The following is a 110868-nucleotide window of genomic DNA, read 5'->3' on the forward strand; positions in this document are numbered from 1 at the left end:
TCCCGGTATCGCTGCCGGTCCGCGTAGAAGGGACGCAGCGTCCGCGCGAACGCGTCGTCGTCTCCCTCGAGGTCGGCGAGCGATCGACGCGCGTCCGTCGGCGTGGTACGGCCCCGGTGGGACGAGACGCGAGTCGCGCTTGTGCGATCCGCGGTCGACGGCGGAGCCTCCGAGGCGGTCGAACCGGTCCGGTTGTTCGAGGGGGTCGCGTGGTCTCCACCTTCAAGCTGGTCCGCCGGCCCGGAGCGGTCCCGTCCCGAGACGCCCGTCGCGCGGTGCTCGTCCGCCGGCGTCGGCTCCAGCTCGAGGAGCCGGCGACGGATCGAGCCGTAGTTGACGGTCGGTGCCGCCATCTCGACGTGCTCGGTTATCCCGTCGTCGCCGACCGTCACCAGCCCGAGCGGATCGTTGAGACGGCGCGCGTTGCCCGCGATGAGGACGGCGACCTCCCGGAGGGCCTCGAGTTTCGTCTCGCCCCGCGGGCCGGTCGCGAGCGAGGCGCGGTGGTCGACGACGACCATGGTCCGGCGATCGGTTTCGGCCTCGTACTCGCGAACGTACGGCGACCCGTGCCGTGCAGTCGCGTTCCAGTCGATTTCTTTCCCCGTATCGCCCGGGACGTACTCCCGCAGTTCCGCGAGTTCGATGCCGGACCCGGACCGACCGGCATCGTGAGTCCCGTAGGAAGTCGAGATCCGGTCGCCGCCCTTGCCGACGTGAATCGTTCGGCGGCGTGGCGGTTCGACGGTCACCATCGGCGTCGGACCCACAGTAATCGTCTCGCGGAACAGCCCGTCCGTGGCCGTCACGGTTGCGGATTCGAACGAGTGACGGCCGGCGACGGGCCAGGTGACGGCCCGGGTTCGGTCCGCCCGTTCGGCGTCCGGATCGAGCGTCACCGCGATCCGATCGTTCGTCGCGGCTCCGACCGGCAGTCCGGCAGCGACCTCGAGCGTCAGTGCCGTCTCGGCCCCGCACGTCGCCGCGAGCGTGACCGGCGTCTCGGTGGCGGTCCGAACGGCGGTCTGGGCGGGTGACTGAACGACCGACAGCGAGCCGATCGTTCGCTCGAGGTCGCGAACGAATCGGTACTGGTGGGCGACCAGCCACGCACCGACGAAGGCGGACCCGACGAGGACGAGCGGGCGTGCGAACACCGCCGCGAGGATGGCGAGCACGCCGGCGAGTGCGGCGACCGTCCATCCCCGACGCGTGGGGTACATGTCCCGACAGATTTCACTGATCGTGTTGAAAGTATTGGTTACAGCCGCCGCGAATCGCGGGGGAAGAAACGAGCGGTGAGTCGCCAAGCGGATCGGTCGTGGCGGATTCCGCCGCTCGGGAGAATCGCTTATTGGTGTGGACCGCAAACGGTCTACGAGTGGTTGGTGATGGTTATGGCCGTACGCTCCTCGCGCTCCTGCTCGTCTCGATAGCGGTCGGTGGCGGCATCGCCACGGTGAACGCGACGAGCGCGGCAGACGGCGGTCCCGCCCAGCGCGTCGCGGCCCAGCAATCCGAGAGTGACGACGATCCAAACGAGACGCAGCCGCATCGGAACCCCGACGAGTACGCCGAAGACGGGGATCTCGAGAGCCTCGAAGGCTGGCTGTCGGACCGGATGACGACCCGGCTCGAAGAGGGGGCCATCCGGCTGCGAGAGGGCGAGTACGAGGCGGCGGGCGGCTACGTCGGCGAGGACTACCGCGAGCGACTGGGACAGTACGTCAACATCACCGAGATGACCGACGGTGACAGTTACGACGAACGGTTCGATGTGACCGGTGAACAGCAGGCGCGGCTGTCGGACGCCGTTCGGGAATATCGGGAGACCAAAGCGGAGTACGAGGCGGCCCGCGAGGCGGGCGACGATCGGCGCGCCCGGGAACTTGCTCGTGACCTCGAGACCCTCGCCGACGAGATCGACTCCCTCGGCGGCTCGGTTCGCGGGAACTACGACGATCTCGAGGCGGGAACGGACGCCAACCTCACGGAGGCGGACGCGGCGATCGAGAACGTGACCGAGGAGATCCGGACCGAACAGGCGGCCGTTCGCGAACAGGAGTTCGAGGAAACGGAGCTCTCGCTCGAACCCGAACGGGAAGAGATCTCGTTCCTCGAGCCGCTGGCCGCGACGGGCGAGCTCCGGACCGCAAACGGCAGCCCGATCGCGAACGAGGAAATAACCCTCGAGATCGGTAACCGGACCGAGCGGTTCACGACGAACTCGACCGGCGAGTTCACGCTCGAGTATCGCCCGATCGACGAGCCGCTCGACGCCGAGAAGCTCTCGTTTCGGTACGTTCCCGACCCCCAGTCGACGTATCTCGGCGACGAGACGAACGTCAGCGTCTCGATCGAACAGGTCGAGCCGACCGTCGAGCTGTCCGAGACGCCGAGCGAGGTGTCGTACGGCGAGACCCACGCCGTCACGGGCGAGCTCCACGCCGACGGGGTTCCCGTCGACGGCGTCCCGCTCACGGTGTCGCTCGACGGCGAGCGGATCGGCAACGCCACGGTCCGAGATGGGGCGTTCGAAACCGCGGTGGCGGTTCCGGCATCGGTCGACGACGGCGACCGGGAGCTACGCGTTCGCCTCCCCTTCGAGGATCGGGCGCTAGCTGCGACGGCTAACACGACCGGCGTTCGCGTCCTCGAGACGGAGACCGAACTCTCGATCGAGGGCGATTCGGCCGGTGAGAGGGAGATCACAGTCAACGGGACGCTCAGTGCGGCCGGGTCGGACGGCGTCGAGGGCGAGGACGTTCAGCTCCGGATCGATGGGGCGGCAGCCAGCACCGTTACGACGGGTTCGAACGGAACGTTCGCGGACACCGTCGCCGTCCCGGACTCGGTCGACGCGAACGACGTAACGGTTACCGCGGTCTACGAGGCGCGCGACACCAATCTCGAGTCAGCGACGGCCGAGACGGCGGTAACGATCGACGAGGCGGACTCGCAGCTATCGACCGTGATTCGGCTCGGTGGCGGTTTCCTCGTCGTGATCGCTGCCGGACTCGGTATCTGGTGGTATCGACGCTCCGACGGGATGGATGCCCCGGTCGGTTCCGCGAACGATCGGGGCTCCGCAGACGACGGCGCGATCGCCGCCGTCGAACCCCTGCTCGAGCGGGCGAGCGAGCACCTCGAGAACGGACAGCCCAGCGACGCGGCCCGGACGGGCTACGCGGCCGTCCGTCGGGTCCTGGCGTCGCGGATCGACGGACAGGAGGCGCTCACTCACTGGGAGTTCTATCGCGCCTACCGGGAGGAGGGCGACGCGGACGCCGACTCGCTTCATACCCTTACCACGGCGTACGAACGCGCCGCGTTCGATCGGGACCGCATCTCCCCGGCCGACGCTGCGAGCGCCCTCGAGACGGCGCGGCGGCTGTGCGAGGTCACGACGTCGGACGGCGGCGGAGGGCCCGCGGACGACTCGAGAGCCGTTAATACGGATTGAGTCGAGTCCCATAGTGGGACGGGACTAGCGGGCCCACCGCTTTTCACTCCGTTCGGAGTACTAGCGGTCCAATGGTCGTGTTCCGATCGCTCTGGCTCCTGCTCCCACGGCAAGTCAGGCGGCTGCCTGCCGATCTCGCTGCCGTCGTCGCTCTCGTCGCCGCGACGAACGTCGCTGCGCTGGTACCCGTGATCCGTGAGACGCTCCTGCGAGTTCCGCTCGGGCTCGCATTCGTCCTGTTCGTCCCGGGGTATGCGTTCATCGCAGCGCTGTTCCCCGAAGCCGGCGAGTCGCCTGCGCCAGCCGCGACGTCCGGAGCGCCCGGCGAGAACGCGACAGACGATTCGGATCCGGACGGTTGGTACGACTCGATCGCCTCGCGGAACAGCATCGACGGCCTCGAGCGCGTCGCACTCTCCTTTGGGTTCAGCGTCGCGATCGTTCCCCTCGTCGGGCTCGCGGTGAGCCTCACGCCATGGGAGTTCCGACTGACGCCGATTCTGGTCGCGCTCAGCAGCGTTACGCTCGCGTTGACGGCCGTTGCAGCTACCCGCCGGTGGGAACTGCCGGGCGACGACCGGTTTCGAGTTCCCTACCGAGCATGGTACGCCGCCGGCCGCGCTCAACTGCTCGAGCCGGACACGCGCGCCGACGCGGCGCTGAACGTGCTGTTAGCTGTGTCCGTCGTTCTCGCGGTCGGCAGCGTGGGGTATGCCGTGACGGTCCCGCCCGACGGCGAGCGGTTCTCCGCGATCTATCTGCTGACCGAGGACGACGACGGCGAACTGGTCGCCGACGACTACCCGACTGAGTTCGTTCAGGGGGAGAGCCAGGAGCTGATCGTCGGCATCGACAACCACGAACACGAGACGACCGAATACACGGTGGTGGTCCTCGAGCAAGATGTCGAGGTGATCAAAAACGGGACCGTGAGCGGGAACGCAACGGTCAACGAGACCGTCATTCGGGAACAGCGCGAACTCGACCGGTTCTCCACCACGATCCCGCACAACGAGAGCTGGCACCAGAAGTACGAACTCGAGCCCACGATGACCGGCGAGAACCAGCGCGTCGTCTGGTTGCTTTTTCCCGGCGGAGAGGTTCCGGCCGAGCCCTCGATGGCTGATAGCGACTATGCTGTGCACCTATGGGTGAACGTATCCGAGCCCTGAGGGCCGCGTATGGGGCCCTTGTCTGGGTGTGACCGAAATCGGATCAACCAGTTCTCGAGCGAGGGATCACGTGGGTAACAGGGTGAAGTACGTGGTACTGAGATTTAGTATCACCCCACCGAACGGTTAGAGGGCGTATACAACCAACCCCTTGCGGGCTCCGGAACTATCGAACATGCGAGCCGCAGACGAGGGTCACGGGGAGCCAAACCCGTTTTTCACCGGTCTCGAGTAGGACGGGTCAGACTGATCCGGATGCGTGCTAGATCAATGCAGCCACCAGCACTACGGCCAATCGCGAAGACATCGGCTGGATCTTCTTTATGATTGCTCACTCTATCTTCCTCGCATCCGTAGCCACAAATCACCATTTGCAATAACTACTAGAAACTACCCACGGGTATTTGAATTGCCTGTATAGGCAGCAATCCTGTAGAAACCAGTACTAAACGATTGAAGCGATGTATGATAGAACCGGTCGATCCAGTCCTCGGAGGAATCGCACTCGGGCTCCTTGCATGGGGGTTCGAACGGTATCGAACGCAGTTCGTCAAGTCGGACCTCGTACTGGCGACCACATTCTCGTTCGGGATTGTGCTCTTTACGGTATCCCCCTGGGTGTACGACTCCGTCGGGAATCTGCTCAACATCAATCAGCGGTTTGTCCTGTTTTCCTTGCTCGCCCATCTCGCGATGCTCGCGATTGTCCTCTATCTGCTCACGACGGTCCGTGAGACCAACGCCCGTTATTCTGATCTCGTCAGGAACCTCTCGGCAGATCAGGTGGCACAGACCGATGGAGGTAAGCGAACGATCTTCATCGTGATTCCGGCGTACAACGAGGGTGAGACGATCCAGAACGTCGTCAAATCGCTCCCGGAGACGATTCGCGGCTACGCAATTCAGCCGCTCGTCATCTCCGACGGCTCCGACGACGATACCGCCGAGAACGCACAGTACAACGGTACCGCTGTTGTCGAACATCCCGTGAATCAGGGTCAGGGCGGCGCGTTGAAAACAGGCTTTCAGATAGCGCTCGAACGACAGGCCGAAATCGTTGTGACGATGGACGGCGACGGCCAGCATCCGGCAGCCGAACTTGAGCGACTCGTTTCGCCCGTGATCGACAACGAGGCGGACTACGTGATGGGATCGCGATACAAGGGCGAAGACCACTCGAACAACGGTCTCGTCCGCGAAAACGGAATCGTCGCGTTCACTCGTTTAATAAACCTACTGACCGATTCCGATATTACGGACTGTACGAACGGATTTCGCGCGATCCGGGCGTCGAGGCTCGAGGAGATGCAGTTGACCGAAGAGCGATTCAGCGCACCCGAGTTGATTATCGAGGCGAAGAAGAACGGACTGCGGATTCGCGAAATTCCGATCAAGATCGAAGAGAGACAAGCCGGTGAGACGAAAAAGCCCCAGTTGAAGTATGCGATCGGGTTGACGCGGGCGGTCCTCACGACGTGGATCAGATAACCATCAGTATTTCGGAGAGGGCTGTGGCCATTTCTCGGCCGATCCGGTTCGGGTCGTTGCGCACAGTCACACGTTGTTGAGCGGCAGATCCCAATCTGGCAGCGAGGTCGTCGTTCGATAACAATCTCGCGATTCCGGACGTGAACTCACCCCGGCAGTGAGTGCTAACAAGCAATCCCGTTTCGTCGTGCGTTATTTGTTCTACCATTCCGTGGGCAGCGTTTGCGATTATTGGGAGACCGGAGGCCATTGCTTCGGAGATCACGTTCGGATATCCATCAATGTACGAGCAGTAGACGAATACGGACGCGGCGGCGTAGAGGTCAACTACGTTCGATACGAAACCAGTGGTAACGATACGGTCGCGGATCGCTTCGGGGACATTCCGATCGAGATAGCGACGAAGATTGTCCAGGTATCGACCGCCGCCCGCGATCACGTACGAGAGGTCTGAGTGCGCTCGTAGAAGCGGTTGTACTTCTTGAACTAGGTGTCGAACTCCTTCGATCTTTCCCTTGAAGCGGAGGTTGGTGACAGTGAGGAGGATCCGTCCACTGTCCCTAGCAACGTACTCCCGTCCAATCTCCGGATCGCCGCGTCGGTACTGTGCTTCGTTGATCGGTACCGGGACACGTCGAACCCGTTCCAGTGATAGACCGGTACGGGTCGCTACTAATCGTCGTAGTTCGTTCGAGACGACGAGATAGCCATCCGAGTTCGTTCCGAATAGCTCGTTCAGGCCGATCTGACCGCTCCGCGCGAGCGCGGAGCGGATATTCCAATTTCGAAGCTCGCGTCGCAACTCTTCGCGGTTTGTCCGCCAGAAATCGCCACCGACGCGGATCACCACCGGTGTTCGAGTAAACCGGCCAAGTGAGAGCACGGTCGAACCGAGTCGCCCGGGATAGTTCGCGAGAAGCACGTCCGGCGGATCGGAAACTATTCGTTGGTATCCGGACCGGAACAAATATGGGTATTTCGAGAAACCCTCTCGGTTCGCTACAGTGATCACCTCCGAATCGGGGAGCGACGACAACGGAATCGCTATCTTCGACGATCGAGAATCCGCAAAGCCGAGGATTCGGGGACTATTCGTCATTTGTCAACTCTGAATACAACTCAAGGTATTTCTGACACATTTTCTCCATTGAATACCGTCGTTTCACCACCGATCGTGCGCGATGAGAACTATCCGGGTGGCCGACTGAAAACGAATCTATCGCGTCTGCCAGTGCCCGATAGTCGTTCGGCGGTACGGTTTCGCCGACCTCGACGATCTCAGATGCACCACCGACGTCGGTCGCAACTACTGGCAAGCCGCACGACTGGGCCTCTAATAGTACGGTCGGTTGACCTTCCGAAAATGATGGGAGAACGAACAGATCGTGGTTTCGATAGTACGAAACGACATTTTCCTGATAGCCGTCGAACGTGACGCGGTTCTCGATTCCCAGGTCGGTGCATAGCCGTTGGTATTCCTCTCGCTTCGTCCCGTCTCCCACGATGGTCAGACGGTACCTCTTCTCGCTATAGTGTGATAATCGATTCAGCGCGTACAGAAGAGTCGGAACTCCCTTTACCGGATCGAGTCGACCGACGAAGAGGAGGTCCTTCGTATCGGCGTCGTTTGCGGACTCATCAGCAGACGGAGTAAACTTTTCCGTGTCGATTCCGTTCGGTATTACCATTAATTTATTTTCTGAAACGTACGGCTCGAGCGTACCGATGAGATACTCTCCGAGAGCGACCACGTGGGAGGCGGCAGTAAACGTCGCTCGTCCTAGCGTGGACGTGTAACATCGTCCAATCAGATCCACAAGTCGGTTTCCTGATGTCCAGTTCACCCCCGGAAGCGAATCGACAGTCACTACCGAAGGTGTATCAAGCCGGACCGATTCCAGGACTGCCGCGACACAGACGGGATAGAAATAACTGTACACGTGGATGAGGTCTGCTCGGCTGATCTGTCTCGAAAGACACCGGAGAAACGATGACGTTGGTAGCGTATATCGAATACCAGGAATGTACGTAGCATTATAATAACGATAGGTAACACGAGAATGTTCAGAGATTCTGGACTTGCTATCCGACGGGGTGAGCACGGTCGCGTCCACTGTCGCGGATAAACCTGTGCTGAGCGATCGGATGCCTGTTCGGAGCTGTTTGGTCGGATTAACGTAGAGGACGGAGAGATCAGAAGTCATTGGTGGGCGGTCGTAACAGGGAATGCGATTTGGACGGAAGAGTGGGGCTCATTCATGATTATATTCAGTATGTATTGGTCTTGTCAGTCAAGATAACCTAGATCTTCTAAATTTGATTGAACTTCAGAGGACAGATCATCGCTACTCCGTTTGAGGGTTGTATTTTCGTCTGTGATCTTATTCTCAGCCATCCAATCCCGAAACTTCGCCATCCGTTTCCGGTATTCGCTGAATTTCGCCGGGTATTCGTCACGGACATCGATCGAATCGTGCTGTTCATGTCCATCAGCGAATAGTCCTGTATCGACCCCTCGATCAGATTCGATATACTTGAACCGACCTTCTCTTACTCCGCGTCGTGGATTCGTCGTATCAACGGCAAATCGAATTGGTGAATCAAGCGACCGATTCGTGCTGAGCAGGGAGCCACCACTCCAATCTGGGTGGTACTCGTGATCAAAGAGATCCGCAAGCGTTGGTGCGACATCTACGTGTTGCGCGGGAAATTCGTTGACAACCCCAGTAGGGAGTTCTGGTGACTTCACGATCAACGGTACCCTTGTCATTGAGCTGTAAAGGGATAGATTGTGATAGTTCCCGTATTCACCGAATTCCTCTCCGTGATCACCAGTAATCACAACGCTCGCGTCATCATTGAGAACCGATTTCAAGCGGCCAACTTGCTCGTCCGCGCTTCGGATCGCAGCATCGTACGTATCGATCACGGCGTCTGACGGTGATTCACCCTCGGAGACATAACGTTTAGCGTCGATGATATGGTCGATATCCGTATCGCCCCGAATCGCCTGTAAATGGCTGTCCCAACGCGACCAAGGACTGTGTGCATTCATCAAATGAATCCACGCAAAGAAGCTGTTCCCCCTCTTTTGTTGTGTTTCGATCCATTCGATAGCATCGTCACAGAGGTCAGCGTCCACGACTCCCTCCCTATATGACCTCGAGAGAGAACCGCGGAAACCTTGGATATACTCGTAAATTGGCCTGAAAACGTTTTGGCGGACATATTGGCTATTTATTTTATCGTCGAATGCATGACCGAACCGGATTATCGGTTTCTGATCATCAGTGTAATCTTTCACACCACGAAACCGGTCGAAATATCTGTGATAGTCATAATCACGTGAGAGCCAACCGTTATTCGCGAAGCCGGCGGTACTATATCCGTTCGAATTGAATCGCGATGGGATCAGTAGATCGTCGGGGTTTAGGAGACCGAATCCATTGATCTGGTGCGTATATACGCCGGTGAGAAGCGTTTGAAGTGCCCAGGCGGTCCCTGGCGCGTTGGCGTAACTGTATTGGTATCTTGTCCCTGAAGCGGCGAGTTCATCGATGTTGGGAGTCGTATTTCGATGGTACCCATAGCAACCGACGTGATCTCTGCGTAAACAATCAATGGTTATTAGCACGCATGATCTCATGGCTTGGTATGCGGACAACGTTAAATCATATAAGCGTTAGCTATTGTCGCTCCGTGCTGTCCACAGGAACGGCGAATGTGTGGTAGTCGTTGTTTGAATCTGGAGTAGATTACGAACGTTCGTGTGCACGCATCCATCGATTCCGTTTGACTCCCCATTGAGAGCGGAGTTCCTGACGAAGAAAAACAATACAGAAACTGATGCCCGATGGCTTTATTCGGAGAAACGATGACGGATTAAGACACCATGCGCTTGCGAACAGTTATTTCCGGAGTTTGCTTGCTCTTCACTGTCTGCGTATTCTGCGTGTACACGAGGAGCCGTCTTTGGCCGGGGGTTCCAGGAATGCTTGTTCTCTCGTTACTCCTAATTTCTGCAGTGAATGAGGAGACGCTCCGTACCCGATTTTTCCTCATTACCGGACTCATTTGTACGGTGAGCGTGACATACCGGCTTGTTATCGTTATTTTTCCGGGTTCGCTCATTGGAATGGATCCTGACGAGTACGCATGGGCGATTCGCAACGTGGTGAACACGGGAACGATCGCGGGTAGCGAGTTCTCAATATTCTACGAACAGACCGGGATTATGCTTGCATTTGGTGGAGTTTCCTCGATACTAATGGATATTCCTGGAAGGGAAGCGATGGCAGTCTATGCTGTGGTCCTCGGTCTATTGGTACCGCTATCGGTCGTCGTGATTGCTCGATCGCTCTGGCCCACCCATCCCAGAATTGCGGTTTATTCAGCAAGTATAGCATCGGTCGCGACGGCAACGCTCAAGTTTTCCGGATGGCCGATTGCACAGTCACTCGCGGTCGTTTTCTGGGTTGTATTTCTGTATCTATTCCTTCGATATCTCGGAGATGACTGGCGGTTATCGGCATTGGCACTATGCATTGCTCTTCCGTTTGTATTCACGCATAAACTAGCACCGCTCATCGCATTCTTGGCTACTAGTGGAGTGTTACTTGGCACGATATCGATGCGGTTGCGGCCGTCGAAGCCACCACTGCGCACTTCCTTCCGCCCTGTCGTCATATTCAGCTTGGTGGTCGCCGCACTCGCGTATTTACAGTGGAATATGTCCGAATATTTCGCCGGAGTCGTTTGGCATTTGCTTCGTACCGTCAGCTCAGTAGGAGGGGGTGAAAGCGGTGTGGTGGAGGTCACATCTGCGGAGCCCGCGTTAAATGGGTTGACGATGATTCTCTATCGGAGAGGCCATGCGCTTGCCCTCGCTGCGATCGCCGGAATCGGTTGGCTCTTTCTCCTCACCACCCAACGGAGACCGGCTACGCATCTCGTGCTGGGTTGCGTAACAGTCATCACGGGAACCACGGCACTCGCCTTCGTCGCGCCGGGCCTTAGTTTCGAACGGCCGCTATTCTTCGCCGAACCACTGCTGGCGATTATGGCAGGTGTGGTGCTGTCTGCAATCGTCGGTTCGGACCGACTGCCGTCCTCGAAGCAGCTTGTTAGAATTGTTTTTCTCGGGTTACTAGTCACGCAAGCGTTCGCCGCTCCAGCTATTCCTGATTCGACTCATCAGCCGCGATATTACCTCGATAGCAACGAAATGCAGTCGAAGCAGTTTGCGGGGGTATACGGCCCGGAGACAGTTCACACGGATTTTTATCTCACGGAGGAGCGCGCCGACTGGACGGGGACACAGAACACAAAATTCGAACCGATCGACAGGGCATATCTAACGGGCTCCATCGAGGGGGAGTACATTCTCCACCGAAGTATCTCGGTACGCTATACGCCGCATCTACTCCCACAGGCCAGAGAATCGATATGGGTGTTGCGGTGGAATCCGAAAGCCACTCTTGATCATGAGTACCATCGCGTGTACGATTCCGGCTCGACAACCCACTATAAGTATTAGTTCTTACCAAAAGCATTGTTACCCAGGTCGGGTTGTATACAGACATGGCGAACAGAACGATGGCGGAGAGGAGATATCCACACATCAAGGAACACATTCAATCGAAATCGGTTCTGGATATCGGCTGTGTCGAGCACGACCCAGCTAATTCATCAGAGGAGTATTGGCTTCACGACAAGATACGTCGCGATTCGCGGTTGACCGTCGGGTTAGATATAATCGAGGCCCCCGGACTTAATGAACGGGGATACGATATCAGAGCCGCCGATGCGCGCGATTTCAACCTTGACGAGACGTTCGATGTCGTCGTTGCCGGCGAATTGATCGAACACCTCGATAATTTCGACGGACTTTTTTCATCAATAAAAACACATCTTAAGGATGATGGAATATTGATTCTCACGACTCCGAATGGTATGTCGGTTCTGTACTCTTTAAAACGGTATCTGTTAGGGGATTTTGTTCATCAAGAACACACATGCTGGTTCGACTCGCAGACAATTCGTCAGCTCTTATTTCGTCACGGTTTCAAGGCCACAGAAATCACGTTCATCCGACACGGTACTCCCTCGAAAAGCCCACTGAAGTTCATACAATGGCTAGCGGAATTAGCGTTACCGGATGAGATCGGCGCTCAGACGATGGTCGTCGTAGCAGAGAAGAGAAATCAACACTAGGAACTGCGTCGGAAAACCGCTAGAATAGAGATGAAATAGCTTCTCGGACATCTATTAGCCCACTGACTTCTATTAGAGTCGTCCAGATCAAGACGCCCAGGAGGACAGCCACTAACATCGGAATGAGACCCGGAAAAACGCGGATTATACCGTAGACGGGTGCCGAGATGATGATAGCAAGGATAACGGAGTAGACGACGTATCGGAGTAACAGTCGTATTCGAAGATCTAGTTCGAGGTGGATTACGTACACATTCGCGACAGTGTACAAAAAATGAGTGATAACGGTTGCAATGGCGGCTCCGACGATTCCGATCCGCGGTATTAGGATGACGTTCAAAAATACATTCAGAAGAGACGTAGTGACCTGAACGATCGCCCGCGCTTTCGCTCTTCCGAGGTAATCTAGGCTGGTATTAGTCAGCTCCGTAATCGATTGAAATACTATATAAAAAGAAAAGACATGCAAAACGGGAACTGCACCGGTATAGTTACCCCCGAATACGAGCTTCACTAGTGGTTCGGCGATCGCTAGGAGACCGAATCCGATCGGGATGTACAGCAAGAGACCGTAAGAGAGAGATCGTTCGTAAATACGCGCTGCCGTATCGGAATCGCCGCTCGCTTTCCGCGATCCGTACACGGGCGAGAGGGTGAACCCGAGTGAGGTTACGGGCATTTTGAGGAATTGAACGACTTGTTTTCCGGCGGTATAGTAAGCGACTGCAAGTGGATTGAGAAAGAACCCGATCAATATCGTGTCAACTCTCTTATCTAGTATATTCGCAGTATTCGTCGCGGTCAATGGGATAGCATATTCGACGATCCGTCTCCGTAGGTTCGGCTCGATAGTGTTCTGTTTGATCGTCCGGTAAAATGAGAGATACAAAAACGAAAGTCCAGATATCGAGACCAGCGCTGCACTCAGTATGTATCCGCCGAGAGCACCAACGACACCGTAACCGAGCAGAACAAAACTGACCGCAAGAAAGAGACGGCAGAAGCGATCGGCTGCATAGATGACTGAAGATGTTTTAATTTCTCCAAATCCCTGCAATGTGATTCGAAGATAGGAGACAATTGATCCGAATCCGATGAAAAGCGCACCCAACGGTAGATACCGGCTCAATTCGGATTCACCGACAAGCACAGCGATACGCTCGCTCGCAATCACTAGCAAGGTACCGGTGATAAATATAGTAGATATATTGAGAATAAACGAAGTTTTGAGAATATGAGGTATTTGGCCGGTATCTGATTCGCTATATTCTGAGAGATACCGGGCAGCAGATCGTCCAATCCCGAGTTTACTGAAGAGCTTTATAATCCCGAATATGGAGATCGTGAGAAAGAGTAATCCATACCTGTTCGGCTCTAACAAGCGAGCGAGGAGAACCGTCAAAGCGGAGCTAGATATCGTTGCGATAATTCGACCAGTGAGCTCTGCCTTAAATTGCCTCGTCAATTTATTCACTATGTCCATTATCACATTATTTTTTAAAAGTAATCTGCTTCAGATATTGCCAAAAGTTATTTTTGGAATTGTGAGGGTAGCGGTAGTTTTTGTGGCATGTCACTCTGATCGATACTTATGAAAAAACCCGTTTTCGGAATCGTTTTCTCCAATTCAGGCACATGGCCCTCAAAACGGCTTTTCGGCGGCCTGTTTGAAGGAAGTTTCTGTGGTCAAAGTTTGAGACGGTAATTTCTGGCCAACTCTCTTCTACAGATTAACAGACCTAGGGGTCCGAACGTTGGTTCGATGATTCACTAAAAACGCCCCGTTGGGTGATATGTCATCTTCAAGAGATCGATCCGCTGCCCAACTTCATTGATCCAAGTTTTCGTGCCGTCAGATCGGACGACAAGTGGGCGTAACCTAATGGTGTCCGAATTTCGTTGATCACGCCGGAGGCTCATTCGGCTCGGTACTGCGCACACACCCGTCGAATGCCCTCCTCGAAGTCGATCTGCGGTTCCCAGCCGATCGCCTCGCGGATCTTCGAGGAGTCGGCGCAGGTGTCGTGAACGTACACCGAATCGGGGATTGGGTTCTCGACGTACTCCGGTTCCACGTCGGTTCCGAGTTCCTCGTTGATCAGTTCGACGACCGTGTCGAAGTCGTACGCCTCCCCAGTTCCCAGGTTGTAGATGCCGTCGAGTTCGGCCGCAGCGGCCCCCTCGAGCCCGCGGACGATATCGGAGACGTGCGTGAAGTCCCGGGTCTGCGTGCCGTCGCCGTAGAGGACCGGCGACTCGCCGTCGGCGATATCGTCGGCGAACTGGGCGATGACGTTGGCGTACTCGCCTTTGTGTTCTTCGGCACCGCCGTACCCCTGATAGACCGAGAAAAAGCGCATGCCGGCCATCGACATGTCGTAGTGGTTCGAGAAGTACTCGCCGTAGCGCTCTCGGGCCAGCTTGGAGGCCTCGTAGCCGGTGTTGACGCTCACGTCCATGTCTTCCGGCGACGGCTCCGTTCGGCTGCCGTAGATCGACGACGTGGAGGCGTACACTACCGTCTCGCAGCCGTCCTGACGCGCCTGCTCGACGACGTTGACGAACCCTTCGACGTTCACGCGGGCACCCGTCGTTGGGTCGTCCTCGTGCATCGCGTAGGACGACAGCGCCGCGAGGTGAAAGACGACGTCGACGTCCGTCGGCAGGTCGTCGTCCAGAACGCTCGCTTCGACGAACTCGACGTCGTCGGACAGGTTGTCAGGTGTTCCCAGATAACCGTCGTCGACGACCGTCACGTCGTTCGGTTCGGCGAGGTAGGTCGCCAGGTTCGATCCGATGAATCCCGCGCCCCCGGTGACGAGGACGGATCGGTCTTCGAGGTTCATACCCGAAATCCCAGTTCGGCGACGCATAGGTGTTGTGGAACCGTGGGTGGAGACGAACGCGTCACACCGAAGGAGGAGGAGGGGGAAGTGGAGCGGATCGGCACTCGAGCGGTCGGCGGGCGTCCGTGAACTGCCGGTCGACGGGACCGGTAACGCCGGCCGCGAACTCGAGCACACATTTATGAAAAATGATGTCAAACACACCTAGGTGACGCTACTTTCGAATCCGTATCGCCGGCGGTGGCTCGGCTGGGGGGTGCTCGTCACGGCGTTCTTCCTCGTGAGTCTCCACCGATCGTCGACGGCGGTCCTCTCGGAGGAGTTGATGCGATCGTTCGAGACGACGGGGACGACGCTGGGGCTGCTCCACTCGTCGTTTTTCTACCTCTACGCGGCGTTCCAGGTTCCGGCGGGTCTGTTGACTGATCGCTACGGGGCGCGTGCGATCGCGGCGGGGGGAACGGCACTGATGAGCGTGGGGGCGCTCGCGTTCGGCCTCGCGCCGACGTACGCGCTCGCGTTCGCCGGTCGGGTGCTGGTCGGGCTCGGGGCGAGCGTGCTGTTCGTCGCGGCGCTGCGGTTCTGTGCGAACTGGTTCCGGCCCGACGAGTTCGGGACGATGACGGGTGCCACGTTTAGCGTCGGCATCCTCGGTGGACTGGCGGCGACGACGCCGCTGGCGATCGCCATCTCGCGGCTGGGCTGGCGGCAGTCGATGATCGGCCTCGGACTCCTCGGTCTCGCCGCCGCGATCGGTATCGTCCTGTTTTCGCACGATTCGCCGGCCGACGCCGGGCTCCCGCCCGTCGAGAACGTCCCGGATCGGCCGGACGTGACCGACGCGGCGACGCTGAAGCGCTACGTCTCCGACGCGGTCCGAGAGCCCGAAACCTGGCTGTTGGGTATCATGCTCTTTTTCATGACCGGCATCGGAATCACGATCTTCGGCCTGTGGGGGATCCCGTATCTCGTCCAGACGCACGACATCTCCGTGACGGCGGCCTCCGTCTACCTCCTCGTCGGGAACGTGGGCGGGATGATCGGGCCGACGCTCTTCGGCTGGGTCTCGGATCGGTCGGGAAATCGGACCGGGCTCATCGTCTTCTCCACGGTCGTCTTCGGACTGACCTGGGGAATCTTCGCCGCGTTCGGCGTCGTTCCGCTGTTGCTCGTCGGAGCGATTTTCCTCGTCTCTCGCGTCCTCCGCGGCGGGGTGCCGCTCGCGTTTGCCGTCATCAAGGAGCGCCACCCGGAGGGCGCGAGCGGCACCGTGATCGGCCTGATCAATACGATGGGCTGGATCGGGGCGGCCGTCTTCCCCGTCGTCCTCGGTGCCGCGCTCGACGCGTACTGGACCGGCGAGACCGTCAACGGGACCCGCGTCTACACCGAGTTCGGCTATCGGGTCGCGTTCGCCATCGCCGCGGCGTCCGGACTGATCGCCGCGGCCTGTGCCGTGGTCCTGCACGTGCGAACGCGGGCCGAACGCCCCCTCGAGACCGGTGCCGACGCCGACCGGCCGACGAGTTGATCCGGGCGGAAGGGAGGGCGACGCTCGAGTACGGCCGGCCGCTGCGCTTCAGTCCACTCTGCCTCGGCCCACAGGTTCTTGCCCACACGTACCACACCTCACGGGCATGCGCTATTACGAAGATATCGACGTCGGGGAGACCCAGGAGTTCGGCGAGTACCACGTCACGAAAGAGGAGATAATCGAGTTCGCGGAGCGGTACGATCCGCAGCCGTTTCACACCGACGAGGAGGCCGCCGAAGAGTCCGCGTTCGGCGAGCTGGTCGCGTCGGGCTGGCACACCGCCGCGATGTGCATGCGGATGCTCGTCGACGGCCCCATTCAGGACCGCGCCAGCATGGGTGCCCGCGGCGTGGACGAACTCCGGTGGAAACGGCCGGTCAGACCCGGCGATACGCTATCGATCCGGACCGAGGTGCTGGACAAGCGCGTCTCCGAGAGCGACCCGAGGCGGGGCTACGTCGACAGCCTGCTCGAGGGGGTCACGCAGGACGGCGACGTCGTCATCTCGTGGATCGGACTCGGCATGATCGCGCGTCGCAATCCTGCGGAGGACTGAGTCGCCGTGGCCCGCGTTCCGCTGCTCGAGCCCGCGGACCTCCCCGAGGAGTATCGGTATCTGTTCACCGAGAACGACGTCGGCGACGCCCACATCTTTCGGGCGATGGCCAACGCCCCCGAGCTCCTGCAGTGGTATCTGCGGTACTCGACGCGGCTCTGGGACGTCCTCCCCGAGCGCGAACGGGAAATCGTCATCCTCGCGACGGCGCGCGCGCTCGAACACGAGTACGAGTGGCACCAGCACGTCCGGCTCGGCCGCGAGGCGGGCGTCACCGACGCGGAGATTATCGCGATCAGCGACGGCACGCTCGAGGCGCTCGACGACCGCGACGCGGCGCTGACGGCCTACGCCCGGGCGGTCGCGCTGGGCGATCCGCGCGATGGGGACCACGACCGGCTCGGCGACCACTACGACGCGGAAACCGTCGTTGGCGTCGCGATGCTCGTCGGCCACTACGTCGCGACGGCGCGGGCGCTCGACGCGTTCGACGTGGCGACGGAAGAGCCGTTCGTCGGCTGGCGTCCGTAGGCGCGGCTCCCTGCGACGGTCGTCCGCCGCGGCTCGAGCGGGGTCGGGTCCCGCAATCTCGAGGTCTGGACCTCGAGCGCTCTGGGGAGGGCGAGGACGCGTCGTTGCGCCCGGTACTACGCAGTATTCTTCGATCTGCGATCGTCCCACCGGTGCTCAACACGCGAACTTGTGGCACGAACTGGCAGTTCGGCAGTTCGACTGGCATCACGTTGCGTACCGGCTCGTCGTACAGACCGCTAGCAGAGCGTCACGAGGACGACGTAGCAGACGCTATCCCAGCCGCTTACGCACGCGATTGCTAGTCGAAACTCGAATATCGAGCTTCTCGGTGCTTCGAATCCAGTTCACGTAGTCCTGGAGCCGATCCGCCGTTCGTAGTGCGGTGATCGTGTCGTAGTCTTCCCGTAGTTCCGCGTTCGTGAACACCGCGTGAATCTGCTTGTGACATGGGCGACACAGCATCGCTGTCGGACTTTCTGCCCGCTCTTCTGGTCGCAGGTGGTGTTCCTGAACGACCTGTGGATCGGCGATCGTCTCGTCGGGAATGATCCGGCGACAGAGCGCACACGTAGTCGGCATTACCGGACTTACGGACGAGGCGAGCAAAACGGCTCGGGTCCACTGCGTCAGTTCGCTGCAGATACGTATCGGATTTTGAAGGCTTATCGTCGTGACCGCGGATCGGACGACTGGTCGATAAAGGGAACACTGACGTCGTGGCCCGCAACGTGAGCGTTCAGTTTCGCCGCCGCCGGCGATTCCCTGATCGCCTCACCGCTGTAATTCGCCTCGGTGAATACGTCGGTGATCCACCGTTTTCCGCGGAGATTGAACTTCTGGTGGGAGGCCGCTGCCAGATGGAATCGATCGAGCGATTCGAGACGCGTTGCGATCCGGTCGCGGTCGAGATCACGTTCGCGCAGAAACGTCAGCAACTGGTCGTGTTGGTCTGCCGTCTCGGTAAAGACGACGTTCTGGTACTGGCGTTTCTGGGGCTGCTGATACGGATCGTGTTCGGAAAACGCTCGCTCGAGTAGCTCACTGAACGAGAGCTGTTCGGGATCGTATTCGATCTGGACGACTTCCGTATGGTCGCCGAGAACCTCGTAGGACGGGTCGGATTTCGTCCCGCCAGCATAGCCGACTCGCGTCCGCACGACACCGTCAACTGCGCCGAACGTCGCGTCGGGACCCCAGAAACAACCCAGACCGAACGTCGCCGTCTTCGTGTCTTCCGGTGCCTCGCTATCGAACTCCGTGACGACTGTTGGTGTGAGCATGGTCGAGATGTGGGACGGAAACCGGCCGCGTACGTCGACTATCGTGTCGCGGTCAAGTAACCCTGTCTTTGCGTCACACCTACTTCGACAGGGGAGCCAGTGCAGATAGCTACGTCTCTGTTCCGTACGCGCGGACGGTACGTCTGTGCGGACTGTGACGCGGCGTTCAACGCTGACGTGAACGGGGCGGAGAACATCCGTCTCGACATCGCCGCACGTAACTCCGAGTCTGCACCCAGTTTGGGTGGGGAGAGGAGTACCAGCTGGGTAGCACAGCCAGTAGTTGTGGCTCCGTTGAAATTCTATTGACTCGAAATCTTCCCCGCTGAAATAGCCGATAGTTAGAACAGCTGATTCTCCGTCGATGCCGAGTCGGGGTGACACAGAGAAACTAGTCGGTAATAATTTATTATCAGACAGCACAAAAAGAGGAGATGCAAACGGTTTCTCTACCTGCATCCCCGCATCGTAGCTCTGTGTCCGATTGTTTATTGCCCGAGGTTTAGGTTGTAAGCGTTCTTGCACCTACTAAGCGTGACCGAACGATACTATATTCACACGAACGAATTGGAGTCGAGGGATAGGTCGAAAGTGGTACAGGAATTTGTCAGAGGGGTATTGGGGGCAACGGACCGAAGTCCAGAATCTATCCAACTTACAGGCATTAAAGATCTACTTGAAGAATACGTCAATCAAGAGGCTGTCAATCAACTCTATAAAAACGACACTCTGGAAACAACTGATGGCGTGATCGAAGGACGGGTCAAAGCAACTACCGAGAACATCGACAACGCTATCAACCTGGTTTCAGACCCTCTCATCGAACTGCTCATCTATGATCACAATCAGAACCTGATCTTTGCGAGGAAAGACACCGACGAGAATCAAATCCATCTCTCTGAGAGCGAATTCGAAAAACTACGATCACGGCTTAGTAGTCGAAATATGAGTCTGGTCGAACAAATATGATTCTGTATCACGTCTGTGTTCCACGGACCGGATACACGGTAGCGTTCCACGTCAGTGTCCCACGAGACTGTGCTACGTGTCCGAACCGAGCGTAGATATGTTCCTTATCTACCGGAGTTGTTGACAGACTCTCGTCGAATAGACAGTGCGTATCTCGCCCCGCTGCTCCATTGATTAGCTGGCAATAATCCGGGCGATCCAGACGATCGGGATCACTGGGATGGCCAATCCGGTGACCAAAAGCACGATGGCGATCACGGCTTTCTCGGCGCGACTCGACCCGTGCCATATCGACTGCCACAGATCATCGATCGCCTGTGCCGTTCGCTGGATCAATCCAGCCATGGATGGTGCTGAGGGTATAGAGACGGAAAATCCCACGGCATGCAAAGGATTGGATTCCCGTTTCACGGCGTCTGGGCCATTCGCCTTCCGCTCCTCATCCTGTAGAAGAAATCGCACGTTTGGAAATCGTGATTTCTGAAATCGAAAATTCTATTCGGTCTGAGATGCTACTGGCTGTATGGAGCAATTCGTTGATCGAGACATCGAACTCGATCAACTCACGGACTGCTATGAGTCCGAGACGGGGGATTTCGTCGTGATCTACGGCCGCCGTCGCCTCGGTAAGAGTGAACTCGTTCGCCAGTCCATCGCTGATCGGGACGACGCTATCTACTACCAAGCGGTCGAGTCCACGGCACAGAACCAGCTCGAACAGTTCGTCGACACCGCCACCGCACAGTTCCCGTCGCTGCGGAACGTCCGCCGTGACTGGGAAGCACTCCTTGAAGCACTCGGCGAGGAAGACGCGATCGTCGTCATCGACGAGTTTCCGTTCCTCATTGAGGAGGACGAGTCGTTGCCTTCCCGAATTCAGCGCGTCTGGGATGTGGAGTTACAGGAGACGGGGATGACGCTCGTGCTCGTTGGCTCGTCGATCAGTGTCATGGAGGACAAGGTGCTTTCTGGAAGCGCACCGCTGTACGGTCGACGGACGGCGACGATCGATCTCAAACCACTCGACGTGGCCGATGCACGTCAGTTCTTCCCGGAGTACGACCCCGAGACCGCCATCACCGCGTGGTCGATCTACGGCGGCACACCGTACTACCTCCAGACCATCGATCCCGACCAACCGGTAGGAACGAACGTCCAGCAGGCGATTCTGTCGGAGCGTGGCCTCCTGTACTCCGAGCCCGAGTTCCTGCTCCGCACCGAACTCCGACAGCCGAATACGTACTTCAGCATCCTTCGTGCGCTCGCCCACGGCCGTCGAACCCCGAACGAGATCGCGGGCATGGCCGGCGTGGACTCCGGATCGCTCAGCACGTACCTCCAGAAACTCCGCCGACTCCGCCTCGTCGAACGCCACATCCCCGTAACGGAATCGCCGACGGCCTCGAAACGCGGTCGATATCGCGTCGCAGCTCCACTGTTCCGGTTCTGGTTCCGGTTCGTGTACGGAACCCAGGACCAACTTCGTATGCTCGGCGACGACGCGTACGACGAACTCGTCGCGCCCGAACTGGCGGATTACGTGAGCCCGCTGTTTGAACGGCTCTGCCAGCGCGAGCTCCCGGAGCTCATCGATCGACGGTTCCATGACGTCGGGCAGTGGTGGTTCAAGGAACACGAACTGGACGTCCTCGGCCTTACCGACGAGGGACTCGTCGCTGGCGAGTGTAAGTTCACCTCTCGGCCTGTGAGCGAAGGTGTCCTCGCCGATCTCGAACGAACAGCGTCGGAAGTACGGTGGTCAGCAGAGCCAGCAGACGGGGAGACGCGGTACGTCTTGTTCAGCCGCTCCGGGTACACCGACGATCTCGAACGAGCCGCCGATGCGCGTGACGACGTCCTCCTCTTCGAGCTATCTGATCTGGTCACTCCCGATAGCAACTTCTGAGTACAGAGATAGACATCCGATGCGTCTGAAGCAGACCGTTTTGTTAGCTGAAGTGGAGGGCGCTAAGCCCCCGTCCTCAAGAAGCGAACGGTAGTGAGCGAGTAGGACGGGGATACAGCGCCCGCTAGTTATACAACCAGTTCTGTTCAGAACACTTAACAAATCATAACTCATAGACAGCAGCAAGTCGCATGGAATACAGTCCGAGACTCCGACTCTTTCCGACAACCAAGCAACGAGAGAGTCTCGACTGGAATCGAAACACCATGCGACAAGTCTACAACCACGCACTCAACCAATTCAACAAAATACCTCAAGACAACGGAACACTTCGACAACGAGTCTGGCAAGTCCGCGACAACCTACCAGCACTCAAACAACAGTGGACAGACCTCAAACAAGTCTACTCTACCGTCCTCCAGAAAGCCGTCGAGCGCATCCGCACCAACATCAACAACCTTGGCAAACTCAAAGCCAAAGGATACGATGTTGGCTCGTTAAACTGGAAATCACCGCGTGAATACAGGAGTTTCACCTACCGGCAGTCAGGCTTCGAACTCGACAAGAAGAGTGGCCCGAGAGACCGAGCAATTCTCCGATTAAAGAAGGTACGCGGTGAAACCCTAGAGATTCCAATCCGACTCCACCGAGACCTTCCAGACCATGACGCTATCAAGGAAGTCACGGTGAAGAAAGAACCAACTGGCGCGTGGTATGCCTCGTTCTGTATCAGCACCGAAGAACCAGAGAAAACCGGGCCAGAAGACATTGACGCAAAGGACACCGTGGGTCTCGACCTTGGGATTCTTAACTTCATCCACGATTCCGATGGGCGTTCCATCGGACGCCGTGACTTGTCCGACGAGCGCGAGCGACTCGAACGCGAGCAACGCTCGCTCTCTCGCAAGCAGTATGAGTCGAACAACTGGGAAGCTCAACGCCGTCGCGTTGCCGAGGTTCACGCCCGAATGTCAAACAAGAAGCGTGATTACAAGCACAAGCTCGCGCACTTCTACGCGACGGAGTACGACGCCGTGTTCGTTGAGAATCTCAACGTGAAGTCGATGTTGGAGAACAATGACAATGCGCGGAATAAACACGAGGTAGGATGGAGTAAATTCCGTGCGATTCTCGAACACCATTGTGACAAGCACGGCACGCACTACGTCGAAATCAATCCAAGCGGGACGACGAAAGAATGCGCATCGTGTGGCGTGGAATCAGAGAAGCCGTTGTGGGTTCGAGAACACTCGTGCCCAGCGTGTGGGTTCGAGTTGGACCGGGATTGGAACGCGGCGTTAAACGTGCAGTCGCGTGGTCTATCTGAACTAGGAGTGGTTCACTCCGAAGCAACGCCTGTGGAGACTGCGACCGCTGTGGACACTCGTTCTGTGTCTGCAAGTCGCGTCGTCGAAGCAGGAAGCCCCTGCCTCAAGGAAGCCACGCCAGCGGCTGAGTAGGCAGGGGTAGTTCACGGTTCTTCTCCATCGTCCGTTTGAGAGTGGAATTCGCGGCACCCCACATCTTGCCCTAACGGTGGGTTCGCCAAATCAAGCCACTAGGGACACTTCCAGACTCCAGTGACGCGTCGCGGATGGCAGTCCGCTCTTCGTGCGTTACGTAATCCCGTGGCGTCGTTGATTGGTTTTTGCGGAATCCGCTACGTGTGGGCAAATTCCGGAATCGCCCGACTGGACCCGAATCCCGTCTGAGTCCTGCGAATCGCATAGCCCGGCAAAACGGGAAATCGCAAGACAGCGTGGCTGTGTGTGAATTCTTCGAATCTACTTGGCCTGAGTATTGAGTCGAACATGGGTTACCTCCGCAGGCCAAAACCGAAAGAAGGCGTCGGGAAAGGAGTGCTCCGACAGGGATTCGAACCCTGGTCATTGCCGTGAGAGGGCAATATGATTGGCCGGACTACACCATCGGAGCGGGCGTCGTCCTCACTCAATCGTAGCGCGGTACGATGTTTAAGGATTCCGTTTCGTCCCGAGAGTGTCGAACAGTCCCACGTGAGAACCTCTCAGCGAGTGCCCACAGTCACTCCTCGAACGGGGACTTCGTCGCCTCGGGTTCGAAGCCCTCGAGACTGATGATGTTTTCGCGGCCGACGCGGAGTTTGCTGATGGTGCCGTCGTCTTCCATGTCCGAGAGGAGCATACTGACTTTGGACTTCGACCAGCCGGTCGCGTCGACGATGTTGACCTGTTTCATCCGACCGCCGTTCTCACGGATGAGTTTGACGACGCGGTCTTCGTCCGTCATGAGCTCTTCCTCGGAGAGCGGATCGGGCCCCGCGTCGTCGCCGTCGTTCGTCGGGTCGGTATCTCTCGAGTCCGCAGCCGCGTCATCGTCGCCCTCGGACCGCGGCGGCGACTCGGACGACTGGTCGGTCGTCCCGTCGGCCGTCTCGGCGCCGGGTCCGTATCGGCGGTACCAGACGACGGCGGCGACGCCGACCGCCGCAACGAGGAGGCCACCGACCAGATACCAGACGAGATTGGCGCTCTCGAGCGCGCCCAAGAGCCCGGTGCTGCCGGCGGGAGCGGCAGCACCCGTCGGGGTGACGAGCTCCGCGTGCGGCTGGCCGTCGGCGAACTGCTGCTCGCCGCTCCACTGGACCGACCCCGTTCGCTCGAGCGTGGAGCCGTCGTACTGGGTGTCGGGGTCCGGGGCGACGGTGCGGAACTGAAGGTCACCGCCCGGCTCGAGCACGATCGACTGGTCGGACGCCAGATAGAGGTCACGGAAGACGTCGCCGACGACGATCGTCTCGCCCTCGATCGCAGCGAAGTTCGTCCAGGTGAACGACATTTCGACGATGCCGCGCTGGTTCAACCGCCCCTCGTCGACCCAGGCGGACCGGCGAAAGGTCGTCGCTGCCATCTCACGGTCGGCTTCTCGGGAGCCGGCCGCGACCAGTTCGTGCGACTGGTTGATGAATCCCTCGTAGAGCCCCGTCTCGTTCGCTTCGAACGCCGTCGCGAACTCCCTGAAGTTTCGTTCCGCCTCGCTCTCGTTGTCCTCGTTCGCGAACAGTCGCTCGTGGCGGAACGTCCACGTCGCGCTTCCGTTCTCGTATACCGTGATCTCGAACGTCGTTTCGTCGAAATTCTGCGTCTCCTGTGACGCGATCGCGCTCGAGTCCGCGGCGAGCGCCGCGGTGTGTGTGTCCGCGCCGTCGGGCCCTGTCGCCGACGGCGCGTCCGGTCCGGGGGCTGCCAGCGCGACCGATCCGCTGATCCCAGCGACGGACGCGAGGACGACGAGAACGACGAATCCGACGGAGACCGGCCGATTCATTCGTCTACCACTACGTGCCGGAGCTAAAAATGCTTGTGAATACTATGGGTCGAACGGAAGACGCCGCGAGCCGCGGTCAGGAGGCGTGTCTCCCGGATAGCGTCCATATCTCTCGAAACTGTCCGGATGTCGGTACCGCGGACCCTGTGTCGATACCCACAAATCGGTCGCCCGTCTACTGCCCCCATGATCGACAATCTTGCAGCCGGCGTGCGGGCCTTTACCAGCAACGCCTTTCTGGTGACCGGCGAGCGGTCCGTGCTCGTCGATACGGGAGCGAACTTCGACGTCGTCGACGCCCTCCACTCGCGGGTGGACGATCTCGATGCGGTCGTCCTCACGCACACGCACCGCGACCACGTCGGCAACCTCGAGGCGGTCACGGACGCGTTCGGCGTCGACGTGTGGGGATACGACCCGTCGATCGACGGCGTCGATCACGCGATCGCGGACGAGGAGACGGTCAGGCTCGGCGACCACGAGTACGTCGCGCTGCACACGCCCGGCCACAAGAACGACCACCTCTGCTTGTATTCGGCATCCGCTGGCGTGCTGTTCGCGGGCGATCTCGTCTTCCAGAACGGAAGCTTCGGCCGCACCGATCTCGAGGAGGGCGACCGCGAGGCGCTGATCGAGAGCATCGACCGCGTGCTCGAGCGGATCGATCCCGACCTCGAAGAGCTGCACACCGGCCATGGACCGAGCGTGACGACCGACCCCTACGATCACGTCGAACTGGCGGCACAGATGGCACGGCGGGCCTGACCCGACTCGTCGAGCGCGCTCCGCTCGGCGCTCGGCATCTTCTAGACCCGTCCCGCGGCGTCGAGTAACGCCTCGTAGGCGTTCGCGTACGCACGGGAGATCCGCGCGGGGTCGTCTCGCTCGTCACCCCCGAGTGCCGGAAGCCGGACGCGCTCGAGCGGCTCGAGGTACTCGAGGACGTTGGGGACGCGCTTCTCGATCGCCCCGTCTCTCGGGCTCGAGCTGGCTACGTCGCAGGCCCGGCAGTACCGATCGCCGGGGTAGATCCGGGCGCGCCCGGGTTCGACAGCCGCGACGGCGGCGATCGACGCTGGGTCCAGCGCCTCGAGCGGCCGGGCGATGTCGCCGTAGGACTCGACGACGGCGAGGTCCGTCGATTCGATCTCGGCGGCCAGTCGCTCGAAGGCGGGGACGTACTGCCGTTCGGCGACCTCGTTGAACTCCGCGACGGTCTCGACGTCGATCGCGTCGTCGAGCGGGAGCGACTCGGCGACCGCGTCCGGAACGTCCGCGGTCGCGTTCCGGACGAACAGCGGGTCGTCACGGCCGACTCGGTCGACGACGAACTCCCGGTCGGCGCGGCCGAGCAGTCCGGTTCCGCCGTCGGGTGTGGGTCGCCACAGCCGGTGGACGGGGTTGAGTCGCTCCGGCGGGCGATCGCGGCCGTCGGCGCTGGAGAGTCGAACCGCGTCCTTGCCGTAGAGCCGTCCGTCGACGAGCGCCCGCCGACAGTCGTCGTGGTCGAACCAGAAGTCGTTGCCCGCGCGGGGCTTGTAGCCGACCGCGCCGGTTCGATAGAGCAGTCCGGCCGAGAACGTGGTCTTCCCGGCGTCGACGCGATCGGCACCGACCACGAGGAGGTTCATTCTTTCAGGCCGTAGTAGCCGGGTTCGTCCTCGTCTCGTGGTTCGGCGACCACGAGGTCGTCGGCGTTAGTCATGACCCACGGAATCGCCCAATCGAGCAGGATGTCCTCGGTCTCGCGGTCGATGTCGGCGTCCGGCTCGAGGCCCTGCAACAGGCGCGCGATCTCGTAGACGGAGTACATCTGATCGTCCTCGAGCAGTTCCGCGGGCGTGTAGAAATCACACGGTGGGAGGCTCTCGAATTCGGATTTGGGTACGGGCATACCGTCCCGTACCCGCGGGCGATGCCTAAATCGTTCGTTCGCGCTCGCACATGTGGAACGGTTACCGATGCGGAATCGGTGGTGATGGCTCTGTGACGACTGCGGGCTCGCGGTCGACGACGGCGAGCCGGTCACGTGAGCGATCGGCGCTCATGCCGCGAGAGAACGGCTCCGAAAATCCCCGGCGCACGAGCGGGGTCGACTCAAGCCGGTGGCGACCGGCGACGACGTCGAGACGGGAGTCGAGGCGGAGAACGGGCCGGTTCGGCGACGGTTGCTGACGACCGTCCCGGTCGGGCTCGGTTCGCAACGCTATCCGTCAACGGACTGTCTCGCGAATAGAGCGATGAAACGTTTATTCACGCCCCCGTTGCCGGTGAGTATGGGTGATGGTAACATGGAGTACGAATCGAACATCGAGCCGCCGTTCGAACGACTCGGGGATCACGAGCAACACGAGTGGACGTCGCTCCCGTGGGACGGCGTCCACAACAAGGTGCTCTACTTCGATCGAGCGACGGGAATGACGCTCGAGTTAGCCATGGTCGAGGAAGGTGCGGAATTCCCGCAACACTACCACACGACGGCACAGACGCTGTTCCTCGTCTCCGGCGAACTCGAGTCGGCGGAGACGACGATCACCGAGGGGACCTTCAATTTCATCCCGGCCGGCGAAAAACACGGTCCGTACGTGGCCCAGGAGGACTCCGTTCAGTTCAAGTTCTTCAACGCGACGCCGACCTACATCCTCGAAGACGGGGACTGTTTCGTCTACACGTACACGGGCGAAACGCTGGACGCGGGAACCCTCGAAATCGAGAACCTGGGCCGAGAGAACATCCTGGTACCGTAGCCATGTCTGGCACCAACGTTCGGGGAACGTCCCTCGAGGTCGACGTCGTGAACGCGGTGGACGGCGATACGATCAAAGTCGACCTCGACGGCGAGGAGGAGAACGTCCGCCTCCTCGCGCTCGATACGGAGGAGTCCTGGGCCGGCGGCAACAAACCCGTCACGCCCTGGGGAACGGCAGCCAAAGAGAAGGCGGAAGACGTGTTCCCCGAGGGGACCGTCGCGACGCTCGAGTTTCCGGGGACCGAACCGCTCGAGGAGTGCCTCCGGCGGTACCGGGGCAACTACGGCCGCCCGCTGGCGTATCTCCACGCGAACGGCGAAGACTACCAGGAGACGATGATCCGAGAGGGGTACAGTCCGTATTTCACCAAGTACGGCTACGCCCACTTCGATACCCACGACCGCCGGTACAGGGAGGCCGAACGACAGGCACAAGCCGACGCGATCGGCGTGTGGAATCAGCTCCAGGTCAACGGCGCGGAGATGCGCGACTACGACTCGTTGACCGCCTGGTGGGAGCTCCGGGCGGAGACGATCGAAACCTTTCGGCGGGCCAGACGGGACGGGACCGAGGAACTGTTCGATAGCAGACTCGATTACGACGAACTCGAGGCGCGAGTAGGCGAGCACGCGGTCGTATTCACCGAACTCAGCTCGTACCGGCGGGTCGGGCAGAGTCACGCCGTCGTCAACATCGGCTCCCAGGCGCAGCCGTTCAAACTGTTCCTCCCGAACGCGGTCGAAACGGCCGAGGGGCAGCGGGCCCTTTCGCTACTCGACAACCGCTACATCGCCGACTCCGACGGCGTGACCGTTGCCGCGCCGCGGCGCAGCTACGCCTACATCGCCGGCGATATCGAGGAATATCGGGACGAACCGGAGATAGAGATCACGTCGCCCGATCAGATACGCGACGGACCGCCGTCGCAATCGACGTGACCGTCCGGCGACGAACATGATCGAGGTGAGCCGACTCGTCTCACCCGACGTGCTCGCCGAAATCGAAACCGCCGGGATACTCGAGGCGGAGTGGAACTCGACCATCACGCGGCCCGGATCGGTCATTCGTTTCGCGTTCCGCCCGCCAGGTAGTACTGGATCCGATCGCGGGTCGACTCGGCCACTTTCACGAACTCGACGACGCGCTCGCCGTCCTCGCGGCGGTCCGATCGTCGCTCGATCGTCATCGATTGGTCGTGCAGGTGGTCGAACAGCGCGTCGATCGAGTCGGAATCGCCCCTGACGGTGTGTCGTTCTCCGACGGTCTCGCCGTCGGCCACGTCCCGGATCGTCGACACCATCGGCGGGAGGATCGACTCACCGAGGTTCCGCGCTCGCTCCCGTATCCGGTCGTCGTCCTCGTCCAGCTCGGCGGCCTGGAACGCGTCGCGAACGATCCGAGAAAAGACGAAGTCCCGACCGTGATCGAACGGCAGCGAAAACGCGTAGGCGAGTTCGTCGTGGTGCTGGGCCGGCGTCGTGTATTTGACCATCGCGTCCCCGTCCGCTGATTTGAGGACGACCCCTTCTCGCCCGGCCGCGTCGAGGTCGGCGACGGCGTCCCGAACCGTCGCGACGGCGTCGGACGGTCCCTCCCGCCCGAAGAGCCGCGGCTGGGAGAAGCCGTACTCCTCGCAGAGCGCCCGCCGGTCGTCGACGGGAAGCGGATCGCCCGATTCGCGGTCGCGGACGTCGAACACCCGAAAGTCGTGGGAGACCACGTCCTCGTAGTCGTGGGACGTGTACGGCGTCTCCGGCCCGATTAGCTCGGCACAGATCGTCCGCTCCGGGTGGGCCGCGAAGAAATCCTCGAGCGGGAGGCGATCGCGCGCTCGTGCCGTCGTGTACGGACAGACGTACCCGCTTCTGGTGAACGCGAGGATATCGCCGACGTCCGCGATCCGGACGTTGAAGCCGTCGAGTTTCTCCTCGATCGCGACGGTATCGGCTCCCTCGAAGAACGAGGGGACGCCCGGATCGAGCACGAGGATTCGCGGGACGCTCGGATAGCCCCGAACGATCACCCCCGTCTCCTCGACGATAACGGTCCCGCGCTCCACGCCGTGGCGGGCGGCGGTGAGTACGTGGTGCGTCCGACCGGCCGCGGACCGCTGCTCGAAGTGCTCGAAGAGGTCCGCGGGCTCCTCGGTGGTGGCGTCGAGCCGCTCGAGGTACGCGTCCCGATCCATACGTCGTCCGACGACGCTCTCGGTGAAAAACACCGGGTCGGTCGGCCGTCGTCGGTCGAGTTCGACGACGCGTCGCGGCGGGATCCGGGGCTGAGGCCTATGTAGGTTACCGTCCAATCGACGACTATGCCCGGAGCACTGCCGCGCCAACGGTTCGTGCTGGACACGTCGCTGTTCATCACCGAGGAGATACGCGAGGACGACGAGTCGCTGGAGGAGGCCGTCCATCGCCTGCTCGATCTGATCGCGACCGCTCGACTCGAGCTCAACATCTCCTGTTACGTGCCCCCGTCGATCCACGACGAACTCGGGACGATGTTGCGCGAGCGAAGCGTCGACGAGGACGTGTTCTCGCGGCTCGACACGTGGGTCGTTCGCAAGAGCCCCGATCGGTACGGCGTGACGATCCCGGCGAACGTCGTCAATAACTTCATCGACGAGATGAGCGACCGCGTGGATCGCGGCCTCCGCGTGTCGGAGAAGGCGATCCGCGAGGTCGAACAGCTCGACCCGGACGAGCTCACCGCCGGGTCGGACACGGACGGGCGGGACGAGTACATGACCGAGGCCGATCGGATCCTCTCGGACATGCGAGACAAGTACCGGCGCGCCCTCCGACAGGGCGTCCTGGACTCCCGGGAGGACTTCGACCTGTTGATCCTCGCGCGAGAGCTGGACGCCGGCGTGGTCACCGAGGACCGGGGCATCATCTCCTGGGCCGACGAATTCGGACTCCGGTACGTCCGGGGCGGGCAGTTCCCGACGCTGCTCGAGGAGTACCTGCGAGCGACCGGTATCGAGGACGAGTGATCGGATCGGCTACGTCTCGAGACCACGCGCGAGGAGTTCGACGGGGTGTTCGGGTCGCTCGTACCCGTCGAAGTCGCCGATCTGCGTCCGACAGGAGGTCCCCGGCGCGACGACGGTCGGCGCGCCGCCCTCGCCGGATTTGTCGGCCGTCGGTCGGCCGTCCGAGGCGGCGCGAGCGGCGCTGTCCTCGAGTGTCTCCCGCAGCAGCGATCCGATCGCCGTCGAGAGCTCGTAGTGTTCGGCCTCGTAGCCGAAGCTGCCGGCCATCCCGCAACAGCCCGAGTCCACCGGATCGACGGTGTAGCCGGCCCGCCGGAGGACGCCGACCGCGTGGTGGTCCACGCCGCGGGCTTTCTGGTGGCAGTGACCGTGGAACGTGAGCGATCGCGCGCCGGTCGCGGACTGGTCGAACGACAGCGCCTCGTCCAGCCGGCGGTCGTCAAGGTACTCGCAGACCCCGTAAGCGTTCGCCGCGAGCGCGTCGACTCGATCGTCCGCGAGCAGCGACCGGTACTCGTCGACGACCATCGCCGCGTCGGAGGGCTCGACGAACAGGACCGACCACCCGCGCTCGAGGAAGGGCTCGAGGTCGTCGACGAGCGCCCGCCCCTGCTCGGCGGCGACGTCGAGCAGGCCCGTGGAGTAGGCGGCTCGCCCGGTCGGGCCGAGATCCGGGATCGCGACGCGAACGTTCGCGGCCTCGAGGACCTCGACCGCCGCCTTGCCGGGCGCGGGATTCGAGTAGTTCGTCTCCGTGTCGGGGAAGAGGACGACCCCGGCGGTGGCGGTCTCTGAATCCACCTGCGATCCGCCTCGGTTCCGGAACCAGTCGACCAGCGACTCCCGCCGAAACGTCGGCACCGTCCGGTCGGCCGCGATTCCGAGCGTCTTCTCGAGAGCGGTCCGCGCACCCGGGAGCTCGGTGGCGCGGTTAGCGATCGGGGCGAGGGTGCTTCCGACCGCCGCGAGCTGGTCGACGTTCGCGAACAGCCGTTCCCGGAGGGTCGTCCCTTCCCGCTCGTGGTACTGGTGTTTGACTTCGGCCTTGAGCTTCGCGAGGTCGACCCCGGTCGGACAGTCGCTCTGACAGCCCTTGCAACCGATACAGAGATCGAGCACCTCGTTCTGGAACCGCTCACCGTAGAGTTCGTCCGGCTCGATCTCGCCGCTGATCGCCGCCCGGAGCAGGTTCGCCCGCCCCCGCGTGGTCGCGATCTCCTCCTCGGTCGCCCGATACGTGGGGCACATCACGTCGCCGTCGGTCTGCCGGCAGGTACCACAGCCGTTACAGAGCTCCACGAGGTGGGAGAACCCGCCCTTCTCGTCGAACTCCAGCGTGGTCTGCGGCTCGAGGGAAGCGTACGCCGGCCCGTACCGGAGGTGCTCCCGAATGTCGGTGGGGTCGTCGTCGCGATACACGACCTTTCCGGGGTTCAGCCGCCAGTCGGGGTCGAAAGCCGACTTGAGATCCTGAAACGCCTCCCAGAGGTCGGGACCGTACAGCTTGGGGTTGAACGCCGTCCGCGCGAGGCCGTCACCGTGTTCGCCGGAAAAGGAGCCATTGTGTTCGCAGACGAGGTCGGTGACGTCGTCGGCGATCGCGCGCATCTTGTCGACGTCGTCCCCATCTTTGAGGTTCAGAACCGGCCGAATGTGGAGCGTGCCGACGCCAGCGTGCGCGAAGTAGGCGGCCGTCGTGTCGTGGTCCTCGAGGATCTCCTGAAAGCCCGCGACGTACGCCGCCAGTTCGTCGGGCGGGACGGAGGCGTCCTCGACGAACGGGTACGGCTTCGGATCGCCCTCCATGCTCATCAACAGCGGAATTGCGGCCTTCCGGAGCTTCCAGAGCCGATCCTGTTTCGCCGGCGAGAACGCCTCGATCGAACCGAAGGCCGCGCCGTCGTCGACGAGACCGGTCGTCGCAGTCGCGATCGCGTCCGGTAGGTCGTCGACCACCTCCGAATCGAACTCGAGCATCAGCGCCGCCTCGGTTCCGTCGGGGATCGGCTCCGCGTACTCGGCGTACTCCGACGACGCCGCGGCCAGCCGAAACACTTCCCGATCCATGAGCTCGACCGCACTGGCCTCGAGTTCGAGGGCGTTCGGGACCGCGGCCAGCGCTTCGAGCAGGTCCTCGTAACAGTAGACGGCCAGCGCGGTCTCGTCCGGCTGCGTGACCAGCGAGAGCGTGGCTTCGACGACGACGCCGAGGGTCCCCTCGGCACCGACGAGGAGTGTGGAGAGGTTGATGATTCGCTTCCCCTCGGCGGTCGTTCGCAGCACCTTCTGGAGGTTGTACCCGCTGACGCTGCGCTTGAGGTCGGGATACCGCTCGTCGATCTCCGCGGCGTTCTCCTCGACGAGCGTCCGGACGGTTCGGTAGAGCCGGGCCTCGCGGTCGTCTTTCGAGACGATCCGCTCCCATTCGGGACCGTCGACGACGATATCTCGCGTGTGGATCAGCGATCCGTCCGCGAGGACGACCTTACACTCCTCGACGTAGGCGTCCGTGATCCCGTACCGCACCGAGTGAGCGCCGGTCGAGTTGTTCCCGATCCCGCCGCCGATCGTTGCCCGGTTCGACGAGGCGGGGTCGGGTGCGAAGCGGAGGTCGTGGGGATCGAGCGCCGCATCGAGATCGTCCTGGACGACCCCCGGCTGGACGACGGCGGTCCGCGCGTCCGGGTCGATATCCCGGATCTCGTCCATGTGGCGCGATAGATCGAGCACCACGCAGCCCGGACCGACGGCCTGCCCGGCGAGCGACGAGCCCGCACCGCGGGGCAGCACCGGTGCGTCGTGATCGGCCGCGACCCGGACCGCCGCGCGAACGTCGTCGGCGTCCCGCGGGAAGACGACGCCCGCGGGCTGTGCGCCGTAGATGCTGCCGTCGGTCGCGTAGAGGACGCGCGTGTACTCGTCGAATCGCACGTCGCCGTCGCACGCGGCCCGAAGCGCCGCCGCGAGCGCCTCGCCCGCGTCTCCCCGCTTCGACTCCGATGGCTGTCGCCCCGGCTGTTCGGTCCGATCCTCGACCGTCGCGTCGACGTTGGTGTCCTCGGCGGCCATATGCGGTATGGCATCGTCCCACACTAAGTTAAACGGTGCGAGTCACTCACAGCGCATGTGATCGCGAACGGATACCGAAGCGACGCCATCGGCACATCGATTCGCGACTCGAGCAGCGTCGATCCCGCCGCGCCGCTGTGGTATCGCGTTCGATAAAAAGACAGGATCGACTGGGTCGTCGCTTACTCGAAGTGGTCGAGGCAGGTCTGGTACTCCTCTTCGGCCTTCTCCCAGTTGACGACGTCGAAGAAGGCGTCGATGAAGCTGCCACGGTCCGGACCGTAGTCGTAGTAGTAGGAGTGTTCCCAGACGTCCAGCGCGAGGACGGGGTGTGCGCCCCAGAGCGCGCCCTGGTCGTGCTTGTCGACCGCGAGATTGCGCAGCTGCTTCGCGACCGGATCGTACACCAGCAGTGCCCAGCCACCGGCGGCACCGGCAGCGGCCTCGAACTCGCCCTTCCAACCCTCGTAGGAGCCGAAGTCCTCCTCGATGCGGTCGGCGAGGTCGCCCTCGGGTTCGCCGCCACCGTTCGGCGACATGTTCTCCCAGAACAGCGTGTGGAGGTAGTGTCCACAGCCGTTGTGAGTGACGTTGCTGAGAGCGCCGGGCGTCGAACCGAAGTCGCCCTCCTCGCGGTTCTCGGCCAGCGTCTCCTCGGCCGAGTTGAGGCCGTTGACGTACCCCTGATGGTGGGTATCGTGATGCCAGGTCAGTACCTGCTCGGACAGTGCCGGTTCGAGCGCGTCGTAATCGTACGGAAGTGGTGGAAGTTCGTGATCAGCCATAGTATGCACCTCACGTGCTGTATCGGTATCTCGCCTGTTAAGTTTTGAGGAGTGAGACGATATCACGTCTCACAAACTCTCGCCGTCCCGTCTTGCGATTTACCGACACTCCACTGGACCCACCACGGACGCACTCTTAAAACTTTCAGCAACTCCGGACCGGACGCCTGCCGTTCGGACGCGCCGAGGCGGCGTACTCCTCGATCTACCCGAGTTCCTTGTGCTGGGCGTGCTCCAGCCACTCCTCGAGCGACGGCTGACTCCAGTATCGAACCGTGTCGCTTCGACGGTCGTGTTCGATGACACCCGCGTCCTCGAGTTTGGGGAGGTGAACGTGCTGGAGTTCCAGTTGGATGTCCGTCCGCCGATCCGCCGAACCGCGATCCGAATCGGCTCTCAGCCCGCCGGCCGATTTCCCGCCCGCGTCGCCGCGCTCGGTTGCCTGCTCGAGCGCGGCGACGTTCTCGGTGAGGTTCTCGATCGTTGCAACGCCGTCCGATTGGTCGTGTAGGTGATAAAGGATGTACCGCCGTCGGCTGTCCGAGAGCAGTTCAAAAACGAGATCGAGCGACGGCGTCGCCTCCCCAGTCAGTGCCGTCCCACCCTCCGTTTCACGCATCCACGAACCACCTACCGAAAGTTACCATTCGAAACCACCACGAACCACTACTACAGCCCGCACATTAGAGCTTACGTCTTTCTAGAAAAACACCTGTGTTAAATGTGTAGTTTTCGGACAGGATTTTAAGAGATGGGACGGCCACTCGTCGTCGGTTCTCGCAGTTGGCGGGACTCTCGAACCGTTCGAGCCGCTGGCGCTCCCGACCACGCGACCGAGAGCCGGTCCGCTGTCCGTTCGCTACGTCGGCCTATCACGGGCTCGGGAAAATCGGCGTCGACGAACGGGCCGCCGCTACTCGACGGCTGTGGCCGTCGAGGGACTCACTCGTAGAGCCACTCGGCGTCGTGCTGATCGTAGTCGATCAGTTCGTCGTCGTCGAAGTGGATCGCGATCTCGCGTTCGTTCGCGCCCTCGTCCTCGTGGTCGGCCGCGTGAACGACGTTCCGACCGAGATCGAGCGCGTAATCGCCCCGGATCGTGCCGGGATCGGCCTCGAGCGGGTCGGTCTCGCCGATCATCTGGCGGACCTGTCGCGTCGCGTCCTGGCCCTCCCAGACCATCGGGACGACCGGCCCCGAGGTGATGAAGTCCACGAGGTCGTCGTAGAACGGTTTGTCCTCGTGTTCGCTGTAGTGTTCTTCGGCCCGTTCGCGGGGCATGGTCTCGACCTTGATGCCGACGAGCTTGAGCCCGCGGTCCTCGAGTCGGGAGACGACTTCGCCCACGAGTCCGCGTGCGAAGGCGTCGGGCTTGACCATCACGAAGGTGCGCTCGTGATCGCTCATGCTTCTTCGGCCTCGGTCTCGGTCTCGGTTTCCTCAGTTTCCTCGGCTTCCTCGGAATCCTCGGCCGCAGACTCGGTTTCGTCGACGGTTTCGGACTCGGCCTCGGTTTCGGTTTCCAGGTCCTCGTCCTCGCCGGCCTCGGTCTGGTCGGCTTCCTCGTCGGCAGGCGCCTCGGCCTGCGCAGGACTTTTGCCGCGACGTCCCTCCTCGGTCCACTCGAGGTCGCGCGGTTCGCGACCGAGCTTGTAGTTTTTCTCCGCCTTGGAGTCGACGAAGTGGAGCACGGTGCCGTCGCTTTTGACGTACATGATGCCCGTGCCGGGTTCGATCTCTTCGCCCGTGTAGTCGCAGGTTCGTTTCTCGACCATTATTGTCCTCCGATGGAGTCGGCCTCGCGGGCGGTCTCGCGAAGCTGGAGTACGTCCCCTTCGCGGACCGGCCCGAGGCAGTTACGGGTGATGATGCGTCCCTGGTTCTCGCCCTCCTTGATTCGGCATTTGACCTGCATGGCTTCGCCGTGCATGCCGGTCTTGCCGACGATCTCGATGACCTCGGCGGGCGTAGAGCCGCTTTCTTCCTCTTCAGCACTCATCTCTGATCACCTCAGTCGAGGTCCTCGACCTTGTCGGCGATATCCTCGACGTCGTCGTCGGCCTCGCCGGCGTCGACGATCGCCGCGGCGGCCGAGCCGACCTCGAGGCCGGCGGCGTGGCCGACGTCGTCCTGGGTCTCGATGAAGATGACCGAGATGCCCTTCTCCTCGGCGAGTTCTGGCAGGTGCATAACGATCTCTTCGGGGGAGACGTCCTCGGCGACGTAGACGAGCTCGGCGTTGCCGCGCTCGATCGCCTTCGTCGTTTCGTTGGTTCCTTTCTTTACTCGTCCGGTGTCTCGTGCGACCTCGAGCGCCTCGAGGGCGTCCTCGGCGAGGTCGGCTGGGATGTCGGTGGTTACGTAGACTGACATTGGTTGTTCACCTCTCCTACACGTGGGCTCGCGCTCCCCTGCCGTCCGGGCACTGGGTACCCGTGCCGGGATCGACCCGGCGGAAATCCTGTGAAGCTAGGAGCATCATCAACCCCGCGTAGGGTGTACACTCGAATAGCGTTGCCCCCCTTAAAAGCGTGTTCAAACGCGTGAGGGCGTGGGATGCTACCGCACGCTGCCACACGCCGCCGCACACCGCCGCACGCCGGAACTGGATGCCGTCTCGTGTGACCGTCAGTTCGCGTCCGCGAGCGTCTCGACGTCCGCTTCCAGTTCGCGCCGCACCGTCGCGGCCTCGGCCTCGTCGTAGTCCGCGTGAAACTCCTTCGAAACGCCCGCTTCGGCGAGGTTGTAGTGGAGATCGGGCGAGACGTCGTGGCGATCGAGACACTGTTTTGCGCACTCGAGCGGGCAGCCGTCGATCGCGACGATCGGCCGTCCGGACGTGGCCGTTTCGACGAGCGGTGCCACGCCGCCGCCGACGCCGGCGATACACGACATTTCGGCGAGTCCGTCCCTGTCGAGGGAAACGGCTAGATCGTTCGCCAGCTGTGCCGCGCTCGAGCACCCCGAACAGGCGTACACCAGCGGACGGTCGTCGGACGTGTCCGTCATATCGGCCGGCCGTTTCGCTCGACCGCTCGAGAAGCTGGCCCCGCACATGTGCGCACGGGGACGGTTCTCGATCGCTCGATCGACGGTGTCCGCTCCTCCGTGGGCGACCGCAGATCCCATCCGCTACCGGACGCAGTCGACTCCGACGCTCCGCGTGACTGGTGCCGTCGACCGATCCCTTCGCCTCCGTGGCGGATCTTGAGTCGTTCCCCCGAAACGGTCTCGGATGCGCTGCTCGCCGTCGAACCCCTGTCGGTCGAACACGGCCGGTCCAGTCATTCGAATCGAGGCCGGCAGTAGCGACAAATATCCCCGGTGGTACCGTCCTTTACGTGCCATACCGACGACAGTATTATGCGCTGAAAGCATGACTTCGATAGAAAAGATTACTGTGGCTTGTAAGTCTCCCGATCGACTCGCGACGTTCTGGGGGCAGGCGCTCGAGCGCGACCGAGCGGATCTGCCACCGGAACTGGCCGGCGGGGCGGACGACCCGGACCACGTCGTCCTCGCGGCCGCCGATCGAGCGCCACCCCTTCTGTTCAAGCGAATGCCGAAGGGGTCCACCGAGGACATCCCCATCCACCTCGATTTGGCGACGGGAGACAGGGCGGCAACGGTCGAACGACTCGAGGCGCTGGGTGCGAGCGCGATCGAGACGAAACGCGAACGCGTCGGCGGTCGAACCGCGGAGTGGACCGTGATGGAGGATCCGGAAGGGAACGGGTTCTGCGTCTGCGACCGAGAGTAACCGACACGAGAGCGCGTTCCGGTGCCTATTACTCCGGCAGCGCGAACAGCGACGTATGAACGCGGACGTCGACGCAGTCGCCCTCGCGGAGTCGCTGTTCGACGAGGCGACGAGAGCGAACGAGCGACGGTTGCTGGTCCTCGCGGGCGACCGCGGGCGGGGATACGACGCCCTCGAGTCGCTTCTCGAGGCCCTCCCGGTGCCGATCACCGGGACCACGGTAGTCGGCCCCGACGACCGCCTCCGCTGTGAACACCTCCCGCAGGCCAACGCGGGTGAACTCCTCGGAACGACGCGGGACGTGATCGCCGTCGACGCCCACGACGAACTCCGGCCGAACGCGCTCGGCAAAGTCGTCGGCGCGGTCGACGGCGGCGGCCTCCTGATCCTGCTCGCGCCGTCGCTCGAGACGTGGCCAGACCGGCGCGGCGGGTTCGACGAGTCGCTCGCGGTCCCGCCGTTCGAACTCGACGACGTCACCGGGCGGTTCACACGCCGGCTCGTCGAGACGCTGCGGGTCCACCGCGGCGTCGCGATCGTCGACCTCGAGCGGGGGCGAGTCGAGGCCGACGGACTGACCGATCCGGCCCCCCGGTCGGCGACGACCGCTCCTGCTCCCGCTCCGCCCCCGAATTGCCGATTTCCGGCCGCCGCCTACGAGGCCTGCCTCACGGCCGACCAGGTCGACGCCGTCGCCGCCTTCGAGTCGCTGTCCGAGGCCGATCGAGCCGTCGTGCTCGAGGCCGATCGCGGCCGGGGCAAGTCCAGCGCGGCCGGACTGGCCGCAGGCGCGTTCGCCGCCGACGGCGAGGACGTGCTCGTGACTGCGCCCGCCGCCCGGAACGCGAGGGAACTGTTCGATCGGGCGAGGGAGCTCCGTGAGACGCTCGAGGACGGCGGCTCTACGGACGACGACGAGATCGGGACCGATTCCCGTCCGATCGAGACGGCAGCCGGCGGCTCCATCTCCTTCCGCGAGCCGACCGCGGCCGTCGCGGAAGTCGGATCGGCGGACGTCGTCATCGTCGACGAAGCCGCCGCGCTCCCCGTCTCGACGCTCGAGTCGCTGCTCGCCGCCGATCGGATCGCCTTCGCGTCGACGATCCACGGCTACGAGGGCGCGGGACGTGGGTTTTCGGTCCGCTTCCGCGACCGACTCGGAGAGAGCGACCACGCGGTGACCGACTGCACGCTCGTCGAACCGATCCGATACGCGGCCGGCGATCCCGTCGAGGTGTGGGCCTTTCGCGCGCTCTTGCTGGACGCGCGCCCGCCCGTCGAGCCGCTCGTGGTCGACGCCGATCCCGAGACCGTCGAATACCGCCGGCTCGAGCCCGACGAGCTGCTCGCTGACGAGCGCCTGCTCCGCGAGGCGTTCGGGCTGCTCGTGCTCGCCCACTACCGGACCGAACCGAACGACCTCGCGCGAGTACTCGACGCGCCCAACCTCGAGGTCCGTGCGTTACTCCACGACGGTCACGTCGTCAGCGTCGCCTTGCTCGCACGCGAGGGAGCCCTTCCCCCGGACATCCGAGCGATGATGTACGAGGGCGGCCGGGTCCGCGGGAACATGCTGCCGGACGTGCTGACGAGCCAGCTGCGAGACGAGGCGGCAGCCGAGCCGGCCGGCCGCCGCGTCGTCCGCATCGCGACCCACCACGCGGCTCGCTCGCGAGGGCTCGGGTCGCACCTGCTCGAGTGCATCCGGGAGGAGTACGGCGATGCCATCGACTGGCTCGGCACCGGCTTCGGGGCGACGCCCGGTCTCCTCGCGTTCTGGCGCGCGAACGGCTACCGGACGGTTCACGTCTCGACGACGCGCAACGACGCCAGCGGCGAGTACTCGGCGCTCATGCTCGCACCGACGAGCGACGCGGGGACGGCGTTACACGACCGCCACGCCGACTGGTTCGTCCGCCGATTCGGCTCGCTCTGTACGGACGCGCTCGACGACCTCGAGCCCGACGTCGCCCGCGCGGTGCTTCGGAGCGTCGACGCCGACGCCGGACCCCCGCTCGAACTCTCGGCCCACGAGTGGCGCGTCGTCGCCGGTGCCGCCTACGGACCGGGGCTGTTCGACGTCGATCCCGGGCCGTTCCGAGCGCTCGTCGTCCGCTACTTCGTTGACGATCCCGACACTGTCGACCTGACCGGTCGCGAGGAACGGCTCCTCGTCCTGCGCGCGCTCCAGGGGCGAGCGTGGGAGACCGTCGCCGACCGCCTCGCGTACCCCTCCGCCGGGCAGTGCATGCGAGCGCTCGGCGACGCGTGCTGCCCGCTAGTCGACCACTACGGAACGGACGCAGCGCTCGAGGTACGGGAGCGGTTCGCGAACGACTAATCCGTCGTCTGTCTATGCCGGCGAGTTCACCTCGCGAAGCCCTCAGAAGAGCCGTCGGAGCAGCCCCTCCGGCGCGAGATCCAGAAACCACGCGACGAGCCGCCAGCGCCGCGTGACGTACGCGTGGGCTCGCTTTCGCTCGATCGCTCGAGCGATCTGATCCGCCGCCGTCTCCGGCGAACACTCCCAGAACCCGCCCAGAGAGAGGTCGGTGTCGACGAAACCGGGCTCGACGGTCGTAATCGTCACGTCGGCGTCCCTGTCCCCCTGCCGGCTGCGCAACCCCTCGAGATACGTCGAGACGTAGGCCTTCGAGGCGTTGTACGCCTGGACGTTCCCCGTCCCGAAGTGGGCCGCGACCGAGGAGATGCCGACGAGGTGGCCGTCCGCCTCGCTCGCGTGATCGGGGGTTTGCTCGAAGTACGCCATCGCGGCCGTCGCGATCGCCGTGAAGCCGCGCACGTTGACGTCGATCGTCTCCCGTTCGGGCTCCCACTCGAGGTCGCGGTTGACGTGGGCGACGCCGGCGCTGATGACGACGAGATCGACGGGCGGCATCGCGTCGGCGAGCTCGAAAAAGCCCCGTCGGGCGTCCTCGGGGTCGGTGACGTCCATCGTCGCGACGTACGCTTTCGTCGGTAGCTCCGCTCCGATCCGGCGCATTCGCTCCGTTCGACGGGCGGCCAGCCCGATTTCGTAGCCGTCGGCGGCGAGCCGTCGGGCCAGCGCTTCGCCGATGCCCGACGACGCGCCGACGATGATCGCGCCGCGCTGGTGGGTCATGCACACAGGTTCGGAGCCGCCTACGTAACACTACTGGAGGCAGTAGGCCTTTGCCGCGGTCCGTCGTCGTAGCCGGTATGGTCGACGCCGTTACCGTCGTCGCGATCGCGTTGCTCGTCGGCGCCATCGTCGGCGCCGCCGTGCCGATGGTCCCCAGCGGCCTCCTCTCGCTGGCCGGGCTCGTCGTCTACTGGTGGGGGGCCGGATTCGCGGAGCTGAGCCGCCTCACCTTTGCCGTCCTCGTCCTCATCGCCATCGTCACCGCGCTCGTCGAGTTCTTCGGCGGCTCGATCGCCGCGCGGGCCGGCGGCGCGTCCTGGCTGACCACCGCCGTCGCCGCCGTCGTCGGGATCGTCCTCATGATCGTCAGCGGCCCGCTCGGGCTACTCGCCGGCCTCTTCGGGACCGTCTTCGTCCTCGAGTTCGTCCGCAACGGCGAACTCGAGGGAAGCGCGCGCTCGGCCGTCTACACGACCGTCGGGACCCTCGCGTCGACGGCGGTCCAGGTCCTGCTGACGGCGTCGATCCTGCTCGGATTCATCGTCGCCGTCTTCCTCCTGTAATCGGGGAAACACTGAAGGCATGGGTGTCGTTCACACGAATAGATGGCGTGTTCCGAGCCCGACTGCGAACGTCCCGCCGCGGTCGAGTTACACATCCCCTGGGCCGAGAACCGGCTAGTCTGTGCCGCCCACGCCCGCGTGCTCGGTCGGCGGGACGGCATCGTCGCCGATCCGTTCCCCGAACGGGCAGACGACCTGCTCGAGTAGGCGACCGACGCGACCGTCTCGGCTCTCGATACCGCCCTCGTGATCGAGCGCGGTCGGCGCGTGCCGCCGCTTCGCGAGCGCTAGGGGTGGGCGTAGTACGCGACCGTCTCCTCGTCCTCGTGGCGGTCGATTCTCGCGAACCCGACCCGCTCGAACTGCACCACGTCGTCGGTCTCGAGGTCGCCGACGCCCGGTTCCGCGTGTCCGGTCACGTCGCCGTCCATCGTTCGCATGCGGACGGCGACGCTCTCGGCGGCGGGTACCCAGTGGACGACGTCGACGCCGCCCTCGCGGACCGCGTCGATGTCGTCGGCCGTGTACTCGAGGACGCCGTCGGCGAACCGGAAACAGCCCAGACCCTTCAGCCAGATACGCGGGTCGTCCGCCTCGTCGGGATCGGGGATGTCCGCGCGCTCGAGCATGACGGCGTCGCCGACCGGAATATCGCGGACGCCGCGGTCCTCGTGGTTGGGGTGGAGCGGCGGGGTCGCCGCCGCGGGCGGCTCCCCGGTGAGGGGGAGCTGATTGCCGTCGCGGACGAGGAATCGACGGTCGGTCTCCTCGTCGATCAGGTCGCGGTTGTTCGCGTAGATCGAACTCATCGCGAGGTCGACGTCGGTGGTCGAGGTGCCCAGCCCGACCATCGCCTCGACGATGGCTTCACCCCGGATACCGCGTCGTCGCAAGCTCTTGAGCGTAGGCGCTCGCGGGTCGTCCCAGCCGTCGAGTTCGCCAGCGTCGATCAGCTCCGAGATGGTCGACGTGCTCATCTTGACGTCGTAGTCGTCCAGCTGGACGTGGCCCCAGTGGACGACCTCGGGATACTCCCAGCCGAAGTAGTCGTAGACGAACTGCTGGCGTTTCGCGGAGTCTTGCAGATCGATCCCGCGGATGATATGCGTGATCTCGACCAGGTGGTCGTCGATCCCCGACTGGAAGTCGAGCATCGGCCAACAGCGGTAGTCGCTGGCCTCCTCGCGGGGGTGTGGCGTGTCGATCATCCGGAAGGCCACCCAGTCGCGCAGCGCTGGGTTCTTGTGCTCGATGTCGGTCTTGACCCGCAGGACCAGTTCGCCGCTGCTGTACGCCCCCGCGATCATATCCTCGAACTCCTCGAGCACCGTCTCCGCGTCCTTGTCGCGGTGTGGACAGGCCTCACCCGCGTTCTTCAGTTCCGAGAACGCCTCGCCCGAGCAGGAACAGGTGTACGCACCGCCCATCTCGATCAGCTCGCGGGCGTGCTCGTAGTAGGTCTCGAGCCGATCGCTCGCCCTGTAGGTCGCGTCGGGCTCGAATCCGAGATAGTCGAGATCTTCGAGGATCGCGTCGTAGGCGTCGAGGTCCGGCCGTTTGGTTTCGGGATCGGTATCGTCGAACCGGACGCAGAACCAGCCGTCGTAGCGCTCGCGGTAGGTGCCGATGACGGCCGGCATCCGCGCGTGGCCGACGTGCCACGGCCCGTTCGGGTTCGGTGCACACCGCATTCGGATCTCGTCGTACTCGTCGGCGTTCGGCAGGCTCGGCAGATCGTGTTCGTCTTCCTCCTCCTCGGCCTCGATCGCGGCCAGCTCGTCGGGCGCGATCTCCTCGAGACGGGCCCGTTTCTCCGCGTAGTCGAGATCGTTGACGCGGCCCACGACGCCGCCAACGATACCGGGAACGGCGTCGGAGTGCTCGCGAAAGTCGGGGTTGTCGCCCATCAGCGGTCCCATGACGGCACCGACCGCGGCGTCGCTCTCGTGTTTGACGGCGTTCAACAGCGCGTGCTTCTCGGCCTCGCGCTCGACGCGCTCGCGTAACTCGTCGTCCATTACCGAGCGGTATTCGCGCCCGGCCCAAAACCTTCGCGATTCGCGGTATCGTCCCCGTCCTCGTCGGTCGCCTCGCCGAGTCACGGCCCCTCCGGCGGCCGTCAGTCGGCGAGGTCCTCCGCGTACACTCGCGTGTTGAGGACGTTACTGATGAGAAGGATCGCGGCCGTGCCCGCGCCGGAGACGCCGCGTTCGGTCTCGTTGGAGTCGGTTTCGCCGTCCGTCCCGTTCCCGCCGCTCGACCCGTCACCGTCGGTTCCCGTTTCGTTGTCGCTCCCCGTCCCACCGTCTCCGACGGCCGCGTTGTATCGTTCACACCACTCCGTCTTGACCCCCCAGCCGTGGGCCTGTCCGTCGAACGGGGTCGTGTTCTCCGCAAAGAGCATTCCGACTCCAGCGCCGTGTTTCACGAGAATCTCGTTGTAAACGGTCGTGATAACCTCGATCTCTCGTTTCGACTCCGCCTCCGTCTCGGCTTGCGAGTCGTACTCGAGAACCAGATCGGACTCGTCCCACCGGAGCGATTCGACCGGAATGTCGTTTCGCTCGACGAGCGTATAAAACTCGCCCGGCGTCCCCGATCGCGGGTCGCTCGGCTCCTCGGGCTCGATCTCGGTTTCGTTCGCGCCGGCGCTCCCGAGCAGCGAGCCGAGACAGCCGGCGGTCGCGGTCGTCCCGACCGCCGCGGCCGTGCCGAGAAACCGTCGCCGAGAGGGAGTGCTTGCGGGGTCGCAGGCGAAATCGTCGGTCATGTACGCCGGTCGGGACGGCACCCGCAAAAAGATCCGGACGATATCGAACGGTGAGTTCGGGCGGAGTCGGCGGCGACGGCCACCCCTCGCCGAGCGGGGGCGCGCCGCCAGCAGTCGAAAAAAACCTGGTCCCGAGCGACGGTGACGGCCTCGAGCGGCCACCTCGCTCAGTAGCCGCGTTCGATCAGGTAGTCCGCGACGTCACAGAGGAGGTCGCGGGCCTCGTTGTCCGGCAGTAGCTCGATCCGATCTTTCCCCTGCTCGACCAGCTCGCGAGCCGTTTCGTTGGCGTAGGAGATCGAGCCGGCCGCCTCGAGTTCGGCGACCGCGTCGTCGATCTCGGCCTCGGTGACCGCGTCGACGTCGTCGGTATCGACCAGGCCGTCGACGTCGACGCCCTCGTTGCGGGCGTGGACGGTGATCAGCGTCTGCTTGTTCTCGACGAGATCGCTCCCGCGCTGTTTCCCGAGCCGTTCGCTGGGAACCGTCAAATCCAGCACGTCGTCCTGAATCTGGAACGCGCGGCCGATGTCGAGTCCGTAGCCGTAGAGCGCGTCGATCGTCTCCTCGTCGGCACCCAGCAAGATCGCGGGGAGGGACGCCGAGGCCGCGTACAGCACGGCCGTCTTCTGCTCGACCATCTCGAGGTACTCCTCGGGCGAGACGTCGGTACGCTCCTCGAAGGTGACGTCCAGGGACTGCCCCTCACAGATCTTCGTGCAGGTGGTCGCGAGCACGTCCAGCGCTTCGACGATGCGGTCCGGTTCGGCGCGCGTATCGAGCATGATCTCGAACGCCTTCGAGTAGAGCGTGTCGCCGGCCAGGATCGCCGTCTCGAGGTCGTATTCCTTGTGAACGGCGGGAACGCCGCGACGGAGGTCGTCGTCGTCCATGATGTCGTCGTGGATCAGGGTGAACGACTGGATGACCTCGACGCTGACGGCGGCGGCCATCACGTCGACCGGGCCGCTCTCGTCGAGCGGGGTGAACGACCGGTACTCCGCCGACAGCGGGTCGACGTCGCCCAGGGCCTCCGCGGTCGTCAGCAGGACGGCCGGCCGCAGTCGTTTGCCCCCGGCGTCCAGCAGGTACCGGGAGGCCTCGTAGAGCCGTTCGGGTCGCTGGATCGGCAGCTCTTCGGGAATCGCTTCGTTGACCTGCTCGCGGCGCTGCCGGATCGCCTCGAGCACCGCCTCTTCGCGTGCCTCGGGACTCGTCATATCAGTCGACTAGCTGGATGAGGTTTCCGTTGCGCGTGACGTGGAGGTCGCGCCCGAGCTTGTACCCCTCGCTTTCGCAGAGGTTGACGTAGCTGGAGTAGCCGCTCATGTCCTGGTGGGCCGGAATGATGTGCTGGGGCTGCAACGCGTCGAGCATCTCGTAGTGGCCCTCCTGGTTGAGGTGGCCCGAGACGTGGATGTCGTCGTAGACCCGTGCGCCCTGCATACCGAGCAGCTTCTCGGCCTGATAGCGCTGGCCCTCGTTGGTCGGCTCGGGGATCACGCGGGCGGAGAAGACGACCTTGTCGCCGTCGTCCAGTTCGTACGGCGTCTCGCCGCGGGCCATTCGGGTAAGCATCGCGCGGGGTTCGCCCTGGTGACCGGTGACGACGGGCAGGTAGTTCTCCTTGCCCTCGTTCATGATCCGCTTGAACGTGCGGTCGACGGACTTGCGGTGGCCGAACATCCCCAGATCGTCGGGGAAGTCGACGAAGTCGAGTCGTTCCGCGGTTCCGGAGTACTTCTCCATCGACCGGCCCAGCAACACGGGCTGGCGACCGATGTCCTTGGCGAACTCGACGAGGCTCGTGACCCGCGAGATGTGGCTCGAGAACGTGGTGGCAACGATGCCGCCGTCGTAGTCCTCCATGCTGTAGAGGACGTCGCGGAGGTGTTCCCGGGCGACGTTCTCGGAGGGAGTCCGGCCTTTCTTGTTGGCGTTGGTACAGTCCTCGATGTAACAGAGGACGCCCTCGCCTTCGCGACCGATCTCGCGGAACCGGTCCATGTCGATCGGGTCGCCGATGACGGGGGTGTGGTCCATCCGCTTGTCGAGCCCGTAGACGACCGCGCCCTCGGGCGTGTGGAGGACTGGATTGATCGCGTCGATGATCGAGTGGGTGACGTTGACGAACTCGAGGTCGACCGCGCCAGAGTCGCCGATCGACATCGTCTCGCCGGCGTCCATCTTGACCAGGTCGTTCTCGACGCCGAACTTCTGTTCGCCCTCGATCTGCTGTTTGACCAGTTCGATCGTAAACGGCGTGGCGACGACCGGCGCGTTGTACCGGTGGGCCAGCTTCGAGATCGCACCGATGTGGTCGAGGTGACCGTGGGTCGGGACGATGGCCTTGACGTCGCCCTCGAGATCGCTCATGACGCGGTCGTCGGGGATCGCGCCCATGTCGATCAGATCGAGACTGTGCATCCGCTCGGTTTCGACGTTGTCGTGGATCAGGACCTGCGAGAGGTTCAGACCCATGTCGAAGATGACGACGTCGTCGCCGGCGCGGACGGCCGTCATCTGCCGTCCAACTTCTTCGTAGCCGCCGATTGTTGCAATTTCGATTTCCATGGTTCGTAGCACTGAAAGCCGCTGAATGGACTCTCATCGAAACGGTCCGCGGACTCCTAGTCGTACGGCCCCGGCATCTTGCAGCGCGTCGGCCATCCCGCTATGCGCTCGGTACGACGGCGGATCCGTCTTCGATAGCTCGCGACATCGCAAGCCCCGAACGCACTTGCCCGCGGGTTTCGCTACTGCCATCTACACGCCCGGGTGTTAAAAACGCAGTGGGTTGGCCCGTCCGCCGTTGCGTCGCCCGTGGCGACGGTTTTGGGAGCCCTCGTCGGCAATCGTCGGACGCTTCCACACACCGCAATCCATTTGCCGGTCGCTCCGAAATCGGTGGTCAATATCATGCTTTCGGAGGGATCGTCGTGTACGTAATCATCGTCGGGGCCGGCGAGGTCGGTCGCTCGATTGCCGCCAACCTGGAGAACGGGCACGACGTGGTCGTCATCGACCGTGACGCCGACGTCGTCGAGGAACTGACCTACTCGCTGGACGTGCTCACGATTCACGGCGACGGGACCGACCTCGAGACGCTACGCGAGGCCGGGATCGAGCAGGCGGAACTGGTCATCGCCTGTACGGACAACGACGAGACGAACGCGGTCGTCTGCGGCGCGGCCAAGGCGTCGACGGACGCCTTTACCATCGCGCGGGTGCGACGGCGGACGCTGCTCGAGACGTGGCAGGGTTCGCAGGGCGCGTTCGGCGTCGATTTCATGGTCTGTACGGATCTGTTGACCGCGCAGGCGATCTTCCGGATCTCCGGGCTGCCGAGCGCTCACGACGTCGATACGTTCGCTAGCGGTCTCGTCCGTATGGCCGAGTTCGACATTCCGACCGATAGCCCGATCGCGGACCGGACCGTCAGCGAGGCCGACTGCTACGATTCGCTCACCTTCGCCGCCATCTTCCGGGGCGACGAGATGGTCGTGACCAGAGGGGATACGATCATTCGGGGTGGTGACCGCGTCGTCGTGATCGGCAGTCCCGACTCGATCAACGAGTTCGCCGACGAGGTCGCGCAGACGCCGGACGAGGCGGAGGAGGTCGTCATCGTCGGTGCCAGCGAAATCGGCTTCCAGGCCGCTCGCGAGTTCGAGGACCACGGCTTCCGACCACGGATGATCGAACGGGACCACGACCGGGCCCGCGAGGTCGCCGAGGCGCTCCCGAACACGATGGTCATGGAGAGCGACGCGACCGACGCCGACTTCCTCGCCCGGGAACACGTCGACGAAGCCGACGTCGTGATCGCCGCGCTCGACAGCGACGAGAAGAATCTACTCGTCTCCCTGCTCGCCGACCGCCTCGGCGTCGACCGCACCGTCGCCGTCATCGAGACGCCGGAGTACGCCGACCTCTTCGAGACCGTCGGCGTCGACGTCGCGATCAACCCCCGCGAGGAGACCGCCGAAGAGATCGTCCGCTTCACTCGCACCGACCACACCGAAAAGGTCGCCATGCTCGAGCACGACCTCGCGGAAGTCATCGAGATCGAGGTCGGCGAGGACAGCGTCCTCGTCGATCGACCGATCGCCGACGCGACGAACGACCTCCCGACGGGCGTCGTCATCGGCGCGATCTCGCGCGGAGGCGAGCACATCACGCCCCGCGGATCGACGGTCGTCCAGCCCGGCGATCACGTCATCGTCTTCGTCGACGCGGCTGTGATCGACGAAGTCATCGAATTGATATAGGCGCGATTCTCCCGGTCTACTCCATCGTCCGTAGCGAGTCCTGAGCGGTGCCCGTCCTCAGTTACGGATGCCGCGGTAGAGGACGTATACAACGAAGAAAACGACGTAGGTGACTGCGAGCCCGGTGGTGAGGACCGATCGTCCAACGACGGCGATGAAGAGGATCAGAAGCGGCCCGACGAGCAGGAGCGAGTCGAAGACCCGATCCTCGGCACCCGATTCGAGGAGCTCACCGACGACGGGAATATCGCCGATCTTCATCGGTAGATCCCTCCGCGATGGAAGACCGCTCGTAACGTCACCAGGACGGGAATGATCTCGAGGCGACCGATCCACATATTGAACAGGAACATCACCTTGCCGAGCGTCGGTAGCGACTCGGGGCCGGTGATCCCTGCGGAGAGGCCGACGTTGCCCTGCGCGCTCGCGACCTCGAAGATCACGTTCTCGAGGGTGTACTCGCCCTGCGGGAGTATCAGGAGGAGTACGAAGGTCCCGATACCGAGGAAGAAGAACCAGAGAGCCGCGATAATCGCCGCCTCCTCGAACTCCTGACGGACTTCTCGTTCGTCGAGACGACGACCGTTGATCTTCAGTCGGCGAACGGCCGTCTCGGGATAGAAGACGTCCGCGATACGGAATCGAATGCCCTTCAGCAAGGTCAGCGCTCGGATCAGCTTGATCCCGCCCACCGTCGATCCGGCCGCGCCGCCGATAAGCATGCCGAACGCGACAGTGAGCTGGGCCTGCGCCGACCACCGGCCCAGTGCAACGTTGGTCGAATCGACGGCGGTCTGGAAACCGGCGCAGGTCGCCGCCGAGACGAACTGGAACGAGCCGTACCGGAAGGCGGTGAACAGGGAGTCGTAGGTGTCGCCCACGTACACCAACGCGGTGAGGAGGGCCGTCCCGAGACTCATATAGATGAACACCCACCGGGTCTGGAGGTCCGAATAGAGGTTCCGCAGGTCGCCCTGCAGGATGAGGTAGTGGACCGGGAACGCGATACTGCCGAGGAGCATGACCGGCAGGAGCGCGAAGTCGATGGCCGCGCTGTCGTAGGTCGCGATCGAGTTGTCTTTGATCGAGAATCCACCCGTCGCGAGCCCCGTCATGCCGTGGTTGATCGCCCCCCAGATCGGCATCCCGACGACCCAGAGGAGCAGGATCGAGACGAAGGTGAACAGGATGAAGATCCACCAGATCGTCTGCACCGTCGAGACGATGCTCGGATGAATTCGCTCCGACCGTGCCTCGCTCTCGTAGAGAGTGAGCGATCCGCTCCCCGGCCGGGAGAGGATCGCCGTCGTGAGGACGATCACGCCGACGCCGCCGACCCACTCGATGAACGAGCGCCACCACTGGAGCGTCCGCGGCAGCACCTCCTCGTTGTCGGTCATCGTCAGTCCAGTCCCGGTGAAGCCGCTCATGCTCTCGAACAACGCGTTGAGCGGGTTCGTGAACGCCGCGAGCGTCGACGTCTGCGACGGCTCCCCGAGGACCGGCGGCGCGAACTCGACCGTCCACGCGATGAGGTAGAAGGGCAGCGATCCGAAGATCGCGACGCAGAACCAGCCCAGGGCGGCGATGATCATCCCGTGAAGCTTGCCGGGTCTGGTCGCCTCCTGGAACCGCGTCGTGAAGAAGGAGCCGATCGCGAAGGGGATCGCCCCGGAGACGATCAGCGACGGAATCGCGTAGTATTCGCCCCAGATCAGGGGAACGAGGATCGAGACGAAGAGTAACCCGGCGAGCGCCTGAAATATTCGGCCGAGGTCCCGGCCGATCGTTTCCGTCGCCTCCTTCATGCGTTCCCTCCCGTCGCCGGTCGCGAATACGCGGCACTCCGTCGGCGGTTCGCTCGAGTCCCGACGCTCGAAGCCGTCCGGACCAGGTAGCGGGCGAACGCGAGGGAACCGTTCGGGTCGCCCGTCATCGCAATCGATCTTCGGGGTGGCCGAACACGTCGGTGAGTTCGGGTTCGGCACCGAACGCCGAGTAGACGGTGACCAGATCGCCGGCCTCGATTCTCGTCCTCCCTTTCGGCGTGATCGGCGGATCCTCCCCTTCGCGTTCGATCGCGACGATCAGAACGTCGTCGGAGAGGAGACCCCCGTCGTCGGCTTCGATGAGCGTCTTCCCGGCAATCGGTGCGTTATCCGTCACCTGGATCTCGAACACTTCCGCCTCCTCCCCGATCCGCATGTAATCGACGATCGCCGGGCGGGCGACCGCCCGATAGAGATACTGGGCAATGAGTTCCTGCGGGTTTTCCATCGTGTTGACGCCGATCTGGCGGAACACGTTCATGTGCTGGGGGTCGTGAACGACCGAGACGATATTGGGGACCTCGTGTTCCTGCGCGAGCAGGCAGACCATGATGTTGGTCGGGTCTCGGTCGGTCGTGCTGATCAGGGCGTCCGCGTTCCCGATTCCGGCGTCGATAAGCGCTTCGTGAGCCGTCGCATCGTCGTTGAGAATCAGACAGTCGTATTCACCGGCGACCCGATCCGCTCGCTCGGGATCGTTCTCGATGACGACGACCTCGTTTCCCGACCGCGTCGCGATATCGATGAGCGGAATTCCGATATCGCCCGCGCCGACGATGACGAGATACATTGCGTCGGTCTTCTTACGTGACCGTTGAAAATATATCGTTTCAGTGATCTCGGTTACGACCATCGAACTCGAGCCGTCGCCGCGTAATCGGTTTCGAACTTCGAACGCCCGGCACCGTGCAGGCGCGCACGACGCGACGCTATCGAGACCCGTTCATTCCCACGGCGGCTTCTCCTGTCGCTGCTTCGAGCGGGCCTCGGACTCCGCTAGAATCCGTTCGATCGCCCAGCCGACCCACAGGAAGATGATCGCCATGAAGACGACCATCTCGAGCCGGATGGCCGACCCGTATCGGACAGCCAGGACGAGAGCCATGATCGCCACCGCGGCGGCGACGACGGTGAACACGTCGTAAAACGAGTGCGGGTGGCGAACGCTTGGTAATCGGGCGCTCATGGGTCAATATACGCCCGATTCGTATATAGGTCCTCGTCTCGGAACGACGGAGCGGGGATCGCACGCCGACCAGCGTCGCCGCTCGTCTCCGTTTGGCCGCCGCGAGCGCCGTTCCGACGGAGGCCGACTTACGATGGATTAATACGATTCTACCCAAATGCCGTTAGATACCGTGTCCAGACGTGCCCCTGCGAACGGAGTGTTTCTATGAGACTCCGCACTGACTGGCGCGCCAGTTTTGCGCTCGTCGGCACCGTTTTGAAATATCTCTCCGTCCCGCTCGTGATCCCGATCGTCGTGGCACTCATCTACGGCGACTCCCTGTTCCCGTTCGTCGCGACGATCGCGCTCACGATCGCCGTCGGCCACGGTCTCGAGCGACTCAGCCCCGAACCGGATCTGCAGGTCCGGGAGGCGATGCTCTTCGTCGCGGTATCGTGGCTGGCAGTGGCGATCGTCGGTGCCGTCCCCTACGTGATCGCGGGCTGGGGGACCGAATCGACGCTCGCCCATCCCGTCAACGCGCTGTTCGAGTCGATGTCCGGGTTCACGACGACCGGGGCGACGGTGCTCGGGAAGATCTCGCTCGAGCACCACTCCCACGCCGTGATGATGTGGCGACAGCTCACGCAGTGGCTCGGCGGGATGGGGATCATCGTGCTGATGGTCGCGATCCTGCCGGAGTTGGCGGTCAGCGGCGCGCAACTCGTCGAGTCGGAAGCGCCGGGTCCGCAGCTACAGAAACTCACGCCGCGAATCGCCGAGACGGCGCGCATCCTCTGGCTCGTCTACTTCGCCTTTACAATCGTCTACATCGCTATTCTCTACGGGTTCCACCTCGCAGGAGTGGCCCCGAACATGAACTTGTATAACGCCATCGCCCACGGGTTCACGACGCTCCCGACGGGCGGATTCTCGCCGGAAGCCGACAGCGTCGCGGCGTTCTCCGCGATCGTCCAGTGGACGTTCGTTCCCTTCATGATCATCGCCGGGACGAACTTCGCCCTGTTCTGGCACGTCTTTAGCGGGGAGGGTGACCACTTCGTCCACAACTCCGAGTTTCGGACCTATATCGGCGCGATCGGCGTGTTTACCGTTCTCCTCACCGGAATCCTCTATACCGGTGCCGCACCGGAGCTGGGAGAACTCGGCGGCGTGACGGAAGAGGTCTTCGGGAACTCGCTGCGACAGAGCGCCTTCCAGATCGCGTCGCTACTGAACTCGACGGGCTATGCGACCAGCGACTTCGCCGAGTGGACCGCGACGGGGAAGATCGTTCTCCTCTTCGCCATGCTCGTCGGCGGCTGTGCCGGGTCGACCGGGGGCGGCGTCAAAGTCGTTCGGTGGCTGATCGTTTTCAAGATCCTCCGCCGAGAACTGTTCACAGCCTCCCACCCCGAGGTCGTCCGCCCGATCCGGCTCGGCGGCAACGTGGTCGACGAGGACGCCGTTCGCGGCGTGCTGGGTTTCACCTTCCTCTACCTGTTCATCTTCGGTATCGCCGCGCTGTTCATCGCGCTCGACACGAGCCGTATCGGATACTCGCTGACGCCCCTCGAGGCGTTCAGCGCGAGCCTCGCGACGATCGGCAACATCGGTCCCGGGTTCGGCTCCCTGGGGCCCTTCGGGAACTACCTGAACTTTCCGATCAGCTCGAAGCTCCTGCTGATCTTCCTCATGTGGATCGGCCGTCTCGAGATCATTCCCGTCCTCGTCATGTTCACGGGTGGGTTCTGGACCCGCTGAACGACACCGGTCGTCGTCTGTTCTATCGCGTCTAGTCGATCGTCGTCCCTGGATTCTCTCCGTCGAGGAACGCCTCGAGCGCCTCGAGCCCGAAGATCGACGCCTCGGCCTCGAGATCGAGCAGCGCCCGAACCTTGCCGGCCATCCCCCCGGTCACGTCCGTCGCCTCGCTCGCACCCAGTACGGGCGCGACGGCGTCGAAGTCGTCGATCCGGTCGATCACCGCGTCGTCCGCGTCCAGGACCCCGGAAACCGTCGAGCAGAGGCCGATTCGATCGGCCTCGAGGTCCCGAGCGAGGGCCGCCACGAGCTCGTCGCCGCTGACGACGGTCGCACCCGCGCCGGCGTGGGCGATCACGTCGCCGTGGAGGACCGGGACGAACCCTTCCGCGAGCATCGTGTCGACCTGCCCGGTCGGCAGCTCGAGTCGTCCCCCGCGGTCGCGGTGGGCCGCCGAGAGCGGATGAACCGGCACCGCCTCGACGTCGCGTTCGAGCAGGCGGCGCAGAACGAACCGGTTCAGGGTCGTCATCGCGCCGTGGATGTCCAGCGCGGCGCTCGCATCCCGCGTCCCCTCGGTCGTACTGACGCCGTGCTCGCTGGCGTTGTGGTGGCCGAAGCTCCCGCCGCCGTGGACGACGACCAGGTCCTCGAGCCCGGCGTCGGCGGCCGCTGCGATCGCGTCGGCCGCCCGCTCGAGGGCGTCGCCGTCGAGCGTTTCCGGTCGGTCCTTCTCGGTGATGACGCTACCGCCGAGTTTGAGGACGATCATTCGAGCCGCTGCACCCCCTCTTCGGCGAGTTCGGCGCGGAAGGTATCCTCACAGCCCGGCGTAAACGACAGCGCCGTCTCCGTCTCTTCGGTCGGATCGAGGGCGACGATACAGCCGCCGCCGCCGGCACCGGTGAGCTTTGCGCCGTGGGCGCCCGCGTCCCGGGCCGCCCAGACCATCGTATCGAGCGAGCGCGACGAGACGCCAAGCGCGGAGAGGAGGCCGTGGTTGAAGTCCATCAGTCGCCCGATCTCCTCGACGTCGCCCTCGGCGAGCGCGTCCTCGCCGTTCCGGACGATGTCCCCGATCGCTTCGACCGTGTCGGCCGCGAAGTCGTACTCCTCGCGCAGGGCGCGGACGCCCGCGACCAGCTGGCCGGTGTCGCCCGCGCCGCCGTCGAACCCGATCACGATCGGCAGGTCGGGTGCCTCGAGCGAGCGACAGTCCTCGCCTTCGACGCGGACCGCACCGCCGGTCGCCGAACAGAACGTGTCGGCCCGCGAGGCCTGGCCGTCCTGAACCTGCGACTCCGTCCGATAGGCTCGATCGGCGAGTTCCGCGGGCTCGAGGGTGACGCCCAGTTCGCGGGTCGCAGCGTCGATGGCGGCGACGACGACCGCCGCCGAGGAGCCAAGGCCCGCGCCGAGCGGGATGTCGCTCTCGATCGTGACGTCGAAGCCGGCCTCGTCCGCGCCGGTCACCTCGCGGACCTGTTCGATCGCGCCGTCGACGTACTGCGTCGCCGCCGTCACGAGCGACTCCGGCACGTCGACGTCGGGGCGGCCGTCGGCAGTGGCTCCGTACTCGACGGTAAATCCGTTGAGGCTGAGGTCCTCGGCGTTGACCCGGAGATGGCCGTCGTCTCGTCGTTCCACCGCTACACGTGCCCGCCGTTCGATCGCGCATGGTACGGCTGGTTCGCCGTAAACCACCGCGTGCTCCCCGAACAAGTACACCTTCCCGGGAGCGCTCGAGCGTGTCATGCCCGGCGGTTCGTCCGACGACAGTTAATAACTATCTTTGTCGTTTCTGATACCCGGCGGCCGGCCGAGCCGGTCGGAGTCGGACTTATGACCCTGCGGGCGAACGTCGATCGTATGTCGCTCGTTTTGCCCAGCGAACTCGTCGTCGATCGGTTCCTGCCGACGGTGCGGGCGATGCTGGCCACCCGACTCGCCGAGCGCGGGCTGACCCAACGGGAGATCGCCGCCGAACTCGGCGTCACCCAGGCCGCGGTGAGCAAGTACGTCGGCGGCGAGAGCGGCGGCGACGACCGCTTTCGGGACGATCCAGAAACCGTCGCTACCGTCGAACGCATCGCCGACGGACTCGACGGCGGGGAGATGGACGGCTACGACGCGCTGGCCGAACTCCTCTCGCTCGTCCGCAGCCTCGAGGATCGCGGCCCCATCTGCGAACTCCACGAGGAGGAGATGCCCGAACTGCAGGGCCTCGGTTGTGACCTCTGCGTTCGGGGGCTCGATCCGGACGTCCGAGCGGAACGGGACGTCCTCGCGAACGTCCGGACCGCCGCACGCACGCTCGCTTCGATTCCCGGCATGGCCGACTACGTCCCGAACGTCGGGACGAACGTCGGAATGTGTCTTCCCCAACCCCGCGACGAGACCGACGTCGCCGCGATCCCCGGCCGAATCTACGCCATGGGTGGCCGAATCGAGATCCCGGCGAACCCCGAATTCGGCGCGTCGAAACACGTCGCGACGGCGGTCCTCGCGGCAACTGCCGTCGAACCGGAGGTCCGTAGCGCGATCAACATCGCCACCGACGACGACCTGCTCGAGGCTGCGCGGACGATCGGTATCGACCCCCTCGAGTTCGACGCCGACTACGAGGACCGCGGCGAGCACCTCCGAGCCCGATTCGACGAGCGCGGGGCGGTTCCCCGCGTCGCCTATCATCGCGGCGCGTTCGGGATCGAACCCGCGACCTACGTCTTCGGCGTGACGGCCGTCGAGGCCGCCGATCTGGTCGAAGCGTTGCTCGAGACGGCCGCGACGTAACCGCTCCCGTCGCCCGGGTCGCGACCCCTCGCTACCCTCTCAGCCGTCCCCCCGAGTGGTCGCCGCTCCGTTCCCGTTCGAGGGCCTGACACCCGGCGACCAGCCGGTCGGGTATCTCGTCGGCGTTCGCGTACAGACTCTCGAGAACGACGCCGACCGCTTCGAAATCGGGACCCCGATACGCCCGGAACGGATCACGTTCCCACTGAACGAGCCCCGTCTCTTCCAGTAGCGGGAGATGGCTGTGATGGAGCCGGTGCTCGAGTCGGTCGGCATCCGTCGCCCCGTTCGGGGCCAACGCGGCGTCCGGCAGCGGAACGGCCTCGCCCGCCGGGGCGTCCAGCAACGCGTCGACGAGCCGCCGTCGTGGCTCGGCCGACAGGACGGTAAACACTCGATCCCACTGATGAGGAACGTCTTTCGGGCCGTTCGCCGGAAGCGTAGCCATACCCATACGTGGGTATGCGACGGAGCGTAAACCTTGTGGATCGTTACCTATTGACAGTGGTTCGGCCGCTCGCGCCGTTCCCGTCGGCGACACGCGTCGACGCGAACCGGGTGTTCGACGGCCGATCCGCGACGCTGCATCGCGGTGGAACCGACGGAGCCGAGCGCCGTCGCTAACTCTCGAGAGTGACGTTCCGTCTTGGACTACCGTGAGAAAACGAACAGCGTCGAAATCGACCGCGTTAGACCGTACTCTCGAAGTCCTCGAGCGAGTAGGACGGCTCGGCGCCGCGCCGGTCGAGGACCTCGTTGGCGAGGAGCCAGTAGACGACCGAGAGGGCCTTGCGACCCTTGTTGTTCGTCGGGACGACGAGGTCGACGTTACTGACCTGGTTGTTCGAGTCGCACATCGCGATGACCGGGATGCCGACCGTAATAGCCTCCTTGACGGCCTGCGCGTCGCCGATCGGGTCCGTGACGACGAGCACGTCCGGCTCGATGTAGCCGTCGTACTTCGGGTTCGTCAGGGTTCCGGGGATGAACCGTCCGGTGCGGGCGCGAGCGCCCACGGCCTCGGCGAACTTCTCCGCCGGGAAGCGACCGTACTGGCGACTCGAGGTGACCAGAATCTGCTCTGGGTCGTAGCTGGCGAGGAAGTCCGCGGCCGTGCGGATACGGCCGTCGGTCTTCGAGACGTCGAGCACGTAGAGACCGTCGGTTCGGACGCGGTGGATGAACCGCTCCATATCCTCGGTCTTCTGCTGGGTCCCGATGTGGACCCCGGCGCCGAGGTAGTCCTCGACGGGGATCAGCAGGTCCGCCTCCTCGTCGGACATGACGTCGTCGTCGAGGGTCGGACCGGCGTCCGCGTCCTCGGCGTCGTCGTCGGCTGGTTCTGCGTCGGCCGCGGGGGCTCCCTCGGCGTCGGCGGGCTGTTCGTCTACTGGCTCGACGTCCTCCTCGGCGGCGGGGCCAGCCCCTTCGGCTGGCTCCTCGTCGATTTCCTCCTCGGCGGCGTCGAGCCCTTCCTGGGTTGCGTCGTTTTCTGTCATGTCGCGTCGTCTGCGATTCGAATGAGCTCGTTGAGCTTTGCGGTTCGCTCGCCGCCGACGGTGCCCGTCTTGATGAACGGGGCGTCGGTCGCGACGGCGAGGTGTGCGATCGTCGTGTCTTCGGTCTCGCCCGATCGGTGGGAGACGACCGAGTCGTAGCCGTTTCGCGTCGCGAGTTCGATCGCGTCGAACGCGTCCGTCAACGTCCCGATCTGGTTCGGCTTGATCAGGATGCTGTTGGCCGCGCCGTGATCGATTCCCTCGACGAGACGATCCGTATTCGTGACGAACAGGTCGTCACCGCAGATCAGCGTCCGGTCGCCGACTTCGTCCGTGAGGTCGGCGAAGGCGTCGTAATCGTCCTCGTCGAGGGGGTCCTCGACGTAGACGAGGTCGTACTCGTCGACCAGGTCGGCGATGTACGCGATCTGCTCGTCGGTGTCGCGGCTCCGGTCGCTGTACTCGTACGTTTCCGAGTCGGAATCGTACAGCTCCGCGCCGGCGACGTCGAGCCCGAAGCCGATGTTGAATCCGACCTCGTCTTCGACCAGTGAGACCGCTTCGTCGACGATCTCGAACGCCTCGCTGTCGTCGATCGACGGGGCCCACGCCCCCTCGTCGCCCTTGCCGCAGGGAACGCCTCGTTCGGCGAGCAGGTCGGCGACGGCGTCGTGGACGGCCGCGTTGGCGAAGACCGCGTCCGCGACGCTGGGTGCGCCGACGGGTGCGGCCAGGAACTCCTGTATGTCCGTCGCGTCGGCGGCGTGTTCGCCCCCGCCGACGACGTTGCCGAGCGGAATCGGGAAGTCATCGCCGCGGAACGTGCCGCCGAGGTGCTGGAACAGTGGTGCGCCGAGCACGTCGGCACCGGCCTTCGCGGCGGCCATCGAAATGGCGACCGCGCTGTTGGCACCGATCTCCGAGAAGTCGTCGGTGCCGTCGGCGGCGTGGAGCGCGGCGTCGACGTCGCGCTGATTGCCCGCGTAGACTTCGCCGACGAGGCGGGGAACGGCGTGTTCCCGAGCCGCGGCGATCGCCTCGCCCGGCGGCCGCTCGACGGCCTCGTACTCGCCGGTGCTGGCACCGCTGGGTGCCGCAGCACGGCCGAAGCCGCCGCTCTCGGTCACGACATCGGCCTCGACCGTCGGATTCCCTCGCGAGTCGAGGATTCGTCGCAGCCGAACGTCGGTGATGAGCGTCATTTCCGATCGTACCCCCGCTTGACGGTAAACGGCAGCACGCCGGCGTCGTACTCCTCGGCGGCGATGAGGATCGGCTGCGTCTGCTCGGTTTCGATCAACACCGGCGCACCGTAGGAGATCTGCAACGCTCGAGCACCGAGGATGCGTGCCTTCTCGTAGCGGTTGTGCTGTTGTTGTTGCATTGTTACTGGTACGGGGAGACGACGTCGACGAGGTCGGTGTGGCTGACGAGCATGCGCCGACAGCAGTAGCGCTCGACGCCGAGCTCGTCGAGGACCGCCTCGGGGTCCTCGTCGCCCTCGTTAGCTCGCTCGTCGAACTCCTCCCAGTGTTCGGCGACGACGGTGCCACAGGTGAAACACCGGACCGGTACCATCATGATTGGATCACCTCAGCGGTAGGACTTCTGGTAGCGCGCCCGAGCGCCCGGGCCGCCCCACTTCTTCGGTTCGGACTGGCGAACGTCGTTGACCAGCAGCGAGCGATCGAACTCCATGAACGCGTCGCGGAGTTCGGCGTCGTTCGTGTGCTGGACGATGCCGCGGGCGATGGCGGTGCGGACGGCGTCCGCCTGCCCGCTAATACCGCCGCCCTCGACGCGGACGTCGATGTCCATCTCGCCGCGAAGGTCTTCCCCGACGATGCGGAACGGCTCGAGCATCTTGAGCCGGGACATCTCGGGCTCGACCAGTTCGACCGGTTGCGAATTGATTCGAACGCGACCCTCGCCCTCGCGCACCGTGGCGCGAGCGACGGCCGTCTTTTTCTTGCCACTCGTGTTGGTTACCATGTGACGTTAGCACCTAACTGTTCGGACACTTCGTGTAGGTGGACGAAGCGGATGTTCGACAGGCGATCCAGCGACGTCCCCTCGAGCACTTCGGACTCGTGATCGTCGTCGTGCTCGTAGGGGTTGCCGACGTAGACGCGCACGCTGTCGAGTGCCTCGCGGCCACGTGGTTTCTTGTACGGCAGCATCCCGCGAACGGACCGCTTGAAGATCGTGTCCGGTCGACGGGGGTAGTAGGGGCCGCGGTCCGAACCCATCTGTAGCCGCGTGCGGTACGTCTCGAAGATGTCTTCTTTGTCGCCGGTGATGACCGCGTCCTCGGCGTTGACGATCGCGACGCGGTCGCCGTCCAGCGCGCGCTGGGCGACTTCGCTGGCGACGCGACCGAGGATGCAGTCTCTGGCGTCGACGACGAGATCTGCGTCGAATTCGGCGAGACTCATCGAATCACCCGGACATCGGATCCGTCTGGATTGTCTTCGAGCACTTGCTCGAGCGGTACCGGTTCGCCGACCTGTTCGATCTTCGTCTCCGCGGACGAAGAGAAGTTGACGGCGGCGACCGTGACGTTCTTTTGTAGTGCGCCGGATCCCAGCACTTTGCCGGGAACGACGACAGTCTCTTCTTCACGTGCGTATCGTTCGATGCGGCCCAGATTCACCTCAGCGTGGGTTCGTCGGGGCTTCTCGAGTCGATCCGCAACGTCTCGCCAGACGTCGGCGTCCGTTTCGCGGGACGTCGACTTCAGCTCGGCGATGAGATCGTTGAGCCTCGGATTAGTTTTGCTACTCATTGGTTTCCTCCGAATACTGCGATGGCTCGCGGAGACGAGGAAGCGTCTCCACCAGCGTCGTTGGAATCGATCTGATAGAAGTGATGCAGGGAGCAGGATTTGAACCTGCGGACTCCTACGAGACAGCGCCCTGAACGCTGCGCCGTTGGCCTGACTTGGCTATCCCTGCTCGCACTTCCGTCTACCCGTCGCCCCTTCAAACCCCTTTCGATTCCAGTAGACGAGCGGTCGCCGGTCTCGTCGCTCACGGCACCGGCGAACTGCGCGTCCGGGTCGGGTAGGGGGCGTCGGTTCATGTCTAAAGCTGTACTGCGTCTTCGAGTTCGGTCGCACGCGCCGCGAGCGTGTCCGCGGCTCGCGTGACCAGTTCTTCGACGGTAAAGGAGCCGTCCGTCTCTACGTGGAAGACGAAGGCGTTGGGCACGTCCTCGACCCGGACCTCCTTGCCCGGGTAGCGGTTCGAGAGGTCGTGGTCGAACTCGCTGGTCGAAACGAGTTCGCCGTCGTCTTCGATGACACCGCGGATGATCCGGCGCTCCTGATCCTCGAACTCGGGAAGATCGCCGACGACCTCCACGCGCTGGAGGTGTCGGTAGCCGACCGCGACTCCTCCCTGGTGTTTCGCGTGGTCTTTTCCGCGGTCGAGCACGGCGTCGGCCTCGGCCTCGAGGCGCTGATCGTCCTTGAGTTCGATGATCGGGATGTTCTCGTCCGCGGGCTGGACGAGCTCGTCGCTCGAGACGAGGTCGCCGGAGTAAGCGGTCGCCGGCCCTTCGACGTCGATCGAGAGCGTGACCGTCTCGTCTTCGGCGAACTCGCCGACCGGCGGCGTCGTCAGCGGGACGAGCCCGAGCCGAAGCGCGAGCTGCTCGTCGAACATGACGGACGAGTTCTCGACGAACCGGACGGTGTCGACGGCCATCGTCGGCACGTCGGCGACCATCGCTCGGCGAATGCCGTTAGCGAACCCCGGTGTCACGCCGCGAACGAGGAACCGCGCCTCGCGATCCTCGCGTTCGACGAACTCGACGTCGTACTCTGCAGTCATGATCTAGTAGCCGCCCTTCCCTTTCGGAGCGCGCGATCCGTCGTGCGGGATCGGCGTGACGTCCTCGATGCGCCCGATCTCGATGCCCGAACGGGCGAGCGCGCGAATCGTCGCCTGCGCGCCGGGACCGGGGGACTTCTGGAGGTTGCCGCCGGGGCCGCGCACGTGAACGTGCAGGCCCGTGATGCCGGCCGCCTTGACCTCCTCGGCGACGGACTCGGCCATCTGCATGGCCGCGTACGGCGACGCCTCGTCGCGGTTCTGTTTGACCGCCGTCCCGCCGGAGGACTTGGCGATCGTCTCCGCGCCCGTGAGGTCAGTCACGGTCATGACGGTGTTGTTGAACGATGCGTGTACGTGGGCAATGCCCCATTTCTCGTCGTCCTGACTCATGTTACTGACCCTCCGCGCGCTCGGGGTGGAGTTCGTCCGCAAGCGGGCTGTGCTCGTCGAACGCCACCAGATCCTCCTCGTCGATGTCGACGACGTAGGACGGAACGCGGTGACGCTGATCGTCGATCACGATGTGGCCGTGCGTGATGAACTGACGGGCCTGCTGGGTCGTGTTCGCCAGCCCCGTCCGGTAGACGACCGTCTGGAGTCGGCGCTCGAGGATGTCCTCGATCTCGAGCGACAGGATGTCGCCGAGTTCGTCGGTCTCGTCGAGGATGCCGACGCGCTTGAGTCGATTGAGGAACTCCTCGGAGCGACGGATGACGGTTTCGTCGTCCTGGGCCTGGCCGAGCAGTTCGCGGGCCTCGCGCCGGTAGGAGCGAAGCTCGGACTGGGCTCGCCAGAGCTCTTCTTTGTTCTTGAGGCCGTAGCGGTCGACGAGGGAGTGTTCGCTGGCGATTCGTTCACCCTGGTAGGGGTGGTTCGGCGTCTCGTATTGCTTGGTGTCAGTGCCGAGTGGCATTATTCGCCCTCACCCTCTTCGGCGGCCTCTTCGGCCTGTTCTTCGCGGATCTCTTCAACGTTGACTCCGATGGTGCCCTCCGTTCGGCCGGTGGACTTGGTTCGCTGACCGCGAACCTTCTGCCCGCGCTTGTGGCGGGTCCCCTTGTAGGAGTCGATCATCTTCATCCGGTTGATGTCGTGCTGGCGGGTCAACTGGAGATCGTTGCCGATCTCGTGGGTCGTTTCGCCGCTGTAGAAGTCCTGCTGCCGGTTGTTGAGCCAGTCCGGGACTTCGTCAGCGTAGTTCTCGACGAGCTCGACGACGTCGTCGATGACGTCGTCGTCGAGTCGGCCGAACGTCGCCGTCCGGTCGACACCCGCTTCTTCGGCGATGAGCCGGGCGGTCCGTCGACCGATCCCGTTCATCTCCGAGAGCGAGCGCTCGACGGACTTCGTCCCATCGAGGTCCGTCTGCCCGATGCGAACGAAGTACTGGAGATCTTCGTCGTCCTGTTGTTCTTGAGGTTCTTCCGCGCTCATGTATCGTGTATCTGTGTCTGGTCTGCGTGCGGTGCAAATCGACTGGCGGGAAAACGCCAGTGAAGTTCCGACGTTGTGGCGGGGATTCGAACCCCGGAGGCTTGACGCCACATGGTTAGCAACCATGCGCCTTGGGCCGCTTGGCTACCACAACACGGTCGGTCTATCGTCGCCCTTCCGGACTCGGGGATCGCTCCCCTACACGTAACGCACCCGGACCTACCCCCGTCTGCTACTTAAGGGCAACGAAAGGTGGCGGCGGCTCGCGTGTCCCTGTCTCCCGTGGTGATCCCGACACGGGCGTCCGAATCCGGCTCGAGTCGCGTCGAGAAGTGATCGGGTAACACGACGGAAACGCGGTACGTCAGGCCCCGGCGTACTCCTCGATGTACTTCTCGTTTACCTCCCACTCACCCTCGTCGTTTCGAATCATGTACTCGCCGTAGTAGGGGACCCGGTCGGCGACGACGGCGCGGAAGGCGTCGCGGATCTCCACCTTCGTCATCTCACCCATCGGCTTGAGATCGTCGTTGCGGTTGAGACAGCCCTTCAGGTAGCCCTCGTGAGTGACACGGACCCGGTGACAGTTCGCACAGAAGGTCGGGTTCTCGACGGGATCGACGATTTCGACCATCCCCCCGTCGATCCAGTAGCGCTTGCGGTCGTGCATCTCGCGGTGCTCGATCTCGTCGGCCCGCTCGGCCAGCCAGTCGTGGACCCGCTCGATGTCGATCGCCCACTCCGGCTTCCCCGTCAGTTCCGGCATGTACTCGATCAACTGCAGCTGGAGGCCGTCGTTCTCCGCGACGTGGTCGACCATCTCCGGCACGTACCCCGCCGTGTGTTCGAAGACGACCATGTTGAGTTTGACCGGGTCCAGTCCCGCGTCCAGCGCCGCCTCGACCCCCTCGAGGACCGTCTCGTAGGCGCCGCTCTTGGTCACCGCGGCGAAGTCCGCCGGATCGAGCGCGTCCTGGGAGACGTTGACTCGCTCGAGGCCGGCGTCGACGAGTTCGTCGGCGCGACCGGGGAGGAACGTACCGTTCGTGGTCAGCGAAACCTCCATCCGGTCCGGCGTGCGCGAGATTATTTCCGCCAAGTCCTGTCTGAGCATCGGTTCCCCGCCGGTGAACTTGACCGCGTCGACGTCGAACTCGGCGGCGACCTCCAGAAACCGGACGACGTCGTCGGTTGACATCTCGTCGTCCTGCGGGTCCATCGGTCCGCGAGTATCCCCGAGCCCCTCGTTGTGACAGTAGACGCAGTCGAAATTACACCGATCGGTGAGGGAGACGCGAACCCCCGTTACCTCCCGCCCGAAGTCGTCGGTGAGCATACCACCGAGTTGCAGGTGGATCCGCTTAAACGCGCCGGGGATTTCGACGGCTCGTAACCGGTTTCGGTTTCCCAACTGCTGTCAGCGTAGTGTGAGGACGTGCACGAGGCGAGTGCGGATCGTGAGCGCCGATGGTCCGGTCGGTCCGGAGACGGTTCGTTCGGGATCGACGGCGGTTCCGTCACGTCGGCGGCGATCCGGTCGGGGTCGGATATCTTTACCGTCCGTGTGGTCGCACTCCGCATGAGTACCATCGCGGAACTCGCCGTCCCCGCCGCGGAGTTCGCGCTCCGACACACGCTCGACGTGACCGACGGTCTCGACGCGGAGATCGAACGCGTCGTCGCGTACGAGCCGGAACACGTCATGCCGTACGTCTGGTTCGCCGGCGAAGAGTCGACGCTCGCGACCGTCGACGACGCGCTGGCCGACGATCCCAGCGTCGACGAAGCCGAACGGCTCACCGAGATCGACGGCGAGTGTCTCTACCGAATGAACTGGGTCGACGACGTGACCGTGATGCTCCACCTGCTGACCGAAGCGCACGCCACTGTCCTCGACGCACACGCCGAAACCGATCGGTGGCTGTTCCGGGTCCTCTTCCCCGAACGGGACGCGATCTCCCGAACCTACGAGTTCGCGACCGAGCACGGTCTCTCCGTCGAAGTCCGGAAGATACACCGTCTCGAGGAGAGCCGTCGCGGTCGGTCTGGGCTCACCGACGCCCAGCACGAGACGGTAGTCGCCGCCCTCGAGCGCGGCTACTACGAGATCCCACGCGAGACGGACATGGATCACCTGTCGGACGAACTCGGGATCTCCCACCAGGCGCTCTCCGAGCGGCTCCGTCGCGCCCATCGGACGCTCGTCGCGGAGCTGGTCGACGTCGGCGGGTCGGACGAGGGGACGTGACGACCGGGGCGACTCGGCGCAGCGACCGGCGGAAGACCTACCTCGCCCACGCCCGAACGACGCCGTATGGACGAGGACATGCTCGCGGACCAGCGTCGCCTCGTGGAACTCATCGAAGCCGAGGGCTGGGACGTCACCGACCTCGAGATCTCGGCCTACGACAGCCCGTGGGCCGACGAGGACGACCCCGAAGCGACCGTGACGATCACCGCCCGAAAACCGTACGAGAGCGAGGGGGACGACGGCGAAGACGACGAGAGTCCGTACCGGCTGAAGTGACGGTACACCGACGATCAGTTCAGTTCTTCTAATGTGATCCGCTCGGAGTAGCCGTCGTAATCCGATTCGCTCGAGACGATCGGATCGTCTCCGGATGCGACGAGATGCAGCGCATCGAGCGGGGTGAATCCGTCGTCTTCGACGTAGCTGGCTGCAGCGAGGACGTCTTCCGTATCTCCACGGACATCGACCAGCGATCGCGCTGCCGTTACCGTCCGAAGTACGTCTCATCCCTCTCGATACGCAACCATCGTGAGTTCGATCAGGGTCGCCCGATCAGTCCATCGCTCGTCTCGCCGCTCTTCGTAAACGGCTTCGGCGGCCGCTTGGAGCCGATCGTCGTCGTCGTTGATCAACGCGAGCAGGAAGTCGGCCTCAGCGTCCGTCGTCTTCCCGCTTCTTCGAGCGCCTCGTCCAGTGCACTCTCTTTGAGCTGTTCGGCCGATTTGTCGCTCTTTCCAGCCTCTTTTCGAAGTGCCTCGAGGAGATCCTCAGGAACCGGAACGAGTACGAGGCGATCTCCCCGATCGATGAGTTCGAACTCGTCACCGAACTCCTCTCGAAGGGACTTCGGGAGATAGATTCGCCCATCTCGGTACTGACACGCATACTCCACGATACACGGTAGTATTATTCTTCCGCCGCCGATACGGTATCGGAACGACGCGAGAATTACGGCATAGTGCGGCTACGTTCCCACGTCACCCCTTGATGTTACACACGGGGAACGTCCGCGCGACCTTGTCGCCGATGCCGAGTTCGTCGGAGATGCGGACGACCTCGTCGACGTCCTTGTAGACGCCCGGCGCTTCCTCGGCGACCGTCGCGCCCGACTGGGCCTTGACGTAAATCCGGTCCTGTTCCTCGAGTTGTTGCTGGACGTCGCCGCCCCAGAACTCGTTTTTGGCCTGCGTGCGGCTCATCAGCCGGCCCGCGCCGTGTGCCGTCGAACCGAACGTGAGGTCCATCGAGCGGTCGCCACCGCGAAGGACGTAGCTGCCCGCGCCCATGCTGCCGGGGATGATCACCGGCTGGCCGACGTCGCGGTACGCCGTCGGAACCTCGGGGTGTCCGGCGGGGAACGCCCGCGTGGCTCCCTTGCGGTGGACGTAGAGTTCGCGCTCGTCGCCGTCGTCGTTCACCGTGTGGGTCTCCTTCTTCGCGATGTTGTGTGCCACGTCGTACAGCAGGTGCATGTCCATCTCCTGCCAGGAGCGGTCGAACACTCGCTCGAAGACCTTCCGCGTGCGGTGCATGATCAGCTGCCGGTTGACCCACGCGAAGTTGATCGCCGCGTTCATCGCGCCGTAGTAGTCCTCGGCGAGCTGCGAGCCCGCTGGCGCGGCCGCGAGTTCCTTGTCGGGGAGCCGATCCAGCAGGCCCTTGTGTTGCTGCTCGATCTTCCGCAGGTAGTCGTTGCAGGTCTGGTGACCCAGCCCCCGCGAGCCGCAGTGGATCAGGACGACGATCTGGTCCTCGGAGAGGCCGTACGCCTCGCCCACGCCGTCGTCGAAGACGTCGGTAACGCGCTGGACCTCGAGGAAGTGGTTGCCGGACCCGAGCGAACCGATCTGGTTCTTGCCGCGGTCCTTGGCCTTCTGGCTCACTTTTTCGGGATCTGCCCCCTCGCGCATCCCTTCGTCCTCGCAGTGGCGCAGGTCGTCCTCGACGGCGTGGCCGTTCTCGAGCGCCCAGTCGACGCCGCGAGCGAGGATTTCGTCGACCGTGTCGACGCCGGCTTCGACGATGCCGCCGCCCCCGAGCCCCGATGGGATGTTCGCGAACAGCGAGTCGACGAGCTCCTCCTCGCGGCCCTGCAGCTCGTCGTAGGTCAGGTTCGTCCGCATCATCCGGACGCCGCAATTGATGTCGTAGCCGACCGCTCCCGGCGAGATACAGCCGTTCTCTGCGTCGAGTGCGCCCACCCCACCGACGGGGAAGCCGTAGCCCTGATGGCCGTCGGGCATACAGATCGCGTAGTTCGTAATTCCCGGCAGGTGGGTCGTGTTCGTGATCTGGTCGAGCGTCTTGTCCTCCTTGATCTCCTCGAGCAGCGCTTCGCTCGCTAGGACGCGCGCGGGGACGCGCATGTCTCCCGCTTGTGGAATCTCCCAGACGTACTCGCGAACCCGCTCGAGCGTGATGCCGTTGGCGTCGAAGGTAGTCATACGCGGAACTCGGACCGCGGCGAAGAAAGATGTTCGTCTCTCGAGTCGCCGTTCGCCGGCCCGTCCGGGGTCGGACGCGTGGTCCAGTTCACCGCGATCCGGACCCGGATGGGAGCGACCCGTTCGAAGCCTCAGACGTCGAAAACGACGTACGCTTCCCAGCCGCCGGTGCCGTCCGCGCCGTCGACGCGCTCGAGGCGCATCTCCGAATAGGTCACCGCCTTCACCTCGCGGGCGTCGATCTCGGACAGCGGGACGCCGCGAGCGCTTGCCTCGAGGTGCCACTCCGCGGTTCCGGGCCGCCCCGCCGAGTCGTCGTCGGCGACGTCGTCCGAGACGGTCCGCTCGATCGACTCGACCCGGTGATCGACGGGGAGTACCGATCGGACGTCCCGCAGGTAGATCAGTTCGTCGAGGTAGTCGAACAGCAGCGCTTCGCGGTTCTCGGCCGTCACGGACAGCGAAAACCGGTCACCGGAGTCGGACGGAACGTCGTCGCACGAGGCGGCCGCGAGGCCGTCAGCCGTCGCGGCGAACGCCGTCTCGAGCGAGTCGCCCGTCGCGGCCACTGCCACGTCGGCCGTGTGATCGCGTAGTTCGAACCCCATCTGCGACCCCCTTCGCCGACCGGGGTCGTATGCCCATCGCTTCGAGCGCTTCGTTCGGGGTTCGTTCCGCTCGAGATAGACACGGGTTCGGACATGTCGTCCGCGTCTGACGTTCCGGAGCGTCGACTGCCGGTGGAATTATATTGACGACGCTGGTAGACTGTGGTAGTGAGCGTCAACATCGACAGTCGCGTCGTCGCCCCGGGGAGCGACGACTTCGTCGACGAAGCCTGGCAGCTAAAGGAGGAGATCAACCGTCAGGAAGATGTGCTCAAGCAGCGGTACGACTTCTTCACCGACGCGTATCGCCGGTCGAAGGTCCACTGTTACGTCCAGAACGACGAGCTCATCGGGTTCGCCGCCGTTCGACGCGACGGGTACATTCTCTTTCTGGCAGTCTCCCCCGCGTACCGCGGCGAGGGGATCGGCAAACGACTCGTCGCCCACGTCGCGGACGATCACGACACGATCACGTGTCACGCCCGAACGAGCAACGAGAACGCACTACAGTTCTACGAACACCTCGGCTTCGAGATCACGCGTCGGATCGACGACTACTACGAGGACGGCGGCGACGCCTACTACCTGAAACTCGGTTCCGACGTCGGTATCGCGGATCGGATCACGGACCTGATTCGCCGGTGACGAGCCGTTCGACCGAGCGCGTCTCTCACAGCCAGCGGCCGCTCTCGCGGTCACATCTCCGTTCGCGACCGGGGTGACCGGTCGATCGTCGGTCCGTTTCTTCGCGGGCCACACCTCATGGGTCTGCTCCATTCGGCAGGATTATACACCCCCACCGATGACTACCCGAAGCGCATGGAGGAGCGAACGAGGGCCTATCTGCGGGGGCGGTTCCGCGACCACTACCGTCGCACTGAGATCACGCCACCGCCCGCGGCCAACGAACGCGAGTGGGGCTTTATCCCCTGGACCGAGGGACCCGATACGACGATGGTCCGCCACCGTTCGCTGCTCGAGCTCGGCGATCTCTCGGCGTTTCTCGTCCGGAAACGACCGCGGCACGTCTATTTCTCCGCCGGCCGATTCCGCGACCCCGGCGCGAGTTCGATGACGGAGAAGGACTGGCAGTCCGCTGACCTCGTCTTCGACCTCGACGCCGATCACCTGCCCGGCGTCACCCTCGGGGAGGACAGCTACGCGGAGATGCTCGCGAAGTGTAAGGACGCGCTGTGCCGGCTGCTCGAGTTCCTCGAGGAGGACTTCGCCTTCGACGACCTCGAGATCGTCTTCTCGGGCGGCCGGGGCTACCACGTCCACGTTCGCGACGAGAACGTCCTCCACCTCGAGCGGGAGCACCGGCGCGAGATCGTCGACTACGTCCGCGGTATCGGCCTCGAGTTCGAGGAGTTGATCGAGACCGAGACCGTCGCCGGATTGGGGCGCAAGACGCCGACGGAGCGGCGCACCCTCCAGATCGAGGGGGGCTGGGGTGCTCGGACGCACGCCCACCTGATGGCGTACATCGACGACCTGCTCGAGTTGGACGAAGACGCCGCCCTCGATCGGTTGCAGGCGTTCGACGGCATCGGGGAGGGGAAGGCCCAGGCCACGCTGAACGCGGCCCGCACCAATCGAGCGCAGCTCGAGGCGGGCAACGTGACCGTCCACACCGCGGTCGCACAGCTGGCCGAACGGTTCGCGACCGAGGCCGTCGAGCGGGACAACGCGCCGATCGACGAACCCGTCACCACGGACACGAACCGGCTGATCCGGCTTCCGGGCAGTCTACACGGCGGGAGCGGACTGAAGACGGTCCGACTCGAGCGCGAGGAGATCGCCGACTTCGATCCCCTCGTGGACGCCGTCCCGGAGACCTTCGTCGGTCACGAAATCACGGTCGACGTGAGCGACGGCGGCGAGGTCGAACTCGGCGGAGAGACCATTACGGTTTCGGAGGGGGAGCAGTCGCTACCCGAGCACGTCGCCGTGTTCCTGATGGCGCGCGGCCGGGCCGAGAAGGAAAAGGAGTGATCCGGTTCGATCGGCGGCCGGGTACGGGGGTCGTTCACACACCCGTCGTCTTGCTTCCGACGCAGGTCGTCTCGCTGGCAGTCGTCCGACAGCCGACAGCCGATCGTCGAGGGCCCCGCGACCTCGACGCCGCCGGTCGCGCGACGACGATATATTTACAACCCCGGAGACTGTTCACTCCGGTCAGGAGTTCACTACGACCGTCCCGTCAGGGTGGCTAGTGGGAATCGAAATGAATCTAGACGAACTGCGTTCGGTCCAGAGCAAGGAGCGCCAGAAGGACAGCCTCCAGAACCTGCGCCCTTCGTTCTACCAGGAAGTCGGCGAGTACATCGCCGACCTCGAGGACGAACGCGACCGCGTCGCCGAGCAGGCCGAGGACCCCTTCTCCGAACCCGAAGTCGGCCGTCTGACGGACGAGATCGAGACCGCCAAGGACGTCGTCGAGGCGATCTACGAGCGACGAATGGGAAAACTCGTCAAGCAGGCCAGCCTCGCCGCGGCCGGAATGGCGGCCGACGACGAGGGCCTGACCGCGGAGGAGGCGGACCTCTTCGACGACCTCGTCGACCGCATTAGCTCGAACAAGAGCCGAGTGCTGGACGTCCTCGAGGGCGTCGAGGGAGCGGCCACCGGAGCCGACGCGGCCACCGATCCGACCGGCGGCTCCGAGCCGCCCGCGACCGGTTCGGCCGGCGATCCCGAGACACCGCCAACCGGTCACGCACCCTCGGCGGGCGAAGACCGGACGGACGACGCCCCCCCGGCACCGCCGATGGACCCGCCCGCGGATACCGACCCGGCAGCAGCGACGGCGGCAGAGCCGGACGCAGGGGACGCGAGCGGCGTCTCTCCGGCGGACGTCATGGGCGGAAACGAACCGCCCGCGGGGGCGACTGACGCGGGCGCGCCGGGCGACCCAGCCGATCCGGCCCGGGACGAGGAGCCAACGACCCCCGCGGATTCCGGCGCTGGGACGGACTCGCCACCGAACGCGGGCGACGCGGACCCGGCCGCCGATGTCGATCGGACGACCGTCAGGATCACCAGCGATATCGGCTCCATTCTCGGCGTCGACGATCGGGAGTACACCCTGACGAGCGACGACATCGTCACGCTCCCGGAGCAAAACGCCGCCCCCCTCGTCGATCGGGAGGCGGCCGAACGGCTCGAGTGAGCGACGTTCAGTACCAATTCGCTCACGGCGTCGTGATCCGCTGCCGTGTGAAACCGTAACGCATACATTACCCGTCACTAACTCGCATGCATGCTCGACGTCGGCGACGAGGCACCCGAGTTCGAACTGCTGAACCAACGCGGCGAGACGGTCACCCGCTCCGATTTCGAGGGGCAGCGGCTCGTCGTCTACTTCTACCCCCGTGCCAACACGGACGGGTGTACCACCGAAGCCTGCGGGTTCGACGAGGCGCTGGCGGAGTTTGCGGACCTCGACGTCGCGGTCGTCGGTATCAGCGACGACCCCGTTGACGATATCGCCGACTTCGCCGCCGACTACGGCCTCGAGTTCGACCTGCTCTCCGACGAGTTCGGCGAAGTCGCGACGCTCTACGAGTCCTACGGCGAGAAACGGATGTTCGGGAACACCTTCGATGGCGTCTTCAGGAACACCTACGTCGTCGGGCCGGATGGGCGGATCGAGGCGGCGTACGAGGATGTCTCGCCCGACGGACACGCCGACGAGGTCTTCGCGGATCTCGGACCGGCGGATCTCGCCCACTGACGCGGGATCGTCGCTAACGGCCCTCTCGTCGTTCGGAGTCCGCCGACGGCCCGTTCGTCACTCGGAGTCCGCCGATGAGTCGGAATCGTCCGGCCCGAAGACGCGAATGCGGCCGGTATCCGTGACGCGAAGCAGGTGATCGTTCAGTTCCAACTCGACGGTGACGGTGCCGCCCCGTCGGTCGTCGGTCACGAGCGCATCGAGGGCTTCGGGATCGAGGTGATCGTAGAGCGTAAACCCGCGTTCGGTCGAACACTCGAGCGGATCGGTGTCGAGTGCGGCCGCGACCGCGTAGACGACGGCGATGCTGGCCGGCGTCGTTTCGTCGTGCGTCCGCTCGGCGAGGATCGGCCGTTCGTCCAACGGATCTCGATCGGGACCGGGCATTATCCGCACCCCCTCCAGGGTCTCGATCGTCGGTCGTAGCGTCCCGTCCCGTAGTCGATCGATGGTCCGACCATTACCAGTGGTTCTCGGGCGTTCACTACGAAGCTTGGCCTTGAATAAGAGAGTTCGATCGACGTACCAGCACCATCACGATGATCGTGGCACGTGGCGGTCAGCGGCCCGGGTAACCAGTGATTACCGGATTACCGATCCGATTTTACCCGACTGAAGAAGTGAGATAACCTTTACACGTTCCGCGTGCAGTCCGCACACGCTATGGCTCCCACACCGAGCTGTCGGATCACCTATGTCTGAAACCGATGCCGTCGACGCGCTGGTCGAACTGGGGCTACGCACGTACGAGGCGCGGTGTTTCGTGGCGCTGACACAGCTCTCGGAGGGAACGGCGAAGGAGATCAGCCGGGTCGCGGACGTTCCCCAATCCCGCGTCTACGACGTCGTCGACGAGTTACACCGGCTCGGTCTCGTCGACGTACAGGAGTCCGACCCGCGCAGATACAGCGTTGTCTCCGTCGACGCCGCCCGGAAGCGGCTCCGACAGGAGTACCGCGGTCACCTCGACACCGCGACCGCGAACCTCCGAAAGCTCGAGCGACGGACGGTCGACGACGACGGCGTCTGGAAGGTCGCCGGCTCCACGGACGTGCGCAACCGGACGGTGGAAGCCGTCGCGGACGCGACGAGCGAGATTTACCTGCTCGCGGCCGACGAGGAGTTGCTCGAGTCCGCCCTCCTCGACCGCCTCGCCGCGGCACGCGAGCGAAACGTCGCGGTGTTCGTCGAGGTGCCGTCGTCGTCCGGGCGACAGCGGGTTCACGAGACGGTCCCGACGGCGGCGGTCGCCGTTACCGACTTCGCGTTCGATTCGCGGGACGTCCCGGACCGGTCGCTCGGTCGGTTGCTACTGGTCGATCGGGAGACGGTCGTACTGAGCGCGCGAACGACCGGTCTCGTCCCGAACGAAACGACGGAGACCGGCATCTGGGCCAGCGAACGCGGTCACGGACTGGTCGTCTGGCTCAGGTACACGCTCGAGGGGCGACTGGTGGCACTCGAGTTCGAAACCGGCGAGCCGACGGCGTCGTGCGATGCGGACGCGGAGTGTCCGGCGTGCGAAGAATGAGGTGGGACCGCAAGCGGCGAGAACGGTAGCTGCGACCGTCCCGGCTGCGGGCGGAGACCTTACTGGAAGGTCCGGCCGAGCTGTTCGTCCTGTCCGGGTTCGGCCTGCTGGAACTCGTCTTCGAGTTCCTCGTACTGCTCGCGGGTCGCGGGCGTCACGCTCGGGTTGACCTCGTCGAGCGCGTGCTCGAAGTGCTCGCGACTGATGCGGACGTTGCCGATGGTGTCGGCCATCTCCTCGGGGTCGACCGAGTTGATGAACTCGCGGCTGGCGGCCATCGAGGCCTCGCGACAGACCGCTTCGATGTCGGCACCGACGTAGCCCTCCGTCTCACTGGCGAGCCACTCGAGGTCGACCGACTCGGCCAGGGGCTTGTTCCGGGTGTGGACGTCGAAGATCGCCTTGCGGGCGTCCTCGTCGGGGACCGGCACGTGGACGTGGCGGTCGAGCCGTCCGGGACGGAGCAGGGCGCTGTCGATCAGGTCCGGCCGGTTGGTGGTGGCGATCACGACGACGTCCTCGAGTTCCTCGAGGCCGTCGAGTTCGGTCAGCAGCTGGCTGACGACGCGTTCGCCGACGCCGGAGTCGCCCTGGCGCTGCCCGCGTTCGCCCGCGATCGAGTCGATCTCGTCGAAGAAGATCACGGTCGGTGCGTTCGACCGCGCCTTCTCGAAGACTTCGCGGACGCCCTTCTCGCTCTCCCCGACGTACTTGTTCAGCAGTTCGGGGCCCTTGATCGAGATGAAGTTCGACTGGGCCTCGTTGGCGACGGCCTTCGCGAGCAGGGTCTTCCCCGTGCCCGGCGGCCCGTACATCAGGACGCCCTTGGCGGCCTGCATGTCCATCTGCTCGAACACTTCGGGGTAGTCGAGCGGCCACTGGATCGTCTCGCGGAGCTGCTCTTTGGTGTCGCCCAGTCCGCCGACGTCGTTCCAGGTGACGTCGGGGACCTCGACGAAGACCTCGCGCATCGCGGAGGGCTGGATGCCCTTGAGCGCCTCCTTGAAGTCGCGTTCCGTGACCTCCAGCGACTCGAGGACGTCGGCGTCGATCTCCTCGGACTCGAGATCGAGTTCGGGGCGGATGCGACGGAGCGCGTTCATCGCGCCCTCGCGGGCCAGCGACTCGAGGTCGGCGCCGACGAACCCGTGCGTGTTCTCGGCGTATTGGTCGAGGTCGACCGACTCCGTGAGCGGCATCCCGCGGGTGTGGACCTGGAGGATCTCCTTGCGGCCCTCCTTGTCGGGGACGCCGATCTCGATCTCGCGGTCGAAGCGACCGCCACGCCGGAGCGCGGGATCGATCGCGTCGATCCGGTTGGTCGCGGCGATGACCGTAACGCGGCCGCGCTCCTCGAGGCCGTCCATCAGCGAGAGGAGCTGGGCGACGACGCGCCGTTCGACGTCACCGCCGGCCTCCTCGCGCTTGGCGGCGATGGAGTCGAGTTCGTCGATGAAGACGATCGCGGGAGCGTTCTCCTCGGCCTCTTCGAAGACCTCGCGGAGTTGCTCCTCGCTCTCGCCGTAGTACTTCGACATGATCTCCGGGCCGGAGATCGTTTCGAAGTGGGCGTCGATCTCGTTGGCGACGGCCTTGGCCATGAGGGTCTTCCCCGTGCCCGGCGGGCCGTGCAGGAGGACGCCCTTCGGCGGCTCGATGCCGAGCTGCTGGAACAGCTCGGGGTGGCGCATCGGCAGTTCGATCATCTCGCGGACCTGGTCGAGTTCCTCGTCCAGGCCACCGATGTCCTCGTAGGCGACGTTCGGGACGCCGTCGGCGGACGCTGCGCCGCCGGAGCTGACCTGCTCGGCGGGCGTCTCGGAGATCTCGATGCTCGTCGAGTCCGTGATGACGACGGTTCCGGACGGCGCGGTGCTCGCGATCTTCAGCGGGACCGACTGCCCGGAGCTGGCCATGGGTCCGAACGAGAGCGAGAACGGCACCGTCTGACCCTCCGTGACGGCCTGCCCGCTCAGCTTGTCGCGAACGAGTGGCCCGATGTCGCCCCGGATCCGCAGGTTCTGCGGAAGCGCGACGGTGACCGATTTGGCGGGCTTGACGTCGGCCGCTTCGATGGTGACGGTGTCGTCGATCCCGACGTCGGCCTCCTGGCGCAGGCGACCGTCGATGCGTACGATCCCGCGCCCCTCGTCTTCGGGATACCCGGGCCAGACGCGAGCGACGCCCTGTCCGTCGCTCTTGCCCTCGATGACGATGTAATCCCCGTTCTCGAGGTCGAGTTCGTTCATCGAGACGCGGTCGATCGCAGCGAGTCCGCGGCCGGCGTCTTTCTGTTTCAGTGGTTTGACAGTGAGCTTCATAGTTCCTCCTCCAGTTCGACAGTGAGCACGCCGTTTTTGATAAACGTGTGCGCGTCCCCGACGGTATCGGGGAGTTCGATTTCGTACTGGTCGTCCTCGAGGACGACGATGACCGTGTTGTCGACGACGTCGACCGAGGCGTCGGTCTCGTCGGTACCGAAGTCGACGGCCATGATCACGGCGTCGTCGTACTCGTACTGACGGGCTACCTGCCCCTCGTCGCGGGTGAATTGTTCGAGAGTCATGCTGTAACTAACCCAAGGTAAGCGCCAGAGCCATATAAATCTTTCTACGGTTAACCGCCGTAAGGCGGCATGGTACGGTAGGAAGTGATTGTTCGCGGTTCACAGAAGGGGGTCTTCTCGAGATCGAACGTTCCGTTCGATGGCGTACCGGTAGATTGTGTCGGAAGCAGTATAGCCCCGTTGCTGGCGTTCTCCGGTCGATCGCTCGCGACGCCTCGCGGATTCGGATGCGATCGGCCCGAGACCGAATCGAGTCTTTATGTCCGCACCGATCGTGTCACACCGTATGGACACGGTATCACACCACGGTCGAGAGACGGCGTACGACGTCACCGACGGAACTGGTGACGGGCCGACGATCTGTTGTATCCACGGAAGCGGTGGGTCGCGCGAGGTCTGGAACGGGCAACACCAGCTCGCGGACCGAGCGCCGGTCGTCTCGCTCGACCTCAGCGGCCACGGCGACTCCGACGACATCGATGCGAGCGCCGGCTACACGGCGCTGTCCGCCTACGTCGACGACGTGCTGGCCGTCGCCGAGGCGACCGACGCGTCGATCCTGGTCGGGAACTCGCTGGGGGGTGCCGTCGTCCTGCAACTCCTGCTCGAGCGCGAGTTCGAGCCCGCGGCGGTCGTTCTGACCGGAACGGGTGCCAGACTCGGCGTCCTCGAAGACCTGCTGACGTGGCTCGAGTCGGACTTCGAACGCGCGGTCGAGTTCCTGCACGGGCCGGATCGTCTCTTTCACGACCCCGATCCGGCGCTTCGGGAGCGGTCAATGGAGCGAATGTACGACTGCGGACAGGCGGTCACGCGCAGGGACTTCCTGACTAGCCACCAGTTCGACGTCCGCGACCGCATCGGCGAGATCTCGGTCCCGACGCTCGCGGTGCACGGGGAGTACGACCAGTTGACGCCGCCCTGGTTCCACGAGTATCTCGCCGACGAGATCGAGGGGGGCGAACTCGCCGAAATCGAGGACGCGGCCCATCTGGCCATGATCGAGCAGTCGACGGCGTTCAACGCGGCCGTCGAATCGTTCCTGGCGGACCTCGAGGAGTGACGGATCGGGGTCGTGACTGGTGACGGCGGGACGTGGACAGTGTAGAGACGAGCGTAGCGCGGAGGAACCGGCCGATAGCGGGGTGCTGGACGAACGCGGCCGTGTGGGACGACGCCGGCTCGGGGGTGGAACTACCGCCGCCGCTCGAGGGCGACGAACGAATCGGTGGTCGCAGTGAGCCACTGGGTCGACATCGCGTTCTCGCTGACATCGGTCGGGAACATCGTACAGACGGCCACGTCGTCCCGTTCGACCGTGACGTGCTGTAATCGCGACGGGCGATCCGTGGGCGACCGGCGCTCGCGGGGCGTTTTGTTCGGAGAATATGACATGGGTTCGATCCTTCGCGTCGTGTCTCGAGGGAGGACGCCACAACATATAAACACTTCCCCTATATCTGGCTAGAATAGTTGTGTAATATTATGCCCCTAATATCTTCGTCGCCGGGTGGACCCGTTCCCGAGGGGCGACCCGTCCGCATCGAGCGCCGGCGGGTCAGTAGACGTTCTCGAGGTCGCTCTCCTCGTGGCTGTGCTCGTCGGCGGGGAACTCGCCGGACTCGACCGCCGAGACGTACTCCCCGACCGCGGATTCCATCTCCTCGCGGACGTTCCCGAACTGCTTCGAGAACGACGGAGACCACTCGCTGAGGCCGATCGCGTCGTCGACCACGAGCACCTGTCCGTCACAGTCCGGGCCGGCCCCGATCCCGATGGTCGGGATGTCCAGGGCCGCCGTCACGTCGGCCGCCAGATTCGACGGGACGTGCTCCAGGACGAGCGAGAACGCGCCGGCGTCCTCGTGGGCCCGGGCCAGTTCGAGGATACGCTCGGCGGCCGCTCGATCCGTTCCCTGTCGCGGATAGCCGCCGTACTGGTTGACGTGCTGGGGCGTCAGCCCGAGGTGAGCCATCACGGGAATCCCGAGCTGGACCAGTTTCTCGGTTAGCTCGACGGTGTGGGGGCCACACTCGAGTTTGACCGCGTGGGCGTCTTCCTCCTTGAGCATCCGGCCGGCGTTCTCGAGGCTGGCTCGTTCGTCGACGCCGATCGAGAGGAAGGGCATGTCGGCGACGACGAGGGCGTCGTCGGTCGCGCGAGCGACCGCGCCGGTGTGGCGGGCCATGTCGTCGACGGTCACTGGAAGCGTCGTTTCGTAGCCCAGACTGGCGTTCCCGAGGCTGTCCCCGACGAGAATGATGTCGACGCCGGCCTCGTCGACGATCGATGCCGTGGGCGCGTCGTAGGCCGTCAGCATCGTGATCGGTTCGTCGCCCGCTTTCGTCCGGATATCCCGTACGCTCGGCATACGCACAGGTTGGTCTCCCACGATTAAACGTCGTTGTTCTTCGGCAACCGCCGTCACGTCTCGCTGTCCGCCGTCGAGCGTGGCCACCGCGCCGACCCGGCGCGCTTAAGACGAATCGGTCGTCATACTCACGCGTGCCTGAACGCGTCGAAACGACTTCGCCCGACGGGGTCGACTACGGCTGGGTGATGCAGACGACGTTCGTCGCCACGATCCTCGTCGGCGCGCCGCTGGTCGCCGCGCTGTCGGCGACCGCGACGCTCCCCACGTGGGGCGACCGCGTCGAGTTCGCGATCCGGGTCGGGGCTCCGGTCTGGTTACTCACGGCGCTCGTGGTATTCGCCTACGCGAAACGAACACAGACGTAGCCGGTCAGACGCCCGACGGTCCCTCGCCGACGTACTCGAAGTCAACCGCCGCCCGTTCCGCCGTCCGCCGATCCCGTTTCGAATCGCCGATGAACAGCGCCCGCTCCGGCTCGACCTCGAGGCCGCGAACGGTCGCGAGCAGCGGCTCCGGGTCCGGTTTCCACGTCTCGACCGTATCCCGGCCGACGACGGCGTCGACGGCCGCCGTGAGGGCGTGTTCCTCGAGCGCGATCCGGCAGGCCCGCTCGCAGTTCAGCGAACAGACCCCCGTCGGCAGCGACCGCTCGAGCGCCTCGTCGGCGTGGGCGAGCCGTCGGGACGTCCGCGCACCGTCGTGTTCGTGGGCCGCGATGGCCGACTCGACCTCGTCGGTCAGCCCGACGTCGTTTGCGGCCCCGAGCATGTCCCAGAGCCCGTCGCCGGGCGGCTCGACGTTCGCGGTCTCGTAGACCGCGCGGACGTCGACGGCGACGGCGTCCCAGTCGACGTCGAGGTCGACGAGCGTCCCGTCCAGATCGTAAACGACGGCCTCGTACTCGGTCACGGCCGTCGATACGAGCGGCAGGGGAATAGGGACTTCGGTCACGGAGCCGACCGTTCGGAACCCGTTCGACCGGCCGCGCTCGAGGAACTGACTCGTACCAGTGGCGGGTCGACGGAGCGAGCCACAAGTGCGATCGACGACTCCCGTGATCGGACGCTGGTCGTGTCGACGAGCGCTACCGCTCCCCCAGCAGTTCCCGCGCGATGACCGTCTTCTGGATTTCGGTCGTCCCTTCGTAGATCTCGGTGATCTTGGCGTCGCGGTAGAGTCGTTCGACCTCGCCCTCGGTGACGTAGCCGTAGCCGCCGTGAATCTGGACCGCCTCGTTGGTCGCGAACATCGCCGTTTCGCTCGCGAAGTACTTCGCCATGCTGGCCTCGAGCGCCGCACTGCCGGCCGCTCGTTTCCGCGCCGCATCTCGGGTCAGCAGCCGCGCGGCGCGCGTCCGCGTCGCCATCTCGGCGAGTTTGTGCCGAATCGTCTGGATGTCCGCGATCGGGCCGCCGAACTGCTCGCGGTCCCCGCTGTAGGCCGTCGCCTCGTCGAGCGCGCACTGTGCGAGGCCGACCGACTGCGCTGCGATGGCGATCCGGCCGCCGGTGAGGATGTGGAACGCGGCCGACAGCCCCTTTCCTTCTTCGGTGAGCCGGTTCGCAGCCGGGATTCGAGCGCCGTCGAAGGTCAGGCTCGTGGTGTCGCTCGCACGCAGGCCGAGCTTGTCCTCCTTCTCGCCGACGGTCAGGCCGTCGACGTCGCCCGGGACGAGAAACTGCGTGACCGACGACGGATCGTCGCGATCGGTCTTCGCGAACAGGACGTAGACGCCCGCTCGCTCGCCGTTCGTGATCCACTGCTTCTCGCCGTCGATGACGTACTCGTCACCCTCGCGTCTCGCTTCCGTCGACATCTCCGCCGGGTTCGACCCCGCGTGCGGTTCCGAGAGCGCGAAGGCACCGACGGGTCGACCCTCGGCCATCTCGGGCAGCCATCGCTCCCGCTGGGCGTCGCTCCCGAACTCGGCGATACAGGAGGTCGCGAGCGAGTGGACCGACAGCGCCGTCGCGACGGCCAACATGCCGTAGGCGACCTCCTCGTTGACCACGGCGGCCGTCACCGGGTCCGCGTCGTACCCGCCGTACTGCTCGGGTACCGTCAACCCCGTCAGGTCGAGATCGGCGAGCCCGTCCCAGACGTCCTCGGGAAACGCCTGCGTTTCGTCGGCCTCGAGCGCGGTCGGCCTGATCTCCTCGTCGGCGAACTCTCGGACGACGTCGCGGACCGCCGCCTGCTCCTCGGTGAGTTCCATGGCGGCCATTCGAGGGCCGCGACAAAAGTCTCCGTGTCGAACGCGAGCGGCGACGGATGGCGTTCAGATTCAGAGGCCCTCGAGTCCCAGGTCCCGAAGCTGTTCGCCCATCTCCGCCGCGGCGTCGTCGTCCTTGAGGCGAAGCGGGCTCCGCAGCGGGCCGGCGTCGACGCCCCGCATCCGGAGCGCCGTCTTGACGCCGGACATGTACGCACCGCCGGTTTTGAACGCGTTCCGAACCCGGAACAGCGTGCTCTGTAGTTCGCGTGCGCGCTCCTCCTCGCCGGCGTCGTAGGCCTCGTAACAGTCGACGACCAGCTCCGGGAACGCGTTCGCGACGGCGCTGACCGCACCCGAGCAGCCGATCTCGAGCCCGGTGACGATCAGCGAGTCCGACCCCGCGAGGAAAGTCAGCTCGGAGTGGGCGTCGATCGCCTGTGCGAGCCAGGGAACGTCCTTGCTCGAGTCCTTGACGCCCGCGACGGCGTCGATCTCCGCGAGGTCGGCGAGGGTGTCGAGCGAGAGTTCGTTGCCCGTCTTGCTCGGGATGTGATAGATGTACACCGGGAGGGAGACGGCCTCGGCGACCCGGCGGTAGTGCTCGATCGCGCCGTCGTGATCGAGCGGGAAGTAGTAGGGCGTGACGACGACGATTCCGTCCGCGCCGACCGACTCGGCGTGCTCGGCGTGGGCGACGGTCCGATGCGTGCTGGGCGCGCCGACGCCAGCGATGACCGGGACCTCGCCGCCGACCTCGTCGACGACGGCCTCGACCACGCGGTCGCGTTCCGCGCCGGACAGCAGCGGGAACTCGCCGTTGGTCCCGAGCGGGAAGACGCCGTGGGCTCCGCGGTCGACCACGAACCGGGCGTGGGCGGCGGTCGTCTCGTAATCGACGGACTCGTCCTCGTGAAAGGCGGTGACGGTCGGCGGGACGACGCCGCGAAGCGACAACGGGTCGGCAGCGCCGGGATCGTGATGCGCCATGCCCGTCCGTCCGCCGGGCACGGCCAAAAAACACCTGCCGTCAGCCGCGATCGCCCGGGTCGGTCGGCTGCTCGCTCAGTCGGGCGTCGCCATCTCGCTCGCGGGCTCGTCCAGCTGCTCGCCCGCGAGTACACGGTTCGCCCGCCGGAGCCGCTCGGAGAGCGCCTGATGGGAGATGTCGAGTTCGTTCGCGAGTTCCTCGAGCGAGATTTCGCGGGGGACGTCGTAGTAGCCCTGCCGATAGGCCTCGGCGATGGCCTCCTGCTGTGGCTCGGTCAGTGCCGCCGTCGTCTCGAGGTCCTCGTCCTGACCGGCCTCGACCATACGCTTGACGTCGATCCGGACGCCGCGCTCTTCGATGTCCGAGACGGCGCTCGAGAGCTCTTCGCGGTGGGGAAAGAGGAGCCGGAGCGTCCACTGTCCGTCCGACACCTGCGCGTCGAGCACCGTACCGCCGTGTCTGTAGACGCAGCAACAGACCGAGCCGACGTCCTCGGTGTACGTGAGTCGATAGAACAGTTCGCCGTCCTCGGTGCCTTCGAGGAGTTGCCGGTGCTCGTCGACAGTTGGATCCGTGTCGAGAGTGGTCTCGAGTTCGTCGTGATCGACGTTCGAGAACCAGACGAGCGGGACGGTTCGGGTCGGCCCTTCCGCGACGACGCTCTCGACGCGGACCTCGAGGGCCGGTAGTTTCTGAAGGGTCTCTGCGAGTGCGAACTCGTCCGTCGAAAGCGAGAGTTCTGCGATCGTCGTCATTGGAAGGTCACCTCGTAACGCTGACTCGAGTCCGGTCGGCGAACAATATCGCTGTCGTGGTGGCGTGTGGACTCGAATCGTCTCATAAGTATCCAGCCGATCCGCTCGTATCGTCGCGAACGCGTCGCCACGGCGGCGGTCCTGCGGCCGTTCTCGATCGCGCCCGCTCGGATCGTGCTGCTAGAAGGGAGGGCTCGAATACGGTTGATGAGCGGGCCTTTGTGTTCCGGCAGTTTAAGGGAGCACGCCGCCCGGACGACGATCACAATCCCGTGACGGAACGGGGACGGTGACGGTTCGGTCGACGGCTACAGTCACCCGAGGCGGGCCAGCCGATTGAGCGCGTAGACCGTCCGGAGCACGTCGACGCTCTTGCCGCGATCGAAGACGAGTTCGTCCGTCTCGAGCACGTGCTCCAGGGTGTCCTGCGAGGCGTGCTCCGGGGCGGCCGCGATCCCGGCGTCAGTGTCGTCGATCCACTTCATCACCCGCAGGTCGCTCTTGGAGTCGCCCATCACGAGGGCGAACGGGTCGTCCACCCCGAGCACCTCCAGCGCCCGCTCGACGCCGACCACCTTGTTCAACTCGAGGCTGCCGATCTCCGCCGCGTCGGCCTCGTAGTAGGCGACGTCGATACGCTCGAGGACCCCGGCCAGTCGCTCGGGGACCGCGCTCGCATCGAGGTCGGGGTACGCCCCCTCGCCCTCGAGGACGGCTCTGATTTCGGAGTCCTGACCGGCGTAGAAGGCGCGGGTCCAGTCGACGACGGTCTCGCCACCCAGCGTCGTCTCGCCCGCGTCTTCGCCGTCCAGTACCGATCCGACGGCGTCCCCGGCTTCGTCCCCGTTCCCGTCTCCGTCTCCCTCGATCGTCGCGCCCACGGCGTCCGCGAGCAGGTCGATGAGGTAGACCAGCGCCTCGTCGATGATATCGCGGGCGTCCGCGGAGCCGGTCTCGTAGTTGGGCTTCATCGTGACGTTGAACTCGTTGCCCTGAAGGTGACAGCCGCGCCTGAGGTCCTCGGGGGCTTCGGGCAACACGCGCGATCGCACGTCGTCGAAGACGGTCCGGATCGACTCCTCGAGATCTTCGTAGAGCAACTGTTTCGTGTCCGCACCGTGACCAGGCGTGAACACGCCCGTCCCGGCCTCGTAGACGATCGAGAGGGTCCCCGAGTGGACGATCTCGCTGCCCAGTCCCTGGATCGCGAACCCCTTGACGTTCTCCAGGGTCTGGCCCGTACAGATGACGATCGGGACGCCGGCTTCGTGGAACTCGGTCAGGACGTGCAGCGTGTCCCGCGGGATCTCGTTGTCGGTCCCACCCGCGGAGCGCAGCGTCTCGTCGACGTCGAGCACGAGGACGTTCACCGCGCGGCCGTACTTCGCATCGAGATCGAGCGCGGTGAAGGCCTGATCCCGGGTCGCCCGCGCGGCGACCTCCGCGAACGTCTCGCCCGCCGCGAACGACGACCGGATTTCGTCCTTGCGCTCCTCGAGTTCCTCGGTCGCCCCCTGCCAGTGCTCGAGCGCGACCCGAGAATCGACGGCGGGGAAGACGTCGACGAACTCCTGGTACTCTCGTAATGCCTTCGTGTCGTACTCGTCGTAGAGTTGATAGACGAGATCGTATCGTTCCATGTGAACTACAGTCGGGGGCAGTCGGATAATCGTTTCTGGTGGCGACCGCTTCGAGCACCGAGTGCGACGCTCCCGTACGAATTCGACGCCCCGACGTTCGGGACGAGGGGATTTACTCGAGTAGGAATAAATATTTATCCTCACGGTTCCTAGTGGGGGGCATGAAAGCCATCGCAGTCACGCCCGGGGCGGGTGTCCCCGAAGTCGTCGAGCGGCCCGTTCCTGAACCGTCTCCCGGCGAAGCGCTCGTGCGGATCTGTCGCGTGGGCGTCGACGGCACCGACTACGAGGTTATCGACGGAACGCACGGCGGCGTCCCCGACGGCGACGACCGACTGGTCCTCGGTCACGAGGCCGTGGGAATCGTCGAAGACGCGAACGGAACGGCCCTCGAGGAGGGACAGTACGTCGTCCCGACGGTTCGACGACCGCCCGCGGGCGTCGAGACCAACGGGTACTTCGAGCGCGGCGAGCCCGACATGGCACCCGACGGCGAGTACGTCGAACGCGGCATCGTCGGGGCCCACGGGTTCATGGCCGAGTACATCACGAGTCCGGTCGACTGCCTCGTCCCGATCCCCGCCGAGCTAGCGCAGTGGGGGTTTCTCGTCGAGCCGATCAGCATCACCGAGAAGGCGATCGAGCACGCACGCGCGACGCGCTCGGCGTTCGACTGGCGGCCCGAGTCTGCGCTCGTCCTCGGCACCGGGTCCCTTGGGCTGTTGACCACCGCGATGTTCGCGGAAACGCTCGGCTACGAACGCGTCTACTGCCTCGGCCGAAAGGATCGACCGCACCCGACGATCGACATCGTCGAGCGGCTCGGCGCGACCTACGTCGACTCCCGCGAGACGCCGGTCCCCGAGATCCCGGACGTCTACGAGTCGATGGACGTCGTCTACGAGGCGACCGGCTACGCGAAACACGCCTTCCAGTCGATCGAGGCGCTCGCACCCAACGGCGTCGCCGCGCTGCTCGGCGTCCCCGACGACTGGTCGTTCGAGGTCGACGGCGGCCGACTCCACCGCGAACTGGTCTTGCACAACAAGTCCCTCGTCGGTAGCGTCAACTCGAACCGGCGACAGTTCGAGGCGGCCGTCGACACCCTCGCCGGGCTCCCCGACTGGCTGCTCGAGGAGCTCGTCTCCGGCGTCTACGGGCTCGAGTCGGTCGACCGAGCGTTCCCGGAAGCGACCGCGCGCGTTCCGGCGGCCGGCGGCAGCACGGGTTCGGATTCGGATGACGATACGACTATAAAAACGGCGGTCGAATTCACGAGTATATGAAAAACGTCGACGACCTGATCGAGAGCGCGGCCGAGCTCGCGGCTCGGGGCCTCTCGAAGGGCGAAATCGCCGACGAGCTGAACGTCTCGCGGGAGACCGCGAGCTGGCTCGTCGAGCGCAGCAGTACCACCCCTCAGCCGACCGAACCCTCGACGCAGCAACCGGAGAGCGGTCCGAGCAGTCCGCAGGACATCCACGTCGACTGGTCTGCGATCGGCCGGGACAGCAAACGGATGAGCGCGATCGCCTCCGCGATGGCCGATATGCTCGCCAAACACGGCGAGGACGTCGACCTGACGATCGGCATCGAGAAGGCTGGCGGCCCCATCGCCACGCTCGTCGCCCGGGAACTCGAGACCGACCTCGGGACCTACACTCCCGCGAAACACCAGTGGGAAGAAGGCGACATCGAGGAACTCGGCGGCACCTTCTCGCGGAACTTCGCTGGGATCCGCGACCGCGAGTGTTACGTCGTCGACGACACCATCACCAGCGGCACGACCATGCGCGAGACCATCGAGGCCATCCGCGCCGACGGCGGAAAGCCGCTAGCGTGTGTCGTCCTCGCCGACAAACAGGGGCTCGAAGAGCTCGAGGGCGTCCCCGTCTACTCGCTGTTGCAGGTCATCAGCGTCGGCAAAGACGAGTAGCGGTCTCCCGCGCCGACGAACGCGATTTTTCGCTCCGGTCCAGGACTCGAGTGACGATGGCGCGATTCGATCGGGACGGCACGCCCGCTGGCGGTCGCGTCCCAGGGCGGTAAAAAAGGCGAGTTCGGAACGGCGCGGCGACGGTCAGCCGTGAATGCCCATCGCTTCGATCTGTTCCTGATACCGGTTCCGGATCGTCACCTCGGTCACCTGTGCGACGTCGGCGACCTCGCGCTGGGTCTTCTTCTCGTTGCAGAGCAGCGAGGCGGCGTAGATCGCGGCTGCGGCGTAGCCCGTGGGTGACTTGCCGGAGAGCAACCCTTCCTCGGCCGTCTTCTCGATGATCTCGTTGGCCTTGGTCTGGACCTCTTCGGACAGTTCGAGTTCAGAACAGAAGCGCGGGACGTACTTTTTCGGGTCGACGGGACGCATCTCGAGGCCGAGTTCCTGCGAGATGTATCGATACGTGCGACCGATCTCTTTGCGTTCGACGCGGGAGACTTCCGAGATTTCCTCGAGGCTTCGCGGGATCCCTTCCTTCCGACAGGCCGCGTACAGCGCGGAGGTCGCGACGCCCTCGATCGAGCGCCCGCGGATGAGGTCTTCCTTGAGTGCGCGGCGGTAGATGACCGATGCGACCTCGCGGACCGAGCGCGGAACGCCGAGTGCGGACGCCATGCGGTCGATCTCGCTCAGCGCGAACTGGAGATTTCGCTCGCCGGCGTCTTTGGTTCGGATACGCTCTTGCCACTTGCGCAGTCGATGCATCTGACTGCGCTTCTTCGAGGAGATCGAGCGGCCGTAGGCGTCCTTGTCCTTCCAGTCGATGGTCGTGGTCAGTCCCTTGTCGTGCATCGTCTGGGTCGTCGGCGCGCCGACGCGGGACTTCTCCTGACGTTCCTGGTGGTTGAACGCCCGCCACTCCGGGCCGGGATCGATCTGTTCTTCCTCCACGACGAGCCCACAGTCTTCACAGATGAGCTCACCCCGGTCGGAGTCCTTAACGAGATTATCCGATTCACACTCGGGACAGGCACGTACCCCCTCCTGATCCTCGGTCTCGTCCGTCTCGCGCGTTCGCTCCCGCTGGCGGGTGGACCGTGTCATCGCACTTTTATAGTAGTATCACCATACTATATAAACGTTCGGGAAGGAGTTTCGCCACCCGAGCCGTATCGCCCGAAAACAGCGGATACAAGGGTTGAAAGGCGAAGTTTACGATTCGGAATCGGAAACTCTTTATCCGGGTGCGGCCGATCAGGGAGACGAATGCCGGTTATCGAGTGCGACGTCGAGGCAGCTCGCGAACGGCTCGAGGAGGCGGGTGTCGCCGTCGACTCGGGGAACACCGACCACGAACGCTGGCGAGCGAGTCGCGGATCGGCGACCGCCGTCGCCTACGACGACAAAGTCGTGGTCCAGGGGTCGAACCCGCGCGAGCTCGAGGCGCTGCTCAGGGAGAGTGGTGGGCGCGCACACCTCTATTTCGACGGCGGCTCTCGCGGGAACCCCGGGCCGGCCGGGATCGGGTGGGTGATCGTCACCGGCGACGGGATCGTCGCCGAGGGCGGCGAGACCATCGGCCGTGCGACGAACAATCAGGCCGAGTACGAGGCGCTGATAACGGTGCTCGAGGCCGCGAACGACTACGATTACGACGAGGTCCACGTCCGCGGCGACTCCGAACTCATCGTCAAACAGGTCCGCGGCGAGTACGACACCAACGATCCCGAGCTCCGCGAGAAGCGCGTGACGGTCCACGAGCTGCTGCAGTCGTTCGACGAGTGGACGCTCGAGCACGTTCCGCGCGAGGTCAACAGCCGTGCGGACGAACTCGCGAACGAGGCGCTCGATCGAGCGTAGCGCCGGCGGCAAGAAGCGGACCGAATCGGCAAGGGCAAAACCGCTCGAGTGCGTACGATCACCCCATGAGCGATCGGAACGCGATCGACGCCGGCGGAGACGGGGGCGAGGCCGAAGCCGACGGGGAGCTCCCCAGAGGCGTCGTCGACGAAATCGAACGAGTGACCCGACTCGAGCGCGCTGCGGTCGACGACAACGAGGTCGAGGCCTACGAGAATCGACGCGACAAACTCCTCGACGAGCACGGCTTCACGTCTCGAGTCCGCGACGACGACGGCGACGACGTGCTCGTGTGCCACCCCGAGGAGTGGCACGAGGACGGCATCATCAGGACCGACCGCATCGACGACATCGACCGCGCGGTCGAAGTCCCGCTCGAAGGGACGGACGACCCGGACGACTGGGAGGCGGTCGACGAACACAACCGAGCGGTCGTCGCGGACGTCAGGGAGGCCCACGGCGACATCCACGGCGACAACGCGGCGATACTCGCGGACTTCGCGGGCAATCACTACGCGAAGCCGATGGAGTCCCTGACGAGCGAGGAGCTCGCGGAGTTTCGGACCGAGTACGTCGTTCGGAACGCCTGGCCGTCGGAAAAACAACGGGACGTGATCGCGGAGTCGATTCGACTCGTCTTCGAGGCGGTCGACGAGCCGGTCCCGAAGCGGTAGTTCTAGTAGCTGTTCTCGACGATCTCGCTGATCTCGTCCGCGCGGTCGTCGCCCGTGACGACCTTCGAGAGGGTCCACTGAAGCCCGTCGAGGACGGCGTCGTAGCCGTCGTCGGTCAGCGAGTACTGGTTGGTCCGCTTGTCGAGTTCGCTCTTCTCGACCAGTCCGAGGTCGACGAGTTCGTCGAGGTTGGGGTAGAGTCGACCGTGGTTCACTTCCGTCCCGTAGTAGTCCTCGAGTTCTCGCTTGATCGCCAGCCCGTACATCGGCTCCTTGGCGAGGATGACGAGGATGTTGTTCTGGAACGCCGTGAGTTCGCGCGCGATACTCTGTTCGCCGGTGATTGATTGTGCCTCTGACATACGTGTGCAAATGTCACCAGACTATTTAAGACTTGTCAACTATTCCTTCGTATCAGCCGGTCGGACAGCCCGAGATCGGCCGCAACATTGCCGGGCACTGGTGTATGTGCCCGTTTCGCGTTTGTCGATTATCTGGCAACCGTCACGTGAATACTGACACTCGATTACGAAAGTACTTTTTGATCGACCGTGGATTCTCCGGTACATGGTCAACCTCTGGGAAGACCTCGAGACCGGACCGAATCCGCCGGAAGAGATCTACGCCGTCGTGGAGTGTCTCAAGGGCGAGCGCAACAAGTACGAGTACGACAAGGACGTACCGGGCGTGGTCCTCGACCGCGTCCTCCACAGCAACGTCCACTACCCGAGCGACTACGGGTTCATCCCGCAGTCCTACTACGACGACGAGGACCCCTTCGACGTGCTCGTTCTCGTCGAGGACCAGACGTTCCCCGGGTGCGTCATCGAGGCCCGTCCCGTCGCGTTGATGAAGATGGACGACGACGGCGAACAGGACGACAAGGTCATCGCCGTCCCCTCGGAGGACCCGCGGTACGATCACATCGAGGATCTCGACGACATCCCACAGCAGCAACTCGACGAGATCGACGAGTTCTTCGCGACCTACAAGAACCTGGAGGAGGGCAAGGAAGTCGAGACGCAGGGCTGGGAGGACAAGCAGGCGGCCTACGACGCGATCGAGCACGCCCAGGACCTCTACGACGAGCACTTCTAGACACACCGTCGCGTGCGGTGTGACCCGTTCTATCGGTTCCGTCGGTGCTCCCACGAACCGAGACTCGAGCCGTCCGCTCGCGTCGATTCCCGAGAGTTATCTGCGCCCGTCGGGCAGATGCGTTATGAGCATGGGTAATTTTATCCCCGGTACCGACGTAGTGATTCCCGTATGGCAGCATCCAACTCCCCGCGAACACCGTCGGCCGACGATGCGACAGACTCCGCCGCCGGCATGGCCCACCTCACGGTCGTCCCGACCAACTTCGATCCCGAAGACGCGAACGACAGCGACGAGTAGCCGCCGACCGTCCCTCGGACGCGGGCGGCTCAGCGAGCCCAGCGCTCCCGATCGGCGTCCTCGGCCGGACCGTTCCGCTCACTGGTCGGCGCGGCAGCAGTCGGCGACGAGCGATACCGCGATCACCGTTGTGTCAGGCATTCACAAGACACTGTCTCGAAACGAACCTTCTTGTATGCGGTCGGACTACGTCCGTCCATGGGTCTGTTCGACCGAATACGGGGCGACGGCGATCCCCGGGTCGCGTTTATCGGGGTCGACGGCGTGCCGTATAGTCTCCTCTCGGAGAACGAGGAACTGTTTCCAAACTTCGCTGCGCTCGCCGACGAGGGGACCGCTGACGAGATCTCGAGCATCGTTCCGCCGGAATCCAGCGCCTGCTGGCCGTCCCTGACGACCGGGATGAACCCCGGAGAAACGGGCGTCTACGGCTTTCAGGATCGGGAAGTCGGTACCTACGACACCTACGTCCCGATGGGCCGCGACGTCCAGGCCGACCGCGTCTGGGACCGCGTTCAGGAAAACGGCCGCAAGGCGACGGTCATGAACGTCCCCGTCACCTTCCCGCCCCAGCGCGACGTCCAGCGGATGGTTTCCGGGTTCCTTTCGCCCGGGTTAGACAAAGCGGCCTACCCCGACGACGTCCGCGACTACCTCGAGACGCTCGATTATCGGATCGACGTCAATCCGAAACTCGGTCATCAGGAGGACAAATCCGAGTTCATCGAGGACGCGCACGCGACCGTCGACGCCCAGTACGAGGCCTTCCAGCACTACATCGAGGAGGACGACTGGGACCTGTTCTTCGGCGTCTTCATGACGACCGACCGTGTCAACCACTTCCTCTTCAAAGACTACGAACGGGACGGCGAGTACAGAGAGGAGTTCATCGACTTCTACCGGAAGGTCGACGACTATATCGGCCGCCTCCGCGAGTCGCTGCCCGACGACGTCACGCTGATCGTCGCCTCCGACCACGGCTTCACCAGCCTCGACTACGAGGTCCACTTCAACGAGTGGCTCCGAGAGGAGGGGTGGCTCTCCTTCGAGACCGACGATCCCGAGGAACTGAGCGACATCGCCGACGACACGATGGCCTACTCGTTCATCCCCGGCCGATTCTACATCAATCTCGAGGGCCGCGAACCCCGCGGCTCCGTTCCCGAGGACGAGTACGACGCGGTCCGCGACGAACTCAAGGCCGACCTCGAGGCGCTCGAGGGGCCGAACGGCAACGCGGTCGTCGACCGGGTCGTCGAGAAGGAGGAGGCCTTCCGCGGCGACCACGACGACATCGCGCCGGATCTGGTCGCGATCCCGAACAAGGGTTTCGACCTCAAGTCCGGGTTCAAAGCCGACGCCGAGATCTTCGATACCGGCCCACGAAACGGGATGCACAGCTTCGACGACACGTCGCTGTACATCGACGACCCGGACGCGACGATCGAAAACGCCGACCTGTTCGACATCACGCCGACGATCCTCGACCTCATGGACGTCGACTACGGCCGCAGCGAGTTCGACGGCGCGAGCCTGCTCTGAGGCTTCGAGCCGCAGTCGCCGCTCGAGCCGTCGTGGTCGACCCTCCCGATTTCCGAAACTAATTTTCGTTTCGAGACCGAAGTCGGTGGTATGAACGACTCGGCTATCGTCGGCGGATGTCTCGCCGTGGCGGTACTCCTCGCCGGAATCGTCAGCGTCGTCACCGAAACCACCGCGGTGCTCGGCCTGACGCCGGTCGGGTTCGGTGTCTATTTCGCCGTCGGGATCGGGCTGCCGCAGTTCCTCCTGTACAGGAACAGCGGGTCGTCGCTCCAGCTCGGCCTGTCGATCCTCGCGGTCGTCGGTGCCGCGGTCGCCGTCATCGCCGGAGTCGTCACGGGAGCGCCCCACGACGAGTGGGGGCTCGGACTCGTAACGATCCTGCTGGTCGTCGTGGTCGGGAACCTGCTCGGGGCCGTCACGCGCGAGTTCCGCGCCGGCTTTCGATCCGGGACGTGACTCGAGGGGACCGCTCGAGTCGTGCGTCCGTCGACGTGTAATCGGCGGGAGTGCGGCCGATAACGGGTATCCCGGCCCGCTGTCCGAGAGCACGAACCCAGTGGCGGCGTAAGCGAGCGTGTCGTGTGGCTGTGAAGACGGCCGACGATTCGAGATCGGGATCGAACTCCTCCCGGGAGCTATCACCGGTGCCGACCGGAATTCGAGGGCGTTTTCCGGCCGGCAACGAACCGGCGGGCATGGAAGAAGTCATCCACGCTCGCGGCCACGAGCACGTCAGCGCCGAGCACGCGAGCACGTTCGAGGTGACGACCGACGACTATCTCACCCCCGCGGGCGACTGTATCCTCGCGATCGAAGCCGATCGCGCCCCCGCGGACTTCGATCCCGACTTCGCCGCGGCCTGCCGGGACGCCGACGCGGCGATCACGGTTACTGTAGAGGCCAACGGCCACCGCGAGTCGGTGACGGGGCGGGGCAACCCCGACCTCGAGTTCACCAGCGAGCGCAGCGCGGTCGGACGGACGAGCGACTACGTCGACGATCGGACGATCGTAAACGGTGCCGAGTTCGCGGCCGAGGGGTTCGACCGCGACCTCGTCGCGGCGCTGGCCGACGGTGCCGAAGCGACGGTGACGATCAGCGTCGAGTGACCGGCGGCGGCCTCGACGAACGATCGCGAGCCGTCGATTCCGGCGCGGTTTTGTCCCGCGAGCCCGAACGCGACGGTATGAGCGACGATCCGGAGCCCGCCGTCAACATCAGCGGCGGCACGGAGGGCGGCGGCGCAGCGGCCGAGTTCGACCCCGCGACGGCCGACACCCGCGCGGAGACGGTCGTCGACCGACTCGGAAACCTGTTCTGGGAAAAGACGTACGGCGGGCGGGACGCCTTCACCTGTCTCGTCCGGACGATCCTGAGTCAGAATACCAGCGATACGGCGAGCCAGCCGGCGCACGACGCGTTGATCGACCGATACGACGCCGACGGCGTCGATCTCGCGGAGTCGCTCGCGAACGCCGAACGATCGCAACTCGCCGAGACGATCAGTTCCGCAGGACTCTACAACCAGAAATCGGAAACACTCATCCAGACCGGCGAGTGGGTCCGCGAGGAGTTCGGCTCCGCCGCAGCGTTCGACGACTTCGTCAAAGACGAGGAGCCGGCGATCGTCCGCGACACGCTCCTCTCCGTCCGCGGCGTCGGGCCGAAGACTGCCGACTGCGTCCTGCTGTTCGCGGGCGGTCGCGGCGGCGTCTTCCCCGTCGATACGCACGTCCATCGGATCTACCGTCGCATGGGGATCGCACCGCCCGAAGCCGACCACGAGGTGGTCCGCGAGGTCCTCGAGCAGGACGTCCCCGCCGCGAAGTGTGGCTTCGGCCACACGGCAACCATCCAGTTCGGCCGCGAGTACTGCACGGCGCGCAACCCGGCCTGTCTCGAAGATCCCGACGCCTGCCCCATGGCCGACCTGTGCGAGCAGGTCGGCGTCTATCCCGCGACGGACGAGGTCGTCGATCCCGCCGAGACGCTCGAGTGAGCGGTGCCGACGGCGACCGACGTCGGAGTCAACTAGTCGTCCGAGCACGCGTCTCCGGGTCGATCGCGAGACGGCGGGTTTATACAACTGTTTTTGTATATGTGAAACGATGGTTGAATTCACGGATGCCGACCGGAACGCGGTCTATAGGGCGATCTACGCCCGGCGCGACATCCGACGGTTCGCCGCCGAACCGATTCCGGACGCGGTCCTCGAGCGGCTCGTCGAGGCTGCACACCACGCGCCGAGCGTCGGCTTCTCGCAGCCGTGGGATTTCGTCGTCGTCACCGACGACGAGACGAAAGCCGAGATCGCGTCGATCGCGGATCGCGCCATCGCGGCCGCTCGCGAGGGTTACGAGGAACCGAAGCGGACCGAGTTCGCCGAATTGAAACTCGAGGGGATCGGCGAGTCGCCGGTCAATATCTGCGTGACCTGCGACCCGACGCGGGGCGCACCGCACGTACTCGGCCGAAGCTCGATGAAACGAACCGACGTGTACTCGACGTGTCTCGCCGTGCAGAACCTCTGGTTGGCCGCCCGCGCGGAGGGCGTCGGCGTCGGGTGGGTGAGCGTGCTCTATCCGTCCGAGGTTCGGGACGTACTCGGCATTCCACCCCACGTCAAGCCGGTCGCGTACCTCTGTCTGGGCTATCCGGCGAACGGCTTCCCCGCGGAGCCCGTCCTCCAGCAGGAGGGGTGGCGCGACCGGCTCGAGACGGACCGGCTCGTCCACGAGGAGACGTGGAGCGACGACCTGGCGGGTGCGACCGACGGTGAGCGGACGCTCGGTTCGTAGTCGACGGAACGGATCGACGGGGCCGGCCGATCGACGGCTGCTCGGCGGCGGCGACGCGCGCCGGTGCGCCGCAGAACTGGTCAACATAAATACGGCCCGTCCCAACCCTCGGCCGAACGACCGTGTCGTACGACAATCACACGCCCGACTCGAGATTTCGATCGCTGATCGATCGGTTCGGCTTTCCGCACCTGTTGACCGCGACGCTCGCGCTGGTCGCGGCGACGATCCTGCTAGGTGTCGCGGCGAAAGCGACGGGCTCCGGACTGGCCTGCGAGGCCAACTGGCCCCAATGTGACGCCGGTCCGTACAACCTGTTGCCGGGGAGTCTCCCGAGTTTCTACGAGTGGTTCCACCGGTTCGTCGCGATGTTCGCCGGGTTCGCCATCGTCGGTTCCGCGCTCGCGGCGTGGCGGCTCCCCGATATCGATCGGCGCGTCGTCGGACTGGTAGTCCTCGGGATGATCCTGACGCCGGTACAGGTCGCGCTCGGCCGCGAAACCGTCACGCAGTACACGATGGACATCCTCTCCCTGCACTTCTGGACCGCGGTCACGATCTTCACGCTGTTCCTCGTCGCGACCGTCATCGTCTGGACACCGCGCCTGACGGGGACCCACGTCACCGGTGCGCTGGCGCTCGGTATCGTCGCGCTGCCGGCACACGTCGTCCTCAGCCCCGTCGTCGACGCGGGCATCGCGACGTACTCGCCGACGATGCAGTTGACGCAGTACGCCGTGACCCTCACGCTGCTCGGCGCGGCGATCGTCGCCGCGATGGTCGGTCGGCGACGCGTTACCGGCCGCGCCCTCGCCCCGTTACTGGTCGCACCGCCGCTGGTGGTCCTCGTCCTCTTCTTCGGCCGGCAGGCGGTCAATCCGGCGCTCGAGGCCCCCTATCTCGTCGCCACCACGGCACTCTTCGTGACGTTCGTCGCCGGGATCGTTCTCGTTCGGCGAACCGGCGGCTCGAGCGGGACGAACGAGACGCTCTCGCCGTAGCTCGGCCGGCGGACCCTCCGTTTTCTCTGGTCCCGGTGCGCCGATCAGCCGAACGCGACGACGATTGCGGTTCCCGTCAGTACGGCTCCGATACCGAGTCCGAGCAGGCCGTAGTTGGCGAAGGGGTTCGCCGCCGTCGTCAGATCCGCGGAGTAGCGACGACGCGAGATGGGCCAGAACGGACGGATACCCATCGGTGTCAGGGCGTCGACGAGGAGGTGGGAACCGATCGAGGCGAATCCGACGAGGAACGCGAAGCTGACGAAGCCAGCGTCCGCAAACGCCGAGGAGGCGTCGACGAGGACGGCGGACAGGGCGGCGAGTCCGGCACCCGCAAGCAGCGCGAACGGGATCGTGTGCGTCGGGCCGCGGTGGTCGATCAACGGGAGCCGGTGATCGTAGTCGGGAAGCGTCGAGAGGGCCACACAGACGAGGCCGCCGACGATCGCGACCTCCGCGTGCCCCCACAGGGCGACGATGGTGCCGAGCGGCGCGTACGCCAGGAGCGCCCCACCGTAATGGCCCACCTGATACATGTACGACAAAAAACGCAACATCGAGTGATAAAATCACCGTATCCGACCGCTCCGACCGACCGTCCGTCCAGCGGATCGTCGGACGGGCGGTTCGACCGGCCGGGGGAGGTTCGTCCGGCCGAGATGCCAGCCCGGGTTCCGTCTCTCTGCTGCAACCGCTGCGGTTATGACCAGCGGCCGCCTTCCACCGTGCGTGAAAAACGTCACCGACAGGACGAGCAACCCGTTCGGACTGCGACCGCCATTCGATCGCTCCGATCCCGACGACCGGACAGCCGTCTTCGGATACGGTGATGCCAACGCCGACTTCCACGTCGTCGGCGACTACCCCGGTGTCCACGGCGGCGAAACGACCGGCGTTCCCTTCACCGAAACCGAGGACGGACTCGCCGTTCAGGACGTCGTTCGCGAGGTCGGGTTCGCGAGCGGACCGCGGAACGAGCTCGCCCTCGAGAACTGTTTCTGGAGCTACGTCCACATGTGCAGCCTTCCGAACGGCCGGCGGCCAACCGACGAGGAGTACGCCGAGCTCGAGCGGTTCTTCGATGCCGAACTCCGCGCGATCAACGCCCACATCCTCCTGCCGGTCGGGGCGCGGGCGACGGATCGCGTCCTCCGGGAGTACACGACCCAGCGACACCGGTTCGACCTCGACATGGCAGCGCTGCACGCCCGCGACATCCGCGGTCGCGGGTTCCTCGTCGTCCCCATTCAGGAGCCCGTGGAGTGGACCGACGGCGACCGCGAGGCGATCGTCTCGAAGATCGAAGCGCTGCTCGCGAGCGATTACCGGCAGACGAAAGGGGTCGCGACGACGGTCGGCTGACCGGCGACCCGCTACGACTCCGTCTTCGGCGCGAAGACGACCAGCGCCGTACTGTCCTCGACCGCGTACGGGGAGACGTCCCGATCGCCGTCGAATCGGACGACGTCCCCCGGCTCGAGGTCGTAGGTGTCGTCGCCGAGCGTGAGTTCGACGGCACCGCTGAGCACGTGCAACACGACGTTCGATTCCGGGTGGCGGTGTTTCGGGACGCGCTCGTCGGCCTCGAGTCGCAATCGAACGGTTCGAGGCGTGGGATCGTCGAATACCTCGGCGTGGGGCGCCTCCTCGAGGGCGGAGAGGGACGTGACATCGGGCATAGGCGTAACCTGTTGGCCCGGGAACTTGTGCCCGCGGGCGAACCGGTTCGGGACGGCGGCGGGTCGCGATCACGGCGGCCCGGTCCGCACCGGGACGGGTCACAGTCGGCCGCGACCAGCCGTCGGCCGCAGCGGAACGGTGAGCCCGCGCCCACTAGGCGAATAGCGTCTACCTCCGCAAGAGGCCGTCAGTCCGGCCACCGGCGAACCGGAGGTGCCAGTCGACCAACCGTCTGCCGGCGGTGGATCACTCCCCTCCTGGATCGAGTCCGTTTAAGTAGTGTGAGAGAACATGTTCTCGGGGCTTCCCGATCGAGGGGAACTGGCTCGCCCCGTTATACGTCGGCTGTTCATACGCTCAGTTGTTATGAGTGACCGAATCGGCGCACCCGGATTGGGGCTATCGCGACGGGAATTCGTTGCAGCGACCGGCGGCGCGGCGGCCCTGACCGGCCTGGCGGGCTGTACGGGCCAGGGTGCACAGCAGGAACCCGAACCGGCGAGTTCCGACGAGGAGTCGACATCGTCGTCCGAACCCGAGCTTCCGTGGACGAGTTCCCCGGAGGTCGTGCAAGTCGACGAGCGGGGCGGCAGCGTGACTCTCCAGTCCGTAACGGCTCGACACGCAGTCCACCCGATGGATTCGATGGGCGGCCCCGTCGAACTCCCGCGGGTCTGGGCCTTCAAAGCCGACGACGGGACGCCGAGCGTTCCGGGCCCGATCCTCCGGACGACCGAGGGCAACGACATCGACGTCACCCTCGACAACACGGGGGCCGACCACCCGCACACGCTGCACTTCCACGGCGCGAAGAAGACCTGGGAGAACGACGGCGTCCCGACGACGACCGGTATCACGGTCAATCCGGGCGAGAAACACACCTACACGATCCCGGCGAACGTCCCGGGCACGCACCTCTATCACTGCCACTACCAGACCCATCGACACATCGATATGGGGATGTACGGCATCTTCCGCGTCGATCCGAAGGGGTACGAACCCGCCGACAAGGAGTACTTCTTCACCCTCAAAGACTGGGACTCCCGCGTGAACCGCCAGCTGGCGGGCGAAGACGTGGACTACAGCCCCCGCAATCGCAACCCCGACGTGTTCACGATCAACGGGAAGAGCCTCCCGCGAACGCTTCACCCCGAGGAGGGCTCCCCGATCATCGTCGATCACGGGGACACCGTTCGCCTCCACATGGTCAACGCGGGCTACATGTCCCACCCGATGCACACGCACAACCACCGCTTCCGCCTCGTCGAGAAAGACGGCGGGCAGATCCCGGACGCGGCCCAGTACGAACAGGACGTCACGAATATCGCGCCCGCGGAGCGCCACACCGTCGAGTTCGAAGCCGACGCCGACCCCGGGATCTATCTCATGCACTGCCACAAGGTCAGCCACGCGATGAACGGCAACTCCTATCCCGGCGGGATGGTCAACGGGATCGTCTACCGTGACGCGATGGACACCGACGTCTTCGCCGATCTCATGACGTACGCGGGCTACGAGGGCTGACAATCCGCGAACGGACACCGGCCCGGCGCGATCAGCACGGGTTCACGGTCGACTTTCCGTTTCTGTCCGGCCGTCCGATCCGCCAGTCGCCGGTCCCACGTCGGCGAGCCGTCGCCGCCCGGTCGCGGTGATCTCGTACCGTCGGCAGCCGAGCGACCGGACGGCCGCCGCATCGCGGAGCCGGTCGCACGCCTGTTCGACCGCGACCGGATGCTCGTCAATCTCCGCAGCGAGATCCACGGCGTACTGCGGTGTATCGACGAGCGCGTCGAGAATCTCCCGCTCGAGGTCGGTCCGGGACATCTATCGCCGTCGGTCCTCCTCGTAGGCGTCCAGAAGCTCCCGGTATCGGTTCCGCACCGTGACCGAACTGACCCCCGTCTCCTCGCCGACGGTGGCCTGGGTGACGCGTTCGTTCGTCAGTCGCGCCGCCCCGTAGATCGCCGCCGCCGCCAGCCCGGCCGGGCTTCGGCCACTGTGGAGATCCCGCGCTTTGGCTGCCTCGAGAATCTCCCGAGCCAGCCGCTCGGCGTCGTCGCTGACCGCGAGTTTCGAGGCGTACTGCGGGAGGTAGTGGACCGGATCGGCCGGTTCGATCTCGAGGCCGAGTTCGCTCGAGAGGTAGCGATACGCCCGCTGAATGGGGAGCTTGCCGACTCGACTCACCTGCGCGAACGCGACCAGCGTCCGCGGCGTGCCGTGACGCCGAGCGGCGGCGTACAGGCAGGCGGTCGTCATCGCTTCGATCGACCGCCCCGGAAGCAGGCCCTCGTCGACGGCGCGCCGATACAGGACGCCGGCAGTTTCGCGACACGGCTCCGACAGTCCGAGCGCGGACGCCATGCGCTCGAGCTCGCCGAAGGCCTGTTTGAGATTGCGTTCCTGAGCGTTCTTCGAGGTGAAGCGCTCGTTCCAGGTCCGCAGTCGCCGGAGCTGTTGGCGCTTCCGCCCCGAGATCCGGTTGCCGTACGCGTCCTCGTCTTGCCAGCCGATCGTCGTACTGAGGCCTCTGTCGTGTCTGAGCGTCGACACCGGTGCGCCGACCCGGCATCTGTCCGCGTCGTCGTCGAGATTTCGCCACTCCGGGCCGTAATCGATGACGTCGGCATCGAGTACGAGTCCACACTCCGTACACGTTCGTTCGCCGTGTTCCTCGTCGCGGCGGATCGGGCCCGCACACTCCGGACACTCCAGCCGCTCCGACCCCCGCTGTTCGGGAGCCGACTCGCGCTCTCCGTTCCGGGTCGATCCCTCGGTCGCCGTCTCGACGATCGTTTGACTCATTGGTCTGTCTCCGCCGGAGCCGGACTCCGGCCGTGTGATGTTCTCACTCGGAGTGGAGTGGAGCGAAGATATCAACGACCGGTGGATTCCCAGCCCGTGGGAACGGTCGGCGACGTACTTTTTCTCGAGAGGCGTCCCAGTGTACCCCGAGAGGGGCAACGTTTAGTCGCGCCGAGACGACAGCACGGACAGATGGACCGCGACGGGGACCGGACCGGAACGGCAGATGGGGTCGGCGGCGAGGCCGACGTCGAAGCGGACGACGACCGTGTCGCGCTCGGACTCGCGCTACTGGCCCGCCTCGAGCACGAATCGCTCTCGCTCGCCGACGCCGTCGACCGGATCGAGACCGTCACGTCCGATCCGACGGTGACGCGGACGATCCTGGATCAGGCCGAACTCCGCGGTATTATCGAGCGCGACGACGGCGTCATCCGCCCGAAGAGCAGGCAGTACGTTCGGTTCGAGCGAGACGTCGTCACGAAAGAGGGGGAGTTTTCCTGTCGGCGCTGTGGCTCCGGCCTCTCGACCGGCTACTTCATCGACCTCGAGGCCGGCGAACTCGGTCCCTTCGGCTCCTCGTGTATTCGAAAAGTAACGGGACGTGACGGCTAGCGCTACCGGCCCTGCCGGAGTTCCGCGATCAACTGATCGATCGTCTGCTGTTGTTGCTCGATGAGGTCGCTCTGCCGTTCGACCGCCGTCTCGAGCGCATCGAGCCGCTCGAGGAGTTCGGGATCGGTTTTCGGTGGGGCCGCCGACTGTTCCGGGCCCGACGCAACCGGCGCACCCCCGGCGGCGTTCGATGCATCGGTCTCCTCGAGAATCGAATCGATCTCCGCCGCCGTCGTCGCTCCATCGCCGCCGCGATCCGAAGCGGAACCGTCGGTCGGGGCCGCTCGCGCCGACGACCGGCCGTCGCTCGCGTCGCCCTCCGTCGACGCGACCTCCTCGGTCGCGATATCGTCCGTCGCCCCTTCGGCGAGCGGATCGGTCGATTCCGCATCGGCCGCCCCGGTCGTCGCCTCGGTTGTCACGTCGGAATCGTCGGGTTCGGGCGGGTCGGCATCGAGGGGATCGACGCCACTGCCGAAGTCGACCGAACTCTCGCTGCTGGCCGCCGCTTCGTCGTCGCTCTCACCGACCGTCTCGTTGAGCTCCTCGAGCGAGCCGACGCCGTGGTAATCGAACAGCGCGCGCTGGAGTCGTTCCCGGAGGTCGTTTGCCTCCTCGTTGGGGGCTTTGATCCGCTGGGGGCGGCCGTTGGCCGTGAGGACGATCTGGGTGGCGACGCTGCCGTCCTCGAACGAGAGGTTGGTTACGTCGTCGAAGTGGTACTCCTCGAAGTCCCCGTCCCAGACCGCGCCGCCGATGTGTTTGACGAGTCGATCGCTCGTGATGATCAGCGTCAGTTCGCTGAATCGGTAGGTCTTGACGACCGTCTCGCCGGGATCCGTGATCCCGTTCCCGTTCAGTACGCCGGCGAGGACGGGATGGAGCACGTCGTCGGTCTTCCCCGCGGGCACGGAAAACGCTCGGTCGCCGTCGAGGGCGTACTCGAGCGTGAACTTCGTCTTCCGCCGACCCTCCGAGATGCTCAGCCGGTCGGCATCGTGAGGGTATTCGTCGGCCGATTCGTCGCTCAGGAGGCCGTCGGCGCGGTACACGATCGTCCTCGTGGGAGTGATGAAAATCTCGTCATCACTGCCGAGGGAGACCCGCGCCGCGATCTCCTCGCCATCGAGAGTAGAGTGAACGATGCCGGGAACGCTCATGCAGCGCCCTTCGTAACACCGTCTCATAAATCCGTGGGTCCACTGTCCACTATCCCACGTATCCGTGGGTCCGCGTTGCACAGCGGATCCGAATACAAAGGTTAAAGAAACGGACCGCACTACTCGTAATCGAGCCCGGGTGGCTTAGCTGGACATAGCGCCGCACTCATAGGGTTCAGAGATTCGGTGCGGTTTCGCCTTGGAAGCCTCCGTGTCCCTCGAGGACTGCCGAGCCTCGGACCTGGGACATGCGGAGATCGAGGGTTCGGAGCCCTCCCCGGGCACTGGCTTTCTACGTGACGTCACGAACGGAGTGAGCGACGAGTCTGAAAGCCTACGGGACGGGGCGACGACCCGTCGGTCCTCGAGAGTGAACGAAGTGAACGATCGAGGGCACGGAAGAGCGAAGCGCTTCCGGAGGTTCGGAGCCCTCCCAGGGGGCTTATCAAATTTTGTACACCCACATGTAAGAACCCCCTCCCAAGAGCGCGAAAATCTCGTCTTCCACGTTACGAGACTGTAGTCTCTGAACTATCTCTTGCAATAGCGACTTCGAAAAGCGGTGTTGCGGCGTGAGCGCCGCCACCGACGGATTCGGGACGTCCTCGAAGCAACTGACGAGAACATCCACCGGACGGATACCTACGACGTCATGGGAAAGCCGAAGAGTTAGTCGGCGATCGCGATCTCTGCCGCGTCCAGCAAGAACTGCGTTCGAATTTGAAGAACACGCGAGTTATGGTGGAGACAGCGACCAAGCACCCAGGAACAATCGCTAATACCCAAGTGAATCGTACAATCACACAGTCTAAGAACTCTACGCGAAGCGAAGGAGGTGGTGACTCGTGACGACTGGCTACGTGGTCAATCTCGACAATGGCCACAATGGCGACTGCGTCGAGAGCCTCCTCGACGTCACGTACTATGGTGAAACGTTCGACCCGGAAGCCGCCAATCGTGAACTCCGCGCGGTCGATCGAAGCCACGACCACCCGCACAACACGCTCTGCTTCGACTGTTCAATGGCCGACTCGCGAAAGGTCCGCGGCGCAGTCCGAGGTGAGCTCACGGGATGAGCGTCTTCGAAGACGCTCTCGAACTTCTGCGCAATGCCCTCGAGCACGACGACATCGAGATCGTCGACGGCTTGGCCTCGATCGACCCACTGGAACCAGCCGCGGCACTCTCCACGAACTAAAGCCCATGAGCCTCCCGGAAGCCCCCTGACACCGACGACTTGCGCCGAATGCGAAGTACAGTGTGGTTGCTCTCGAGGCCACCAGCGGGACGCTCGGTTGTAGCGACCTCCAAGAGCGAACTGCCCTCCCCGATGAAGCACGTGACCAACTCGAGGAGGCCGACGTTATCCATCGTGACCCCGCCGCTAGCGACTTACGGTTCATTCAGGTCGAATTAGTAGGCCCGGTCCATGGGAAATTAGGTTACTAAATAACCGAAAGCTATAATATGGTGGTGTAGAATGTTTAAAACGTCATGCCAGATGACAGAACACGGCGGTCAGTTTTGCAAAAAGGAGCACTCGCAACAGTAGCTGGCAGCGGGTTGATCCTTGGATCACAGTCTGCAGCTGCTGCTGAAACCTCAGACTACACACTACGAGTCGAGCACGTTGGTACTGAGGAACCCATCCAGTATGGCATCGGTATCAATGCCGGTGACGGAAACGCGGGAATCAGTGCGGAACAGGTAGATACTAACGCCGAGTTTCGTTCAAACTCGGAGTACTTCCGGGTTATCTGGGCAACGAATATGGGTTCTGGAGACGTAGACATCGTTACATGTGAGAACTGTGAAGATCCCGACCCCGTCCTCTGGGAACCTTCCGCAGACCACTATGTAGTATTCCAAGACGACGAACGAATCCACTAAACTAGATCTACATAGGAACTTCATCATCGTCCCATTTTTCGTGGAATATAAACCGTAGTGATAGATGCCATTATTTGTATCCGCTGGTATATGGCACGAATATTACGAGGCGGGAAGCCCGCGGTGTCTGAGCAATAAGCACAGAGACTGCGCATGCACTTATCGGTATCAACTCGACTTACCGTCACGAGAATAATACGATCGCTGCAAGGGTGTCGAGTCGGCGACTGCGTCGCTGGCGATGATCTCGTCCGCCCTACAGCGTCGCTTTGCTTAATACGATGTCCATAGTGTCATTCACACCAGCAGACGACCACGTCTCGCCACAGCGAGCGTTCGACCGACCCGTTTGGCACAACCCTCGCGTGTGTAACGGTTAGTGTTGAGCACGTCTAGGAGGTCCGTTTTGAGCATGTCTGGGAGGTCCAGGAAGGAACGTTCAGCGACGGTGTTTACGACCACGCTGTCGAAGACCGAAACCGGACACCACAGGCTAGCCTCGAGCAGGGTGTCGTCGATCACGACGAGCGCGGAGAGAAGCCGTCGACGCCACCGATGACGACCTGTCGGACCTATGCACGAGTCGGCTGCTGGACCGACGACAACGCACTCTCGAAAGTGCAGGCGCTTCGTCTCATCGGGCTACTCGCTCATCGGCTTGGCGAACAGGACCTCGAGTTCGACGAAGGAACTCCGAAAGGGTGTTCGACTGTTCAAAAGTCGCGAGGACATCCAGGGCTATGATACTGGAATCTTCCGCCGACCAGTCAACCTGGCGACCCAGCGAGAATGACGATGATACAGAATCTTACCGGCTACGACCTCGACCCAGACGAACTGCTCGAGAAACCGCACCAGGACGCTCGGGTCCTCCGCCTCGCCGAGGCTGCTGTTCGAATCGGACGCTCTCGCGCTTCTGACTGGCGGGGTATCGTCGACGACGACGTCGCGACGCTCGATCCGCCGCCGTCGGCTATCGAGGTCGTCGAAGCACTCGCCTGTAAGGATTCACGCCAAACTAGATTCTTTCCTACGAGCACGGCGACGAGATTACAAACTTCGTCCGCTTCCATTATGACCTAAACGTCTTCCCGGAACGACCGTTCGTCAGCACCACGTTCGGATCTTCGCCGACGGCACACTCGAGGCCCACGAGGAGACGTTCGACCGCGAGGCCGGCACTGCTGCAGTCCAGACGGGCTTCGAGGTCGCGGGAGTCGAATCGAGGTGCTCGAGGAGTCTCGATAGATGCCATGTCTGTCAGAGCAAAACCCTCTGATCCGCTTGACCGCGCGAAGATCGAACTCATCTGCTTGGGGAGGACGCTGATGCCCGACAGCGAGACACTCGAACGGACGATCGGAACGCTCGTGCTGTTCGGCGTCTGGGCGGTGATCGTTCTCCGGGGTCGATCCGGTACGCTACGAGATCCTCATCGGGACGACCGCGATCGCATATCAGCCGGCGGCGATCGAGTGTAACCGCTCAATAGCGGTATTTGTGGTGGCTTTCGCTCAGAACGGCAACGCGCGATAAAATAGGGTATCAGGGCCGGCGTGAGCCGGTGATTCTACGGCTTAGTTCTGGCGGCGGAGTGCCAGCATGGCAGCGCCGAGCAGTGCGACGAGAGCGACGCTGACACCGAAGCCAGGCGTCCCGTCATCGTCGTCACCGTCGTCGCCGTCCTCGCCGTCTCCACCGTCGGAGCCGTCTCCGTCGTTGTTGTTGTCGTCGTTGTTGTTGTCGTTGTTGTCGTCGTTGTTGTCGTCGTTGTTGTCGTCGTTGTTGTCGTCGTTGTTGTCGTCGTTGTTGTCGTCGGAGCCGACAGTCACGGTACCGTCGTCGGTAGCATTACCAGCGTGGACTTCCCAGCTGATGTCGCCTTCGGCGCTCGTGTTGAGATCGTAGCTCTCGGTGAACTCCTCACCGGCCTCGAGCTCGAGCGACTGGTTGTCGACGGTCTCGCCGTCGATGTCGACATGGTAATCGACCGTCTGGGTGGCGTCTGCGTTGTTCGTGACGGCCACGTCGAGCGTGGCGCTCTCGTTGACCTCGACAGTCGACGGCGCGTCGCCCTCGACGTCGATGGTGGAATCGGATCCGCCATTGTTAGTGTCTTCAGTGAGAGTAACGCCCTTGAGCACGTCTTTGACCTTGCCGTCCAGGGGATCTTCGACGGAGAGTTCGAAGGTGACACCAGGTTCTTCCTCGCTGAGGTCGAACTCAACGGCGAACTCGTTGTTGCCGTCGTCACCGGCGGTGACGAGTGCGTTTTCCACCTGAACGAAGCTACCCTGGTCGTTCGGCGAGTCGGCTTCAGCGGGGAGCTCCGTCCCGGGTGCGACCGTGGTCGTCCCCGTTGCGGTTGCGTCCTCGGCTGCCGGGAGCGAGTCGATATCGTCCCACTCGAATTCACGGTCTTCGTACGTGAGCGTCGATTCCTGGCTGATTGCCGCATCCTCGTCAGGCACGTAGGTGTTCTGCTGCGTGACCTTGAACGCGAAGTCGTAGGTCTGGCCGGTCTCCAAGTTATCAGGGACTTCGACCGTGAAGACGAGGTTGCCGCTGTACTCATCGACGGTGATGCCGGTCAGGCTGAGCTGGTTGTCAGCGTCAGTGCTCGAGTTCCAGACCGTCGCGTCGTTGATCGGACCGGAGCTCTGTTCGGAGAGTTCCACGTAGATGCCCTCGTTGCTAAGGGCCGTCTGGAGGTCATCGTCGGAGTCCGAGATGTCCTCGACGAGACCCTCTGCACCGAACTCCTGGGCGTTGACGACGAGGTGGTCGGCTTCGGCGATCATGTTCGTGTCGGTGACCGTGGTGTCCTCGTAGTCGTCGAGGTTCTCCAGCCTGTCACCGGCGGGTGCAGTCTGCAGTGTCGTGTCACCGATTGTCGTCCGCTTGTTGACGTCGAGACGATCTCGGTCGTGTTCGTTCGCGAGCTCGTAGTTCTCTGCGATTTCGTCACCGACGGACAGGTCCCAGTTGTGATCCGGGAACGGAGCGCCGTCTTCGAAGTTGTCCGATTTGTAGACGTTGGAGTCAGCGATCTCGGCGTCGGAACTGCTGTGGACGCTCCACGGGTCAGTGTGGACGTCGTACGTATCGAACTGGAGGACGACCTGCTCGTCCTTAATGTTCTCGAGATCGACGTAAGTGGCGTAGCCGTCATCCATGCTACCGAGGGTGACGGCGGCCGAGTCGCCCTGGCCGACGTCGAGCGTGATGTTCGCGACGCCGCCCTGTTCGACCGAGTCAACGTTCTCGAAGCTGTAGTCGAGTCGGGAGTCGACAACGTCGACCGACGCGTTGTCGGAGCCCTCGGAGTCCGTCACGTCGAAGTCGAAGTCGTACGAACCCTCATCGACATCAGCGAAGTCGACGTCGTACGTCGTGTCGTCGCTAACCTTGAGGGTCACGACGTCTTCGTCGCCGTGGTCGATTTCGCTAGCCGCTGCGTCCGCGAACATCGTGCTGAGGTCCGATGCGTCGAAGCTGTCAGACGAGACGTTCACGTACTGGGTGTCTCGGTCGGAGGAGACCTCGAGGGTGGCCATGCTGTCCTGCGTGACAGCGTCACGGGAAAATTCGATATCGAGGTTCTCAGTCTGCGCACGGAATGCCGCTCCGTGGAAGGTTCCCCCTTCGTCGTCGTGGACGTTGATGTGGTAAATTGCGTCTTCTTCCAGACTATCGGTCTTGAGGGTAACGGTTCCGTCGGTTGCCTGACGGGTTTCGACCGTATCTGGGTCGTCGGAAGTGTCGGGGCCTTCAGCGATGGAAACGAATCCATTGAAGCTCCCGTCGCCGACGTTCTCGAGCGTGATTTCTTGACCGATCCATACCTTGTCGATCGACCCGTCACTGAACGTCGGGCCGGAATCATAATTCGCAGCTGTTGGGTCCTTCGCTGCTGCGCCGCCCGCGAACGCTGCGGACATGGCGACAACGGAGAGAACCATAAGTGCGGCCAGGATCACTGCACGACCCTTTTCGCGATAGGTTGCGTCGTTTGTCATTTATTGTTGTATTGATGTCGTCTGCTTAGTTAGCGCGCGATTCGGTGGAAGGCGACTTCCAGCATCCTGTCGACACATCGTCGCAGACCTACCAGCCTCCTGGGTAGGGGTAGTAGGACGTCTACCAACGTCCCGCATAAGTCTTGTGTTCTAACCATTATGGCATAATATATATTCGGATTCAATTATAATGGATCGGCATAGCCCATAAATTACTGCTATATGCAGACTGTGCGCCACTTTCCGACCTGCCTGCTTCTTTATAATATATAATTTGGTATAGTTAGGAAATTATAATTTTGTGTGCAACGACACCCCTTACACGACGGTCCACGCCGTACGAAACGAAGCAACCGAGTAAGCGATGGCTCATCCGTTCCTGCAACGAACTGCCGGAACGTATCGTTTCATTCGACACCGAGTAGTAGCGTCGCCGTCCGACTGGGTCGTCGACCGGGGGTGAAAGTGACGATGCCGAAGACCGCCGACGCGATCAGGCGTCGTCGGCTTTCTCGTCCCAATCGGTAAAACAATCCTCGGGCTGGACGTCTCGTATCGCGTCCGTTCCCTCGCTTGGAATGTGCTTGAAACAGCGCGGTTCGTCCTCCGTAACGGCGATCCACGCCGCCTCGTCGCCGCACTCGGCGCAGCGAGGTGCCCCGCCGAAGCGAAGCGCGTACCACCAGCGAACTCCCTCGAGTCGGTCGCGTATCCTCGCGCCGAGACGGGTTCGAACGCGTGACAGACGACCGTCGGTCACGGTCGATCGACCACCTCGAGTCGGTCACTGACATCGATCATATGGGGTGGTACGTCGCGTGAGGATTACGTCTTCGCATCCGATCTCACGACCGTCTCCGCGACCCGAGAGGCGCGTCGCGATCCCGTCGGTGAGTATCGGTTCAGGCGATCGAACTCTCTTCGTCCGACGCGGCCGCCAGATGCTGTTTTCCCCACGCTTGCATCTCCTCGATGACGGGCTCGAGCGATTCGCCGATCTCGGTCAGCGAGTACTCGACGCGAACGGGTTTCTCGCTGACGATCTCTCGGTCGACGAGTTGTTTCTCTTCGAGGTCGCCGAGGACGTCCGAGAGGACCTTACTCGAGATGCCGCCGATCTCCGCTTGGAGTGCGTTGAACCCGAGCGGCCCGTTATCGAGCAGTCGGTGGATGACGACGGTATGCCACTTCTTGCCGATCAGCGTGGCGGTGGAGGTGATCGAACACCAGTCTTCGCCTGCGCACCATACTTCCAGTCGGCGGGACGATTCTCCCATACTCGCCCGTTGGTAGCGCGTCGGTTAATAGTTACGTACTGTAATCGACTTACCAATCGTTATCCGAGTGCGGAACCGAGCGCGTCACTTACCGTCCAGTAACCGAATAACTGGTCGGTTAGCTTATATTTATCCCTGTAAAGACGTAACCTGGTTACGATGAGTGACCGGAAAGCGGAGACTCGCGACGCGACGGCAGCGGACCAACGCTACGAGGTTGCCGTAATCGGCGGCGGGCCGGCAGGACTCACCACCGCCCTGTACGCCGCACGCCTCGGACACGAGACAGCGGTGTTCGACCGCGGTGGCGGCCGCGCTGCGATGATGAAGGACACGCACAACGTCATCGGTACCCCCGAATCGGTGTCGGGCAACGAGTTCCTCTCGACCGCCGTCGAACAGATTCGATCCTACGGTGCGGACTACCGACGGGAGTTCGTCACTGCGGTCGAGCAAACGGACGGCGCGTTCGCGCTCGAGACGACGGACGGCTCGGCCGTGGCGGACAGCGTGGTTCTGGCCACCGGGTTCTCGGACGGCCGGCCCGAGCCGCCGCTGCCCCGGACCGGGCGCGGGCTCCACTACTGCCTCCACTGCGACGCGTACATGTTCGTCGACGAACCGGTGTACGTGATGGGTCACGGCGACAGCGCGGCCCACGTCGCGATGATCATGCTGAACGTCACCGACGAGGTCGACCTCCTGCTCCGCGGCGACGAGCCGACGTGGAGCGACGAGACGGCGAGGATGCTCGAGGGCCACCCCGTCGACGTCGTTCGCGAAGACGTGACCGGCGTTCGGAACGGCGACGACGGCTGGCTCGAGGCGCTCGAGTTCGCCGACGGGACGAGCCGCGAGTACACGGGCGGCTTCGCGATGTACGGGAGCGAGTACAACAACGACCTCGCGGCGTCGCTCGGCGCGGAGCTGAACGACGACGGGACGGTCGCCGTCGACGATCACGGCCGGACGTCCGTCGACGGACTGTACGCCGTCGGTGATCTGACGCCCGGACACAACCAGATCCCCGTCGCGATGGGACAGGGCGCGAAGGCGGGAATCGCGATCCACAAGTCCCTCCGCGAGTTCCCGAAGTCGATCGCGGAACTCGAAGCCGAGGGTGCTGTCTCCCCGAGCGACGTTCCCGCGATGGCCGCCGGGCTGCGGAGTCAGGCGAGCGAGCACTCGGCCGCAGAGGGAGACTGAGCGACGCGCTCGGAGTGGTCGCGGCGGGGCGCGACGGATGCTGCACAGCGTCGTTATTGCAGCGTCCCCGAGAGTACCTTCGCGGCGACCAACACCGGGTCCCACGTGGTGTTGAACGGCGGTGCGTACGCGAGATCGTAGTTTTCTACGTCCGAGACGGTCGCCTTCGCCTCGAGGGCCGCGACGATCGCGTGACTCCGGTGGACCGCC

Annotated in this window: 119 protein-coding genes, 4 tRNA genes and 2 pseudogenes (2 of these 125 only partly in view); 52 read left to right on the forward strand and 73 right to left on the reverse strand. The window is 63.9% G+C overall.

Annotated elements, in window-relative coordinates:
- Nucleotides 1-1223, reverse strand: the 5' portion of a protein-coding gene (locus tag BMX07_RS03795; protein WP_090613915.1) for a DUF58 domain-containing protein. Its footprint begins 352 nt before the window's first position; only the first 1223 of its 1575 coding nucleotides appear in the window; its start codon is at nt 1221-1223; the stop codon falls past the left edge of the window.
- A gap of 158 nt (nt 1224-1381) precedes the next feature.
- Here BMX07_RS03795 and BMX07_RS03800 point away from each other — a divergent pair, with 158 nt between their 5' ends.
- From BMX07_RS03800 to BMX07_RS03810, 3 genes are all read left to right on the forward strand, one after another.
- Nucleotides 1382-3463 (forward strand): DUF4129 domain-containing protein, encoded by a 2082-nt coding sequence (locus BMX07_RS03800; protein ID WP_245742037.1) that lies wholly within the window; start codon nt 1382-1384, stop codon nt 3461-3463.
- A 71-nt stretch (nt 3464-3534) separates the two neighbouring features.
- Nucleotides 3535-4635 (forward strand): DUF1616 domain-containing protein, encoded by a 1101-nt coding sequence (locus BMX07_RS03805; RefSeq protein ID WP_090613920.1) that lies wholly within the window; start codon nt 3535-3537, stop codon nt 4633-4635.
- Between the two features lie 465 nt (nt 4636-5100).
- Nucleotides 5101-6123 carry a glycosyltransferase family 2 protein gene (locus tag BMX07_RS03810; protein WP_090613922.1) on the forward strand — a complete coding sequence of 341 codons (1023 nt, stop codon included), beginning with the start codon at nt 5101-5103 and terminating at the stop codon, nt 6121-6123.
- Here the strand turns inward: BMX07_RS03810 and BMX07_RS03815 are convergent.
- From BMX07_RS03815 to BMX07_RS03825, 3 genes are all read right to left on the reverse strand, one after another.
- A complete protein-coding gene (locus tag BMX07_RS03815; RefSeq protein ID WP_090613925.1) occupies nt 6116-7222 on the reverse strand; it encodes a glycosyltransferase family 4 protein in 1107 nt (368 codons plus the stop codon). The genes BMX07_RS03810 and BMX07_RS03815 overlap by 8 nt on opposite strands.
- Nucleotides 7212-8327, reverse strand: a complete 1116-nt coding sequence (locus BMX07_RS25390; RefSeq protein ID WP_090613927.1) for a glycosyltransferase family 4 protein — start codon at nt 8325-8327, stop codon at nt 7212-7214. The genes BMX07_RS03815 and BMX07_RS25390 overlap by 11 nt, the downstream gene beginning before the upstream one ends.
- Before the next feature lie 83 nt (nt 8328-8410).
- Nucleotides 8411-9769, reverse strand: coding sequence for a sulfatase (locus BMX07_RS03825; RefSeq protein ID WP_090613930.1), 1359 nt, complete (start codon nt 9767-9769; stop codon nt 8411-8413).
- A 378-nt stretch (nt 9770-10147) separates the two neighbouring features.
- Here BMX07_RS03825 and BMX07_RS23515 point away from each other — a divergent pair, with 378 nt between their 5' ends.
- Both BMX07_RS23515 and BMX07_RS03835 read left to right on the forward strand, forming a co-directional pair.
- Nucleotides 10148-11659: a hypothetical protein gene (locus BMX07_RS23515; protein WP_139210791.1), complete on the forward strand. Its 1512-nt coding sequence runs from the start codon at nt 10148-10150 to the stop codon at nt 11657-11659.
- Between the two features lie 44 nt (nt 11660-11703).
- On the forward strand, nt 11704-12336 hold the full coding sequence (locus BMX07_RS03835; protein WP_090613937.1) for a class I SAM-dependent methyltransferase: 633 nt from the start codon (nt 11704-11706) through the stop codon (nt 12334-12336).
- A 19-nt stretch (nt 12337-12355) separates the two neighbouring features.
- Here BMX07_RS03835 and BMX07_RS03840 read toward each other — a convergent pair whose 3' ends face one another.
- Nucleotides 12356-13819, reverse strand: a complete 1464-nt coding sequence (locus BMX07_RS03840; RefSeq protein ID WP_090613940.1) for a flippase — start codon at nt 13817-13819, stop codon at nt 12356-12358.
- 433 nt (nt 13820-14252) lie between these two features.
- Nucleotides 14253-15182 (reverse strand): NAD-dependent epimerase/dehydratase family protein, encoded by a 930-nt coding sequence (locus tag BMX07_RS03845; protein ID WP_090613943.1) that lies wholly within the window; start codon nt 15180-15182, stop codon nt 14253-14255.
- 208 nt (nt 15183-15390) lie between these two features.
- Between BMX07_RS03845 and BMX07_RS03850 the strand changes: the two genes are divergently transcribed.
- The 3 genes from BMX07_RS03850 to BMX07_RS03860 all read left to right on the forward strand — a co-directional run bounded on the left by BMX07_RS03850 (nt 15391) and on the right by BMX07_RS03860 (nt 17803).
- Nucleotides 15391-16713 carry an MFS transporter gene (locus BMX07_RS03850; RefSeq protein ID WP_090613946.1) on the forward strand — a complete coding sequence of 441 codons (1323 nt, stop codon included), beginning with the start codon at nt 15391-15393 and terminating at the stop codon, nt 16711-16713.
- A 106-nt stretch (nt 16714-16819) separates the two neighbouring features.
- On the forward strand, nt 16820-17272 hold the full coding sequence (locus BMX07_RS03855) for a MaoC family dehydratase (protein WP_090613949.1): 453 nt from the start codon (nt 16820-16822) through the stop codon (nt 17270-17272).
- A gap of 6 nt (nt 17273-17278) precedes the next feature.
- The gene (locus tag BMX07_RS03860; protein WP_090613953.1) at nt 17279-17803 is read left to right on the forward strand and encodes a carboxymuconolactone decarboxylase family protein; all 525 of its coding nucleotides are present in this window, start codon (nt 17279-17281) and stop codon (nt 17801-17803) included.
- Nucleotides 17804-18076: 273 nt separating this feature from the next.
- Here the strand turns inward: BMX07_RS03860 and BMX07_RS03865 are convergent, their stop codons facing one another.
- Together BMX07_RS03865 and BMX07_RS03870 are read right to left on the reverse strand one after the other, a co-directional pair.
- Entirely contained in the window at nt 18077-18385 is a 309-nt protein-coding gene (locus BMX07_RS03865) for a hypothetical protein (protein ID WP_090613956.1), read from the reverse strand.
- A gap of 83 nt (nt 18386-18468) precedes the next feature.
- A complete protein-coding gene (locus tag BMX07_RS03870) occupies nt 18469-19086 on the reverse strand; it encodes a peptide-methionine (S)-S-oxide reductase MsrA (RefSeq protein WP_090613957.1) in 618 nt (205 codons plus the stop codon).
- 129 nt (nt 19087-19215) lie between these two features.
- On the opposite strand from BMX07_RS03870, the pseudogene BMX07_RS24975 reads away from it, so the two are divergent.
- Both BMX07_RS24975 and BMX07_RS23520 read left to right on the forward strand, forming a co-directional pair.
- Nucleotides 19216-19395: pseudogene (locus BMX07_RS24975) on the forward strand (hypothetical protein); the annotation flags it as partial.
- A gap of 282 nt (nt 19396-19677) precedes the next feature.
- Nucleotides 19678-20055: a hypothetical protein gene (locus BMX07_RS23520; RefSeq protein ID WP_139210792.1), complete on the forward strand. Its 378-nt coding sequence runs from the start codon at nt 19678-19680 to the stop codon at nt 20053-20055.
- A 174-nt stretch (nt 20056-20229) separates the two neighbouring features.
- Here BMX07_RS23520 and BMX07_RS24165 read toward each other — a convergent pair whose 3' ends face one another.
- Nucleotides 20230-20400: a hypothetical protein gene (locus BMX07_RS24165; RefSeq protein ID WP_175480030.1), complete on the reverse strand. Its 171-nt coding sequence runs from the start codon at nt 20398-20400 to the stop codon at nt 20230-20232.
- Nucleotides 20401-20578: 178 nt separating this feature from the next.
- On the opposite strand from BMX07_RS24165, the gene BMX07_RS03880 reads away from it, so the two are divergent.
- Both BMX07_RS03880 and BMX07_RS03885 read left to right on the forward strand, forming a co-directional pair.
- Nucleotides 20579-21961: an ATP-binding protein gene (locus BMX07_RS03880; RefSeq protein ID WP_090613960.1), complete on the forward strand. Its 1383-nt coding sequence runs from the start codon at nt 20579-20581 to the stop codon at nt 21959-21961.
- 191 nt (nt 21962-22152) lie between these two features.
- Nucleotides 22153-23421, forward strand: coding sequence for an RNA-guided endonuclease InsQ/TnpB family protein (locus BMX07_RS03885; RefSeq protein WP_090613963.1), 1269 nt, complete (start codon nt 22153-22155; stop codon nt 23419-23421).
- Nucleotides 23422-23821: 400 nt separating this feature from the next.
- Here BMX07_RS03885 and BMX07_RS03895 read toward each other — a convergent pair.
- Both BMX07_RS03895 and BMX07_RS03900 read right to left on the reverse strand, forming a co-directional pair.
- Nucleotides 23822-23896 (reverse strand) — tRNA-Glu (locus tag BMX07_RS03895).
- A gap of 108 nt (nt 23897-24004) precedes the next feature.
- Nucleotides 24005-25267, reverse strand: a complete 1263-nt coding sequence (locus tag BMX07_RS03900) for a helix-turn-helix transcriptional regulator (RefSeq protein ID WP_090613970.1) — start codon at nt 25265-25267, stop codon at nt 24005-24007.
- 186 nt (nt 25268-25453) lie between these two features.
- Here BMX07_RS03900 and BMX07_RS03905 point away from each other — a divergent pair, with 186 nt between their 5' ends.
- Nucleotides 25454-26032, forward strand: a complete 579-nt coding sequence (locus BMX07_RS03905; protein WP_090613975.1) for an MBL fold metallo-hydrolase — start codon at nt 25454-25456, stop codon at nt 26030-26032.
- Nucleotides 26033-26073: 41 nt separating this feature from the next.
- Here the strand turns inward: BMX07_RS03905 and BMX07_RS03910 are convergent, their stop codons facing one another.
- Entirely contained in the window at nt 26074-26898 is an 825-nt protein-coding gene (locus BMX07_RS03910; protein ID WP_090613978.1) for an ATPase, read from the reverse strand.
- Nucleotides 26895-27161, reverse strand: a complete 267-nt coding sequence (locus tag BMX07_RS03915) for a DUF5827 family protein (protein ID WP_090613981.1) — start codon at nt 27159-27161, stop codon at nt 26895-26897. Before BMX07_RS03915 ends, BMX07_RS03910 begins: the two co-directional genes overlap by 4 nt.
- Before the next feature lie 382 nt (nt 27162-27543).
- On the opposite strand from BMX07_RS03915, the gene BMX07_RS03920 reads away from it, so the two are divergent.
- Both BMX07_RS03920 and BMX07_RS03925 read left to right on the forward strand, forming a co-directional pair.
- Nucleotides 27544-28014, forward strand: coding sequence for a cupin domain-containing protein (locus BMX07_RS03920; protein ID WP_175480031.1), 471 nt, complete (start codon nt 27544-27546; stop codon nt 28012-28014).
- A 2-nt stretch (nt 28015-28016) separates the two neighbouring features.
- Complete coding sequence (locus BMX07_RS03925; RefSeq protein WP_090613986.1) at nt 28017-28955, forward strand: thermonuclease family protein; 939 nt, start codon at nt 28017-28019, stop codon at nt 28953-28955.
- A gap of 122 nt (nt 28956-29077) precedes the next feature.
- On the opposite strand, the gene BMX07_RS03930 is transcribed toward BMX07_RS03925, so the two are convergent.
- Nucleotides 29078-30205 carry an RNA ligase gene (locus tag BMX07_RS03930; protein WP_090614860.1) on the reverse strand — a complete coding sequence of 376 codons (1128 nt, stop codon included), beginning with the start codon at nt 30203-30205 and terminating at the stop codon, nt 29078-29080.
- Between the two features lie 126 nt (nt 30206-30331).
- Between BMX07_RS03930 and BMX07_RS03935 the strand changes: the two genes are divergently transcribed.
- Entirely contained in the window at nt 30332-31015 is a 684-nt protein-coding gene (locus BMX07_RS03935) for an RNA ligase partner protein (RefSeq protein ID WP_090613989.1), read from the forward strand.
- A 9-nt stretch (nt 31016-31024) separates the two neighbouring features.
- Here the strand turns inward: BMX07_RS03935 and BMX07_RS03940 are convergent, their stop codons facing one another.
- From BMX07_RS03940 to BMX07_RS03980, 8 genes are all read right to left on the reverse strand, one after another.
- Nucleotides 31025-34084, reverse strand: coding sequence for an FAD-binding and (Fe-S)-binding domain-containing protein (locus tag BMX07_RS03940; protein ID WP_090613992.1), 3060 nt, complete (start codon nt 34082-34084; stop codon nt 31025-31027).
- 182 nt (nt 34085-34266) lie between these two features.
- Nucleotides 34267-34869, reverse strand: a complete 603-nt coding sequence (gene sod / locus BMX07_RS03945; protein ID WP_090613994.1) for a superoxide dismutase — start codon at nt 34867-34869, stop codon at nt 34267-34269.
- Between the two features lie 205 nt (nt 34870-35074).
- The gene (locus tag BMX07_RS03950; RefSeq protein ID WP_090613996.1) at nt 35075-35488 is read right to left on the reverse strand and encodes a DUF7344 domain-containing protein; all 414 of its coding nucleotides are present in this window, start codon (nt 35486-35488) and stop codon (nt 35075-35077) included.
- A gap of 323 nt (nt 35489-35811) precedes the next feature.
- A complete protein-coding gene (ndk, locus tag BMX07_RS03955; protein WP_090613999.1) occupies nt 35812-36276 on the reverse strand; it encodes a nucleoside-diphosphate kinase in 465 nt (154 codons plus the stop codon).
- Entirely contained in the window at nt 36273-36644 is a 372-nt protein-coding gene (locus BMX07_RS03960) for a 50S ribosomal protein L24e (RefSeq protein ID WP_090614001.1), read from the reverse strand. Before BMX07_RS03960 ends, ndk begins: the two co-directional genes overlap by 4 nt.
- The gene (locus BMX07_RS03965; protein WP_006064297.1) at nt 36644-36868 is read right to left on the reverse strand and encodes a 30S ribosomal protein S28e; all 225 of its coding nucleotides are present in this window, start codon (nt 36866-36868) and stop codon (nt 36644-36646) included. The genes BMX07_RS03960 and BMX07_RS03965 overlap by 1 nt, the downstream gene beginning before the upstream one ends.
- 11 nt (nt 36869-36879) lie before the next feature.
- Nucleotides 36880-37242 carry a 50S ribosomal protein L7Ae gene (gene rpl7ae / locus BMX07_RS03970; protein ID WP_090614004.1) on the reverse strand — a complete coding sequence of 121 codons (363 nt, stop codon included), beginning with the start codon at nt 37240-37242 and terminating at the stop codon, nt 36880-36882.
- Nucleotides 37243-37497: 255 nt separating this feature from the next.
- Nucleotides 37498-37878 carry a putative zinc-binding protein gene (locus BMX07_RS03980; RefSeq protein ID WP_090614863.1) on the reverse strand — a complete coding sequence of 127 codons (381 nt, stop codon included), beginning with the start codon at nt 37876-37878 and terminating at the stop codon, nt 37498-37500.
- Between the two features lie 367 nt (nt 37879-38245).
- Here BMX07_RS03980 and BMX07_RS03985 point away from each other — a divergent pair, with 367 nt between their 5' ends.
- Both BMX07_RS03985 and tmcA read left to right on the forward strand, forming a co-directional pair.
- A complete protein-coding gene (locus tag BMX07_RS03985) occupies nt 38246-38629 on the forward strand; it encodes a VOC family protein (RefSeq protein ID WP_090614009.1) in 384 nt (127 codons plus the stop codon).
- A 55-nt stretch (nt 38630-38684) separates the two neighbouring features.
- A complete protein-coding gene (tmcA, locus tag BMX07_RS03990; RefSeq protein WP_090614011.1) occupies nt 38685-40970 on the forward strand; it encodes a tRNA(Met) cytidine acetyltransferase TmcA in 2286 nt (761 codons plus the stop codon).
- Nucleotides 40971-41012: 42 nt separating this feature from the next.
- Here tmcA and BMX07_RS03995 read toward each other — a convergent pair whose 3' ends face one another.
- Nucleotides 41013-41753, reverse strand: coding sequence for an SDR family NAD(P)-dependent oxidoreductase (locus BMX07_RS03995; protein ID WP_090614014.1), 741 nt, complete (start codon nt 41751-41753; stop codon nt 41013-41015).
- Nucleotides 41754-41830: 77 nt separating this feature from the next.
- Here BMX07_RS03995 and BMX07_RS04000 point away from each other — a divergent pair, with 77 nt between their 5' ends.
- Together BMX07_RS04000 and BMX07_RS24170 are read left to right on the forward strand one after the other, a co-directional pair.
- Nucleotides 41831-42316 (forward strand): DUF456 domain-containing protein, encoded by a 486-nt coding sequence (locus BMX07_RS04000; RefSeq protein WP_090614016.1) that lies wholly within the window; start codon nt 41831-41833, stop codon nt 42314-42316.
- Between the two features lie 42 nt (nt 42317-42358).
- Nucleotides 42359-42523, forward strand: coding sequence for a DUF8014 family protein (locus tag BMX07_RS24170; RefSeq protein ID WP_175480032.1), 165 nt, complete (start codon nt 42359-42361; stop codon nt 42521-42523).
- An 80-nt stretch (nt 42524-42603) separates the two neighbouring features.
- Here BMX07_RS24170 and BMX07_RS04005 read toward each other — a convergent pair whose 3' ends face one another.
- The 4 genes from BMX07_RS04005 to BMX07_RS04020 all read right to left on the reverse strand — a co-directional run bounded on the left by BMX07_RS04005 (nt 42604) and on the right by BMX07_RS04020 (nt 47660).
- Entirely contained in the window at nt 42604-44334 is a 1731-nt protein-coding gene (locus tag BMX07_RS04005) for a glutamate--tRNA ligase (protein ID WP_090614019.1), read from the reverse strand.
- 101 nt (nt 44335-44435) lie between these two features.
- Nucleotides 44436-45086 carry a DUF8159 domain-containing protein gene (locus BMX07_RS04010; protein ID WP_090614022.1) on the reverse strand — a complete coding sequence of 217 codons (651 nt, stop codon included), beginning with the start codon at nt 45084-45086 and terminating at the stop codon, nt 44436-44438.
- A gap of 167 nt (nt 45087-45253) precedes the next feature.
- Complete coding sequence (idsA3, locus tag BMX07_RS04015; protein ID WP_090614026.1) at nt 45254-46306, reverse strand: geranylfarnesyl diphosphate synthase; 1053 nt, start codon at nt 46304-46306, stop codon at nt 45254-45256.
- 1 nt (nt 46307) lies between these two features.
- Nucleotides 46308-47660 (reverse strand): ribonuclease J, encoded by a 1353-nt coding sequence (locus BMX07_RS04020; protein ID WP_090614029.1) that lies wholly within the window; start codon nt 47658-47660, stop codon nt 46308-46310.
- Nucleotides 47661-48025: 365 nt separating this feature from the next.
- On the opposite strand from BMX07_RS04020, the gene trkA reads away from it, so the two are divergent.
- On the forward strand, nt 48026-49357 hold the full coding sequence (gene trkA, locus BMX07_RS04025; RefSeq protein ID WP_090614032.1) for a Trk system potassium transporter TrkA: 1332 nt from the start codon (nt 48026-48028) through the stop codon (nt 49355-49357).
- A gap of 57 nt (nt 49358-49414) precedes the next feature.
- Here the strand turns inward: trkA and BMX07_RS04030 are convergent, their stop codons facing one another.
- The 4 genes from BMX07_RS04030 to BMX07_RS04045 form a co-directional block, all read right to left on the reverse strand.
- On the reverse strand, nt 49415-49618 hold the full coding sequence (locus tag BMX07_RS04030) for a hypothetical protein (RefSeq protein WP_090614034.1): 204 nt from the start codon (nt 49616-49618) through the stop codon (nt 49415-49417).
- Nucleotides 49615-51165: a TrkH family potassium uptake protein gene (locus BMX07_RS04035; RefSeq protein WP_090614037.1), complete on the reverse strand. Its 1551-nt coding sequence runs from the start codon at nt 51163-51165 to the stop codon at nt 49615-49617. Before BMX07_RS04035 ends, BMX07_RS04030 begins: the two co-directional genes overlap by 4 nt.
- 124 nt (nt 51166-51289) lie before the next feature.
- Nucleotides 51290-51976, reverse strand: coding sequence for a potassium channel family protein (locus BMX07_RS04040; RefSeq protein WP_090614040.1), 687 nt, complete (start codon nt 51974-51976; stop codon nt 51290-51292).
- 153 nt (nt 51977-52129) lie between these two features.
- Nucleotides 52130-52372: a hypothetical protein gene (locus BMX07_RS04045; protein WP_090614043.1), complete on the reverse strand. Its 243-nt coding sequence runs from the start codon at nt 52370-52372 to the stop codon at nt 52130-52132.
- Between the two features lie 207 nt (nt 52373-52579).
- On the opposite strand from BMX07_RS04045, the gene BMX07_RS04050 reads away from it, so the two are divergent.
- A complete protein-coding gene (locus tag BMX07_RS04050; protein ID WP_090614045.1) occupies nt 52580-54118 on the forward strand; it encodes a TrkH family potassium uptake protein in 1539 nt (512 codons plus the stop codon).
- 31 nt (nt 54119-54149) lie between these two features.
- Here the strand turns inward: BMX07_RS04050 and BMX07_RS04055 are convergent, their stop codons facing one another.
- Together BMX07_RS04055 and mvk are read right to left on the reverse strand one after the other, a co-directional pair.
- Nucleotides 54150-54890, reverse strand: coding sequence for an isopentenyl phosphate kinase (locus BMX07_RS04055; RefSeq protein ID WP_090614048.1), 741 nt, complete (start codon nt 54888-54890; stop codon nt 54150-54152).
- Nucleotides 54887-55873: a mevalonate kinase gene (gene mvk, locus BMX07_RS04060; protein ID WP_090614050.1), complete on the reverse strand. Its 987-nt coding sequence runs from the start codon at nt 55871-55873 to the stop codon at nt 54887-54889. Before mvk ends, BMX07_RS04055 begins: the two co-directional genes overlap by 4 nt.
- A gap of 114 nt (nt 55874-55987) precedes the next feature.
- Here mvk and BMX07_RS04065 point away from each other — a divergent pair, with 114 nt between their 5' ends.
- Nucleotides 55988-56911 (forward strand): thiamine-phosphate synthase family protein, encoded by a 924-nt coding sequence (locus tag BMX07_RS04065; protein WP_090614865.1) that lies wholly within the window; start codon nt 55988-55990, stop codon nt 56909-56911.
- A 31-nt stretch (nt 56912-56942) separates the two neighbouring features.
- Here BMX07_RS04065 and BMX07_RS04070 read toward each other — a convergent pair whose 3' ends face one another.
- The 15 genes from BMX07_RS04070 to moaA all read right to left on the reverse strand — a co-directional run bounded on the left by BMX07_RS04070 (nt 56943) and on the right by moaA (nt 65016).
- Nucleotides 56943-57359: a hypothetical protein gene (locus BMX07_RS04070; protein ID WP_090614867.1), complete on the reverse strand. Its 417-nt coding sequence runs from the start codon at nt 57357-57359 to the stop codon at nt 56943-56945.
- Between the two features lie 241 nt (nt 57360-57600).
- Complete coding sequence (gene rpsB / locus BMX07_RS04075; RefSeq protein ID WP_090614053.1) at nt 57601-58410, reverse strand: 30S ribosomal protein S2; 810 nt, start codon at nt 58408-58410, stop codon at nt 57601-57603.
- Nucleotides 58407-59612 carry a phosphopyruvate hydratase gene (eno, locus tag BMX07_RS04080; RefSeq protein WP_090614055.1) on the reverse strand — a complete coding sequence of 402 codons (1206 nt, stop codon included), beginning with the start codon at nt 59610-59612 and terminating at the stop codon, nt 58407-58409. The genes rpsB and eno overlap by 4 nt, the downstream gene beginning before the upstream one ends.
- Complete coding sequence (locus BMX07_RS04085) at nt 59609-59794, reverse strand: DNA-directed RNA polymerase subunit K (RefSeq protein ID WP_090614058.1); 186 nt, start codon at nt 59792-59794, stop codon at nt 59609-59611. The genes eno and BMX07_RS04085 overlap by 4 nt, the downstream gene beginning before the upstream one ends.
- Before the next feature lie 2 nt (nt 59795-59796).
- Nucleotides 59797-59991: a DNA-directed RNA polymerase subunit N gene (locus tag BMX07_RS04090; protein WP_090614062.1), complete on the reverse strand. Its 195-nt coding sequence runs from the start codon at nt 59989-59991 to the stop codon at nt 59797-59799.
- 12 nt (nt 59992-60003) lie between these two features.
- A complete protein-coding gene (locus BMX07_RS04095) occupies nt 60004-60402 on the reverse strand; it encodes a 30S ribosomal protein S9 (protein WP_090614065.1) in 399 nt (132 codons plus the stop codon).
- Nucleotides 60396-60845 (reverse strand): 50S ribosomal protein L13, encoded by a 450-nt coding sequence (locus BMX07_RS04100; protein WP_090614068.1) that lies wholly within the window; start codon nt 60843-60845, stop codon nt 60396-60398. The genes BMX07_RS04095 and BMX07_RS04100 overlap by 7 nt, the downstream gene beginning before the upstream one ends.
- On the reverse strand, nt 60842-61195 hold the full coding sequence (locus BMX07_RS04105; RefSeq protein WP_090614071.1) for a 50S ribosomal protein L18e: 354 nt from the start codon (nt 61193-61195) through the stop codon (nt 60842-60844). The genes BMX07_RS04100 and BMX07_RS04105 overlap by 4 nt, the downstream gene beginning before the upstream one ends.
- A gap of 84 nt (nt 61196-61279) precedes the next feature.
- A tRNA-Leu gene (locus BMX07_RS04110) sits at nt 61280-61364 on the reverse strand.
- Between the two features lie 129 nt (nt 61365-61493).
- Nucleotides 61494-62243, reverse strand: coding sequence for a DNA-directed RNA polymerase subunit D (locus BMX07_RS04115; protein WP_090614074.1), 750 nt, complete (start codon nt 62241-62243; stop codon nt 61494-61496).
- A 3-nt stretch (nt 62244-62246) separates the two neighbouring features.
- Nucleotides 62247-62636 (reverse strand): 30S ribosomal protein S11, encoded by a 390-nt coding sequence (locus BMX07_RS04120; protein ID WP_006184686.1) that lies wholly within the window; start codon nt 62634-62636, stop codon nt 62247-62249.
- Between the two features lies 1 nt (nt 62637).
- The gene (locus BMX07_RS04125; RefSeq protein ID WP_090614077.1) at nt 62638-63159 is read right to left on the reverse strand and encodes a 30S ribosomal protein S4; all 522 of its coding nucleotides are present in this window, start codon (nt 63157-63159) and stop codon (nt 62638-62640) included.
- Nucleotides 63159-63680: a 30S ribosomal protein S13 gene (locus BMX07_RS04130; RefSeq protein WP_090614082.1), complete on the reverse strand. Its 522-nt coding sequence runs from the start codon at nt 63678-63680 to the stop codon at nt 63159-63161. Before BMX07_RS04130 ends, BMX07_RS04125 begins: the two co-directional genes overlap by 1 nt.
- 71 nt (nt 63681-63751) lie before the next feature.
- Nucleotides 63752-63834 (reverse strand) — tRNA-Ser (locus BMX07_RS04135).
- A 210-nt stretch (nt 63835-64044) separates the two neighbouring features.
- The gene (moaA, locus tag BMX07_RS04140) at nt 64045-65016 is read right to left on the reverse strand and encodes a GTP 3',8-cyclase MoaA (RefSeq protein ID WP_090614085.1); all 972 of its coding nucleotides are present in this window, start codon (nt 65014-65016) and stop codon (nt 64045-64047) included.
- 243 nt (nt 65017-65259) lie between these two features.
- Between moaA and BMX07_RS04145 the strand changes: the two genes are divergently transcribed.
- Complete coding sequence (locus tag BMX07_RS04145; RefSeq protein ID WP_090614869.1) at nt 65260-65928, forward strand: helix-turn-helix domain-containing protein; 669 nt, start codon at nt 65260-65262, stop codon at nt 65926-65928.
- A gap of 66 nt (nt 65929-65994) precedes the next feature.
- Nucleotides 65995-66207, forward strand: coding sequence for a hypothetical protein (locus tag BMX07_RS04150; protein ID WP_090614088.1), 213 nt, complete (start codon nt 65995-65997; stop codon nt 66205-66207).
- A 14-nt stretch (nt 66208-66221) separates the two neighbouring features.
- Here the strand turns inward: BMX07_RS04150 and BMX07_RS24980 are convergent.
- The 4 genes and pseudogenes from BMX07_RS24980 to BMX07_RS04170 form a co-directional block, all read right to left on the reverse strand.
- A pseudogene (locus BMX07_RS24980) lies at nt 66222-66572 on the reverse strand (hypothetical protein).
- Complete coding sequence (locus tag BMX07_RS04160) at nt 66560-66823, reverse strand: AbrB/MazE/SpoVT family DNA-binding domain-containing protein (protein WP_090614091.1); 264 nt, start codon at nt 66821-66823, stop codon at nt 66560-66562. Before BMX07_RS04160 ends, BMX07_RS24980 begins: the two are co-directional and overlap by 13 nt.
- 85 nt (nt 66824-66908) lie before the next feature.
- On the reverse strand, nt 66909-68375 hold the full coding sequence (locus BMX07_RS04165) for an RtcB family protein (protein ID WP_090614094.1): 1467 nt from the start codon (nt 68373-68375) through the stop codon (nt 66909-66911).
- Nucleotides 68376-68506: 131 nt separating this feature from the next.
- On the reverse strand, nt 68507-68983 hold the full coding sequence (locus BMX07_RS04170; protein WP_090614097.1) for an archease: 477 nt from the start codon (nt 68981-68983) through the stop codon (nt 68507-68509).
- 168 nt (nt 68984-69151) lie between these two features.
- Between BMX07_RS04170 and BMX07_RS04175 the strand changes: the two genes are divergently transcribed.
- From BMX07_RS04175 to BMX07_RS04190, 4 genes are all read left to right on the forward strand, one after another.
- Nucleotides 69152-69628, forward strand: coding sequence for a GNAT family N-acetyltransferase (locus BMX07_RS04175; protein ID WP_090614100.1), 477 nt, complete (start codon nt 69152-69154; stop codon nt 69626-69628).
- 174 nt (nt 69629-69802) lie between these two features.
- Entirely contained in the window at nt 69803-70978 is a 1176-nt protein-coding gene (gene priS, locus BMX07_RS04180) for a DNA primase small subunit PriS (protein ID WP_090614103.1), read from the forward strand.
- A gap of 232 nt (nt 70979-71210) precedes the next feature.
- Nucleotides 71211-72155 (forward strand): DNA replication complex subunit Gins51, encoded by a 945-nt coding sequence (locus tag BMX07_RS04185; RefSeq protein ID WP_090614106.1) that lies wholly within the window; start codon nt 71211-71213, stop codon nt 72153-72155.
- Between the two features lie 90 nt (nt 72156-72245).
- Nucleotides 72246-72719, forward strand: a complete 474-nt coding sequence (locus BMX07_RS04190; protein WP_090614107.1) for a peroxiredoxin — start codon at nt 72246-72248, stop codon at nt 72717-72719.
- A 57-nt stretch (nt 72720-72776) separates the two neighbouring features.
- Here BMX07_RS04190 and BMX07_RS04195 read toward each other — a convergent pair whose 3' ends face one another.
- Nucleotides 72777-73106: a HalOD1 output domain-containing protein gene (locus BMX07_RS04195; protein ID WP_090614110.1), complete on the reverse strand. Its 330-nt coding sequence runs from the start codon at nt 73104-73106 to the stop codon at nt 72777-72779.
- Nucleotides 73107-73413: 307 nt separating this feature from the next.
- Here BMX07_RS04195 and BMX07_RS04200 point away from each other — a divergent pair, with 307 nt between their 5' ends.
- Nucleotides 73414-74250 carry a TrmB family transcriptional regulator gene (locus tag BMX07_RS04200; RefSeq protein WP_090614114.1) on the forward strand — a complete coding sequence of 279 codons (837 nt, stop codon included), beginning with the start codon at nt 73414-73416 and terminating at the stop codon, nt 74248-74250.
- Between the two features lie 59 nt (nt 74251-74309).
- Here the strand turns inward: BMX07_RS04200 and BMX07_RS04205 are convergent, their stop codons facing one another.
- The gene (locus BMX07_RS04205) at nt 74310-76571 is read right to left on the reverse strand and encodes a CDC48 family AAA ATPase (RefSeq protein ID WP_090614117.1); all 2262 of its coding nucleotides are present in this window, start codon (nt 76569-76571) and stop codon (nt 74310-74312) included.
- Nucleotides 76568-76816: a DUF7127 family protein gene (locus BMX07_RS04210; protein WP_090614120.1), complete on the reverse strand. Its 249-nt coding sequence runs from the start codon at nt 76814-76816 to the stop codon at nt 76568-76570. Before BMX07_RS04210 ends, BMX07_RS04205 begins: the two co-directional genes overlap by 4 nt.
- A gap of 286 nt (nt 76817-77102) precedes the next feature.
- Here BMX07_RS04210 and BMX07_RS04215 point away from each other — a divergent pair, with 286 nt between their 5' ends.
- The gene (locus tag BMX07_RS04215; RefSeq protein ID WP_090614123.1) at nt 77103-77879 is read left to right on the forward strand and encodes an alpha/beta fold hydrolase; all 777 of its coding nucleotides are present in this window, start codon (nt 77103-77105) and stop codon (nt 77877-77879) included.
- 131 nt (nt 77880-78010) lie between these two features.
- On the opposite strand, the gene BMX07_RS04220 is transcribed toward BMX07_RS04215, so the two are convergent.
- Both BMX07_RS04220 and panB read right to left on the reverse strand, forming a co-directional pair.
- Nucleotides 78011-78211 (reverse strand): DUF7511 domain-containing protein, encoded by a 201-nt coding sequence (locus tag BMX07_RS04220; RefSeq protein WP_090614125.1) that lies wholly within the window; start codon nt 78209-78211, stop codon nt 78011-78013.
- Between the two features lie 163 nt (nt 78212-78374).
- Complete coding sequence (panB, locus tag BMX07_RS04225) at nt 78375-79187, reverse strand: 3-methyl-2-oxobutanoate hydroxymethyltransferase (RefSeq protein WP_090614128.1); 813 nt, start codon at nt 79185-79187, stop codon at nt 78375-78377.
- Nucleotides 79188-79321: 134 nt separating this feature from the next.
- Here panB and BMX07_RS04230 point away from each other — a divergent pair, with 134 nt between their 5' ends.
- Nucleotides 79322-79555, forward strand: coding sequence for a DUF5822 domain-containing protein (locus BMX07_RS04230; RefSeq protein WP_090614131.1), 234 nt, complete (start codon nt 79322-79324; stop codon nt 79553-79555).
- A 4-nt stretch (nt 79556-79559) separates the two neighbouring features.
- Here the strand turns inward: BMX07_RS04230 and BMX07_RS04235 are convergent, their stop codons facing one another.
- The 5 genes from BMX07_RS04235 to BMX07_RS04255 form a co-directional block, all read right to left on the reverse strand.
- Nucleotides 79560-80099 (reverse strand): HAD family hydrolase, encoded by a 540-nt coding sequence (locus BMX07_RS04235; RefSeq protein WP_090614135.1) that lies wholly within the window; start codon nt 80097-80099, stop codon nt 79560-79562.
- 175 nt (nt 80100-80274) lie between these two features.
- Nucleotides 80275-81405 carry an acyl-CoA dehydrogenase family protein gene (locus BMX07_RS04240; RefSeq protein WP_090614139.1) on the reverse strand — a complete coding sequence of 377 codons (1131 nt, stop codon included), beginning with the start codon at nt 81403-81405 and terminating at the stop codon, nt 80275-80277.
- A 69-nt stretch (nt 81406-81474) separates the two neighbouring features.
- The gene (locus BMX07_RS04245) at nt 81475-82392 is read right to left on the reverse strand and encodes a dihydrodipicolinate synthase family protein (RefSeq protein ID WP_090614142.1); all 918 of its coding nucleotides are present in this window, start codon (nt 82390-82392) and stop codon (nt 81475-81477) included.
- A gap of 75 nt (nt 82393-82467) precedes the next feature.
- Nucleotides 82468-83148 carry a helix-turn-helix domain-containing protein gene (locus BMX07_RS04250; RefSeq protein WP_090614145.1) on the reverse strand — a complete coding sequence of 227 codons (681 nt, stop codon included), beginning with the start codon at nt 83146-83148 and terminating at the stop codon, nt 82468-82470.
- Nucleotides 83149-83462: 314 nt separating this feature from the next.
- Nucleotides 83463-84788 (reverse strand): HAD family hydrolase, encoded by a 1326-nt coding sequence (locus BMX07_RS04255; protein ID WP_090614147.1) that lies wholly within the window; start codon nt 84786-84788, stop codon nt 83463-83465.
- Between the two features lie 161 nt (nt 84789-84949).
- Between BMX07_RS04255 and BMX07_RS04260 the strand changes: the two genes are divergently transcribed.
- Nucleotides 84950-86074, forward strand: coding sequence for a glucose 1-dehydrogenase (locus BMX07_RS04260; RefSeq protein WP_090614150.1), 1125 nt, complete (start codon nt 84950-84952; stop codon nt 86072-86074).
- Nucleotides 86071-86724 carry a transcriptional regulator GfcR gene (gene gfcR / locus BMX07_RS04265; protein WP_090614153.1) on the forward strand — a complete coding sequence of 218 codons (654 nt, stop codon included), beginning with the start codon at nt 86071-86073 and terminating at the stop codon, nt 86722-86724. Before BMX07_RS04260 ends, gfcR begins: the two co-directional genes overlap by 4 nt.
- A 144-nt stretch (nt 86725-86868) precedes the next feature.
- On the opposite strand, the gene BMX07_RS04270 is transcribed toward gfcR, so the two are convergent.
- A complete protein-coding gene (locus BMX07_RS04270) occupies nt 86869-87831 on the reverse strand; it encodes a transcription initiation factor IIB (protein WP_006184711.1) in 963 nt (320 codons plus the stop codon).
- A gap of 162 nt (nt 87832-87993) precedes the next feature.
- On the opposite strand from BMX07_RS04270, the gene rnhA reads away from it, so the two are divergent.
- Nucleotides 87994-88587 (forward strand): ribonuclease HI, encoded by a 594-nt coding sequence (gene rnhA / locus BMX07_RS04275; RefSeq protein ID WP_090614155.1) that lies wholly within the window; start codon nt 87994-87996, stop codon nt 88585-88587.
- Between the two features lie 65 nt (nt 88588-88652).
- Entirely contained in the window at nt 88653-89261 is a 609-nt protein-coding gene (locus tag BMX07_RS04280; protein ID WP_090614158.1) for a DUF7108 family protein, read from the forward strand.
- 2 nt (nt 89262-89263) lie between these two features.
- On the opposite strand, the gene BMX07_RS04285 is transcribed toward BMX07_RS04280, so the two are convergent.
- Nucleotides 89264-89623, reverse strand: a complete 360-nt coding sequence (locus tag BMX07_RS04285; protein ID WP_090614162.1) for a PadR family transcriptional regulator — start codon at nt 89621-89623, stop codon at nt 89264-89266.
- Nucleotides 89624-89828: 205 nt separating this feature from the next.
- Here BMX07_RS04285 and BMX07_RS04290 point away from each other — a divergent pair, with 205 nt between their 5' ends.
- The 8 genes from BMX07_RS04290 (at nt 89829) to BMX07_RS04320 (ending at nt 96003) form a co-directional block, all read left to right on the forward strand.
- The gene (locus tag BMX07_RS04290; RefSeq protein ID WP_090614165.1) at nt 89829-90359 is read left to right on the forward strand and encodes an inorganic diphosphatase; all 531 of its coding nucleotides are present in this window, start codon (nt 89829-89831) and stop codon (nt 90357-90359) included.
- Nucleotides 90360-90530: 171 nt separating this feature from the next.
- Nucleotides 90531-90659, forward strand: coding sequence for a hypothetical protein (locus BMX07_RS25395; protein ID WP_281246921.1), 129 nt, complete (start codon nt 90531-90533; stop codon nt 90657-90659).
- A 198-nt stretch (nt 90660-90857) separates the two neighbouring features.
- Nucleotides 90858-92201: an alkaline phosphatase family protein gene (locus tag BMX07_RS04295; RefSeq protein WP_090614168.1), complete on the forward strand. Its 1344-nt coding sequence runs from the start codon at nt 90858-90860 to the stop codon at nt 92199-92201.
- Between the two features lie 90 nt (nt 92202-92291).
- Complete coding sequence (locus BMX07_RS04300; RefSeq protein ID WP_090614170.1) at nt 92292-92660, forward strand: hypothetical protein; 369 nt, start codon at nt 92292-92294, stop codon at nt 92658-92660.
- Between the two features lie 239 nt (nt 92661-92899).
- Nucleotides 92900-93313, forward strand: coding sequence for a DUF371 domain-containing protein (locus BMX07_RS04305; protein WP_090614174.1), 414 nt, complete (start codon nt 92900-92902; stop codon nt 93311-93313).
- Nucleotides 93314-93390: 77 nt separating this feature from the next.
- The gene (locus BMX07_RS04310; RefSeq protein WP_090614871.1) at nt 93391-94203 is read left to right on the forward strand and encodes an endonuclease III domain-containing protein; all 813 of its coding nucleotides are present in this window, start codon (nt 93391-93393) and stop codon (nt 94201-94203) included.
- 109 nt (nt 94204-94312) lie between these two features.
- On the forward strand, nt 94313-95002 hold the full coding sequence (gene bluB, locus BMX07_RS04315; RefSeq protein ID WP_090614177.1) for a 5,6-dimethylbenzimidazole synthase: 690 nt from the start codon (nt 94313-94315) through the stop codon (nt 95000-95002).
- Between the two features lie 122 nt (nt 95003-95124).
- Nucleotides 95125-96003, forward strand: a complete 879-nt coding sequence (locus BMX07_RS04320; protein WP_090614180.1) for a COX15/CtaA family protein — start codon at nt 95125-95127, stop codon at nt 96001-96003.
- A 44-nt stretch (nt 96004-96047) separates the two neighbouring features.
- On the opposite strand, the gene BMX07_RS04325 is transcribed toward BMX07_RS04320, so the two are convergent.
- Nucleotides 96048-96539, reverse strand: coding sequence for a metal-dependent hydrolase (locus BMX07_RS04325; RefSeq protein WP_090614183.1), 492 nt, complete (start codon nt 96537-96539; stop codon nt 96048-96050).
- A 193-nt stretch (nt 96540-96732) separates the two neighbouring features.
- Here BMX07_RS04325 and BMX07_RS04330 point away from each other — a divergent pair, with 193 nt between their 5' ends.
- Nucleotides 96733-97365: a uracil-DNA glycosylase family protein gene (locus BMX07_RS04330; protein ID WP_175480033.1), complete on the forward strand. Its 633-nt coding sequence runs from the start codon at nt 96733-96735 to the stop codon at nt 97363-97365.
- Nucleotides 97366-97376: 11 nt separating this feature from the next.
- On the opposite strand, the gene BMX07_RS04335 is transcribed toward BMX07_RS04330, so the two are convergent.
- Nucleotides 97377-97682 carry a cupin domain-containing protein gene (locus BMX07_RS04335; RefSeq protein ID WP_090614190.1) on the reverse strand — a complete coding sequence of 102 codons (306 nt, stop codon included), beginning with the start codon at nt 97680-97682 and terminating at the stop codon, nt 97377-97379.
- A 367-nt stretch (nt 97683-98049) separates the two neighbouring features.
- Between BMX07_RS04335 and BMX07_RS04340 the strand changes: the two genes are divergently transcribed.
- Nucleotides 98050-99207: a multicopper oxidase domain-containing protein gene (locus tag BMX07_RS04340; protein ID WP_090614193.1), complete on the forward strand. Its 1158-nt coding sequence runs from the start codon at nt 98050-98052 to the stop codon at nt 99205-99207.
- Between the two features lie 42 nt (nt 99208-99249).
- Here BMX07_RS04340 and BMX07_RS04345 read toward each other — a convergent pair whose 3' ends face one another.
- Both BMX07_RS04345 and BMX07_RS04350 read right to left on the reverse strand, forming a co-directional pair.
- Nucleotides 99250-99510, reverse strand: a complete 261-nt coding sequence (locus tag BMX07_RS04345) for a hypothetical protein (protein ID WP_090614195.1) — start codon at nt 99508-99510, stop codon at nt 99250-99252.
- Nucleotides 99511-100491, reverse strand: a complete 981-nt coding sequence (locus BMX07_RS04350; RefSeq protein WP_090614198.1) for a transcription initiation factor IIB — start codon at nt 100489-100491, stop codon at nt 99511-99513.
- A gap of 192 nt (nt 100492-100683) precedes the next feature.
- Between BMX07_RS04350 and BMX07_RS04355 the strand changes: the two genes are divergently transcribed.
- On the forward strand, nt 100684-101106 hold the full coding sequence (locus BMX07_RS04355) for a DUF5830 family protein (RefSeq protein WP_090614200.1): 423 nt from the start codon (nt 100684-100686) through the stop codon (nt 101104-101106).
- A gap of 2 nt (nt 101107-101108) precedes the next feature.
- On the opposite strand, the gene BMX07_RS04360 is transcribed toward BMX07_RS04355, so the two are convergent.
- Nucleotides 101109-102266, reverse strand: coding sequence for a DUF7115 domain-containing protein (locus BMX07_RS04360; protein WP_090614204.1), 1158 nt, complete (start codon nt 102264-102266; stop codon nt 101109-101111).
- A 133-nt stretch (nt 102267-102399) separates the two neighbouring features.
- Here BMX07_RS04360 and BMX07_RS04365 point away from each other — a divergent pair.
- The 4 genes from BMX07_RS04365 (at nt 102400) to BMX07_RS23530 (ending at nt 104156) form a co-directional block, all read left to right on the forward strand.
- Nucleotides 102400-102550 (forward strand) — tRNA-Met (locus BMX07_RS04365).
- Nucleotides 102551-103111: 561 nt separating this feature from the next.
- Nucleotides 103112-103342, forward strand: coding sequence for a hypothetical protein (locus BMX07_RS24175; protein ID WP_175480034.1), 231 nt, complete (start codon nt 103112-103114; stop codon nt 103340-103342).
- A complete protein-coding gene (locus BMX07_RS25400) occupies nt 103339-103464 on the forward strand; it encodes a hypothetical protein (protein ID WP_281246922.1) in 126 nt (41 codons plus the stop codon). The genes BMX07_RS24175 and BMX07_RS25400 overlap by 4 nt, the downstream gene beginning before the upstream one ends.
- Before the next feature lie 296 nt (nt 103465-103760).
- Nucleotides 103761-104156: a hypothetical protein gene (locus tag BMX07_RS23530; RefSeq protein ID WP_139210794.1), complete on the forward strand. Its 396-nt coding sequence runs from the start codon at nt 103761-103763 to the stop codon at nt 104154-104156.
- Between the two features lie 1577 nt (nt 104157-105733).
- Here the strand turns inward: BMX07_RS23530 and BMX07_RS04380 are convergent.
- The 3 genes from BMX07_RS04380 to BMX07_RS04390 all read right to left on the reverse strand — a co-directional run bounded on the left by BMX07_RS04380 (nt 105734) and on the right by BMX07_RS04390 (nt 109452).
- The gene (locus BMX07_RS04380) at nt 105734-108175 is read right to left on the reverse strand and encodes a BGTF surface domain-containing protein (protein ID WP_090614211.1); all 2442 of its coding nucleotides are present in this window, start codon (nt 108173-108175) and stop codon (nt 105734-105736) included.
- A 493-nt stretch (nt 108176-108668) separates the two neighbouring features.
- Nucleotides 108669-108935 carry a hypothetical protein gene (locus tag BMX07_RS04385; protein ID WP_090614214.1) on the reverse strand — a complete coding sequence of 89 codons (267 nt, stop codon included), beginning with the start codon at nt 108933-108935 and terminating at the stop codon, nt 108669-108671.
- 142 nt (nt 108936-109077) lie between these two features.
- A complete protein-coding gene (locus BMX07_RS04390; protein ID WP_090614218.1) occupies nt 109078-109452 on the reverse strand; it encodes a winged helix-turn-helix transcriptional regulator in 375 nt (124 codons plus the stop codon).
- A 159-nt stretch (nt 109453-109611) separates the two neighbouring features.
- On the opposite strand from BMX07_RS04390, the gene BMX07_RS04395 reads away from it, so the two are divergent.
- Nucleotides 109612-110658, forward strand: coding sequence for an NAD(P)/FAD-dependent oxidoreductase (locus BMX07_RS04395; RefSeq protein ID WP_090614221.1), 1047 nt, complete (start codon nt 109612-109614; stop codon nt 110656-110658).
- A 53-nt stretch (nt 110659-110711) separates the two neighbouring features.
- On the opposite strand, the gene BMX07_RS04400 is transcribed toward BMX07_RS04395, so the two are convergent.
- Nucleotides 110712-110868, reverse strand: the 3' end of a protein-coding gene (locus BMX07_RS04400) for an FAD-dependent oxidoreductase (RefSeq protein WP_090614224.1). The gene runs 1259 nt beyond the window's last position; 157 of the gene's 1416 nt are visible here — the last part of the coding sequence; its start codon lies off the right edge, out of view; the stop codon is at nt 110712-110714.

It is taken from the genome of Natrinema salaciae (assembly GCF_900110865.1).
GTDB classification, from domain to species: Archaea; Halobacteriota; Halobacteria; order Halobacteriales; family Natrialbaceae; genus Natrinema; species Natrinema salaciae.

Bases quoted from the DNA above. Each gene is read 5' to 3' on its own strand.
- BMX07_RS04270 (WP_006184711.1), bottom strand. From the start codon at position 87,831: ATGACACGGTCCACCCGCCAGCGGGAGCGAACGCGCGAGACGGACGAG.
- BMX07_RS04100 (WP_090614068.1), bottom strand. From the start codon at position 60,845: ATGAGTCTCGCCGAATTCGACGCAGATCTCGTCGTCGACGCCAGAGAC.
- BMX07_RS03960 (WP_090614001.1), bottom strand. From the start codon at position 36,644: ATGGTCGAGAAACGAACCTGCGACTACACGGGCGAAGAGATCGAACCC.
- BMX07_RS25395 (WP_281246921.1), top strand. From the start codon at position 90,531: ATGGCAGCATCCAACTCCCCGCGAACACCGTCGGCCGACGATGCGACA.
- BMX07_RS04010 (WP_090614022.1), bottom strand. From the start codon at position 45,086: ATGACCGACGATTTCGCCTGCGACCCCGCAAGCACTCCCTCTCGGCGA.
- idsA3 (WP_090614026.1), bottom strand. From the start codon at position 46,306: ATGACGAGTCCCGAGGCACGCGAAGAGGCGGTGCTCGAGGCGATCCGG.
- BMX07_RS04035 (WP_090614037.1), bottom strand. From the start codon at position 51,165: ATGAAGGAGGCGACGGAAACGATCGGCCGGGACCTCGGCCGAATATTT.
- BMX07_RS04145 (WP_090614869.1), top strand. From the start codon at position 65,260: ATGAGTACCATCGCGGAACTCGCCGTCCCCGCCGCGGAGTTCGCGCTC.
- BMX07_RS04240 (WP_090614139.1), bottom strand. From the start codon at position 81,405: ATGGAACTCACCGAGGAGCAGGCGGCGGTCCGCGACGTCGTCCGAGAG.
- BMX07_RS04120 (WP_006184686.1), bottom strand. From the start codon at position 62,636: ATGAGTCAGGACGACGAGAAATGGGGCATTGCCCACGTACACGCATCG.
- BMX07_RS03900 (WP_090613970.1), bottom strand. From the start codon at position 25,267: ATGAATCGGCCGGTCTCCGTCGGATTCGTCGTTCTCGTCGTCCTCGCG.
- BMX07_RS03995 (WP_090614014.1), bottom strand. From the start codon at position 41,753: ATGACCCACCAGCGCGGCGCGATCATCGTCGGCGCGTCGTCGGGCATC.
- BMX07_RS04355 (WP_090614200.1), top strand. From the start codon at position 100,684: ATGGACCGCGACGGGGACCGGACCGGAACGGCAGATGGGGTCGGCGGC.
- BMX07_RS04170 (WP_090614097.1), bottom strand. From the start codon at position 68,983: ATGGGGTTCGAACTACGCGATCACACGGCCGACGTGGCAGTGGCCGCG.
- BMX07_RS25400 (WP_281246922.1), top strand. From the start codon at position 103,339: ATGAGCGTCTTCGAAGACGCTCTCGAACTTCTGCGCAATGCCCTCGAG.
- BMX07_RS04050 (WP_090614045.1), top strand. From the start codon at position 52,580: ATGAGACTCCGCACTGACTGGCGCGCCAGTTTTGCGCTCGTCGGCACC.
- BMX07_RS04215 (WP_090614123.1), top strand. From the start codon at position 77,103: ATGGACACGGTATCACACCACGGTCGAGAGACGGCGTACGACGTCACC.
- rnhA (WP_090614155.1), top strand. From the start codon at position 87,994: ATGCCGGTTATCGAGTGCGACGTCGAGGCAGCTCGCGAACGGCTCGAG.
- BMX07_RS04150 (WP_090614088.1), top strand. From the start codon at position 65,995: ATGGACGAGGACATGCTCGCGGACCAGCGTCGCCTCGTGGAACTCATC.
- BMX07_RS03915 (WP_090613981.1), bottom strand. From the start codon at position 27,161: ATGCCCGTACCCAAATCCGAATTCGAGAGCCTCCCACCGTGTGATTTC.
- BMX07_RS04290 (WP_090614165.1), top strand. From the start codon at position 89,829: ATGGTCAACCTCTGGGAAGACCTCGAGACCGGACCGAATCCGCCGGAA.
- BMX07_RS04205 (WP_090614117.1), bottom strand. From the start codon at position 76,571: ATGAAGCTCACTGTCAAACCACTGAAACAGAAAGACGCCGGCCGCGGA.
- BMX07_RS04045 (WP_090614043.1), bottom strand. From the start codon at position 52,372: ATGAGCGCCCGATTACCAAGCGTTCGCCACCCGCACTCGTTTTACGAC.
- BMX07_RS04295 (WP_090614168.1), top strand. From the start codon at position 90,858: ATGGGTCTGTTCGACCGAATACGGGGCGACGGCGATCCCCGGGTCGCG.
- BMX07_RS03840 (WP_090613940.1), bottom strand. From the start codon at position 13,819: ATGGACATAGTGAATAAATTGACGAGGCAATTTAAGGCAGAGCTCACT.
- BMX07_RS04130 (WP_090614082.1), bottom strand. From the start codon at position 63,680: ATGAGCGCGGAAGAACCTCAAGAACAACAGGACGACGAAGATCTCCAG.
- BMX07_RS03920 (WP_175480031.1), top strand. From the start codon at position 27,544: ATGGGTGATGGTAACATGGAGTACGAATCGAACATCGAGCCGCCGTTC.
- BMX07_RS04095 (WP_090614065.1), bottom strand. From the start codon at position 60,402: ATGGTAACCAACACGAGTGGCAAGAAAAAGACGGCCGTCGCTCGCGCC.
- BMX07_RS04210 (WP_090614120.1), bottom strand. From the start codon at position 76,816: ATGACTCTCGAACAATTCACCCGCGACGAGGGGCAGGTAGCCCGTCAG.
- BMX07_RS04105 (WP_090614071.1), bottom strand. From the start codon at position 61,195: ATGAGTAGCAAAACTAATCCGAGGCTCAACGATCTCATCGCCGAGCTG.
- BMX07_RS03965 (WP_006064297.1), bottom strand. From the start codon at position 36,868: ATGAGTGCTGAAGAGGAAGAAAGCGGCTCTACGCCCGCCGAGGTCATC.
- BMX07_RS04055 (WP_090614048.1), bottom strand. From the start codon at position 54,890: ATGATCGTCCTCAAACTCGGCGGTAGCGTCATCACCGAGAAGGACCGA.
- BMX07_RS03950 (WP_090613996.1), bottom strand. From the start codon at position 35,488: ATGCGTGAAACGGAGGGTGGGACGGCACTGACTGGGGAGGCGACGCCG.
- BMX07_RS03940 (WP_090613992.1), bottom strand. From the start codon at position 34,084: ATGGCCGCCGAGGACACCAACGTCGACGCGACGGTCGAGGATCGGACC.
- BMX07_RS03825 (WP_090613930.1), bottom strand. From the start codon at position 9,769: ATGAGATCATGCGTGCTAATAACCATTGATTGTTTACGCAGAGATCAC.
- BMX07_RS04195 (WP_090614110.1), bottom strand. From the start codon at position 73,106: ATGCCCGGTCCCGATCGAGATCCGTTGGACGAACGGCCGATCCTCGCC.
- rpsB (WP_090614053.1), bottom strand. From the start codon at position 58,410: ATGACAGAAAACGACGCAACCCAGGAAGGGCTCGACGCCGCCGAGGAG.
- BMX07_RS03810 (WP_090613922.1), top strand. From the start codon at position 5,101: ATGATAGAACCGGTCGATCCAGTCCTCGGAGGAATCGCACTCGGGCTC.
- BMX07_RS04185 (WP_090614106.1), top strand. From the start codon at position 71,211: ATGAATCTAGACGAACTGCGTTCGGTCCAGAGCAAGGAGCGCCAGAAG.
- priS (WP_090614103.1), top strand. From the start codon at position 69,803: ATGGAGGAGCGAACGAGGGCCTATCTGCGGGGGCGGTTCCGCGACCAC.
- BMX07_RS03805 (WP_090613920.1), top strand. From the start codon at position 3,535: ATGGTCGTGTTCCGATCGCTCTGGCTCCTGCTCCCACGGCAAGTCAGG.
- BMX07_RS03870 (WP_090613957.1), bottom strand. From the start codon at position 19,086: ATGCTCACACCAACAGTCGTCACGGAGTTCGATAGCGAGGCACCGGAA.
- BMX07_RS04380 (WP_090614211.1), bottom strand. From the start codon at position 108,175: ATGACAAACGACGCAACCTATCGCGAAAAGGGTCGTGCAGTGATCCTG.
- BMX07_RS04245 (WP_090614142.1), bottom strand. From the start codon at position 82,392: ATGGCGCATCACGATCCCGGCGCTGCCGACCCGTTGTCGCTTCGCGGC.
- BMX07_RS04280 (WP_090614158.1), top strand. From the start codon at position 88,653: ATGAGCGATCGGAACGCGATCGACGCCGGCGGAGACGGGGGCGAGGCC.
- BMX07_RS04090 (WP_090614062.1), bottom strand. From the start codon at position 59,991: ATGATGGTACCGGTCCGGTGTTTCACCTGTGGCACCGTCGTCGCCGAA.
- BMX07_RS04300 (WP_090614170.1), top strand. From the start codon at position 92,292: ATGAACGACTCGGCTATCGTCGGCGGATGTCTCGCCGTGGCGGTACTC.
- BMX07_RS04350 (WP_090614198.1), bottom strand. From the start codon at position 100,491: ATGAGTCAAACGATCGTCGAGACGGCGACCGAGGGATCGACCCGGAAC.
- BMX07_RS04030 (WP_090614034.1), bottom strand. From the start codon at position 49,618: ATGAAGATCGGCGATATTCCCGTCGTCGGTGAGCTCCTCGAATCGGGT.
- BMX07_RS03905 (WP_090613975.1), top strand. From the start codon at position 25,454: ATGATCGACAATCTTGCAGCCGGCGTGCGGGCCTTTACCAGCAACGCC.
- BMX07_RS04040 (WP_090614040.1), bottom strand. From the start codon at position 51,976: ATGTATCTCGTCATCGTCGGCGCGGGCGATATCGGAATTCCGCTCATC.
- BMX07_RS04345 (WP_090614195.1), bottom strand. From the start codon at position 99,510: ATGTCCCGGACCGACCTCGAGCGGGAGATTCTCGACGCGCTCGTCGAT.
- BMX07_RS04325 (WP_090614183.1), bottom strand. From the start codon at position 96,539: ATGTATCAGGTGGGCCATTACGGTGGGGCGCTCCTGGCGTACGCGCCG.
- BMX07_RS04260 (WP_090614150.1), top strand. From the start codon at position 84,950: ATGAAAGCCATCGCAGTCACGCCCGGGGCGGGTGTCCCCGAAGTCGTC.
- BMX07_RS04220 (WP_090614125.1), bottom strand. From the start codon at position 78,211: ATGTCATATTCTCCGAACAAAACGCCCCGCGAGCGCCGGTCGCCCACG.
- BMX07_RS25390 (WP_090613927.1), bottom strand. From the start codon at position 8,327: ATGACTTCTGATCTCTCCGTCCTCTACGTTAATCCGACCAAACAGCTC.
- BMX07_RS03855 (WP_090613949.1), top strand. From the start codon at position 16,820: ATGCGCTATTACGAAGATATCGACGTCGGGGAGACCCAGGAGTTCGGC.
- BMX07_RS04165 (WP_090614094.1), bottom strand. From the start codon at position 68,375: ATGACTACCTTCGACGCCAACGGCATCACGCTCGAGCGGGTTCGCGAG.
- BMX07_RS03885 (WP_090613963.1), top strand. From the start codon at position 22,153: ATGGAATACAGTCCGAGACTCCGACTCTTTCCGACAACCAAGCAACGA.
- rpl7ae (WP_090614004.1), bottom strand. From the start codon at position 37,242: ATGTCAGTCTACGTAACCACCGACATCCCAGCCGACCTCGCCGAGGAC.
- BMX07_RS04310 (WP_090614871.1), top strand. From the start codon at position 93,391: ATGAGCGACGATCCGGAGCCCGCCGTCAACATCAGCGGCGGCACGGAG.
- BMX07_RS04070 (WP_090614867.1), bottom strand. From the start codon at position 57,359: ATGGCTACGCTTCCGGCGAACGGCCCGAAAGACGTTCCTCATCAGTGG.
- BMX07_RS03930 (WP_090614860.1), bottom strand. From the start codon at position 30,205: ATGGATCGGGACGCGTACCTCGAGCGGCTCGACGCCACCACCGAGGAG.
- BMX07_RS04115 (WP_090614074.1), bottom strand. From the start codon at position 62,243: ATGACTGCAGAGTACGACGTCGAGTTCGTCGAACGCGAGGATCGCGAG.
- BMX07_RS03815 (WP_090613925.1), bottom strand. From the start codon at position 7,222: ATGACGAATAGTCCCCGAATCCTCGGCTTTGCGGATTCTCGATCGTCG.
- BMX07_RS24165 (WP_175480030.1), bottom strand. From the start codon at position 20,400: ATGGCTGGATTGATCCAGCGAACGGCACAGGCGATCGATGATCTGTGG.
- BMX07_RS03865 (WP_090613956.1), bottom strand. From the start codon at position 18,385: ATGCCGACTACGTGTGCGCTCTGTCGCCGGATCATTCCCGACGAGACG.
- ndk (WP_090613999.1), bottom strand. From the start codon at position 36,276: ATGAGCGATCACGAGCGCACCTTCGTGATGGTCAAGCCCGACGCCTTC.
- BMX07_RS03985 (WP_090614009.1), top strand. From the start codon at position 38,246: ATGACTTCGATAGAAAAGATTACTGTGGCTTGTAAGTCTCCCGATCGA.
- BMX07_RS03935 (WP_090613989.1), top strand. From the start codon at position 30,332: ATGCCCGGAGCACTGCCGCGCCAACGGTTCGTGCTGGACACGTCGCTG.
- BMX07_RS04340 (WP_090614193.1), top strand. From the start codon at position 98,050: ATGAGTGACCGAATCGGCGCACCCGGATTGGGGCTATCGCGACGGGAA.
- BMX07_RS04285 (WP_090614162.1), bottom strand. From the start codon at position 89,623: ATGTCAGAGGCACAATCAATCACCGGCGAACAGAGTATCGCGCGCGAA.
- sod (WP_090613994.1), bottom strand. From the start codon at position 34,869: ATGGCTGATCACGAACTTCCACCACTTCCGTACGATTACGACGCGCTC.
- BMX07_RS03880 (WP_090613960.1), top strand. From the start codon at position 20,579: ATGGAGCAATTCGTTGATCGAGACATCGAACTCGATCAACTCACGGAC.
- BMX07_RS04085 (WP_090614058.1), bottom strand. From the start codon at position 59,794: ATGCAACAACAACAGCACAACCGCTACGAGAAGGCACGCATCCTCGGT.
- BMX07_RS04255 (WP_090614147.1), bottom strand. From the start codon at position 84,788: ATGGAACGATACGATCTCGTCTATCAACTCTACGACGAGTACGACACG.
- BMX07_RS03980 (WP_090614863.1), bottom strand. From the start codon at position 37,878: ATGACGGACACGTCCGACGACCGTCCGCTGGTGTACGCCTGTTCGGGG.
- BMX07_RS04065 (WP_090614865.1), top strand. From the start codon at position 55,988: ATGTCGCTCGTTTTGCCCAGCGAACTCGTCGTCGATCGGTTCCTGCCG.
- gfcR (WP_090614153.1), top strand. From the start codon at position 86,071: ATGAAAAACGTCGACGACCTGATCGAGAGCGCGGCCGAGCTCGCGGCT.
- tmcA (WP_090614011.1), top strand. From the start codon at position 38,685: ATGAACGCGGACGTCGACGCAGTCGCCCTCGCGGAGTCGCTGTTCGAC.
- moaA (WP_090614085.1), bottom strand. From the start codon at position 65,016: ATGCTCACCGACGACTTCGGGCGGGAGGTAACGGGGGTTCGCGTCTCC.
- BMX07_RS04005 (WP_090614019.1), bottom strand. From the start codon at position 44,334: ATGGACGACGAGTTACGCGAGCGCGTCGAGCGCGAGGCCGAGAAGCAC.
- BMX07_RS04020 (WP_090614029.1), bottom strand. From the start codon at position 47,660: ATGGAAATCGAAATTGCAACAATCGGCGGCTACGAAGAAGTTGGACGG.
- panB (WP_090614128.1), bottom strand. From the start codon at position 79,187: ATGCCGAGCGTACGGGATATCCGGACGAAAGCGGGCGACGAACCGATC.
- bluB (WP_090614177.1), top strand. From the start codon at position 94,313: ATGGTTGAATTCACGGATGCCGACCGGAACGCGGTCTATAGGGCGATC.
- BMX07_RS04335 (WP_090614190.1), bottom strand. From the start codon at position 97,682: ATGCCCGATGTCACGTCCCTCTCCGCCCTCGAGGAGGCGCCCCACGCC.
- BMX07_RS03835 (WP_090613937.1), top strand. From the start codon at position 11,704: ATGGCGAACAGAACGATGGCGGAGAGGAGATATCCACACATCAAGGAA.
- BMX07_RS24170 (WP_175480032.1), top strand. From the start codon at position 42,359: ATGGCGTGTTCCGAGCCCGACTGCGAACGTCCCGCCGCGGTCGAGTTA.
- BMX07_RS04000 (WP_090614016.1), top strand. From the start codon at position 41,831: ATGGTCGACGCCGTTACCGTCGTCGCGATCGCGTTGCTCGTCGGCGCC.
- BMX07_RS03925 (WP_090613986.1), top strand. From the start codon at position 28,017: ATGTCTGGCACCAACGTTCGGGGAACGTCCCTCGAGGTCGACGTCGTG.
- BMX07_RS04395 (WP_090614221.1), top strand. From the start codon at position 109,612: ATGAGTGACCGGAAAGCGGAGACTCGCGACGCGACGGCAGCGGACCAA.
- BMX07_RS04360 (WP_090614204.1), bottom strand. From the start codon at position 102,266: ATGAGCGTTCCCGGCATCGTTCACTCTACTCTCGATGGCGAGGAGATC.
- BMX07_RS04200 (WP_090614114.1), top strand. From the start codon at position 73,414: ATGTCTGAAACCGATGCCGTCGACGCGCTGGTCGAACTGGGGCTACGC.
- BMX07_RS04390 (WP_090614218.1), bottom strand. From the start codon at position 109,452: ATGGGAGAATCGTCCCGCCGACTGGAAGTATGGTGCGCAGGCGAAGAC.
- BMX07_RS04125 (WP_090614077.1), bottom strand. From the start codon at position 63,159: ATGCCACTCGGCACTGACACCAAGCAATACGAGACGCCGAACCACCCC.
- mvk (WP_090614050.1), bottom strand. From the start codon at position 55,873: ATGACACGCTCGAGCGCTCCCGGGAAGGTGTACTTGTTCGGGGAGCAC.
- BMX07_RS04190 (WP_090614107.1), top strand. From the start codon at position 72,246: ATGCTCGACGTCGGCGACGAGGCACCCGAGTTCGAACTGCTGAACCAA.
- BMX07_RS04250 (WP_090614145.1), bottom strand. From the start codon at position 83,148: ATGACGACGATCGCAGAACTCTCGCTTTCGACGGACGAGTTCGCACTC.
- eno (WP_090614055.1), bottom strand. From the start codon at position 59,612: ATGACGCTCATCACCGACGTTCGGCTGCGACGAATCCTCGACTCGCGA.
- BMX07_RS04305 (WP_090614174.1), top strand. From the start codon at position 92,900: ATGGAAGAAGTCATCCACGCTCGCGGCCACGAGCACGTCAGCGCCGAG.
- BMX07_RS03845 (WP_090613943.1), bottom strand. From the start codon at position 15,182: ATGAACCTCGAAGACCGATCCGTCCTCGTCACCGGGGGCGCGGGATTC.
- BMX07_RS03910 (WP_090613978.1), bottom strand. From the start codon at position 26,898: ATGAACCTCCTCGTGGTCGGTGCCGATCGCGTCGACGCCGGGAAGACC.
- BMX07_RS23530 (WP_139210794.1), top strand. From the start codon at position 103,761: ATGCCAGATGACAGAACACGGCGGTCAGTTTTGCAAAAAGGAGCACTC.